At 70.2% G+C, this 113,492-nt stretch carries 97 protein-coding genes, 1 tRNA gene and 1 pseudogene (2 of these 99 running past the window's edge); 74 read left to right on the forward strand and 25 right to left on the reverse strand.

All coding sequences use genetic code 11. The features are described from left to right. A protein-coding gene (locus OV427_RS38975; RefSeq protein ID WP_267861306.1) for a type VI secretion system Vgr family protein crosses the window boundary here: on the reverse strand, positions 1-1,701 show its 5' portion. The gene continues 564 nt to the left of window position 1, outside the view; the window shows 1,701 of its 2,265 coding nt (coding positions 1-1,701); it begins with the start codon at positions 1,699-1,701; its stop codon lies off the left edge, out of view. Positions 1,702-1,946: 245 nt separating this feature from the next. Between OV427_RS38975 and OV427_RS38980 the strand changes: the two genes are divergently transcribed. From OV427_RS38980 to OV427_RS38995, 4 genes are all read left to right on the forward strand, one after another. After that, positions 1,947-3,785 (forward strand): OmpA family protein, encoded by a 1,839-nt coding sequence (locus OV427_RS38980; protein ID WP_267861307.1) that lies wholly within the window; start codon positions 1,947-1,949, stop codon positions 3,783-3,785. Positions 3,786-3,815: 30 nt separating this feature from the next. Next, on the forward strand, positions 3,816-9,548 hold the full coding sequence (gene agmC / locus OV427_RS38985) for an adventurous gliding motility protein AgmC (protein ID WP_267861308.1): 5,733 nt from the start codon (positions 3,816-3,818) through the stop codon (positions 9,546-9,548). 114 nt (positions 9,549-9,662) lie between these two features. Then, positions 9,663-9,736 (forward strand) — tRNA-Arg (locus OV427_RS38990). A gap of 242 nt (positions 9,737-9,978) precedes the next feature. Then, positions 9,979-11,460 carry a fibronectin type III domain-containing protein gene (locus OV427_RS38995; RefSeq protein WP_267861309.1) on the forward strand — a complete coding sequence of 494 codons (1,482 nt, stop codon included), beginning with the start codon at positions 9,979-9,981 and terminating at the stop codon, positions 11,458-11,460. Positions 11,461-11,541: 81 nt separating this feature from the next. Here OV427_RS38995 and OV427_RS39000 read toward each other — a convergent pair whose 3' ends face one another. The 11 genes from OV427_RS39000 to OV427_RS39050 form a co-directional block, all read right to left on the reverse strand. Then, positions 11,542-12,822 carry a hemolysin family protein gene (locus OV427_RS39000; protein WP_267863541.1) on the reverse strand — a complete coding sequence of 427 codons (1,281 nt, stop codon included), beginning with the start codon at positions 12,820-12,822 and terminating at the stop codon, positions 11,542-11,544. A 78-nt stretch (positions 12,823-12,900) separates the two neighbouring features. After that, positions 12,901-13,281 carry a response regulator gene (locus OV427_RS39005; RefSeq protein WP_267861310.1) on the reverse strand — a complete coding sequence of 127 codons (381 nt, stop codon included), beginning with the start codon at positions 13,279-13,281 and terminating at the stop codon, positions 12,901-12,903. Positions 13,282-13,378: 97 nt separating this feature from the next. Further along, a complete protein-coding gene (locus OV427_RS39010; protein ID WP_267861311.1) occupies positions 13,379-14,212 on the reverse strand; it encodes a metallophosphoesterase family protein in 834 nt (277 codons plus the stop codon). A gap of 81 nt (positions 14,213-14,293) precedes the next feature. Continuing rightward, positions 14,294-15,514 (reverse strand): glycosyltransferase, encoded by a 1,221-nt coding sequence (locus tag OV427_RS39015; RefSeq protein ID WP_267861312.1) that lies wholly within the window; start codon positions 15,512-15,514, stop codon positions 14,294-14,296. Positions 15,515-15,650: 136 nt separating this feature from the next. Next, complete coding sequence (phoU, locus tag OV427_RS39020; RefSeq protein WP_267861313.1) at positions 15,651-16,337, reverse strand: phosphate signaling complex protein PhoU; 687 nt, start codon at positions 16,335-16,337, stop codon at positions 15,651-15,653. Between the two features lie 29 nt (positions 16,338-16,366). Further along, on the reverse strand, positions 16,367-17,110 hold the full coding sequence (gene pstB, locus OV427_RS39025) for a phosphate ABC transporter ATP-binding protein PstB (RefSeq protein WP_267863542.1): 744 nt from the start codon (positions 17,108-17,110) through the stop codon (positions 16,367-16,369). Between the two features lie 50 nt (positions 17,111-17,160). After that, positions 17,161-18,072 carry a phosphate ABC transporter permease PstA gene (gene pstA, locus OV427_RS39030; protein ID WP_267861314.1) on the reverse strand — a complete coding sequence of 304 codons (912 nt, stop codon included), beginning with the start codon at positions 18,070-18,072 and terminating at the stop codon, positions 17,161-17,163. Further along, positions 18,069-19,079: a phosphate ABC transporter permease subunit PstC gene (pstC, locus tag OV427_RS39035; RefSeq protein ID WP_267861315.1), complete on the reverse strand. Its 1,011-nt coding sequence runs from the start codon at positions 19,077-19,079 to the stop codon at positions 18,069-18,071. The genes pstA and pstC overlap by 4 nt, the downstream gene beginning before the upstream one ends. Before the next feature lie 40 nt (positions 19,080-19,119). Beyond that, positions 19,120-19,941 (reverse strand): phosphate ABC transporter substrate-binding protein, encoded by an 822-nt coding sequence (locus tag OV427_RS39040; protein WP_267861316.1) that lies wholly within the window; start codon positions 19,939-19,941, stop codon positions 19,120-19,122. Between the two features lie 36 nt (positions 19,942-19,977). Next, the gene (locus tag OV427_RS39045) at positions 19,978-21,225 is read right to left on the reverse strand and encodes a porin (protein ID WP_267861317.1); all 1,248 of its coding nucleotides are present in this window, start codon (positions 21,223-21,225) and stop codon (positions 19,978-19,980) included. 116 nt (positions 21,226-21,341) lie between these two features. Further along, complete coding sequence (locus OV427_RS39050) at positions 21,342-22,031, reverse strand: response regulator (RefSeq protein ID WP_267861318.1); 690 nt, start codon at positions 22,029-22,031, stop codon at positions 21,342-21,344. A gap of 125 nt (positions 22,032-22,156) precedes the next feature. Here OV427_RS39050 and OV427_RS39055 point away from each other — a divergent pair, with 125 nt between their 5' ends. The 6 genes from OV427_RS39055 (at position 22,157) to OV427_RS39080 (ending at position 29,013) form a co-directional block, all read left to right on the forward strand. Further along, positions 22,157-23,800: a sensor histidine kinase gene (locus OV427_RS39055; RefSeq protein WP_267861319.1), complete on the forward strand. Its 1,644-nt coding sequence runs from the start codon at positions 22,157-22,159 to the stop codon at positions 23,798-23,800. Next, the gene (locus OV427_RS39060; protein WP_267861320.1) at positions 23,797-25,140 is read left to right on the forward strand and encodes a sigma-54-dependent transcriptional regulator; all 1,344 of its coding nucleotides are present in this window, start codon (positions 23,797-23,799) and stop codon (positions 25,138-25,140) included. Before OV427_RS39055 ends, OV427_RS39060 begins: the two co-directional genes overlap by 4 nt. Positions 25,141-25,323: 183 nt before the next feature. Further along, on the forward strand, positions 25,324-26,871 hold the full coding sequence (locus tag OV427_RS39065; RefSeq protein ID WP_267861321.1) for a SulP family inorganic anion transporter: 1,548 nt from the start codon (positions 25,324-25,326) through the stop codon (positions 26,869-26,871). After that, entirely contained in the window at positions 26,868-27,629 is a 762-nt protein-coding gene (locus OV427_RS39070) for a carbonic anhydrase (RefSeq protein WP_267861322.1), read from the forward strand. Before OV427_RS39065 ends, OV427_RS39070 begins: the two co-directional genes overlap by 4 nt. A 92-nt stretch (positions 27,630-27,721) precedes the next feature. Next, positions 27,722-28,564, forward strand: a complete 843-nt coding sequence (locus tag OV427_RS39075; protein ID WP_267861323.1) for a sulfite exporter TauE/SafE family protein — start codon at positions 27,722-27,724, stop codon at positions 28,562-28,564. Then, entirely contained in the window at positions 28,561-29,013 is a 453-nt protein-coding gene (locus OV427_RS39080; RefSeq protein ID WP_267861324.1) for a DUF1634 domain-containing protein, read from the forward strand. The genes OV427_RS39075 and OV427_RS39080 overlap by 4 nt, the downstream gene beginning before the upstream one ends. 5 nt (positions 29,014-29,018) lie before the next feature. Here the strand turns inward: OV427_RS39080 and OV427_RS39085 are convergent, their stop codons facing one another. The 4 genes and pseudogenes from OV427_RS39085 to OV427_RS39100 all read right to left on the reverse strand — a co-directional run bounded on the left by OV427_RS39085 (position 29,019) and on the right by OV427_RS39100 (position 32,655). After that, positions 29,019-29,516, reverse strand: a complete 498-nt coding sequence (locus OV427_RS39085; protein ID WP_267861325.1) for a SixA phosphatase family protein — start codon at positions 29,514-29,516, stop codon at positions 29,019-29,021. Between the two features lie 118 nt (positions 29,517-29,634). Then, positions 29,635-30,578, reverse strand: a pseudogene (locus OV427_RS39090) (metallophosphoesterase family protein). A 12-nt stretch (positions 30,579-30,590) separates the two neighbouring features. Beyond that, positions 30,591-31,955: a sensor histidine kinase gene (locus OV427_RS39095; RefSeq protein WP_267861327.1), complete on the reverse strand. Its 1,365-nt coding sequence runs from the start codon at positions 31,953-31,955 to the stop codon at positions 30,591-30,593. 19 nt (positions 31,956-31,974) lie between these two features. Then, the gene (locus tag OV427_RS39100; protein WP_267861328.1) at positions 31,975-32,655 is read right to left on the reverse strand and encodes a response regulator; all 681 of its coding nucleotides are present in this window, start codon (positions 32,653-32,655) and stop codon (positions 31,975-31,977) included. 298 nt (positions 32,656-32,953) lie between these two features. On the opposite strand from OV427_RS39100, the gene OV427_RS39105 reads away from it, so the two are divergent. Further along, complete coding sequence (locus OV427_RS39105; protein ID WP_267861329.1) at positions 32,954-33,556, forward strand: YceD family protein; 603 nt, start codon at positions 32,954-32,956, stop codon at positions 33,554-33,556. Positions 33,557-33,681: 125 nt separating this feature from the next. Here the strand turns inward: OV427_RS39105 and rpmF are convergent, their stop codons facing one another. Continuing rightward, positions 33,682-33,870: a 50S ribosomal protein L32 gene (gene rpmF, locus OV427_RS39110; RefSeq protein ID WP_267861330.1), complete on the reverse strand. Its 189-nt coding sequence runs from the start codon at positions 33,868-33,870 to the stop codon at positions 33,682-33,684. 482 nt (positions 33,871-34,352) lie between these two features. On the opposite strand from rpmF, the gene plsX reads away from it, so the two are divergent. The 27 genes from plsX (at position 34,353) to OV427_RS39245 (ending at position 58,764) form a co-directional block, all read left to right on the forward strand. Beyond that, complete coding sequence (gene plsX, locus OV427_RS39115; protein WP_267861331.1) at positions 34,353-35,414, forward strand: phosphate acyltransferase PlsX; 1,062 nt, start codon at positions 34,353-34,355, stop codon at positions 35,412-35,414. A gap of 57 nt (positions 35,415-35,471) precedes the next feature. Beyond that, positions 35,472-36,461: a beta-ketoacyl-ACP synthase III gene (locus tag OV427_RS39120; RefSeq protein ID WP_267861332.1), complete on the forward strand. Its 990-nt coding sequence runs from the start codon at positions 35,472-35,474 to the stop codon at positions 36,459-36,461. Positions 36,462-36,512: 51 nt separating this feature from the next. After that, positions 36,513-37,445, forward strand: coding sequence for an ACP S-malonyltransferase (fabD, locus tag OV427_RS39125; protein WP_267861333.1), 933 nt, complete (start codon positions 36,513-36,515; stop codon positions 37,443-37,445). 5 nt (positions 37,446-37,450) lie between these two features. After that, positions 37,451-38,200: a 3-oxoacyl-[acyl-carrier-protein] reductase gene (gene fabG / locus OV427_RS39130; protein WP_267861334.1), complete on the forward strand. Its 750-nt coding sequence runs from the start codon at positions 37,451-37,453 to the stop codon at positions 38,198-38,200. Between the two features lie 105 nt (positions 38,201-38,305). Next, positions 38,306-38,548, forward strand: a complete 243-nt coding sequence (gene acpP / locus OV427_RS39135) for an acyl carrier protein (protein WP_164001339.1) — start codon at positions 38,306-38,308, stop codon at positions 38,546-38,548. A gap of 89 nt (positions 38,549-38,637) precedes the next feature. After that, positions 38,638-39,897 (forward strand): beta-ketoacyl-ACP synthase II, encoded by a 1,260-nt coding sequence (fabF, locus tag OV427_RS39140; RefSeq protein WP_267861335.1) that lies wholly within the window; start codon positions 38,638-38,640, stop codon positions 39,895-39,897. Positions 39,898-39,928: 31 nt separating this feature from the next. Further along, a complete protein-coding gene (gene rpiB, locus OV427_RS39145) occupies positions 39,929-40,372 on the forward strand; it encodes a ribose 5-phosphate isomerase B (protein ID WP_267861336.1) in 444 nt (147 codons plus the stop codon). A 37-nt stretch (positions 40,373-40,409) separates the two neighbouring features. Beyond that, on the forward strand, positions 40,410-41,666 hold the full coding sequence (gene glyA / locus OV427_RS39150) for a serine hydroxymethyltransferase (RefSeq protein WP_267861337.1): 1,257 nt from the start codon (positions 40,410-40,412) through the stop codon (positions 41,664-41,666). Positions 41,667-41,691: 25 nt separating this feature from the next. Next, positions 41,692-42,189 (forward strand): transcriptional regulator NrdR, encoded by a 498-nt coding sequence (gene nrdR, locus OV427_RS39155; protein ID WP_267861338.1) that lies wholly within the window; start codon positions 41,692-41,694, stop codon positions 42,187-42,189. A 9-nt stretch (positions 42,190-42,198) separates the two neighbouring features. After that, positions 42,199-43,362 (forward strand): bifunctional diaminohydroxyphosphoribosylaminopyrimidine deaminase/5-amino-6-(5-phosphoribosylamino)uracil reductase RibD, encoded by a 1,164-nt coding sequence (gene ribD / locus OV427_RS39160; RefSeq protein ID WP_267861339.1) that lies wholly within the window; start codon positions 42,199-42,201, stop codon positions 43,360-43,362. A 40-nt stretch (positions 43,363-43,402) separates the two neighbouring features. After that, entirely contained in the window at positions 43,403-44,065 is a 663-nt protein-coding gene (locus OV427_RS39165; protein ID WP_267861340.1) for a riboflavin synthase, read from the forward strand. Between the two features lie 39 nt (positions 44,066-44,104). Further along, positions 44,105-44,608, forward strand: coding sequence for a 6,7-dimethyl-8-ribityllumazine synthase (gene ribH / locus OV427_RS39170; RefSeq protein ID WP_267861341.1), 504 nt, complete (start codon positions 44,105-44,107; stop codon positions 44,606-44,608). Positions 44,609-44,611: 3 nt separating this feature from the next. After that, the gene (gene nusB, locus OV427_RS39175) at positions 44,612-45,031 is read left to right on the forward strand and encodes a transcription antitermination factor NusB (RefSeq protein WP_267861342.1); all 420 of its coding nucleotides are present in this window, start codon (positions 44,612-44,614) and stop codon (positions 45,029-45,031) included. 44 nt (positions 45,032-45,075) lie between these two features. After that, complete coding sequence (locus OV427_RS39180) at positions 45,076-45,567, forward strand: M17 family peptidase N-terminal domain-containing protein (RefSeq protein ID WP_267861343.1); 492 nt, start codon at positions 45,076-45,078, stop codon at positions 45,565-45,567. Between the two features lie 55 nt (positions 45,568-45,622). Next, complete coding sequence (locus OV427_RS39185; RefSeq protein WP_164001359.1) at positions 45,623-45,997, forward strand: response regulator; 375 nt, start codon at positions 45,623-45,625, stop codon at positions 45,995-45,997. Continuing rightward, positions 45,994-48,345 (forward strand): chemotaxis protein CheA, encoded by a 2,352-nt coding sequence (locus OV427_RS39190; protein WP_267861344.1) that lies wholly within the window; start codon positions 45,994-45,996, stop codon positions 48,343-48,345. The genes OV427_RS39185 and OV427_RS39190 overlap by 4 nt, the downstream gene beginning before the upstream one ends. Before the next feature lie 43 nt (positions 48,346-48,388). Next, positions 48,389-48,955 (forward strand): chemotaxis protein CheW, encoded by a 567-nt coding sequence (locus OV427_RS39195; RefSeq protein WP_267861345.1) that lies wholly within the window; start codon positions 48,389-48,391, stop codon positions 48,953-48,955. After that, the gene (locus OV427_RS39200; RefSeq protein WP_267861346.1) at positions 48,952-49,476 is read left to right on the forward strand and encodes a chemotaxis protein CheW; all 525 of its coding nucleotides are present in this window, start codon (positions 48,952-48,954) and stop codon (positions 49,474-49,476) included. Before OV427_RS39195 ends, OV427_RS39200 begins: the two co-directional genes overlap by 4 nt. After that, the gene (locus OV427_RS39205; RefSeq protein ID WP_267861347.1) at positions 49,473-49,874 is read left to right on the forward strand and encodes a hypothetical protein; all 402 of its coding nucleotides are present in this window, start codon (positions 49,473-49,475) and stop codon (positions 49,872-49,874) included. Before OV427_RS39200 ends, OV427_RS39205 begins: the two co-directional genes overlap by 4 nt. Next, positions 49,871-51,847, forward strand: a complete 1,977-nt coding sequence (locus tag OV427_RS39210; protein WP_267861348.1) for a HEAT repeat domain-containing protein — start codon at positions 49,871-49,873, stop codon at positions 51,845-51,847. Before OV427_RS39205 ends, OV427_RS39210 begins: the two co-directional genes overlap by 4 nt. 11 nt (positions 51,848-51,858) lie before the next feature. Continuing rightward, a complete protein-coding gene (locus OV427_RS39215) occupies positions 51,859-52,740 on the forward strand; it encodes a CheR family methyltransferase (RefSeq protein ID WP_267861349.1) in 882 nt (293 codons plus the stop codon). Then, the gene (cheB, locus tag OV427_RS39220) at positions 52,737-53,774 is read left to right on the forward strand and encodes a chemotaxis-specific protein-glutamate methyltransferase CheB (protein ID WP_164001369.1); all 1,038 of its coding nucleotides are present in this window, start codon (positions 52,737-52,739) and stop codon (positions 53,772-53,774) included. The genes OV427_RS39215 and cheB overlap by 4 nt, the downstream gene beginning before the upstream one ends. A 229-nt stretch (positions 53,775-54,003) precedes the next feature. Next, positions 54,004-54,384 (forward strand): response regulator, encoded by a 381-nt coding sequence (locus OV427_RS39225; RefSeq protein ID WP_164001372.1) that lies wholly within the window; start codon positions 54,004-54,006, stop codon positions 54,382-54,384. Between the two features lie 14 nt (positions 54,385-54,398). Beyond that, positions 54,399-55,160, forward strand: a complete 762-nt coding sequence (locus OV427_RS39230) for an ABC transporter ATP-binding protein (RefSeq protein ID WP_267861350.1) — start codon at positions 54,399-54,401, stop codon at positions 55,158-55,160. Next, on the forward strand, positions 55,157-56,884 hold the full coding sequence (locus tag OV427_RS39235) for a putative ABC exporter domain-containing protein (protein ID WP_267861351.1): 1,728 nt from the start codon (positions 55,157-55,159) through the stop codon (positions 56,882-56,884). The genes OV427_RS39230 and OV427_RS39235 overlap by 4 nt, the downstream gene beginning before the upstream one ends. A 94-nt stretch (positions 56,885-56,978) precedes the next feature. Next, positions 56,979-57,866, forward strand: coding sequence for an NAD(P)-dependent oxidoreductase (locus tag OV427_RS39240; protein WP_267861352.1), 888 nt, complete (start codon positions 56,979-56,981; stop codon positions 57,864-57,866). A gap of 121 nt (positions 57,867-57,987) precedes the next feature. Further along, positions 57,988-58,764 carry an HpcH/HpaI aldolase family protein gene (locus OV427_RS39245; RefSeq protein WP_267861353.1) on the forward strand — a complete coding sequence of 259 codons (777 nt, stop codon included), beginning with the start codon at positions 57,988-57,990 and terminating at the stop codon, positions 58,762-58,764. Positions 58,765-58,776: 12 nt separating this feature from the next. Here the strand turns inward: OV427_RS39245 and OV427_RS39250 are convergent, their stop codons facing one another. After that, a complete protein-coding gene (locus tag OV427_RS39250; RefSeq protein WP_267863543.1) occupies positions 58,777-60,180 on the reverse strand; it encodes a RagB/SusD family nutrient uptake outer membrane protein in 1,404 nt (467 codons plus the stop codon). A gap of 10 nt (positions 60,181-60,190) precedes the next feature. Beyond that, positions 60,191-63,058 carry a SusC/RagA family TonB-linked outer membrane protein gene (locus tag OV427_RS39255; RefSeq protein WP_324290077.1) on the reverse strand — a complete coding sequence of 956 codons (2,868 nt, stop codon included), beginning with the start codon at positions 63,056-63,058 and terminating at the stop codon, positions 60,191-60,193. Between the two features lie 508 nt (positions 63,059-63,566). Here OV427_RS39255 and OV427_RS39260 point away from each other — a divergent pair. From OV427_RS39260 to OV427_RS39280, 5 genes are all read left to right on the forward strand, one after another. Next, positions 63,567-65,126: an Ig-like domain-containing protein gene (locus OV427_RS39260; protein WP_267861355.1), complete on the forward strand. Its 1,560-nt coding sequence runs from the start codon at positions 63,567-63,569 to the stop codon at positions 65,124-65,126. A gap of 129 nt (positions 65,127-65,255) precedes the next feature. Next, the gene (locus OV427_RS39265) at positions 65,256-67,334 is read left to right on the forward strand and encodes a neutral/alkaline ceramidase (protein WP_267861356.1); all 2,079 of its coding nucleotides are present in this window, start codon (positions 65,256-65,258) and stop codon (positions 67,332-67,334) included. A 233-nt stretch (positions 67,335-67,567) separates the two neighbouring features. After that, complete coding sequence (leuS, locus tag OV427_RS39270; RefSeq protein ID WP_267861357.1) at positions 67,568-70,069, forward strand: leucine--tRNA ligase; 2,502 nt, start codon at positions 67,568-67,570, stop codon at positions 70,067-70,069. 14 nt (positions 70,070-70,083) lie between these two features. Further along, positions 70,084-70,698: a hypothetical protein gene (locus OV427_RS39275; RefSeq protein ID WP_267861358.1), complete on the forward strand. Its 615-nt coding sequence runs from the start codon at positions 70,084-70,086 to the stop codon at positions 70,696-70,698. Positions 70,699-70,729: 31 nt separating this feature from the next. After that, a complete protein-coding gene (locus OV427_RS39280) occupies positions 70,730-71,248 on the forward strand; it encodes an LptE family protein (protein WP_267861359.1) in 519 nt (172 codons plus the stop codon). A gap of 71 nt (positions 71,249-71,319) precedes the next feature. Here the strand turns inward: OV427_RS39280 and rpsT are convergent, their stop codons facing one another. Together rpsT and mazG are read right to left on the reverse strand one after the other, a co-directional pair. Then, positions 71,320-71,583: a 30S ribosomal protein S20 gene (rpsT, locus tag OV427_RS39285; RefSeq protein WP_267861360.1), complete on the reverse strand. Its 264-nt coding sequence runs from the start codon at positions 71,581-71,583 to the stop codon at positions 71,320-71,322. Between the two features lie 138 nt (positions 71,584-71,721). Continuing rightward, a complete protein-coding gene (gene mazG, locus OV427_RS39290) occupies positions 71,722-72,921 on the reverse strand; it encodes a nucleoside triphosphate pyrophosphohydrolase (RefSeq protein WP_267861361.1) in 1,200 nt (399 codons plus the stop codon). Positions 72,922-73,038: 117 nt separating this feature from the next. On the opposite strand from mazG, the gene OV427_RS39295 reads away from it, so the two are divergent. From OV427_RS39295 to OV427_RS39390, 20 genes are all read left to right on the forward strand, one after another. After that, positions 73,039-75,246, forward strand: coding sequence for a hypothetical protein (locus tag OV427_RS39295; RefSeq protein ID WP_267861362.1), 2,208 nt, complete (start codon positions 73,039-73,041; stop codon positions 75,244-75,246). Positions 75,247-75,252: 6 nt separating this feature from the next. Next, complete coding sequence (locus OV427_RS39300; protein ID WP_267861363.1) at positions 75,253-76,371, forward strand: DUF4388 domain-containing protein; 1,119 nt, start codon at positions 75,253-75,255, stop codon at positions 76,369-76,371. 89 nt (positions 76,372-76,460) lie between these two features. Then, on the forward strand, positions 76,461-77,534 hold the full coding sequence (locus OV427_RS39305; RefSeq protein WP_267861364.1) for a PhoH family protein: 1,074 nt from the start codon (positions 76,461-76,463) through the stop codon (positions 77,532-77,534). Positions 77,535-77,667: 133 nt separating this feature from the next. Continuing rightward, positions 77,668-80,160 carry an HD family phosphohydrolase gene (locus OV427_RS39310; RefSeq protein WP_267861365.1) on the forward strand — a complete coding sequence of 831 codons (2,493 nt, stop codon included), beginning with the start codon at positions 77,668-77,670 and terminating at the stop codon, positions 80,158-80,160. 22 nt (positions 80,161-80,182) lie between these two features. Then, positions 80,183-81,040 carry an rRNA maturation RNase YbeY gene (ybeY, locus tag OV427_RS39315; protein ID WP_267861366.1) on the forward strand — a complete coding sequence of 286 codons (858 nt, stop codon included), beginning with the start codon at positions 80,183-80,185 and terminating at the stop codon, positions 81,038-81,040. Positions 81,041-81,139: 99 nt separating this feature from the next. Continuing rightward, positions 81,140-82,465, forward strand: coding sequence for a DUF4105 domain-containing protein (locus OV427_RS39320; RefSeq protein ID WP_267861367.1), 1,326 nt, complete (start codon positions 81,140-81,142; stop codon positions 82,463-82,465). A 70-nt stretch (positions 82,466-82,535) separates the two neighbouring features. Further along, positions 82,536-83,658 (forward strand): peptide chain release factor 2 gene (gene prfB, locus OV427_RS39325; RefSeq protein WP_267861368.1). Its coding sequence is split into 2 segments (ribosomal slippage): positions 82,536-82,604 and positions 82,606-83,658, totalling 1,122 coding nucleotides; the frame shifts between segments, so codons are not numbered across the junction. Between the two features lie 196 nt (positions 83,659-83,854). Further along, positions 83,855-84,484: an RNA polymerase sigma factor gene (locus OV427_RS39330; RefSeq protein WP_267861369.1), complete on the forward strand. Its 630-nt coding sequence runs from the start codon at positions 83,855-83,857 to the stop codon at positions 84,482-84,484. Continuing rightward, on the forward strand, positions 84,481-84,864 hold the full coding sequence (locus tag OV427_RS39335; RefSeq protein ID WP_267861370.1) for an anti-sigma factor family protein: 384 nt from the start codon (positions 84,481-84,483) through the stop codon (positions 84,862-84,864). Before OV427_RS39330 ends, OV427_RS39335 begins: the two co-directional genes overlap by 4 nt. Positions 84,865-84,937: 73 nt before the next feature. Next, positions 84,938-86,467 carry a lysine--tRNA ligase gene (lysS, locus tag OV427_RS39340; RefSeq protein WP_267861371.1) on the forward strand — a complete coding sequence of 510 codons (1,530 nt, stop codon included), beginning with the start codon at positions 84,938-84,940 and terminating at the stop codon, positions 86,465-86,467. Positions 86,468-86,479: 12 nt separating this feature from the next. Further along, complete coding sequence (locus OV427_RS39345) at positions 86,480-88,882, forward strand: ABC transporter permease (protein WP_267861372.1); 2,403 nt, start codon at positions 86,480-86,482, stop codon at positions 88,880-88,882. A gap of 2 nt (positions 88,883-88,884) precedes the next feature. Then, complete coding sequence (locus OV427_RS39350; protein ID WP_164001421.1) at positions 88,885-89,559, forward strand: ABC transporter ATP-binding protein; 675 nt, start codon at positions 88,885-88,887, stop codon at positions 89,557-89,559. Between the two features lie 325 nt (positions 89,560-89,884). After that, positions 89,885-92,128: an outer membrane protein assembly factor BamA gene (gene bamA, locus OV427_RS39355; protein ID WP_420718381.1), complete on the forward strand. Its 2,244-nt coding sequence runs from the start codon at positions 89,885-89,887 to the stop codon at positions 92,126-92,128. Between the two features lie 107 nt (positions 92,129-92,235). Beyond that, positions 92,236-92,805 (forward strand): OmpH family outer membrane protein, encoded by a 570-nt coding sequence (locus OV427_RS39360; protein ID WP_267861374.1) that lies wholly within the window; start codon positions 92,236-92,238, stop codon positions 92,803-92,805. 11 nt (positions 92,806-92,816) lie between these two features. Then, on the forward strand, positions 92,817-93,881 hold the full coding sequence (gene lpxD, locus OV427_RS39365) for a UDP-3-O-(3-hydroxymyristoyl)glucosamine N-acyltransferase (RefSeq protein WP_267861375.1): 1,065 nt from the start codon (positions 92,817-92,819) through the stop codon (positions 93,879-93,881). Next, entirely contained in the window at positions 93,881-94,342 is a 462-nt protein-coding gene (gene fabZ / locus OV427_RS39370) for a 3-hydroxyacyl-ACP dehydratase FabZ (RefSeq protein WP_267861376.1), read from the forward strand. The genes lpxD and fabZ overlap by 1 nt, the downstream gene beginning before the upstream one ends. Positions 94,343-94,371: 29 nt before the next feature. Next, on the forward strand, positions 94,372-95,148 hold the full coding sequence (gene lpxA / locus OV427_RS39375) for an acyl-ACP--UDP-N-acetylglucosamine O-acyltransferase (protein ID WP_267861377.1): 777 nt from the start codon (positions 94,372-94,374) through the stop codon (positions 95,146-95,148). Between the two features lie 29 nt (positions 95,149-95,177). Then, complete coding sequence (locus OV427_RS39380) at positions 95,178-95,981, forward strand: LpxI family protein (protein WP_267863544.1); 804 nt, start codon at positions 95,178-95,180, stop codon at positions 95,979-95,981. Positions 95,982-96,207: 226 nt separating this feature from the next. Beyond that, positions 96,208-97,230: an OmpA family protein gene (locus tag OV427_RS39385; protein WP_267863545.1), complete on the forward strand. Its 1,023-nt coding sequence runs from the start codon at positions 96,208-96,210 to the stop codon at positions 97,228-97,230. Between the two features lie 26 nt (positions 97,231-97,256). Continuing rightward, positions 97,257-97,727, forward strand: a complete 471-nt coding sequence (locus tag OV427_RS39390; protein ID WP_267861378.1) for a hypothetical protein — start codon at positions 97,257-97,259, stop codon at positions 97,725-97,727. Here OV427_RS39390 and OV427_RS39395 read toward each other — a convergent pair. Genes OV427_RS39395 through lpxB form a run of 3 tightly spaced genes read right to left on the reverse strand, consistent with a single transcriptional unit; the run spans position 97,720 to position 100,238 of the window. Beyond that, positions 97,720-98,346 carry a MarC family protein gene (locus tag OV427_RS39395; protein WP_267861379.1) on the reverse strand — a complete coding sequence of 209 codons (627 nt, stop codon included), beginning with the start codon at positions 98,344-98,346 and terminating at the stop codon, positions 97,720-97,722. The two genes, OV427_RS39390 and OV427_RS39395, sit on opposite strands and share 8 nt — an antisense overlap. Before the next feature lie 17 nt (positions 98,347-98,363). Beyond that, entirely contained in the window at positions 98,364-99,068 is a 705-nt protein-coding gene (locus OV427_RS39400; protein WP_267861380.1) for a polyprenol monophosphomannose synthase, read from the reverse strand. Positions 99,069-99,086: 18 nt separating this feature from the next. Continuing rightward, positions 99,087-100,238 carry a lipid-A-disaccharide synthase gene (gene lpxB, locus OV427_RS39405; RefSeq protein ID WP_267861381.1) on the reverse strand — a complete coding sequence of 384 codons (1,152 nt, stop codon included), beginning with the start codon at positions 100,236-100,238 and terminating at the stop codon, positions 99,087-99,089. A 58-nt stretch (positions 100,239-100,296) separates the two neighbouring features. Between lpxB and OV427_RS39410 the strand changes: the two genes are divergently transcribed. The 10 genes from OV427_RS39410 to OV427_RS50640 all read left to right on the forward strand — a co-directional run bounded on the left by OV427_RS39410 (position 100,297) and on the right by OV427_RS50640 (position 111,569). After that, complete coding sequence (locus tag OV427_RS39410) at positions 100,297-102,180, forward strand: DUF4388 domain-containing protein (protein WP_267861382.1); 1,884 nt, start codon at positions 100,297-100,299, stop codon at positions 102,178-102,180. 2 nt (positions 102,181-102,182) lie between these two features. Continuing rightward, a complete protein-coding gene (locus OV427_RS39415; RefSeq protein ID WP_267861383.1) occupies positions 102,183-103,967 on the forward strand; it encodes an ABC transporter ATP-binding protein in 1,785 nt (594 codons plus the stop codon). A 115-nt stretch (positions 103,968-104,082) separates the two neighbouring features. Continuing rightward, positions 104,083-105,252: a PHP domain-containing protein gene (locus OV427_RS39420; RefSeq protein WP_267861384.1), complete on the forward strand. Its 1,170-nt coding sequence runs from the start codon at positions 104,083-104,085 to the stop codon at positions 105,250-105,252. A gap of 21 nt (positions 105,253-105,273) precedes the next feature. Continuing rightward, a complete protein-coding gene (locus OV427_RS39425; RefSeq protein WP_267861385.1) occupies positions 105,274-106,557 on the forward strand; it encodes a 3-deoxy-D-manno-octulosonic acid transferase in 1,284 nt (427 codons plus the stop codon). Continuing rightward, positions 106,554-107,561 carry a glycosyltransferase family 4 protein gene (locus OV427_RS39430; protein WP_267861386.1) on the forward strand — a complete coding sequence of 336 codons (1,008 nt, stop codon included), beginning with the start codon at positions 106,554-106,556 and terminating at the stop codon, positions 107,559-107,561. Before OV427_RS39425 ends, OV427_RS39430 begins: the two co-directional genes overlap by 4 nt. A 4-nt stretch (positions 107,562-107,565) precedes the next feature. After that, positions 107,566-108,594: a glycosyltransferase gene (locus OV427_RS39435; RefSeq protein ID WP_267861387.1), complete on the forward strand. Its 1,029-nt coding sequence runs from the start codon at positions 107,566-107,568 to the stop codon at positions 108,592-108,594. Next, the gene (lpxK, locus tag OV427_RS39440; RefSeq protein ID WP_267861388.1) at positions 108,582-109,844 is read left to right on the forward strand and encodes a tetraacyldisaccharide 4'-kinase; all 1,263 of its coding nucleotides are present in this window, start codon (positions 108,582-108,584) and stop codon (positions 109,842-109,844) included. Before OV427_RS39435 ends, lpxK begins: the two co-directional genes overlap by 13 nt. Positions 109,845-109,875: 31 nt before the next feature. Then, complete coding sequence (locus OV427_RS39445; RefSeq protein WP_267861389.1) at positions 109,876-110,889, forward strand: bifunctional heptose 7-phosphate kinase/heptose 1-phosphate adenyltransferase; 1,014 nt, start codon at positions 109,876-109,878, stop codon at positions 110,887-110,889. Continuing rightward, positions 110,886-111,374 (forward strand): adenylyltransferase/cytidyltransferase family protein, encoded by a 489-nt coding sequence (locus tag OV427_RS39450; RefSeq protein ID WP_267861390.1) that lies wholly within the window; start codon positions 110,886-110,888, stop codon positions 111,372-111,374. The genes OV427_RS39445 and OV427_RS39450 overlap by 4 nt, the downstream gene beginning before the upstream one ends. Positions 111,375-111,377: 3 nt before the next feature. After that, positions 111,378-111,569, forward strand: coding sequence for a Trm112 family protein (locus OV427_RS50640; RefSeq protein ID WP_324290024.1), 192 nt, complete (start codon positions 111,378-111,380; stop codon positions 111,567-111,569). 3 nt (positions 111,570-111,572) lie between these two features. Here the strand turns inward: OV427_RS50640 and OV427_RS39455 are convergent, their stop codons facing one another. After that, the gene (locus OV427_RS39455) at positions 111,573-112,679 is read right to left on the reverse strand and encodes a glycosyltransferase family 9 protein (protein WP_267861391.1); all 1,107 of its coding nucleotides are present in this window, start codon (positions 112,677-112,679) and stop codon (positions 111,573-111,575) included. Positions 112,680-112,763: 84 nt separating this feature from the next. Between OV427_RS39455 and OV427_RS39460 the strand changes: the two genes are divergently transcribed. Further along, positions 112,764-113,492 carry the 5' portion of a YicC/YloC family endoribonuclease gene (locus OV427_RS39460; protein WP_267861392.1) on the forward strand. Its footprint extends 150 nt past the window's final position, so the window shows 729 of its 879 coding nt (coding positions 1-729); the start codon lies at positions 112,764-112,766; its stop codon lies off the right edge, out of view.

Consider the following 113,492-nt stretch of genomic DNA (forward strand, 5'->3'; position numbering starts at 1 on the left):
GCCGGTGACATCGAGTGTCTGGTTGCCGGAGATGGTGCTGTCGTCGTTCTTCTTCACCGTGAGGGCCTGGTTGCCCTCGATGGTGCGCGTGCGGTCCTTCTTGACGAGGAGCGTCTCGTTGCCGCGGACCTCCTGCGTCTTGTCGTTCTCGACGACGATGTTGAAGTCCTTCTGTGCGTGCACATAGACGAGCTCGGAGCCGGCGGCGTCCTCGAAGCGCAGCTCGTTGGAGCCGTCCCCGCCGGGGCTGGAGCTGGAGCGCAGGGTGCTCTGCGTCTTGCTGCCGGGCAGATCGACGGGCGTGGGGTTCTGCCCGTTGTAGACGCTGCCGGTGACGATGGGCCGGTCCGGGTCGCCCTCGAGGAACTCCACCACGACTTCATGGCCGATGCGCGGCAGGTACAGCGCGCCCCAGCCCGGGCCGGCCCAGGCCTGGCTGACGCGAATCCAGCAGGAGCTCTTGTCGTTCTGCTTGCCCTCGCGGTCCCAGTGGAACTGGACCTTGATGCGGCCGTGCTCGTCGGTGTGGATTTCCTCGCCCGCGGGGCCCACCACCATGGCCGTCTGCGCGCCGGGAATCACCGGGCGCGGCGTCACGCGGGCCGGGCGGAAGGGCACCTCGGCCGGCTGGCAGAGGAACTCGTTGCGGTAGCCCTCGCGGCTGCGCAGCGAGCCCTGCTCGATGCTGAGCGCCTCGGACTGGTGTCCCACGTGCCGCACCGACACCGGCAGGTACTTGCGGTTGAGGGCGTCGTCAGGGTGCTCGGCCAGCTCGAAGGAGTGGCCCACGCAAATGCGGCGGCTGTAGCTGGCGCCCGTCACCGTCTCCGCCCGCGCGCGCAACTCCTCCAGGCGCACCTTCGCGAGGCTCTTGCCGGGGCCCGGCTCCTCGTAGCGGCCGGGGTAGTCGTAGATTTCGAGCGCCGTCTCGCCGCCCTCGGCCTCCGAGGACGCACCCAGGTCCTGGGCGGGGCGCAGGAAGTTGTAGTCGCGCAGCGCCACGGCGCCGGGCTGCACCTCGGTGCGCGCCACCAGTTCGTGCACGTATTCCGCGTCGGCCACCATGTGGCTGCGCTCGCGGTAGACGAGCTTCGCATCGCCCTGCATGGCGGGGTTGGCGGAGTCGCCGTCACCCAGCACCATCATGTGGGCCTCTTCGCCGTGCTCGAAGAAGTAGAAGATGCCCTCCTCCTCGAGGAGGCGGGCCACGAAGTCCAGGTCCGACTCGCGGTACTGCACGCAGTAGTCGCGCTTGGGGTAGTCGCCGTTGAGCGCGAGCCGGTGCTCCACCTTCGCCTCGTCCAGGACCTTGTGGACGATTTGCGGGACGGTCATCTCCTGGAAGATGCGGCTCTTGCGGCGGTGGCGGAGCGTCCACAGGCGGGGCACCACGGTAGCGCGGTAGCGGCGGCGCTCGGGGCCGCTGCCCTCGTCCCAGCGGGACATGCGCGAGACGATGCCGTGGAAGAAGCGCGCGGTGCCGTCACCCAGCATGATGGTGAGGCGCGCGTCCTTGCCGAGCAGGGACTTCTCCTCCACCTCCACGTCCGGCTTCGCCGCCAGCGCGACTTCCACCGCGTAGGGCTGCGACAGCGTCTCCTCGGCCTCGAAGCCGAGCACCGCCAGCTCACCGGAGGTGAAGGGACCTGCCTGGAACTCGAACTCGGCCTGATTGGCGAGCAAGGCGGCGTTCGCGATCATCTTCAGTCCCCCAGCGCAAGGCCTCGCGAGGATGGCGAGGCCCGTGAGTGGTGCAACAGCATGCCATGAATTGGCGTAGCAAAGATCCCTGACACGAAATTTTCATTTGAGCGGAAGCGCTAGCAGGCGATTTCGAAGGGGGCCATCCGGCGTGGGGAGGGTTTCGGTGTAGAGTGGAAAAGGGGGGCCGGCTTGAAACGGTGGGTAGCTCCGGGGTACCCAGACGGCTTCCACCCGGGAGAACCATGAGAAGAAGACAGCTCCTGCACCGAGGGCTCGCGCTGGCACTGGCGCTGACGTCCACGGTCGCTGTGTCCCAGGAAGCGTCGCCGCTTCAGCGAGGCTTCGACCTGGAGCGACTGGAGTTGAATCCCGGGGCGGAGGGCTCGCTCCTGGTGGGCCTGGGCGAGTTGCTGCCCGCGGGCCAGTTCCGGGCGACGTTGCTCGCGCAGTACGCGCACAACCCGCTGCTCTTCGTGGACACCGGAAAGGAGCTGTCCGTCGTGGGCAAGCGCGCCACCGCGCACCTGGCCGCGGCGTATGCGCCGCTGACCTGGCTGCAGGTGGGGCTGCAGGTGCCGCTCGTGGCCTTCCAGGGCGGGGACACGGAGCTGCTGCAGGCGAAGAACATCGCCGCGCCCGCGGGCCAGGCGCTGGCGACGCCCGTGTTCAGCGCCCGCTTCGGGCTGCTCACCCAGGACGAGCAGGGCGGGGTGGACCTGGCGGCGGAGCTGGGCGTGGGGCTCCCCGTGGGCAGCAAGGACGCATTCGCTCGGGATGGAGATGGCCTGCGACTGGCGCCGAAGGTGATGGTGGGCCGCCACTTCGGCCGCATCCGCGCGGGCGCGGAGGTGGGGTACACGAAGCGCCCCAAGCTCCTGCTCACGCAGAAGCAGGGAGACCTCGAGGACGAGGTGGGCGAGGAGCTTCGCATCGGGTTGGCGCTGGCCACGACGGGCCGGCGGCTGCGCTGGGAGCTCAACGTGCGGGGCATGGTGCCTCTGACGGACCAGCCGAGCTCCGTGGAGCTGCTGCCAGGAGGACGCTACCTGGTCAGCTCCTCGCTGGAGCTCTTCGCGCTGGCGGGCATGGGCATTGGCGCGGCGCCGGGCACGCCCCTGTTCCGGTTGATGTTCGGCGGCGCCTTCGGGCAGGTGACGCCGCCGCGCGGGCCGGGCGAGTCCTCTGTCCGCTGCGAGATGGGCCTGGCACCCGAAGCGAAGATCCAGGAGTGCCCGGACCTCGACGAGGACCACGACGGGGTCCGCAACGCGAACGACAAGTGCCCCCTCGTCGCGGGCGACGTCGCGCGCAACGGCTGCTCGGCGCAGGACACCGACGGTGACGGCATCGAGGACATGCTGGACGGCTGCCCCATGGACCCCGGGCCGGCCGCGCGGCAGGGCTGCTCCATTCCGGACCAGGACAAGGACGACCTGCCCGACGAGCTCGACAGCTGCCCCACGGACCCGGGGCCGGCGGACAACCGGGGCTGCCCGGTGCGCGACACGGACAAGGACGGCATCGACAACGACAAGGACGAGTGCCCGAGCGACGCCGGTCCGGTCGAGCGCAACGGGTGCCCGGAGTCGGACACGGACAAGGACGGCATCCCCAACCGCGCGGACAGCTGCGTGAACGACGCGGGTGACGCGAAGAATATGGGCTGTCCGCTACAAGTGCTGCCCCTGGTGGAGCTCAAGCCGGACCGCCTGGTGCTCATCGGGAAGGTCTTCTTCGAGTCCTCGCAGGCGCGGCTCCAGAGCCGCTCGTTCGAGGTGCTGGACTGGGTGGCTCGCGTCATCAAGGAGCACTCGGAGATTCCCAGCGTCGTCGTGGGCGCGCACACCGACGACCGCGGCTTCCCGGACGTCAACCGCCGGCTGTCGCAGGCGCGCGCGGAGGCGGTGCGGCAGTACCTCATCAGCAAGGGCGTGGACCCCGCGCGGTTGCAGGCGATGGGGTACGGGCAGGACCGCCCCATCGACAGCAATGCGACCTCCATCGGCCGCGAGAACAACCGCCGCGTGGAGTTCCTGCTGGTGGCCCCGGAAAAGGAGAAGACGGCCCCCCCCCGTCCCTGAGCCATGCGCCCTCCACGAAAGAGATTCGCGATGAACAACAAGTGGCTCAAGACAGGGCTTGCTGGCGCGATGCTGCTCGGCGCCATCGTTGCGGTGGCCGGCCCGGATACGTTCTTCCTGGGGGTGGGGAATACGGACCTGTTGGTCCCGTCGGCGACCGGCGAGCCCACCACGGTGCAGGTCAACACCTACGCCCTGGTCACGAACATCTCCTCCCCCGCGAATGGGCGTCCGGTACTGACGCTCGCGACCACGGCCCCGAACAAGCGGGTGGGGAATGTGGCCGCCGACTTCGGCGCGGTCCGGCTGGTGCTACTCCTTCAGCCGACGGGCATCGACCCCATCACCGTGCCTCCCGTTCTGGAGGCGCAGGACGCAATCAACCTCGACAACAACCCGGTGGGCCGCTGGGAGTTGGCGGAGATCCACTCCTACACCCCTACAGGCGGGCTGCTGGAGCTGACCGCGCCGCTCAAGTACACCTACGTGGCTGGCAAGACGCAGGTCATCTCGCTGCCAGAGTACGAGGACGTCGAGGTCGCCACCGGCGCCGCCATCGAGGCGCTTGCCTGGAACGGGGTGAACGGTGGAGTGGTGGCGTTCCTGGCCTCCGACCTCGTGGACCTCCAGGGAACCGGGAAGATCAGCGTGGATGGCGCCGGCTTTCGCGGTGGCTCGTTCGACCGCTACACCGGTGCGGCCACCATTGGCTGTACGGCGGAAGACGAGGACGACACCCAGGGCAGCTCCGCGGGGGGGCTGCTGGGCGAGAAGGGCGAGGGGCTGGAGCCCACCCGGTATACCAATGACGCGCGTGGGCGGTTGAACTTCACCAATGGTGGAGGTGGTGGGGTTTGTGCGCGCTCGGGCGGCGGCGGTGGTGGCAACGGTGGACAGGGCGGTAACGGTGGCAGGTCGGTGGACGGTAACCGGGAGGTGGGCGGTCTCGGCGGTGCCTCACTGACCTACTCCGCGCTGGACCACCTCACGATGGGCGGCGGCGGCGGCAGTGGTCAGGGAACGGACAACACCTCGGGCCAATCCCACGGAGGGAAGGGCGGCGGCATCATCTTCTTCCGTGCGAAGGAGGTGACAGGTTCGGGGAAGATCTCCGCGTTGGGTTTGCCTGGAGCCAACGGTGGCCCCGACGGCGGCGGCGGCGGCGGCGCGGGTGGGACCATCTCCATGCGGTTGACGCAAAAGTGCGCCGATGTGGGGCTCCAGGCGAACGGTGGCGGTGGCGGCTCGGTCAGCACGGTCGACAATCCCAGCGGCACGCGAGCTCCGGGCCCCGGCGGCGGTGGCGGTGGCGGCCGGGTGCTGCTCCAGGCGACGCAGGGCTCCACGTGCTCCATCTCCGTGTCCGCGGGCGCTGCGGGACTGACCGCGGCCCCCTCGGTGACGCGGGACGCAACGCCAGCGTCGACCCTGGTCAATGCGTATCCCTACACGGGGGCCGTGACCTTCATCGCCGACGGTATGCAGACCGTCATCACCGCGCCTTCGCTCAGCGGCTCCACCCCGACGAATGACGCGACGCCCACCCTGACGGGGACGGGGCCCGTGAGCGTGGGGGTGCTGATCTACCCCGTGGACACCGCGGGCTCGCTGACCTCGTCAAGCCGGCCAGTGGCCCGTACCGTGACTGGCTCCAACGGGCAGTACTCCGTAGACGTGCCTCTGGCGGAGGGGACCACCATCCTCAAGGCCGCGGCGGAGATCCAGGGCCTTCAGGGGCCACTGGGAAATGCCCTCACGATCCGGGTCGATACGCTCCCACCGGATACGAACCTGACGACCAACGTGAGCTCCCCCACCAATGCCACCAACGTGAGCTTCGCGGTCGAGGGGCTCGAGTCCGACCGGCTGAACTGCAACACGAATAGCCGGTGCACGCTGGAGTGCAGCGTCAACTTCAACAATGGCGCGGACAGCTACGGGCCCTGTCCGGGCAGCCTCAGCTTTCCCACCGCCAGCACCGGCACGTACACGCTCAAGGCCCGCGCGCGGGACACTGCGGGCAACGTGGACCCCACGCCCGCCATTCTTACCTGGGAGGTGGAGCGGACGCTGCCGGACGTGGCGATTGCCACGAGCGCGCCCACGCCCCCTCCGCCTCGCATCAATGCCACCACCGCGGCATTCCGCTTCACCAGCCTTGCCAACGACGTCGACCATTACAAGTGCCGGCTGACCACCGGCGGAACTGTCGGGAACTACGCCCCCTGTCTGGAGACCCACGTCCTCACCGGCCTGACGGAGAACAGCTACACGCTGGCCGTGGTGGCGGTGGACAAGGCTGGCAACGAGACGGCGACAGCGGCCAGTCGCTCCTGGGAGGTAGACCTGACGAGGCCGCAGACGGGAATCACGGGCACGCCGCCGACGGCGACGTCGCAGCCCATCACGTTCGTCTTCGGCCCCGCGCCGACGGACCTGGACCAGTACCAGTGCAGCCTGAACGGGTCGGCCTTCACCATGTGCCCCAGCTCGCACACGCCCAGCACCCCGACGGATGGCGACTACACGCTGCTGGTGCGGGCACGGGACACGGCGGGCAACGTGGACGAGAGCCCCGCCAGCCACACCTGGACGTTCGACACGACCCCTCCGCCGGTCACCATCCAGGCGCATGTGACGAGCCCCACCAACGCCACCAGCGCGGGCTTCGACTTCAACTCCCTCGCGCAGGACGTGGTGGGCTTCAAGTGCCAGCTGACCACGGGAGGCGTCGCTGGCGGCTGGGCCCCCTGCGCGGCCTCCAAGTTCTTCACCGGCCTGACGGAGAGCAGCTACACGCTGGCCGTGGTGGCGGTGGACAAGGCCGGCAACGAGACGGCGTTGCCCACCACCTTCTCCTGGGTGGTGGACCTGACGAGGCCGCAGACGGGAATCACGGGCACGCCGCCGACGGCGACGTCGCAGCCCATCACGTTCACCTTCGGCCCCGCGCCAGCGGACCTGGACCAGTACCAGTGCAGCCTGAACGGGTCGGCCTTCACCATGTGCCCCAGCTCGCACACGCCCAGCACCCCGACGGATGGCGACTACACGCTGCTGGTGCGGGCACGGGACACGGCGGGCAACGTGGACGAGAGCCCCGCCAGCCACACCTGGACGTTCGACACGACCCCTCCGCCGGTCACCATCCAGGCGCATGTGACGAGCCCCACCAACGCCACCAGCGCGGGCTTCGACTTCAACTCCCTCGCGCAGGACGTGGTGGGCTTCAAGTGCCAGCTGACCACGGGAGGCGTCGCTGGCGGCTGGGCCCCCTGCGCGGCCTCCAAGTTCTTCACCGGCCTGACGGAGAGCAGCTACACGCTGGCCGTGGTGGCGGTGGACAAGGCCGGCAACGAGACGGCGTTGCCCACCACCTTCTCCTGGGTGGTGGACCTGACGAGGCCGCAGACGGGAATCACGGGCACGCCGCCGACGGCGACATCGCAGCCCATCACGTTCACCTTCGGCCCCGCGCCAGCGGACCTGGCCGAGTACCAGTGCAGCCTGAACGGGTCGGCCTTCACCGTGTGCCCCAGCTCGCACACGCCCAGCACCCCGACGGATGGCGACTACACGCTGCTGGTGCGGGCACGGGACACGGCGGGCAACGTGGACGAGAGCCCCGCCAGCCACACCTGGACGTTCGACACCGTGGCGCCTGATACCGGGATTCGAGCGACCTCGCCCGTTCCCCCCCAGAGCCGGAACAGCTCCCTCACGGCAGCCTTCGGCTTCACGAGCCTCGCCAACGATGTCGCCCGCTTCGAGTGCCGGGTGACCACGGGAGCGAACGTCGGGGCCTGGGCCACCTGCCCCGCAACCCATGTCCTCAGCGACCTGTCGGATGGGACGTCGTACACCCTGGAGGTGAGGGCCGTCGATCGGGCGGGCAACTCGGATGCATCTCCGGCCAGCCACGTCTGGACGGTGGATGTCACGCCGCCGGACACCGCGTTCCATGCGCGGTGCATTCCGGACGAGCTGACGAGTCTGCTCGACGCGAAGTTCATCTACACCTCCGGGGACGTAGATCTCGCCCGCTTCGAGTGCAGCGTCGACGGTGAGGATTTCCAGCTGTGTGAGCTCGACGTTCCGGGCGATCTGCCCACCGCTGAAGTGCCCGATCCTCCCTGTACCTCGAACTACCACGAGCGACGCGTCGCGGATGGGTTGCACAAGATGCTCATCCGGGCTGTGGACACCGCTGGCAACGTGGACCCCACGCCGGCGACCCATGCCTGGCGCGTCGAGTCCGATGACGTGACAACCCAGATCAACGGCCGGCCCGCCGTGCTCACCAACGACAACGTTCCGGAATTCGCCTTCACCTCGAACCGGGGGAATGTGACGTTCCGGTGCAAGCTCGACGACGCGGCGGAGGTGGCCTGTGGGACCATCACCCCCACGACGCGGGTCATCGAGCACACGTTCCCCCCCGTGGGGGAGGGGCCACACACGCTCAACGTGTACGCGGTGGATACCGACCCCGAGATCGATGAGCGCGACCCCTCGGGGGCCTTCTATACCTGGGTGGTGGATACCGAGGCGCCCACGGAGTCCCCGCTCGTGAGCGAGCCGGCGCAGGAGTTCGTCAACACGACGACCCTGACCATCCGGGGCACGGCCCTGGAGCAGGGCTTCGTCACCGTCTACCTTGGAACCCAGGTCGTCGGGCGGGTCGAGACCACGCCGCTGCTCACGTGGGAGGTGCGCGACGTGCTGGTGGCGGAGCAGCAGTACACCCTCCGAACCACGCTGACCGACCGAGCGACCAACGTGGGGCTGCTGGAGAACTCTGTCCCGCGGAACCTCACAGTCGATGTCACCCCACCTGGCACCCGCATCGTGGACGCTCCCGCGGAGCGAGGGCGCGAGCGGAGCGTCTCCTTCACCTTCGAAGTGCAGGCGGAAGTGAACCCCGATGGCTTCGAGTGCCGTCTTGGCGTGGATGGTCCCTTCGCGAGATGCACCAGCCCGCATCTGGTCTCCGCCACCCAGGACGGCCAGTACCTGCTCCAGGTGCGTGCGGTGGACAAGGCGGGGAATGCCGACCCGACGCCCGCCATCCATGGCTGGTTGGTCGATGCCACGCGTCCCGGTACGAACATCCTCACGAGGCCCGAGTTGTTCGATCGCTCGGAGAACTCACGGTTCACGTTTGCTTCGGAGGAGTCGGGGGTGGGTTTCGAGTGCAAGGTCGATGCGTCCGACTTCCTCGCCTGCGACAGCACCTTCGTCACCGAGCGGCTGGATGAGGGCCCCCATACCCTGATGGTGCGAGCCGTTGACCAGGTGGGCAACCAGGACGAGAGCCCCGAGACCTACTCCTGGACGGTGGATGACACCGCTCCCGCGCTGCCCACGGTGGACTTCCCGGGAGAGAACAGCCTGGTGGAGACGCGGACGCCGCAGTTCCGAGGCAGTGCCGAGGGCGGTGCCAGCGAAGTGGTCATCTTCGTGGATGGGACCGAGCGGGGGCGGGTGAGCGTGGACGAGGCGGGACAGTGGCGCTTCACGCTGCCCGAAGAGATTCCCAACGGGGAGCACTCAGTCAGCGCCTACGCCGTGGACCAGGCCCGGAACGAGAGCGGGCGCACCGCGCTGCGGCGCTTCCAGGTCATCCCCTCGGTGGAGATCGACTCGCGCGGTGGTGGCCTGAGCTGTTCCCTGGGAGGCGGTGGCGGCTCGTCGCTGGCCACGCTGGGGCTCATCGGGCTCTGCCTGTGGGGGGCCCGCCGTCGGCGGCAGTCCTCGCGGTAGGGCGGCATCCTCTGGGTGTAGGGGAAGGGATGCCGCCTTCCAGTCGTTGTGGGATTGCATGCTTGCGTCGGCGGGGAAGTTCGGCTACTTGTCGCCCGCTGTTCAGGGTCGTCTGCGGGATTAGCTCAGCTGGATAGAGCGTTGGCCTCCGGAGCCAAAGGCCACAGGTTCGAATCCTGTATCCCGCGCAGAGACAAGGGCCCGGAACCGAGGGAGAACTCCTTCCGGTTCCGGGCCCTTCGTCTTTCATGGTCTCCCACTCGCACGTGGAGGGCTCATGCGGACAGGCCCCAGCCTCGGGATGGGCTCCTGCCCAGGCTCCGCGCGGCGCCACGCCTGCACTGTCGCCCCCTTGTGGATTCCCGGTTCCTCCAGTATTCGCGGCTCTCCGCCGTGCGACGTCCTTATTCCCGGCGGGGAGTGAGCGTTCATGAAGAGCCGTGCCGTAACGTGTGCATTGGGGCTGCTGGCCATTCTCGGAGCACTCGCTTGTGGTGGCGGTGACGGATCGGACACGCCGCAGAAGCCCACCGCCCAGGCACCGGGCGCGCCATCCGCCGTCACGGGGGTTCCAGGTGACGGGCATGCACTGGTGACCTGGACTGCGCCGACGAATGACGGTGGGAGCGCCATCCAGGACTACGTCGTTCGAGCCATGCAGGACGGCTCCATCGCGAAGACCCAGCGGAGCGCGACGCCGTCCGTCACCGTCTCGGGATTGACCAATGGCGTGCGCTATACGTTCACCGTGGCTGCCACCAACTCGGTCGGTGAGGGCCCGGTGTCGGTGGCCTCGGCGGCGGTGGTGCCCCGGGTCATCCCGGGCGCGCCACGCAACGTCGTGGCAACCCCTGGCGACAAGCAGACCACGGTGACGTGGGAGGAGCCGGCGGACACCGGCATGCCCATCACCGGCTACATCGTCACGGTGCGTGAGGGCGAGACGGTGGTTGTCACGCAGCAGGCATCCGGTCGGACCGCCACCATCACCGGCCTCATCAATGGCAGGAGCTATCAGGTCACCGTGACGGCCAACAACTCGGTCGTCGGCGGCCCGTCTTCCGGTCCCGTGGCCGTCACGCCCGTGTCCGTGCCGGGAGCGCCGACCCTCACAGCGCGGTTCAACACCGAGCGGGTGTACCTGAGCTGGACGGTGGCGGACGACGGCGGAAGGCCGGTGCTCGGCTATACCGTGACTGTCAGGGACGGCGACACGGTGTTGCGGACCATTGAAACCACGGACACGCAGCTGGAAGTGTCCGAGCTCACCAATGGCACGACCTACCATTTCATCGTCGTGGCAAGGAATGACCTCGGGGTGGGGGTTGCATCCGAGCCCACTCCGGTCAAACCGTGTGCGGCGGCGGGCAGGCCCCGCAGTCCCGTGGCGGACGAGGGCGATGGGCAGGTGACACTCCGCTGGCTGCCTCCCACGGATCAGGGAGGATGCCCGGTGGAGAGGTACCGGGTGACCACGCTCACGGCCGAAGGCGAGTTCCTTGAATGGTCCACGCCTGACCTGAGCTTCCTGGTGACCGGGCTGCGCAATGGCACGACCTACAGCTACAGTGTGTCGGCACTGAGCCAGGGCGGGGAAGGAAGCTCCGTGAGCATCCAGGCGACCCCGTACACGCGTCCTTCCGTCCCTGTCGCGCTCAGCGCGGTGCCCGGGGATGGCTTGGTCAGCCTGAGCTGGGACGCGCCATTCGACGGAGGGTCGCTCATCAACCATTACGAGGTCATCAGCGAGCCTGGTGGGCAGCGCCGCACCTTCCAGTGGGCCCCGACCGGCGGGAGCTACGACATCACGGGGTTGACGAACGGCACGCTCTATACGTTCTCCGTCCGGGCGTCGAACAATGCCGGATATGGAGACGCCGCGACGGCTACGGCGACTCCGACCGCACCGTAGGCGCGAGTCTGCTCCTCACCCCGAGGAGTGACTGAGGGTCGGAAGCCTCCACGGGCCTCCGGCCCTCCTTCATTTCCAGGCCTACGCCTCCGCTTGCGGTTGCTGCGGCAGGTGGAAGCGCACGGTGCGCACGCGCCGAGGCGAGGACTCCAGCACCTCGACCACCAGGCCGCCCTCGGCCTTCAGCCGCGTCCCCGGCTCCGGGATGGCGCCGCCCGCGAGTGCAATGCACAGCCCCGCCACCGTCGAGTAGTCCTGGTCCTCATCCAGCTCCAGCCCCAGCGCGCGGTTGACGTCGCGCAGCGCCGCCGAGGCCTGCACCAGCGCCGTGGTCGGGCCCTCGCGCGTCACCAGCTCCTCGGGCGTCTCTGACTCGCTGAGGATGTCCCCGACGAGCTCCTCCACGAGGTCCTCCACCGTCACCAGTCCCGCCACGCCGCCGCGCTCGTCCACCACCACCGCCAGCTGCATGCGCCGCTTCTGCAGCTCCTTCAGCGCGTCCATGGCGCGCATGGACTCCACGAGGAAGAAGGGCTGCCGCATCACGTCCTCCAGGACGATGAGGTTGCCCTCCCACGCCACGCCGAGCAGGTCCTTGGCGATGACGTAGCCGACGATGTTGTCCACCGAGCCTTCGTACACCGGCATGCGCGAGTGGCCGTGCTCCAGCAGCACCTGGCGGATCTCCTCCGCGCTCGAGTGCCGCCGCAGCGCGACGATGTGCTCGCGCGGCACCATCAGCTCGCCCAGCGTCAGGTCGCCCATCTCGAAGGCTCGCGACGCAATCTCGCCCGCGTGCGGGTCCAGGGTGCCCTGCTTCGCGGCCTCCTCCACCAGTTGCTGCAGCTCCTCCGCCGACAGCCGGCCTTCCGTGAAGTTCGTCCGGTCTCCGAAGAGCCGCAGCACCACGTTGGAGCTGGCCGTGAGGAACCACACCACCGGTCGCATCAGCCACGACAGCCCATGCAGCGGCCGGCCGATGAGCAGCGCATAGCGCTCACCCGCGCGCAGGGCGAGCGACTTGGGCACCAGCTCGCCCAGCACCAGTGAGAGGTACGAGACGAAGGCCACCACCGCCGCCAGGGCCACGTCGTCCGCCTGCTGCTCCGGCAGTCCCAGTCGCGCCAGCACGCCGCCCAGCCGGGTGGCCATGCTCGCGCCGCCGAAGGCCGCCGCGGTGGCGCCGATGACGGTGATGCCGATCTGCACCGTGGCCAGGAAGCGCTCGGGGTCTCCCCGGAGCTTCTCCACCGCCTTCGCCGAGCCGCTGCCCTCGTCCATCAGCTCCCGCAGCCGCGTGCGCCGCATGGAGAGCACCGCCAGCTCGGCTCCGGCGAAGATGCCATTGCCCAGGACCAGCAGCAGGATGATGACGAGCTCGGTGACGATGACGGCCCTCCTCTCAGGGGCCCTCTACCCTAACCGTCGCGGGCTGGCCGCTCACTCACCAAGTGACTGCAAGAGGAGCGACAGTTGATCCCGGCTCGCGCCCTTGGGCAGGTAGTAGTGCGGACCGGACAGCAGGGCGCTGCCCACGTCCTGCGCCGCCGCCGAGGTGAGGAACACGATGCGGGGATGGGGGCCGCGCGGCAGCCGCTCCACGACCTCCAGCCCGCTCAGGCCGGGCATGTTGAGGTCCAGCAGCATCACCCCGTAGCGGTCACCCCGCCTCAGCGTGTCCAGCGCTTCCTGTCCATCCGCGGCTTCGAAAGTCTCATAGCCAAGGTCCTCCAGACTGAGCCGGAGAAACTCCCGCCAGTCCGCGTCGTCATCGACGACCAGGACCTTCCGTGCGCCATCATCCGTTGCGAGTCGCGCCAATCATCCTCCCCCGACAGGAGATGAACGCCGCTGAACGCGTCCATCATTCACACCAGGCGCTGAAATGGCGCCTGCCGGGAGAGCGGGCGGGCGGGCGCTAGAACAACGCGATGCCGAGCTGTCCGACGAGGTACTGCAATGCGGGGCGCACGTTGTGGCTCGCGGTGCGGGGGCGCTCCGACATCGTGGCCCGGCACCACGCCGGCTCGCCGAGCAGCCGGCCGGCCTGGTGCTGGAACACGCGGAAGCGCCCCAGGTCCGCGGAGCTGCCCGCGTTGTAGATGCGCAGTGGTCGCGCCGCTTCCGACTCCAGCATCCGCTCGCCGGGGATGTGCCGGTGGCCGTGCAGCACCAGGTCACACCGCCCCTGCAGCCGCGACACCCACTCCGCGCCCACGGGCAATTCCGCCGCGTGGGGCCAGCCCAGCATCGTGGCCAGTCGCTCCGGGAAGCTCTCCTCGGGCAGCGGCAGGATGTGGTGGTGCACCAGCACCGCCGTCAGTGTCCCGCGCGGCGCCGCGGCCAGGGCAGTGTCCACCGCGTCCAGTTCGGCACGGGACAGCTCTCCGTGGCTCGCGAAGTAGTTGCGGTTGTGAGGGCCGGTGGAGTCCACGCAGACGAAGTACAGCCCCGGCTGCTCCACCACGCGCACCTTCTGGCCCGCCATCCACTGACTTCCCGCGTCGTCGCCGGGGCGGTCATGGTTGCCGGGGATGAAGGTGAGCCGGCCTTCGTCCAGCAGCGGCGCGAAGAGCTCGCGGAAGCGCTGATACTCCGCGCTCATGCCCTGGTGCGTCAGGTCCCCCGTCACCACCACGTGGTCCACGGCGCTGGCCTGGAGCGCTCCCATCAGCGCGCGGCCCGCCGCATCGCTCTCGGGGGTCAGGTCCAGGTGGAGATCGGACAGATGTGCCAGCGTTCGGACAGGCATGCCCTTGTAGATAGGCATTCCTCGCGGCGGCATCAGGGCCTTCTGGTGAATGGCTAGCAAGTGCTTTGCGACAGTCGTGCGTCAGCTCACGACTTCGCCCACCAGCAACTCCTCACGCGCGTGAAGCGTGTGCTCGGGAACAGAGGCGGGGGCACGCGCCGGCACCAGCCGGGTGCCCGGCGCCACGCGCAGCTTCGTGCCGCGCCAGTCCACCGTGCGAAAGAAGACGCCGTGCCACCAGGCCGCGAAGAGCAGCGCGTCCTTCACGAGCACCCCCGGCACCGCGTCCCAGGGAAGCGCTTCGGCGCGCAGCGCGCGGCACGTGGCCAGGTCCACCGCCACCTTGCCCAGTACCACCGCCATGGCCACCATGCCCGTCGTGGGGGAGGGTGCGAGCAGCGCGCCCAGCACGGCCAGCGGCGCCGGGTTCAGGAGCGACTGGGCCAGGTACGTGGCCGGAGACACCGCCGTGCGGTGGATGACGCTCCAGCGCAGGTAGCGCTGGAAGAAGGCCTTCACGCTCTTGCGCAGCGACACGTTGAACACCGGCGTGCGCGCCACCACCACGCGCTTGCCAAGCTTGCGCGTCACCCACTGGCCGATGACGAAGTCCTCCGCCAGCACGTCCTTCACGGAGAAGAAGCCGCCCAGCGCGTCCACGTCCGCGCGGCGCAGCGCCATGGACTTGCCCACGACGATGTCCTGGTCCGCGCAGCGCTTGGCGGCAATCATCCCCGCCGCCGCGCTGGAAGCCAGGTAGAGGTTGTCCAGCAGCGAGCCGAAGCTCTTCTCTCCCAGCCCCGCCACCGGGTGCGTCACGCAGCCCACCCGCGGGTCCGCGAAGGCCGCGGCCAGTTCCTCCAGGTAACCCGGCGCCACGCGCGTGTTGCTGTCGCTGATGACCAGCACGTCGTGGCGCGCCCGGTCCGCCAGGGTGATGAGCTGGTTCACCTTCGGGTTCAGCCCCGGCTCGCCCTCCTGCAACTCCAGGCGCATGCGGTCCGGCCACCGCGCCACCGCCGCCCGCGCCACCGCGAAGGCCGCGTCCCGGGTGTCCTTCACGCCCAGCACCACCTCGTAGTCGCCCGCGTAGTCGAGCCGGGCGAACTGCTCCAGGTTCGCCTCCAGGTCATCGTCCACGCCGCATAGCGGCTTGAGGATGGAGAGGCCGGGCCGGGGCGCGCCCGCGGGGAGGACGCGGGGCGCGTCGCGCCGGTGCCGGAGCACGAAGAGGTACTGGATGAAGAGGGCGGTGAGGCCGAAGAGGGCGGCGAGCAGCAGGAGGCCGGAGGCGGGCAGCATTCGCGGGCAGTCCCCAGAGTCGGCGCGCAGGCATTGCGCGACCTGGGTGGCACGCTAGAGGTGGCTCGCGTCAGGCCCGCGGAGCACTCGCGGCGCCCGGGGCAATTCGGTGTGACGCCCCGGTGAAGCCGTCTGGCTAGTCGGTGAGGTTGCGGCTGCGCGGGTGGCGGATGTCCTTGCCGCGCACCATGTAGACCACCATCTCCGCCACGTTCATCGCGTGGTCGCCGATGCGCTCCAGGTGCTTGGCGATGAACATCAGCGCGGTGGCCCGGCGGATGTTCTTCGAGTCCTCCATCATGTACGCGAGGAGCTCGTTGAAGATCTTCAGGAAGAGGGCGTCGAGCAGGTCATCACCCTGGAGCACCTCCTCCGCCTTCGTCACGTCACCGGAGACGAAGGCGTCCAGGGACCGCTTCACCTGCTGCTGGGCCAGCTCCGCCAGCCGGGGCGTGTCCACGTAGGGCGCGAGCGGGGGGACCTGATTCAGGTCCATGGAGCGCTCGGCGATGTTGACGGCCAGGTCACCGATGCGCTCGAGGTCCGTCACGATCTTCAGCGCGGTGGTGATGAGGCGCAAATCGCTCGCGGCCGGCTGGCGCAGGGCGAGGATGCGACGGCACAGCTCGTCGATCTCCACCTCCAGGCGGTTGACGTCCTTGTCCGCCGCGACGACCTTCTCCGCGAGCGCGCTGTCGCGCTCGGTGAGGGCCTTCATGCTCTGCGCGATGAGGTTCTCCACCTTGGCCCCCATCGCGAGGAGCTTCTCCCGCAGGTCCCTCAGGTCCTGCTCGAAGGCCTTGTCCGTATGGGTCGCCGCCATCTCCCGTGTCCCTTCTTCCGCTCGTCCACTCACCCGAACTTGCCGGTGACGTAGTCCTCGGTGCGCTTCTCGCGAGGGTTGGTGAAGATCTGCTCCGTGCCCCCGCATTCCACCAGCTCGCCCATGTAGAAGAAAGCCGTCCGGTCCGACACCCGCGCGGCCTGCTGCATGTTGTGGGTGACGATGGCGATGGTGTACTGCGCCTTCAGCTCGTGGATGAGCTCTTCGATTTTCGCGGTGGCGATGGGGTCCAGCGCGCTGGCGGGCTCGTCCATCAGCAGCACCTCGGGCTCCACGGCCATGGCGCGGGCGATGCACAGGCGCTGCTGCTGGCCGCCGGACAGGCCGAGGGCGCTCTCGTTGAGGCGGTCCTTCACCTCGTCCCAGAGGGCCGCGCCGCGCAGGGACTTCTCCACCCGGGCCGCCAGCTCCGCCTTGTCCTTCATGCCCCCCACGCGCAGGCCGTAGGCCACGTTCTCGAAGATGCTCTTGGGGAAGGGGTTGGACTTCTGGAACACCATGCCCACGCGGCGGCGCAGGTCCACCACGTCCACGCTGCGGTCGTGGATGTCCGTGTCGTCCAGGAGGATGGCGCCCGTGTGGTTGGTGCCCGGAATCAGGTCATTCATCCGGTTGAGCGAGCGCAGGAAGGTGGACTTGCCGCAGCCGGAGGGGCCGATGAGCGCCGTCACCCGCCGCTCGAGGATGGCCAGGGAGACCTTGTTGATGGCCGTCTTGGTGCCGTAGCGGAGCGTCAACTCCCGCGACTCCATCTTCGCGCGCGGGGCATGGGGCTGGAGGGACATGGAAGGCGTACCGTCTCTCAGTGGGCGCCGGCGGCCTTGCGGCGCGTGCGCGTCCGGATGATGACCGCGACGAGGTTGAGGGCGAAGGTGAGCAGCAGCAGCACCAGCACCGTCGCGTACAGCAGCGGGCGGGTGGCCTCCACGTCCGGTGACTGCGTGGCCAGCACGTACGTGTGGTAGCCCAGGTGCATGAACTGCGAGTTGAGGTGGCTGGGCAGATCCGGGAGGAAGTAGGCCGCGCCCGTGAAGAGGATGGGCGCCACCTCGCCCGCGCCGCGGGAGATGGCCAGCACCGCGCCGGTGAGGATGCCCGGCAGCGCGCCCGGCAGCACCACCCGCACCAGCGTCTGGGACTGGGTGGCCCCCAGCGCGAGGCTCGCGGTGCGGTGGTCCAGCGGCACCGCGCGCAGGGCCTCTTCGGTGGAGACGATGACCACCGGCAGCGTCAGCACCGCCAGGGTGAGCGACGCCCAGAGGATGCCCGGCTGCGCCCAGTGCATCTCCTCGTAGCCCAGCACGCGGTCCATGCCCTGGCCGACGAAGAGGATGAAGAAGCCCAGGCCGAAGAGGCCGAAGACGATGGAGGGCACGCCGGCCAGGTTCACGACGGCGACGCGCACCCAGGCCGCGAGGCGCGAGCCCGGCGGGGCGTACTCGTGGAGGTAGACGGCGGTGAGCACGCCCACCGGCATCACCGCCAGCGTCATCAGCAGGGTGAGCGCGGCGGTGCCGACGATGGCGGGGAAGATGCCGCCGCCCATCATGCCGTCGCTCGGCGGCTGGGTGAGGAACGTCCAGGTGACGTGGCTGGCGCCGTTGGCGACCACGTCCAGGAGGATGAGGACCAGCATGCCCACCATGAGGAAGGCGGCCAGGCCGGTGAGCGTCGTCAGGAACAGCCCCACCGCGCGGCGCATGCGGTACGTCACGAGGCACTCCCCGTCAGGCGCTTGATGACCTTCTTCGTCCAGGTGGACGCGAGCATGTTGAGGACGAAGGTGAAGAGGAACAACTGCACGCCGATGAAGAAGAGGAGGGAGTAGTGGGGGCTGCCCACCACCACCTCGCCCATCTCCGCGGCGATGGTGGCCGACAGCGAGCGCACCGAGTCGCCCAGGCTGGCGGAGACGATGGCCGCGTTACCGGACGCCATGAGGATGATCATCGTCTCGCCGATGGCGCGCCCGAAGCCCAGCACGCACGCGGCGAGGATTCCGGGAGCCGCCGCGGGGAGCACCACCTTCCACGCCGTCTCCCACGGGGTGGCTCCCAGCGCCAGGGAAGCCTCTCGGTAGCTGCGCGGCACCGCGGTGAGCGAGTCCTCGGCCACGGTGAAGATGACGGGGACGATGGCCAGCGCCAGGCCGATGCCGGCCACCAGCGCGTTGAGCCGGGTGTGCAGGCCGAACGCCTCCTGCAGCACGGTGGCCATCACCATCAGCGCGAAGAAGCCCAGCACCACGGAGGGAATTCCCGCCAGCAATTCGATGACGGGCTTGAGCAGCTCGCGCAGGCGGCGGGGGGCAAACTCGGCGGCGTAGAGCGCGCCGAAGACGCCCACGGGGACGGCCACCAGCATGGAGACGACGGTGGTCTTCAGCGTCCCGATGAACAGCGGAATCATGCTGACCTTGGGGATATTGGAGACCGGCTGCCAGACGAAGGCGGGCGGCTTCCCCTGCCGCACCACCTGCGGCAGGAACATCTTGGAGAGGCTGGCCTCGTGGCGGGCCTCGGGCTCCAGGAAGAGCGCGAGCGCCTCCTTGGCCACGAAGACGATGATGAGCACGAGGGCGGCGATGCCGGTGAAGGCCACCAGCGTGACGAAGCCCGCGATGACCTTCTCCCGGAGCTGTCGGCGCCGCGCGGCCGCGGACAGCCGCGGCACTGCCAAGGTTTCCGTGAGGCCCTGCTGCATGACCACCTGTCTATCCATGTGCGTCAGGGCCTCGCGTGACAATCGTGTGACGCCGGTACTACTTCACGGGGAAGTAGCCGACCTTGGTGACGATGGCCTGCCCCTCGGCCGAGAGGGCGAAGTCGATGAAGGCCTTGACCTCGCCAGAGGGCTTGTTGCGCAGGTAGAAGTAGAGGTCGCGCGAGAGCGGGTACTTGCCGTTCTTGATGTTCTCCGCGGTGGGGGCGATCTCCTCGTTGCCCTTCTTGACCTTCAGCTCCTTGATGCCCTTGGCGTACGCGGCGCCGCCGTAGCCGATGCCGTTCTTCTCCTTGGCGACGGCGTTCACCACCGCGGCGGTGCCGGGCAGCGTCTGGGCGGAGGAGGTGTAGTCCTCGCCGTTGAGGACGTTGTCCTTCACGAACACGTAGGTGCCGGAGGAGTTCTCACGGGAGTAGACGACGATGGGCGCGTCCGGGCCGCCCACTTCCTTCCAATTGGTGATGTCTCCCAGGTAGATGCCGCGCAGCTGCTCCATGGTGAGCGAGTTCACCGGGTTGGAGCCGTTGACGTAGAAGGTGACGCCGTCCTTGGCCACCGCGATTTCCACACCGGTGGTGTTGTAGCGGGTGCGCAGCTTCTCGCCCTCGGCGTCCTTCATCTCGCGGCTGGACATGGCGATGTCCGTGGTGCCGTTCTGCAGGGCCGCCAGGCCGGTGCCGGAGCCGCCGCCCGTCACCTGCACCTTGGTGGCGGCGGTCTTCTTCATGAACTCCTCGGCCCAGCGCTGGCCGAGGATGACCATGGTGTCCGAGCCCTTCACGGTGACGTTGCCCGCCTGGGCGGCCAGGGGCACTGCCAGCAGGAACACCGCGACGAGTGACTTGAGGAAGGTCTTCATTGTGGTCTCTCCGAGTTGCGGTTGGTGGGAGCAGGCCTAGTAGCGGGCCTGGAGCTGGAGGGTGAGCAGGTTGTCGTGCGGGTCCTCGGCGGTGCCGGGCGCGGCCGTCATCGGCAGCTCGTAGGCGACGGTGGCCTTGAGGTTCTCCGAGAAGTAGTGGAGCAGGGCGACGGCGAGCGTGCCCACCGAGTTGTTGGGGCCGGGCTTGTGCTCGGGGGTTTCGAGGTTGGGGCGGCCGTTCTCGGGGTCGAAGTAGTCGTAGCGGACGGCGACGGCGTCCGTCAGGCCCACGTTCTGCACCACCAGCCCGTACCAGCCGCTGGCCGGCACGCCGAGCTGATCCACCTTCGTGCTGCCCGAGCTCTTCGAGTACGTCGTGCCGTTGATGTACTCGCCCTTGATGGCGGTGCCGCCGAAGGGGAGCACGTCCAGGTACATCTGCGCGTCCAGCCCGATGCGGTTGCGGTCATACGCGACGCGGTAGGTGTCCGTGGGCTTGCGGCCCAGGGTGTGGCCATACCAGCCGGAGACGCCACCGGAGAGCCACTTCATGTCGAAGCCGGCGCGGCCGATGACGTCCTTCTCCTTGTCGTTGTCCGTGCCGATGAAGCCCTGGTTGAAGATGCCGTTGCCGTCGAAGGCGCCGACGGCGACGTTCAGCAGGCCCTTGTAGAACCGGCTGGAGAACTTCGCGCCGCGGTCCCGCTCGTCGGGGAGGAAGGCGCGGATGACGCGGCTGCGCTCGGGAATCTCGCGGTCGCTGGACGACTGCACGGCCTCGTAGCCGAAGGGCCACTTCATCTGGCCCAGGGTGAGGGCCATCTGCTGCTTCGTCCCGGGGATGTAGAGCGTGGCCTCGGCGTCGCGGACCGTCACGCCGGTGTCGGGCACCGCGTCGATCTGCAGCATCATCTGCGCCCAGTCCGTGGTGTAGGTCGTCTTGAGGCGGCCACGGCGCACGCCGAAGCGGCTGAAGCCGCCCGTGCCGGTGTCGTCCAGGGGCTCCTGGTACTGGTAGCGGGCCTGGACGTAGCCGGAGATCTTCAGCTTCTTGAGCGCGGACAGGTCGTTCTTCGTCTCGATGTTCTGCTCCTCCAGCGAGGAGACCTTGCCCTCGGTGGTGGTCATCCGCTCATCGACGGTGGGCTCCGCGGGGGCCTCGGCGGTCGCGGGCGTCTCGGTGGCGGGGGGCGTCGCGTCGGCCGTGCCGGGCTGGGGCTCCGCAGCCTGGGCCAGGGCCGCGCTGGAGGTCAGGGTGAGCAATGCAACGAGGAGATTGCGCATGGGTTGTGGGGGCTCCGGTGTGTTACGGCGCGTGGCGATCTATGGGTCCCGTGTGGCCTTTTCGCGTCCCGCCTGTCACAAATGGGTGAACGTGCATCACGAACGTGTGACGGGCGTCACGCGGCGGAGGGGTCGATGATGCGGTAGCCGACCCCGCGCACCGTCTCCAGCAGCGCGCGCGCCGGACCGAGCTTGTCGCGCAGGCGCATGACGTGCGTGTCGATGGTGCGGGTCTCCAGGGAGGAGGACAGGCCCCAGACCTCCTCGAGGAGCTGGTCTCGTGTCTGGACGCGGCCCGGCCGCGTCATCAGGTACTCCAGGAGGCGGAACTCGAGCGCGGTGAGCTGCACCTCCTTGCCCTCGACGTAGAAGCGGTGGGCGCCCACGTCCAGCTTGAGGGCGCCGATGATGCGGGGCGCGACGCCGTCCGCGGGCGTGCTGCCGCGGCGGAGGATGGCCTTGAGGCGCAGCACCAGCTCGCGCACGCTGAAGGGCTTGACGACGTAGTCATCCGCGCCCGCCTCGAAGCCGCGGATGCGGTCCGCCTCCTCGCCCTTGGCGGTGAGCATGACGATGAGGACGTCGCGCGTCAGGGTGGAGGCGCGGAGTTGCCGGCAGACGTCCATGCCGGACATGTCCGGCAGCATCAAATCCAGGAGCACCAGGTCTGGTTTCTGCTCGCGGGCGGCGGCCTGGGCGACCTCGCCGGTGTGGGCGACGCGCGTGGTGAAGCCCGCGCCGCGCAGGTTGAAGTCGATCAGCTCCGCGAGGTCTTGCTCGTCGTCGACGATGAGGACATGGGACATGACGCACGCAATGTGCGCGTACCGGTTTTCCGCCGCGTGACGCGTCTGCAACAACTGCGTGAGGTTCCGGGGAAGACAGTTGGGATGGAGTTCGCGGCTCCGGTGTAGATCTCCGTCTCACACCCATGGACCCTCAGCTCCCACCCCCGCCACCGGTTCCCTCGCTCACCCCCACGCCCGGGGAGCTGGCGCATGAGCAGCGGCGGGGCGGCCGCTCCGCGCTGCTCGGCCTGGGCCTGGTGGGACTCCTCGCGCTGACGAGCCCCGTCATCGGCTACGTCGAGGACGTGCGCCGCGCGCGCGAGGAGCTGCTCACCCGTCTGTCGAGCATGGCCCGGGTGCAGGCGGATGCGCTGAGCGTCCACCTGGGCGTGCTGGAGGCGGAGCTGGCCCGCGTTTCGGGGCACCCCGCGCTCTTCCCGGAGGACGGCACCTCGCCGGCGGAGGAGGCGCTGCTCGACAGCGCCTTCTACCACTCGTCCCTCTTCTCGGAGGGCGTGGCGCTGCTCGGGCCCGACGGCAAGCGGCTGTGGAGCGACCCTCCCGGCATGTCGCTGGGGGACTCGCCGGTGACGCAGCGCCCCTGGTTCCGGCGGATGGTGGAGCGGCACGCGCCGGAGATTGACCTGCTCGAGCGCGAGGGCGGGCCGCTCGTCGTGGCCGTTCCCATGATGGGCAGCGGCAGGCTGCGCGGGGTGCTCATGGGCGAGGTGCGGGCCGGGGCGCTGCCCACACGGACCACCGCGGGGACGACGCAGTTGCTGATGGACGAGCGCGGGCGGTTCCTGCTGCCATCCCCCCGGGGCGCGAGCCCGCCGGAGGCGTCGGAGCGGCTGCGGGCGCTCGCGGAGGTACCCGGGCCGCTGAACCTCTCCGGCAACCCGCTGGTGGGCGCGGCGGCCTGGGTGGGGCGGAGCGGGCTGTTGCTGGTGGTGCTGGAGGAGGAGACCGCCACGGCGGACCTGCGCGCGCGGCTGCTCCGGCAGTTGGCCTTCCACGTCGCGCTGCTCGTCAGCACGCTGGTGGTGCTCATCCTCCTCTTCCGTCGCTCCTACCGCTCCCTGCTCGCGGCCGAGGACCGGCTGCGGCGGCAGGAGACGATGGCGGCCCTGGGCACGGCCGCGGCGCTCATCGCGCACGAGGTGAAGAACGCCCTCAATGGCATCCAGGCCGCGCTCTCCGTGCTGCGGCACACCGCCGCGGGCAGCGAGCTGCCCGTCCGGGCACTGCGCTCGCAGGTCGAGCGCCTGGGCCACCTGGCGCGCTCACTGCTGTCCTTCGGCTCGCCCCGGGCCGCGCTGCGCCGCAGCTGCGAGCTGAGGCTGCTGGCGCAGGACGCCCTGCAGGCGGTGAGCATGCTGCCCGAGTCCGAGGTGGTGGAGCTTCGGACGTCGCTGGAGGAGGGGCTGATGGTGCAGGGGGATGCGGCGCTGCTGGTGAGCGCCATCGACAACCTGGTGCGCAACGCGGTGGAGGCGGGCGCGGTGGCCCGGGACACGGGGCTGCGGACCGAGCCGTGGGTGTCGGTGAGCCTGACGCGGGAAGGCGAGGAGGGGGTGCTGGTGGTGGAGGACAACGCGGGAGGCGTGGACCCCGGGCTCGAGCCGCGCCTGTGGGAGCCCTTCGCGACGGGCCGGGCGAAGGGAATCGGCCTGGGGTTGCCCATGGCACGCTCCTCCGTCGAAGCTCATGGGGGAAGCCTGACCTATCTCCGCCGTCCGCAGGGCAGCCGCTTCACGCTTCGGCTGCCCCTGGAGCGCACGCCATGAGCACCCATCTGCTGCTGGTGGACGATGACCGGACCTTCGCCGCGCTGGCCGCGTCAGTGCTCCGGCAGGAAGGCTTCCGGGTGACGACGACGCACTCGCTCCACGACGCGCGCGCGGCCCTCTCCCGCGAGGCGCCGGACGTGGTGGTGCTGGACAGGCGCCTGCCCGACGGGGACGGCATCGACTTCCTCCCCGAGCTGCGCACCCAGTTCCCGGACACCTCCGTGCTGCTGGTGACGGCGCACGGGGACATCGCCAACGCGGTGGAGGCCATCAAGGCGGGCGCGCGCGACTACCTGTCCAAGCCGGTGGAGCTGGACGACCTGGTGCTGCGCGCGCGCCGGGCCGCCGCGGACCTGCAACTGCACGAGCGGCTGCGGCAGGCGGAGAGCGAGCTGGGCGGCCGGCACCGGCTCTTGCGTCCCCGCTCTCCGGCGATGTCGGCCGCGCTGCAGATGCTGGAGCGCATCGCGACGGCGCCGCGCAGCGCGGTGCTGCTGCTGGGCGAGACGGGGGTGGGCAAGGAGGTGATTGCCCGTCACCTGCACGCCCTGCGCGGAGGCCAGGGGCCCTTCGTCCACGTCAACTGCGCGGCGCTGCCCGCGACGATGGTGGAGAGTGAGCTGTTCGGCCACGAGCGCGGCGCCTTCACCGACGCGCGCGCGGCCCGGCGCGGCCTGGTGGAGGTGGCCAATGGCGGCGTGCTCTTCCTCGACGAGGTCGGCGAGCTGCCGCTCGGCCTCCAGGCGAAGCTGCTCACCTTCCTGGACCAGGGGGCGTTCCGCCGCCTGGGTGGCACCGTGGAGCTGCAGAGCACCGCGCGCGTGGTGGCCGCCACCAACCGCGACCTCACACGCGAGGTGGCCGAGGGCCGCTTCCGCGAGGACCTCTACTTCCGCCTGAGCGTCTTCCGGGTGGAGCTGCCGCCCCTGCGCGAGCGGCGCGAGGACGTGCTGCCGCTGGCGGAGTCGCTGGTGGCGGAGCTGTGCGCCGAGCTGGGGCGCAGGCCCGTGGGCTTCTCGCCCGCGGCCGTCAAACGGCTGGAGCGCTACCCCTTCCCGGGCAACGTGCGCGAGCTGCGCAACGTGCTGGAGCGCGCGCTGGTGCTGGAGACGGGGCCCGCCCTGGAGCTGCAGGCGCTGGAGCCGCGCGGTGACGCCGCGCCGTCCCCGACGGACCCGGACGCCTTCGTGGTACCGGGCCCGCCCCGCCCGCTGGAGGAGGTGGAGCGCCTCTACGTCCGCCACGTCCTCGGCCGGCTCGACGGACGGAGGATGGAGGCCGCCCGGGCGCTCGGGCTGTCGTACCCCACCTTCCTCCGCCGACTCGGCGAGGAGTGACGCCGACCGGGCATTCAAGATTCTTTCAGCGCCCGGACCGCCACTTCAAAAAGCTTTCATCCCCCTCCGCCCCCTGCCGACAGCGCCCCCTCTGACGCGAGGGGCCAACGCGTCGGCACGCATGTTGCGAAGGCCCACGAGCACTGTGTGCGCCAGGTCATGGCGCCTTCTCGTGGAGGTGTGATGGAGAAGTTGAAGAGTCCTGGGAATGGAGCGGCCGCATGGAAGTCGCTCGTCGCGGACCTGCCTGCCTCCCTGGTGGTCTTTCTGGTGGCCCTGCCCCTGTGCATGGGCATCGCGCTCGCGTCGGGCGCGCCCATCATCTCCGGCCTGATTGCCGGCGTGGTGGGAGGGCTGGTGGTCGGGTTGTTCGGTGGCGCGCCGCTCCAGGTGAGCGGGCCCGCGGCCGGGCTGGCGGTGATGGTCTTCGGTTTCATTCAACAATTGGGGCTGACGACGACGTTCGCCGTCGTCGCGGCGGCGGGGGTGCTGCAGATGCTCCTGGGCGGGCTGAAGGTGGCGCGCGCGGCGCTGGCCATCTCCCCGGCCGTCATCCACGGCATGCTGGCGGGCATCGGCATCCTCATCGTCCTGGGACAGGTGCACATCGTCCTGGGCGGCGCGCCGCAGTCCAGCGCGTGGCAGAACCTGAAGGAGCTGCCGGGGCAGTTGGCGGACCTGCATGGCCCTGCGGCGATGCTGGGGCTGCTGACCATTGGCCTGCTCGTGCTGTGGCAGGTGATGCCGGTGAAGCGGCTGAAGGCGGTGCCCGGCCCGCTGGTGGCCGTGGTGGGCGCCACGGCGGTGGCGGCGCTGTGGGGCGCGGATGTGACGCGCGTGCAGCTGCCGGAGAACCTGCTGGGCAACTTCCAGCTCCCGTCGCTGCCCGAGGGTAACTGGGGCGTGTTCGCGGGCGCCGTCCTGTCGCTGGCGCTGGTGGCCAGCGCGGAGTCGCTGCTGTGCGCGGTGGCCACGGACAAGATGCACTCGGGGCCGCGCGCCAACCTGGACAAGGAGCTGTTCGCGCAGGGGCTGGCGAACACCGTGTCCGGCCTCGTCGGTGGGCTGCCCATCTCCGGCGTCATCGTGCGCAGCGCGGCGAACGTCGGTGCCGGCGCGAAGACGCGGATGTCTGGCTTCATGCACGGCGTGTGGCTGCTGCTCTTCGTCACGCTGCTGGGCTCCGTCGCGGGCCTGGTGCCCCTGACGGTGCTGGCCGGCCTGCTCGTGGTGGTCGGCGTGAAGCTGGTGAACGTGGACCACATCCGTGAGCTGCACCACCGCGGCGAGCTGCCCGTCTACCTCGTCACCGTCGCGGGCGTCGTCGGCATCAACCTGCTGGCGGGCATCGGACTGGGGCTGCTCGTGGCGATGCTGCGGCTGTTGTGGCACCTGGGCAGCGTCCGCGTGGACGTGCGCAAGAAGGGCGAGGCGTATCAGGTCAGCGTGTCGGGTGCGCTCACCTTCGTGGGCGTGCCGCGGCTGTCCACGGCGCTGGCGCAGGTGCCCACCGGCGCGCGGGTGGAGCTGGACCTGGCGCTGGAGACGCTGGACCACTCCGGGCACGAGGCCCTGGAGAACTGGTGTGACACGCACCGCAAGACGGGCGGCAGCGTGAGCAGTGAGTCGCTGGAGGAGATCTGGACCCACAAGGGCACCCGCAGGTCGGCCGCGTCGGCCCTGGCCGAGCGGGTCTCTTCGAACAATCTCGTTTCTGGAGGTGCACAGTGAAGAAGCTCATCCGTGGTCTGCTCGACTTCCAGCTCAACGCCCGTCCGGGGTACCGCGACGTCTTCGCGAAGCTGGCCAAGGGCCAGTATCCCGACTGCCTGTTCATCTCCTGCGCGGACAGCCGCGTGGTGCCGAACCTGCTCGTGTCCATGGACCCGGGAGACCTGTTCGTGGTCCGCAACGTGGGCAACCTGGTGCCGCCCTCGGACGCCGACGGCCACTCCACGGGAGACCAGTCCGAGCCCGCGGCGCTGGAGTTCTCGCTGCAGCACCTGCCGGTGGAGGACGTGGTCATCTGCGGCCACTCGAGCTGCGGCGCGATGAAGGCCATCCTGGCGGGAGGCGTGGGGCCGGAGACGCCCAACCTGGCCCACTGGCTCACGCACGGCCAGGGCGCGCTGCGCGCGCTGCGCGCCGGGAGCCCGGTGGGCGAGGGGCTGCCGGAGCATGACCGGCTCTCCCAGCTCAACGTCCTCCAGCAGCTGGAGCACATCAGGACGTACCCGCTGGTGAAGGAGCGGCTCGCGGCGGGCACGCTCCGGCTGCATGGCTGGTGGTTCGACATCGCCCATGCCCAGGTCCACGCCTGGCGCCCCACGCAGGGCCGCTTCGTCCCCATGGACGAGCTGGTGGGGGAGGCGCTGCTGCGGGAGCTGGGCGGGGGCACGTCCATGACGGACGCCGAGCCCTCGGCGAATGACGCCGCGGGGCCGAAGTCCGCTACGCCCCCGTGGCTCTCCGTCGCCAACGGGCGCTGACGCAAGCGGGCAGGCAGGCGGGGGACGGCGCGAAAGGCGCCGTCCTCTTGTTGGAAAAAGGGCGCGAGCGAGGAAGGATGCCCTCGCCTTCGATGACTCCCTTCCTCTTCACGCTCGTCGTCCTCTGCTTCTCCGTGGGCGCGGGACTGCTGGGCTCCCTGCTGGGCATTGGCGGCGGGCTCATCCTGATTCCCGTCCTCACGCTGTGGCTGAAGGTGGACATCCACTACGCGGTGGGGGCGTCCATCGTCTCCGTCATCGCCACCTCCAGCGGCGCGGCGGCGGCGTACGTGCGGGACAGGATGGCCAACATGCGGGTGGCCATGTTCCTGGAGCTGGCCACCACGGCGGGCGCGCTCACCGGCGCGTACCTGGCCGGCCTCGTCGCCGGGCGCGTGGTGTACCTCGTCTTCGGCACCGTGATGGCGTACTCGGCGCTGGCCATGCTCCGGCGGATGCAGGCGCATGAAGAGACGCTGGTGCCCGCGGACGCGCTGGCGGACCGGCTGGCGCTGCACGGCAGCTACTGGGACGAGGCCTCCGGGCGCGAGGTGCCCTACCGCGTCACCCGGCCGCTGCTGGGGCTGGGGCTGATGTACGTGGCGGGCACGGTGAGCGGGCTTCTGGGCATCGGCTCGGGGGCGCTGAAGGTGCCGGCCATGGACCTGGCCATGCGGCTGCCGCTGAAGGTGTCCACCGCCACCAGCAACTTCATGATTGGCGTGACGGCGGCGGCCAGCGCGGGCGTCTACTTCGCACGCGGCTACATCGACCCGTTCATCGCGGGGCCGGTGTGCGTGGGCGTCACGCTGGGCGCGTGGCTGGGCTCGCGCCACCTGATGTCGCGGATGAACAACACCTGGCTGCGCGGGCTCTTCGTCCTCGTGCTGCTGTGGGTGGCGTATGAGATGTTGCACAAGGGGTGGGTGTCATGAGCGAGGGGCCGGAGTCGCAGCGTGGGGAGCAGGTCGTCGCCCCCGCGCTGGAGGTGGAGTCCGAGCCAATACCGCTCGTCCCGGAGCTGCTCATCAGTGATTTGCTGCGCTACGGCGTGCTGGCCAGCCTGACGCTGGTGACGCTGGGCACGCTGGTGACCTTCCTGCGCCACCCGGACTACCTCGTCTCGTCGGAGGCCCTGCAGCGCCTCACCGCGCCGCACCCGGTGCCGCACGGCCTGTCGGACGTGGTGGCCGGGGCCATGGCCGCGCGCGGGCAGTCCTTCGTCATGTCCGGACTGCTGGTGATGATGGCGGTGCCGGTGATGCGCGTGGCGCTGTCGCTGCTCATCTTCCGGCAGCAGCGGGACACGCGCTACGTGGCCATCACCACCACGGTGCTGGCCCTGCTCGTGCTGTCCTTCATCCTGGGCGCGGCGGAGGGCTGACGCCTTCAGCGCCTGTCGCCGGGGCGCCGCACCGGCCGGCCCGGCGTGGCCCACCACGCGAGGGTGAAGCCCTTGTCGGAGAGCGGCCTCAGCGCCATGGCGGTGCCCTTGCGCAGCTTCTCCGGCAATTCCTCGCCGTCGAGCGCGAGCGTGGCCGCGCGCTCCAGCGAGGGGTTGTGGCCCACCAGCGCCCAGCCCGGCCCCAGGTGGCGGGCCAGCTTGAGGATGCGCTTGTGCGCGCCCGGCCCAGGCACCAGCGCGGGGTGGACCTCCACGCTGGACAGGCCAAAGGCCTCGCAGAGCAGCTCCGCCGTCTGCACCGCGCGCACCAGCGGGCTGGTGACGATGCCCGTCAGTGGCGTGAGGCGCGCCAGCCGGCGCGCGTGGTGGCGGAAGGCCGCGCGGCCCTCGGAGGTGAGGGCGCGGGCCTCATCGCCCAGCTCATGGGAGTCCTCCGCCACGGCGTGGCGGACCAGCAGCAACGGTAGCTCTCGGGGAGACATGGTGGCGGCGGTGAATCACACCGCCCCGGCCCACGCGCAAGCAACGGCACTGCGACAACCGTGTGTCCAGGCGTCCGGAAGTGGCTGTTGGACACTCCCTCGAAGGCCGCCGGGAGGCTCAACCTTCCATGTCGTTGAGGATGTCCAGCGGCAGCGGGCTGGCGTCCGTCACGGTGCCATCCATGTCCGCGGGCAGGGTGCCGGGGTCCACTTCCGTCGGCGGCCGGCCGTCGAGCGGCGTGGCCAGGTTGCGCGCGACGGCGCCGGGCGGCGGGCGGAGCACGGGGCCCGGAGGAGGCAGGCCGGAGTGGCGGCGCGCGGCCTCCAGCAGCGCGTTGTGGTGGCGGTAGCGCGCCTCCACCAGCTTGTGGATGAGCAACGGGCCGCCGGGCACGCGCCTCGCGGTGAGGGCTTGCGTGCCTTGCGCACCGGGTAGCGCACGCGGCGGATCTGCACCCGCCAGCCCTTGGGCGTGAAGGTGAAGACGCCGTAGGCGGGGCGTAGATCCCCGTCGCGCGGAATGCCCGCGCTGGCCACGTCGGCGATGAGCATCCGGCCCACGCGGCGGCGGTAGGGGAAGTGCAGGTGCCCGAAGGCGCACGCGGCTGCGTCCAGGTGGTTGAAGAAGCGGCGCACCGCCACGTCGTCCAGCGTCGGGTCCAGCGACTCCTCGAGGTTGCGAGGGTTGGCGTGGCAGACGAAGAGGTCCTGTCCCTTGCGCGGCGTGTAGCGCACGGAGAAGGGGAGGGCGCCCAGCTTCTGCAGCAGCTCTCCGCCGAGCTGGTCTCTCGTCCAGCGCAGCAGCTCCGTCTTCCAGTGGTCCCGCTCGCGGTAGGCCCCACCCAGGTAGTTGCCCGCGAGGTAGCAGTCGGTGTTGCCCATCAGCACCGAGTCGCAGCGGTCGAAGAGCAGGTCCACCGTCTCGCGCGGGTGCGCGCCGCGCAGCGCGAGGTCTCCGGCCGCGACGATGTAGTCGGGCGCCACCGAGCGCGTGATGTCCTCGAGGACAGCCTCGCAGGCAGGAAGATTGCCGTGGATGTCCGCGAGGATAGCGACCCGCATGGTCGCCCCATCCTATCCGGTCGCAGCCTTGGGGGGAGCGGCCCGGGGAAGAAAAATGGTGAAGGTGCTGCCCTCGTTGGGCTGGCTCTCCACCTTGACCTCCCCCTCCATGGCCTGCAGCAGGTGCTTGACGATGGAAAGGCCCAGGCCGGTGCCGCCCATGTCGCGGCTGCGACCCTTGTCCACCCGGTAGAAGCGCTCGAAAATGCGGGACAGGTGCCGGGGTTCGATTCCCAGCCCGGTGTCCTTCACTCGCACCACGCAGCGGTCTTCCTCACACGCACCGTATACGTCCACCCGTCCGCCGGCCGGCGTGTACTTCACCGCGTTGTCCAGGAGGTTGAGGAGCACCTGCTCCACCGCGCGCGGGTCTCCCAGGGCTCGCAGCTCCGCCGGGACATGGAGTGAAACCCGCTGCGACTTGCCCTCGGCCTTGGGGCGCACCGTGTCGGCGGCGCGGGCGGCGGCCTCGGCCAGCGTCACCTCGGTGAGCGTCAGGCGCACCTCGCGTGACTCCAGGCGCGACAGCTCCAGCAGGTCCTCCACCAGCTCGGAGAGGCGCTCGGACTGGCGGTGGATGATTTCCACCATCTTCGGTGCCATGACGGGGTCATTGAGCGCGCCGCCCTGGAGCGTCTCCGCGTAGCCGCGGATGGCGGTAATCGGCGTGCGCAGCTCGTGGGAGACGTTGGCCACGAAGTCCTTGCGCACGTTCTCCAGGTGCCGCAGCTCGGTGATGTCGTGGAAGACGGCGGCGCTGCCCGGCAAGTCACGGCCCAGCGGTGTCACCCGGACGGACAGCGTGCGGGGGAACAGCCCCTCCAGCGCCAGCTCGAGCCGGGTGGAGGCGCCCTCGCCGCACGCGCGCATCACCGCGTCATGGAGCTCGTCGTTGCGCAGCAGCGCGAGCGGGCGCTGGCCGATGAGTCCTCCCGAGACGGTGGGCTGGAGGATGTCGCGGAGCGCGTCGTTGTGGCGCACCACGGTGCCCTCGGCGTCCGTCACCCAGACGCCCTCGGCCATGCCGTCCAGCACGGCGGTGAGGGTGCGGGCCTCCTGGGTGAGCTGCGTGTTCTGCGCGGACAGCCGGGCGTGGAGCGTGTCGATGGCGCCCTCCAGGTTGGCCACCTCTTCCAGCTGGTCCGGGTCCGGCGCGGTGGGCGCGAGCGCGCCTTCGGCACGGCCTCGCGTGTGGAGGGCCAGCGTGTCCAGCTGCCGCTGCAGGTTCCCCCGGCTGACGCCCAGGGCCATGAGGGAGCCGGCCAGCGTGACGAGCGCCGCGGCCAGCGCGCCGCCGGGCGTGTCCAGCACGGCGACGAGCACCGCCACCACGAGGGCTGGCAGCAGCAGCGGGAGGAGGATGGCGCGCACGGGCATGGGCCTGGGCGTCCTTGGCCTACGGAGGGCTGAGCTTGTAGCCCACGCCGCGCACCGTCTCGATGATGTCACCCGCGGGGCCCAGCTTCTCGCGCAGCCGCTTGATGTGTGTGTCCACGGTGCGGGTGTGGATTTCGGCCTGGATGCCCCAGACGTCGGACAGGAGCACCTCGCGCGTCTGCACGCGGTCGCTGCGCTCCATCAGGGTGCGCAGCAGGCGGAACTCCAGGGCGGTGAGCACCACCTCCGCGTCCTTCACGCGCACCTGGTGGCGCGAGGTGTCCAGGGAGATGTCGCCGGAGGTCAGCAGCGCCGCCGGGCCTTCCTCCACGTCCCCGCGGCGCAGCACCGCCTTGACGCGCAGGAGCAGCTCGCGGACGGAGAAGGGCTTCACCACGTAGTCGTCCGCGCCCAGCTCCAGGCCCTGCACGCGGTCCGTCTCCTGGCCCTTCGCGCTGACGATGATGACGGACGTCTTGCGCAGCTCCGTGTCGAGCTTGAGCATGCGCAGCACCTCACTGCCCGCGATGTCTGGCAGCATCAGGTCCAGCAGCACCAGGTCCGGGGGCTGCGCGCGCGCCTTGGAGAGGCCGCCCGCGCCGGTGTTCGCCGTCTCCGTTTCGAAGCCGGCGGCCCGGAGGTTGTATTCGACGAGTCCGGCGAGGTCCTGCTCGTCCTCGATGATCAGGATGCGCGACATGAGGTCCTCTCGAAGCTTCTGGCGTGCCGCGAGCAGGCGGCCAGACGGCAGCGGGGACGCATGTCCCCCGGGAGGGCTTCCCCGGTCCGCCTCGCGAAAGGGACAACCCTCGCGCGACCACCATCCTGCCCGTGCATCAAACCGGCTCCATCAAAGCGTTATCTGAAGAATCCACGAAGGGCTCGCCACAGGGGGTGACGGTGGCGTGACATCTTCGTGGCGGAGTTGGACAAGGTCGTGTTGACCGGGGAGGGGCCGCCCTCTATGTTGCCCGCCCTCTTTTGACTGAAAGTCGTAAATGCTCGTAAAGATTGAACAAATCAAGGAGACGGGGCTTCAGCTCAACGAGCCCATCGGTCTCAACCTGCTCGGCGAGGCGCTGGGCGGCGGCGAGTCCGGCGAGGACACCGGCTTCCGTGCCGCGGGCCCGTCCACCCTCAAGGCGTCGCTGCGCAAGGTGAGCGGCGGCGTGCTGCTGGAGGGGCAATTCACGGCGACTGTCACCAGCCAGTGCAAGCGCTGCCTGGGCGACGTGGAGATGAAGGTGCCCGTGTCCTTCACCCTCAACCTGGTGCCGAAGGCGCTCGTCCACGGGGACGACTACCTGAAGGACGACGAGTCCCTCATGGAGAAGAAGGAGCGCAGCCAGGGTGAGACGGGTGGCTCCTTCGAGCTGGACGACGCGGACCAGGAGGTCTTCGACGGGAAGGTCATCGACCTGGACCCCATCGTCCGGGAGCAGCTGATCCTGGCCCTGCCGCTGACCACCGTCTGCCGCGAGGACTGCAAGGGCCTGTGCCCCCAGTGCGGCATCAACCGCAACGACGCGACGTGCTCGTGCGAGACGAAGCCGGTGGACCCGCGCCTGGCGCCGCTGAAGAACATCAAGCTGGGCAACTGACGCGCCGCGGGCCGCGTGAAGACGCGCGGCCCGGTGGCGGAAACGACGAGGGCCGCGACCTCCAGATGGAGGCGCGGCCCTTGTTGCTACCGGCGCTCAGGAAGGGCGCCGTCCGGGCGGGAGTGTCAGCTCCCAGCCTGGGGCTGCACTTCACGGCCCTTGTACTGGCCGCAGGCGCTGCAGGCGCGGTGAGGCATCACCGGCTCCTTGCAGTTGGGGCACTTGGACACCTGCACGGCGACGCGCAGGTTGCTGTTGGCCGCGCGGCGGCGATCGCGACGCATCTTCGAAGTACGCTTCTTGGGGACACCCACGGCTCACCTCTATATCGACGCCGACCCGGGGTTGATGCCGGCCGGACCGGTTCAGTCAAAATGTCTCAAGCGCTGTGCCGGGGTCCCCGGCGTCCTGCGCAACACTCTACGAACTACACCGGGCTGAAGCGGTTGCTCGAAGGCTCCCGTACTCCATGTCCGGCTTCGGAAGGCGGCGGACCCTAGCGGCTCGGAAGCCCCGAGTCAATGCGCCTGCGTGCCCTGGGAAGACTTCTCCCGACCACCACCTCCCACCCGCTCTACCTCCGACGGGTGCCGGGTGACAACTTCCGGCCGGGCGAGCCCATTTCTCCGGCTTCTGACAGGGATGGCCGGCCCTGCGGGCACCCTACCGGGCAGGGCAGCCAGTCGTTGCCCGCCTGGGGGCTTCCTGGTGTGCTGCGCCGCCGCCCTGGCCCCCATTCCCAGGGCGCGCACGGGAACCCCTCCATGGCGCTCAGAAACCTACAGGGATGGCAGGCATGAGGCTGGTGCTGGATGCCATGGGCGGCGATCACGCCCCCGCCGCCCCGGTGGAGGGGGCGCTCCTCTTCGCCAGGGCCCACCCTGACCACCAGGTGCTGCTGGTGGGAGACCAGGCGCGGGTGGCCCCGCTGCTCGCGCGCGGCCGGCCGCCGTCCAACCTCCAGGTCCACCACGCCTCGGAGGTGGTGGAGATGGACGACCATGCCTCCGCGGCCTTCCGCAAGAAGCGGGACTCGTCGCTGCGTGTGGGCTTCGACCTGGTGCGCGAGGGCAGGGCGGACGCGCTGGTGTCCGCGGGCAACTCCGGCGCCGTCATGGCGGGCGGGCTGCTGACGCTGGGGCGGTTGCCCGGCGTGGAGCGGCCGGCCATCGCCGCGCTCTTCCCGGCCCTGAAGGGCGGGGGCCGCTGCCTGCTGCTGGACGCGGGCGCCAACGTGGACTGCCGGCCGTCCCACCTGGCCCAGTTCGCCGTCATGGGCGAGGCCTACGTGCGCGCCCGCCTGGGCGTCGCCCGGCCCCGGGTGGGGGTGCTCTCCAATGGAGAGGAGGCCTCCAAGGGCACGCCGCTCACCCGCGAGGCCAGTGAGTTGCTGCGCCGCTCGGACCTGGACTTCGTGGGCTACGTGGAGGGCAAGGACCTGTTCTCCGGCGACGTGCAGGTCGTCGTCACCGATGGCTTCACCGGCAACATCGTCCTCAAGACGTCCGAGGGCGTGGGCATGGGTGTCATCGGCCTCTTGCGCCAGGCGATTGAGAAGCGGGGCGGCCTGCCGGAGAAGCTGGGGGCACTCTTGCTCCAGCCCGCGCTGGCGGGCCTGCGGCGGGTGGTGGACTACGCCGAGTATGGCGGCGCCCCCCTGCTGGGCATCCAGGGAGTCGGCATCGTCGCGCATGGCCGCTCCACGCCTCGCGCCCTCTACAACGCGCTGGGCGCCGCGCTGGCCATGGCCGAGGGCGGACTCCAGGAAGAGCTGACGCGTTGCATCGAGCGGGCCAGTGTCTGGCTTCCTACCCACCAGAAGGGAAAAAAAGCGACAGACGAAGCCGTTTCCGATTAGAGAGCGTGCCCCGGGCGTTGGGTTCCGACGGACGAAATCTCCCTCTGGAGAACCCTCGTGGCATGTACGCAGATCATCGGAACCGGTTCCTACGCCCCCTCCCGGGTCATCACCAACCAGGAGCTGGAGCAACGCGTCGACACCTCGGACACCTGGATTCGCGAGCGCACCGGCATCCAGGAGCGGCGGCAGGCGGCGCCCGACGAGGCCACCAGTGACATGGCCGTCCAGGCGGCGCGGCGCGCGCTGGACATGGCCGGTGTGGCCCCGGAAGAGCTGGACCTCATCGTCGTGGGGACGATTACGGCGGACATGCCCATGCCGTCCTGCGCGGCCTTCGTGCAGGCGAAGCTGGGCGCGCGGCGGGCCTTCGCCTTCGACGTGGGCGCCGCGTGCGCGGGCTCGCTGTACGCCATGAGCGTGGCGGATCAGTTCGTGCGCTCCGGGCAGGTGCGGCGGGCGCTCGTCATCGGCGCGGAGCTGCTCAGCCGGGTGGTGGACTGGGAGGACCGCAACACGTGCGTCCTCTTCGGAGACGGCGCGGGCGCCATGGTGCTGTCGCCGTCGCCCACGCCGGAGGACGGGCGCGGCATCCTCTCCACGCACCTGCACACGGACGGTGCGCTGGCGGACATCCTCACCATCCCCGGGGGCGGCTCTCGCACGCCCATGACGGAGGAGGCCGTGCGCGCGAAGCTGAACACGCTGCACATGAACGGGCGCGAGGTCTTCCGGTTCGCGGTGCGCGCCCTGGTGGAGTCCACGCAGGAGGCACTGGCCTCGCACGGGCTGACGCCGGGGCAGGTGGACCACGTCATTGCGCACCAGGCCAATGCTCGCATCCTGGACGCCGCGTTGGAGCGGCTGGAGATTCCGCGAGACAAGTGCTGGCTGAACCTGCACAAGTACGGCAACACGTCGTCGGCCTCGCTGCCCATGACGCTGGACGAGGCGCACCGCGCCGGCAGGCTCCAGCGGGGAGATGTCATCGCGATGATGGCCATTGGCGCGGGCATGACGTGGGGCAGCGCTGTCGTTCGTTGGTAGCGCGCGGGTAGGGCAACGCAGAACACAGGAAGCAGGAGGCGGAGACCGCACATGGCGAAGGTCGCGTTCGTGTTCCCCGGGCAGGGCAGTCAGGCCGTGGGGATGGGCAGGGACCTCTACGAGAAGTTCCCCGAGGCCCGGGCCGTCTTCGAGGCCGTGGACGAGGCGCTGGGGGAGAAGCTGTCCACCCTGTGCTTCGAGGGGCCTGAAGACGCGTTGAAGCTGACGGCCAACACCCAGCCGGCCATCCTCACGGTGTCGGTGGCGGCGCATGCCGTCTTCGCGAAGCGCGGCCCCGCGGCGGCCTTCGTGGCGGGGCACTCGCTGGGCGAGTACTCCGCGCTGGTGGCCGCGGGTGCCATGTCCCTGGGCGACGCGGTGAAGGCGGTGCGCGCGCGTGGCACCTTCATGCAGGAGGCCGTCCCCACCGGCGTGGGTGCCATGGCCGCGGTGCTGGGCCTGGAGCCGCAGAAGGTGAAGGCGGCCTGCGACGCGGCGGCCGAGGGGCAGGTGGTGGCCCCCGCCAACTACAACTCGCCCGAGCAGACCGTCATCGCCGGCAACGCCCAGGCGGTGGAGCGCGCCGGGGTGAAGTGCAAGGAGGCCGGGGCCAAGCGCGTCATGCCGCTGCCGGTGTCCGCCCCCTTCCACTGCGCGCTGATGGACCCGGTGAAGCCGCGACTGGCCGAAGTGTTGGGCCGTGTGCAGATCAAGGCGCCCGCGGTGCCGGTGGTGACGAACGTGGAGGCCCGCCCCAACGCGGACGCCTCTCGCGTGGTGCCGCTGCTGCTGGAGCAGGTCAGCTCGCCGGTGCGCTGGATTGAGTGCGTGGAGGCGCTGAAGGCCGAGGGCGTCACCCGCGTGGTGGAGCTGGGGCCGGGCAAGGTGCTGTGCGGCCTCATCAAGCGCATCACCAAGGACATCGAGACGTTCAACGTGGAGGACGCCGCGGGCCTGGAGAAGGTCCTCGCGGCGCTGGGGTGAACACCATGAGCGGCTTCAAGGACAAGGTGGTGCTGGTGACGGGTGGCTCGCGCGGCATCGGCCGGGCGGTGGCCGTGGCGTTCGCGAAGGCGGGTGCCTCCACCGTGGTCATCAGCTACGCGGGCAACGAGGCGGCGGCCCAGGAGACGGTGGGCCTGCTCCAGGCGGCCGGTGCGAAGGCCGAGGCCGTGAAGTTCGACGTGTCGGACACCGCCGCGGGCGCGAGCGCCATCGACACCGTCGTCAAGACGCACGGCCGGCTGGACGTGCTCGTCAACAACGCGGGCGTGGCGGTGGACGGCCTCGTCATGCGCGTGAAGGACGAGGACTGGGACAAGCAGCTGGACACCAACCTCAAGGGCGCCTTCGCGCTCATCCGCGCGGCCAGCCGCCCCATGATGAAGCAGCGGGCCGGGGCCATCATCAACATCACCTCTGTGGTGGGCGAGATGGGGAACGGCGGGCAGGCGGCCTACTCGGCCTCCAAAGCAGGACTCATCGGTCTGACCAAGGCCGTGGCCCGCGAGCTGTCGAGCCGGAGCATCCGCGTCAACGCCGTGTCCCCCGGCTTCATCGGGACGGACATGACCTCCCACCTGAGTGACGAGCTGCGCCAGAAGATGCTGGAGGGCATCCCCCTCGGTCGACTGGGCAACCCGGAGGAGGTCGCCGGGGCCGTGGTGTTCCTCGCTTCGGACGCCGCGTCCTACATCACGGGCGAGGTCCTGAAGGTCAACGGCGGCATGTACATGTAACCCAAGGTTGGATTGCAACCGGGCGTGGGATATACCGCGCCGGCTTTCGATAAGGGCCCGGGAAGCCACCGGGCCGACATCTGGTTCCTGGAGGGTTCTACACTTATGTCGACGTCAGCCATTGAGACCAAGGTCAAGAACATCATCGCCGACCAGCTCGGGGTGGGAGAGGACGAGATCAAGCCCGAGTCGTCCTTCATCGAGGACCTTGGCGCGGACAGCCTCGACATCGTGGAGCTCGTGATGGCGATGGAAGAGGAGTTCGAGGTCGAAATCCCCGACGAGGAAGCCGAGAACATCAAGACCGTCGGCGACGCCATCAACTACATCAACACCCACAAGAAGTAGGCCGCACACCAGGGCGTGCCGGGGTGCGGGGAGACGCCGCGTTGAACGTGGCGTCCCCGGTGTCCCCTTGAGCGCCACCGGAGAGGATCGTGTCAGACCGTCGAGTTGTCGTCACCGGTACCGGGCTCATCTCGGCACTGGGCACTGGAACCGAGAAGAACTGGCAGGCGATGCTCGCCGGCAAGTCGGGTATTGCCCTGGTCTCGCGCTTCGACCCGTTGAAGATCGACGCGCGCATCGCCGGCGAGGTGAAGGACTTCGAGCCGGAGCAGTTCATCGACAGGCGCGAGGTGCGCCGGATGGACCTGTATGCCCAGTACGCCCTGGCCGCCGCGGACATGGCCGTCAAGGAGTCGGGCATCCCCATCGGTCCGGACCAGCCGAACGGCTATGCGCCGGAGAAGGTGGGCGTCATCGTCGGCTCGGGCATCGGTGGCATCTCCTCGCTCGAGGAGCAGCACCGCAAGGGCCTGGAGAAGGGGTTCGACCGGCTGTCGCCCTTCTTCATCATCCAGATGATCGTCAACATGGCGCCCGGCCTCATCTCCATGCGGTACAACTGCAAGGGCCCCAACTGGGCCCCGGTGTCCGCGTGCGCCACCAGCGCCCACGCCATCGGTGAAGCCTGGAAGTCCATCAAGCTGGGTGAGACGGACGCGGCCATCGCCGGCGGCGCCGAGGCAGCCATCACCCCGCTGGGGCTGGGTGGCTTCTCGGTGATGAAGGCGCTGTCCACGCGCAACGACGACCCGTCGGGTGCCAGCCGTCCCTTCGACAAGGACCGTGACGGCTTCGTCATGGGCGAGGGCGCGGGCATGCTGGTGCTCGAGGAGCTGGAGCACGCGAAGAAGCGCGGCGCCAAGATTCTCGCGGAGCTGGTGGGCTACGGCGCCAACTCGGATGCGTACCACGTCACGCAGCCGGCGCCGGAGGGTGAGGGCGCGGCGCGCTGCATGCGGCTGGCGCTCAACTCCGCGAAGATGAACCCGGAGGAGGTGGGCTACATCAACGCCCACGGCACCTCCACCCCGTTCAACGACGCGAACGAGACCAAGGCCATCAAGGCGGTGTTCGGCGACCACGCGCGCAAGCTCGCGGTGTCGTCCACCAAGTCCATGACGGGCCACATGCTCGGCGCGGCGGGTGGAGCAGAGGGCGTGGTCAGCGCGCTGGTGCTGACTCGCAACGTGCTGCCGCCCACCATCAACCAGACGACGCCGGACCCGGACTGCGACCTGGACTACGTGCCGAACACGGCGCGTGAGGCCAAGGTGGACGCGGTGATGAGCAACTCGTTCGGCTTTGGCGGCACCAACGCGGTGCTGCTGTTCAAGCGGTTCCAGGCCTGACGGCCTTGTGCGGCTCCAGGGAGACACCCGCGTGAGAATCATTCTCGCTTCCGACCACGCGGGCCTGGAGCTGCGCCAGGAGCTGGTGGCCGCGCTGAAAGAGCGTGGCGTGGCCCATGAGGACGTGGGCCCCGTCACGCGTGACTCGGTGGACTACCCGGACTTCGCCTCGCGGGTGTCGCGCGCGGTGGCGGGCGGGGAGTACGCGCTGGGCGTGCTGGTGTGTGGCACCGGCATTGGCATGAGCATCGTCGCCAACAAGCACCGGGGCGTGCGCGCGGCCCTGTGCACCACCGAGTTCGAGGCCCGCATGGCCCGGGCTCACAATGACGCCAACGTGCTGTGCCTGGGCCAGCGCGTGGTGGGGGCCGGCGTGGGCCGCGCCATCCTCGAGGCGTTCCTCAGCACCCCCTTCGAGGGCGGCCGCCACGAGCGGCGCGTCCAGAAGATCCGCGAGGCCGAGTCCCAGGGCTGACGGCCCCGCCGTACCCGTTGTCCGAAGGGAATCCGCCATGGAGAACACCCGCACGCTGGCCGACGTGGACCCGGAGATTGCCCGCGTCCTGCGCGAGGAGACGCAGCGCCAGGAAGAGGGGCTGGAGCTCATCGCCTCCGAGAACTTCGTCTCCCCGGCGGTGATGGAGGCGGTGGGCTCGGTGCTCACCAACAAGTACGCGGAGGGCTACCCCGGCAAGCGCTACTACGGCGGCTGCGAGGTGGTGGACGTCGCGGAGAACCTGGCCCTGTCGCGCGTGAAGGAGCTCTTCGGCGCGGACGCGGCCAACGTGCAGGCGCACTCCGGCAGCCAGGCCAACATGGGCGCCTTCATGGCGCTGATGAAGCCGGGCGACACCATGCTGTCGCTGGACCTCAACTCCGGCGGACACCTCACGCACGGCGCGTCCTTCAACTTCTCCGGCAAGCTCTACAAGGTCGTCCACTACGGCCTGACGCGCGACACGGAGACCATCGACTTCGCGCAGGTGGAGTCGCTGGCCAGGGAGCACAAGCCCAAGGTCATCGTCGTGGGCGCGAGCGCCTACCCGCGCACGCTCGACTTCGCGAAGTTCCGCGAGATTGCCGACGCGGTGGGCGCGGCGATGCTGGTGGACATGGCGCACATCGCCGGCCTCGTGGCCGCGGGCGTGCACCCGTCGCCGGTGCCCTTCGCTGAGATTGTCACCAGCACCACGCACAAGACGCTGCGCGGCCCGCGCGGCGGCCTGGTGCTCAGCCGCGAGCAGTACGCCAAGAGCATCAACAGCCAGATCTTCCCCGGCATCCAGGGCGGTCCGCTGATGCACGTCATCGCCGGCAAGGCGGTGGCCTTCCGCGAGGCGCTGTCGCCGGAGTTCAAGGCGTACCAGAAGCAGATTGTCGCCAACGCGAAGGCGCTGGCGGAGGCGCTGAAGGGCGCGGGCCTGCGGCTGTGCTCGGGCGGTACGGACAACCACCTGATGCTGGTGGACCTGCGGCCCAAGAAGCTCACCGGCAAGGTGGCCGAGGAGGTGCTCGGCAAGGCCGGCATCACCGTGAACAAGAACATGATTCCGTTCGACCCGGAGAAGCCGATGGTGACGTCCGGCGTCCGGGTGGGCACGCCGGCCATTACGACGCGCGGCATGCGCGAGGCGGAGATGGCGGTGGTGGGGCGGCTCATCGGCGAGGCGCTGGATGCGGCGCAGGACGACGCGGCCCTGACGCGCATCCGCGGCAAGGTGAAGGAGCTGTCGCAGGGCTTCCCGCTGTACGCCTCGCGGCTGAAGTAGGGGGAGCGCAAGGTACCGCCACCCCATGCGCTGCCCCTTCTGCCAGGACGCCGAGAACAAGGTCATCGACTCTCGCGAGTCGCATGAGGGCTCGGTCATCCGCCGTCGCCGCGAGTGCCTGGCCTGCAAGCGCCGCTTCACCACGTATGAGCGGGTGGAGGAGCTCCACCCGCTCATCGTGAAGAAGGACGGGCGGCGCGAGGTCTTCGACCGCGAGAAGATTGTCAGCGGCCTGAAGAAGGCGTGCGAGAAGCGGCCCGTCTCCGCCGACCAGCTGGAGGAGACGGTGGTCGCGATCGAGCGACAGCTGCAGGGCATGGGCGAGAAGGAAGTCCCCTCGTCCGTCATCGGCGAAGAGGTCATGCGCCGGCTGCGGCAACTGGATGAAGTGGCGTACGTTCGCTTCGCGTCCGTGTACCGGAGCTTCCGCGACATCGCGGAGTTCATGGACGAGCTGAAGCCGCTGCTCGAGTCCGAGGAGCGGGAGCGCAAGGCGAAGGCGCCGCCGGAGACGGGCGGTTAAAGAGGACACATGCGGCTGCTGACGCGGGCACGGATGGATGCAACGAGGGCGCCCCGGGCAAAGCGGGCGGCGGACTTCGACCGCGCCGTGGCCGAGTTCTTCATGCGCATCGCCCTGGAGGAAGCGGCCAAGGGGATGGGCCGCACCAGTCCGAATCCGGTGGTGGGCGCGGTGCTGGTGAAGGGCGGGCGCATCATCGCCCGCGGCTACCACAAGAAGGCGGGCACCGCGCACGCGGAGGTGGTGGCGCTGGAGGCGGCGGGCTCGAAGGCGAAGGGCGCGGACCTCTACACCACGCTGGAGCCGTGCGACCACTACGGGCGCACGCCGCCGTGCAGCCTGGCGATTCTGGAGGCAGGGGTGCGCCGGGTCATCTGCGCGTCCTCGGACCCCAATCCCCAGGTGAGCGGCAAGGGCGTGGCGCGGCTGCGGCGCGGCGGGGTGAAGGTGCTCACCGGCGTCCTGCAGGAAGAGGCGGACACGCTGAACCGGCCCTTCTTCAAGGTGATGCGCTCCGGGCTGCCGTGGGTGACGCTGAAGGCGGCGGTGACGCTGGACGGGAAGCTGGCCACGGCAACGGGTGACTCGCGCTGGGTGACGGGCGAGCCGGCGCGCGCGTGGGTGCACCGGCTGCGCGACGCGGTGGACGTCATCCTCGTGGGCGCGAACACGGTGCGGAAGGACGACCCGAAGCTCACGACGCGGCTGCCGGGTGGCGGAGGGAAGGACCCGCTGCGCGTGGTGGTGGACAGCCACCTGCGCCTGTCCCCGGGCTACACCGTCTTCACGCAGCGCAGCCCCGCGCGCACCGTGATTGCGACGCTGGAGGACCCGGAGGGCCGCAAGGCGCGGCGCTTCCTCGCCCAGGGCGTGGACGTGTGGCAGGTGCGCCAGAAGGCGGGCCGGGTGGACTTGAAGGCACTGCTGAAGCGCATCGCCAAGAGTGGCCTCAACCACGTGCTGGTGGAGGGTGGGGCGGAGATGTACGGCTCGTTCCTGCGCGAGCACCTGGCGGACTCGCTGGCGCTGTTCCTGGCGCCGAAGCTGATTGGCTCACCCGGGCTGTCGTGGGCGGGAGACCTGGGCGTGAAGGAGATGGCCCAGGCCGTGTCCGTGAGCGACCTCACCTTCGAGCGCCACGGAGCCGACGTCCTGCTCCAGGCGCTGCTGTAGGACCCGGGCAAGCCGTCCCGGCGCCAGTTATAAGGCGCCCATGTTCACCGGACTCATCCAGGACCTGGGCAGGGTGGAGCGCGTCATCCCCGGCGGAATGACGGACCTCTGGATTCGCACCTCTCTTGGCGCCGAGAAGTTCGACCTGGGCGAGTCCATCGCCGTCGACGGCGCGTGCCTCACGGTGGTGGAGCGCAGCGGGGACACCTTCAAGGTGCAGGCCGCGCCGGAGACGCTCCGCCGCACCACCCTGGGCGCCGTACGGCCGGGCGACCGCGTGAATCTGGAGCGCGCCCTGGCGCTGGGCGACCGTCTGGGCGGGCACCTGGTCTCCGGCCATGTGGACGCCGTCAGTGAAGTCCTGGAGACCTTCCCCGAGGGCGGCTCGTGGGTGATGCGTTTTCGGCTGCCGGAGGAGCTGGCCCCGTTCTTCATCGAGAAGGGCTCGGTGGCCATCGACGGCATCAGCCTCACCGTCAACACGGTGGAGGCGGACCGCTTCAGCGTGCAGCTCATCCCCGAGACGCAGGAGCGCACCACCCTGCGGGCCAAGGCGGCGGGCGCCCGGGTGAACCTGGAGGCGGACCAGATTGGCAAGTACGTGGCCCGGCTCTTCGCCCTCCAGCGGGGGCAGGGGGCACCCGGGGGCGGTGGCGGGCTGACGGCGGCGGCCGTCCGGGCGGCGGGCTTCGGGACGCCGTAGCCCGCGACGCCGGGGCGCGGGTGGTGTAGGAAGCGCCGCATGCCTCGCTATTTCGACGGTGACTACCTTCCCCCCAAGGGGCGCTTCGCCATCTGCGTGGCCCGCTTCAACGGCTTCATCACCGAGGAGCTGGCCAAGGGCGCCGTGGACACCCTGGTGCGCCATGGCGTCGCGGACGCGGACATCGACGTGTACCGCTGCCCCGGCACCTATGAGCTGCCCGGCCTGGTGCGCCGGGTGACGGAGTCCCGCCAGTACGCGGGCGTGATTACGCTGGGCGCCGTCATCCGCGGCGGCACCCCCCACTTCGACTACGTGGCGGGCGAGTGCGCCAAGGGCATCGGTCAGGTGGCCTTCAGTGCGGCGGCGGGCACTCCGGCCACGGCCGTCACCTTCGGCGTGCTGACGTGCGATACCGTGGAGCAGGCCATCGACCGGGCGGGCGTGAAGGCGGGCAACAAGGGCGCCGAGGCCACGCTGGCCTGCATCGAGATGGTCAACCTGTACGCGAAGCTGGCGGCGACGGAAGGAAGGAAGGGCTAATCCATGGGCGCGCGGAGAACCGGACGCGAGCGGGCGCTGCAGGCGCTCTACCAGTTGGAGATGGCCCCCGCGACGGCGGCCGAGGCCCTGGAGTCCGCATGGACGGCCTCCGAGGAGGCCAAGCGAGACCCGGACGCGGTGAAGTTCGCCCGCGAGCTGGTCGAGGGCGTGCAGGGCCACCGCGAGGAAATCGACCAGTTGATTGAACGGCACAGCCACAACTGGCGGCTGGACCGCATGTCCCGCATCGACCGCAATGTGCTGCGCCTGGGCATCTTCGAGCTGAAGTACCGCCCGGACATCCCCCGCAAGGTCACCATCAACGAGGCGGTGGAGCTGGGGAAGAACTTCGGCACCGAGGAGTCCAGCGCCTTCGTCAACGGCCTGCTGGACCGCGTGGCCGTGGCGCTCAACAAGCCGTGAGCCGTTGAAGCCGTGAGCCGGTGACGTCAGCGAGGGACACCCGCGTGAGCCAGACGACGACGCACGACATCGGGATGGAAGGCCTGGACGCGCTCGGCGGGGTGGATGCCCTCTGCCTCTTCGTGGCCGAGGATGACCGGCCCCTGCCGTCCTCCGCCGGCTACGTGGACTGGCGCCTGTGCGGCGCCCTGTCGCGGGTGTTGAAGAATGGCTTCTTCACCGGGGCCAAGGACGACTGGCTCCTCTTGCCGTCCGACGGGAAGCTGCCCGTGCCGCGCATCTTCGTGGTGGGGCTGGGCTCCCGGCAGAAGCTGGACGCGGGCGCGCTGAGCGAGGCCCTGGCCGGCGCGGGCCGGGTGCTGAGCCGGGCGAAGGTGGACTCGGTGGCCCTGGAGGTGCCCTTCGGGGGCCGGGCCGAGGACGCCGCGCGGGCGGAGGCCTACCAGAAGGGCTTCCTCCCGGCGTTCAAGGGTGGACGGGTGGCGCTCCTCGTGGACAAGGGGCTCGTCCGGCTCCTACCAGCCCGCAAGGGGTGACGCTCGGCGGCCGGGCAGGCGTTCTGTTAGCATGTACCGCCCGGGGCGAGCGCACATGCGTGTCAAGGTCTTGATTGTCGAGGACTCCAAGGCGTCGCGCGAGTACATCGCCGCGATGGTGGAGGCCGTGGAGGGCATCGAGGCCATCGTCACCTCGAGCGGCTTCGAAGCGCTGAAGCTGCTGCCCCGCCACCGGTTCGAGCTCATCATCACCGACATCAACATGCCCGACATCAACGGGCTGGAGCTCATCAACTTCGTCAAGAAGAACCCCAACTACCGGGACGTGCCCCTGTTCATCATCACCACCGAGGGGCGCGAGCAGGACCGAGACCGCGGCATGGCGCTGGGCGCGACGGAGTACCTCGTCAAACCCTTCCTGCCCGGGAGCCTGGAAGAGCTCCTGCGGCGCTACCTGAAGCTGCCGTGAATCCCAGCTCCAAGGCCCTGGCCGAGTTCGTGGCCGAGGCGACCGAAATCCTCGACGCGCTGGGCAAGGACCTGCTCGTGCTCGACGAGCGCCGTGGCCAGGAGGCGGACCCGGAGCTGGTCAACGGCATCTTCCGCGCGGCGCACTCGCTCAAGGGGCTGTCCGGGCTGTTCGGCCAGGAGCGCATCTCCCGGCTGGCGCATGGGACAGAAGACCTGCTGGACCGGCTCCGCCTGGGCCGGCTGCGTCTGGACGACACGGCGCTGGACGCGCTGATCGAAGCGCTGGACGCCTTCCAGGCCCTGCTGGCCGAGGCGGCACGGGGCTCCGAGTCCGAGCCACTCTCCCGGCGCGTGGAGGACATGACGGCACGGCTGGCCGGGCTGGGCTCGCCGCCGGTGTCGGTGGACGAAGACCCGCTGGACCGGCTGGAGCTGGACGCGCAGGTGCGCTCCGTCTTCACCGAGTATGAGGAGCACCGCCTCCGCGAGAATGTGCGGCGCGGCGTGTCGCTGTGGCGGGTGCGTGCCGCGTTCGACCTGTCCGACTTCGACAAGGGGCTGGCGGACCTCAACGCGCGCCTCAAGCCGATGGGCGAGGTCATCAGCACGCTGCCGTCCGCGCGGCCCGGTGGGGCGCACGGCATCGCCTTCGACCTCATCTTCGGCGCGCAGGCGTCCGGTGATGAGCTGGAGGCAGGGTTGAAGGGCACGCCCGCGGAGCTGTCCCCGCTGGTGGTGCGCCCGGCGGTCACCCACGCCGCCGCCCAGGCCCTGGCTCGCTCCGTGGAGCCTCCTCCGTCCACCCGCCAGTCGCTGTCCCGCGTGGACGCGCCCTCGGCTCCGGTGAAGCGGGGCGGGAAGAAGAAGGGCGCCCGGGCAGGCACCGCCTCCACGGGAGCCCAGCAGCCCCTGCTGCCGGCGGCGCCGGACGCGGATGGAGCCGATTTCTCGGGCCCGGGCGACGCGCTGGTGCCGGTGACGCCGTCCGCGCTTCAGTCGCCAGCGGGCGCGCCCGGAGCGTCGGTGGCGTACCTGCAAGGGGCCGGCGGGGCGCAGCGGGCCCGGGCCGTGGTGATGGAGACTCCCGCCACGGGCACCGCCTCGCCAGCGCGTCCGGAGGGCGATACCTCGCTGCGCTCGCTGACGCAGACGGTGCGCGTGGACATCGGCCGGCTGGATGGGCTCATCAACATGGTGGGCGAGCTGCTGCTCATCAAGGCCAACCTCCAGCGCCTGGCGGAGTCCGCGCGGCAGGACGGGGCGGTGGCGCTGTCCAAGCTGTTCGGCCAGGAGCTGGCGCGCGAGACGCGAGGCCTGGAGCGCAAGCTGGAGGCGCTCCAGGAGGGGCTGCTCGAGGCGCGCATGGTCCCCGTGGGCCAGGTCTTCGACAAGCTGGCCCGGCTGGTGCGCCGCATCACCCGCGAGGCGGGGAAGGAAATCGAGTTCGTCATCGGCGGCGGCGAGGTGGAGCTGGACAAGCTCATCGTCGAGGAGCTGAGCGACCCGCTGATGCACCTCATCCGCAACGCCATCGACCACGGCGTGGAGTCCCCCGAGGCGCGGCTGGCCGCCGGCAAGCCCCGGCGCGCGGTGGTGGCACTGCGCGCCGAGCAGAAGGGCAACCACGTCGTCATCGAGGTGAGCGACGACGGCGCCGGCATCGACGAGCTGCGCGTGCGCGAGGTGGCGCTCACCCGGGGCCTCATCACCTTCTCCCAGGCGGCGGAGATGGGCCGGCGCGAGCTGCTCAACCTCATCTTCCTGCCCGGCTTCTCCACCGCGCGCAGCGTGTCCGAGCTGTCCGGGCGTGGCGTGGGCCTGGACGTGGTGAAGAACAACCTGGGCAATCTGTCCGGCATCATCGACGTGTGGAGCGAGCGCGGGAAGGGCACCGCCTTCCACCTCACGCTGCCCGTCACCCTGGCCATCATCCGCGCGTTGGTGGTGGGCGTGAGTGGCCGCACCTACGCGGTGCCGCTCAACAGCGTGCTGGAAATCCTCTCCGTGCAGCCCAAGGACATCCGCACCGTGGAGCGGCGCGAGGTGTTGGATTTGCGCGGGCAGACGCTGCCCTTCATGCGGCTGGCGCGGATGTTCGCCCTGCCGGAGCGGCCGGTGAATCGCTACTTCGTGGTGGTGGTGGGGCTGGCGCAGGAGCGGCTGGGCATCGCCGTGGACGAATTGCACGGCCAGCAGGACATCGTCACCAAGCCCCTGGGGGGCCGGCTGCAGTCCGTCCGGGGCATCTCCGGCGCCACGGACCTGGGCAACCGGCGCACGGTGCTGGTGCTGGACGTGGCCGCGCTGCTGGAGGAGGGCCTGGCCGTGGAGCGCCGTCGGGCCTGAGTCGCGCTGCGGCCGGGGCGGCTGGCTGCTATCCTCGGTGGCCGTGTCCCGGTTCGCAGAGCTACTCGACGACTTCTTCTACCGCCCGGACGAGGACGTCGCCGGACTGCACGACTTCGCCGCCGGCAGCGACGGCACGCAGGCGTCCGTCCCGGAAGAGGTGCCGGAGGAGTACCTCGCGTTCCGCCTGGAGGGCGAGTGCTACGCGGTGCCCATCCGCGTCGTGCGGGAAATCTCCAAGGTGCCCCCGCTGACGGAGATTCCCCGCGCGGAGGCGCACCTGCTCGGCGTGATGAACCTGCGGGGTGAATTGCTGCCCGCCTACGACATCAAGGTGCGGCTGAGGCTGGCGGAGCGCGCGCCCGTCGTCGCGGGTCCCGAGGCGCCCCCGCCACCGCGCGACGCGCGCATCCTGGTGCTGCGCACGGAGTCCGGCCCCGCCGGGGTGTGGGTGGACGGTGTCTCCGGCGTGGTGAAGCTGAAGCCCTCCATGCTGGAGGCGGCGCCGCCGGGGCTGCGCTCGGGGGACAGGGACTGCGTGGTCGGCATTGGCCGGCGGGGGTCCACGCTCTACATCCTCCTCGACCCGGAACAGGCGCTTGCCTCATGAAGGACCCGGTCAACCTCCTGGCGCGCCGGCCGCGCGCGGTGCTGGACGCTCCCGCCGAGGAGGCGGACGCGCTGGTGCAGTTGTGCGCCTTCTTCGTGGGCAACGAGGAGTACGTGCTGGACATCATGCGCGTGGAGGAAATCCTCCCGCCCCAGCGCGTCACGCCCATCCCCCATGCGCCGTCCTTCGTGGAGGGCGTGCTGCACCTGCGGGGCATCATCCTGCCGGTGGTGGACCTGCGGCGCCGGTTGCTGGGGCAGGCGACGCCGGAGACGCCGAAGACGCGGCTGCTGGTGTGCCGGCTGGGGACGCGGCGCGTGGCGGTGCGGGTGGACCGGGTGGCGGAGGTGCTGCGCGTGCGCAAGGGTGACATCAAGCCCGCGCCGGCGCTGGTGGTGGCGGGGCGCTCGCCCTTCGTGGTGGGCGTATGCGGGCCGCCGGAGCGGCTCCGGCTGCTCCTGGATTTGAAGGCATTGTTGCGCGCGGAGCTGGAGCGCGAGTCCTCACGGAGGCCCGAATGAGCCTGAACGACGGAGCACGCATGGACCGGCAGTCGCTCGAAGGGCACCGCCGCATTCTCGGCATCGTCTTCATCGTGATGAACGCGCTCACGCTCCTGGTGGCGCTGGGGTTCGGTGCCTTCGGCCTGGCCATGGGCCAGTTTGGGATGCAGCACGCGTCGGCGGACGAGCGGACTCTTGTGACGGCCGTCCTCGTGGGCGTCACCGGCTGCTTCTTCCTGATGGGGCTGCCGGGCATCATCACCGGAATCGGCCTGCTGAAGCGCCGCCCGTGGTCTCGGACGCTGGCGCTGGTGATGGGTGTTCTCGCCCTTCCCAACGTCCCGCTCGGGACGGCCCTGGGCATCTACACCATCTGGTTCTACACGCAGGTGGGGTCCGACCAGGTCTTCGAATGAACCACCTGCCCGAGTTCCCCGCGGAGGAGGCTCGCTACCGCGCGCTCCAGGAGCTGGACCCGCGGACGGCGGGGGCCCTGGAGGTTCTCGTCATCGGGCTGCACGACGAGAGCTGGCGTGTGCGCCACGTGGCGGCCGAGGCCCTCAAGCGGCTGCCCTCCCCGCGTGAGGTGGCCGAGCGCCTCATCCGCGTGCTGGGCGAGCGCGGGGAGACGGGCGCGCGCAACGCGGCGGCGGAGGCGCTGGCGGGCCTGGGCGGCGCGGCGCTGGGGCCGCTGGTGGTGCTGCTGGCGCACCCGGACCCGGACCAGCGCAAGTTCGCGGCGGACATCCTCGGGCAGCTCGGGCAGCGCACCGCGGAGCTGCCGCTGGTGCGGGCGCTGGAGGACCCGGACCTCAACGTGCGGGTGTCCGTGTCGGAGGCGCTGGGGCGGGTGGGCGGTGAGCACTCGGCGCGCGCGCTGGAGGGGCTGCTGTCGGACGCGGAGCCGCTCCTGCGACTGTCCGCGCTGGAGGGGCTCGCGCTCCTGCGCCGCCCGCCGCCGTTGCCGGTGGTGCTGTCGCTGCTGGACGACCCGAGGCTGCAGCGCAGCGCCTTCCGCGTGCTGGGGCTGGTGCCGCAGGTGGTGGCCACGGAGCGCATCTGCCAGGGGCTGGCGTCGGCGGTGCGCTCGGTGCGCGAGGCGGCGCTGGGCGCGCTGGGCACGCAGGTGGCGCTGGCGGAGCCGATGCGGCGTGGCGAAATCGAGGCGGTGGTGCGCGTGGCGCTGAGGCGCCTGCCGGACGCGGCGGAGCGGCTGGCCCAGGCGCTGGAGGCCGAGGACGTGACGGTGCGCTCGGGCGCGCTGGTGTCCGCGGCGGCGCTGGGCGAGGCGTCCCTGGCGCTGCCGGTGGCGGAGGCCGCGCGGGAGGACCGGCTGCTGCGCGAGGTGCTGAACACGCTGGGCCGGCTGGGGCCGGAGGGCGGGCGCGCGCTGCTGGCCCACATGGCGGACCTGTCCTCGCCGGCCCGGGCGGCCGCCGCCGAGGCGCTGGTGGACCTGGTGGACGCCGACTCGGTGACGGCGCTGTGCGCGCTGCTGGAGTGGGCGGAGGACGACCTGCGCGCGGTGGTGGTGCGGGCGCTGGGGCGCACGCGCTCGCCGGAGGCCGTGCCTCCGCTGGTGGACCTGCTGGTGGATTCGTCCCTCGCGGGCGCGGCGACGCGGGCGCTGGGCGTGCTGGCGGGCAGCAACCGGGCGGCGGTGCTGGCGGCGCTGGAAGCGGCGGTGACGAGTCGGGCGACCTCGGCGGCGGTGGCGGCGCTGGCCCGCGTGGGCGGTGCGCCCGCGCTGCCCGCGCTGCGGCAACTGGCCCGGGACGCGGAGCCCACCTGGCGCGCGGCGGCGGTGGAGGCCGCGGGCGAGGTGGATGGCACGGTGGGCCGCGAACTGGCGCGCGCCGCGCTGGCGGACGAGGCGGTGCAGGTGCGTGCCGTCGGGGTGCGTGCCATGGGCCGGCTGGGAGGCCCGGAGGCGGGTGCGCTGCTGCGGCCCGCGCTGCACGACGAGGACGCCGCCGTGCGCCTGGCCGCGGTGGAGGCGGTGGGCGAGTGCGGGGCGGCGGACCGGGCCGGTGACCTGGAAGCGCTGGTGCGACACCCGGACGGCGCGCTGGCGGTGGCGGCGGTGCGCGCGCTGGCGCGGCTGGGCGTGGCGGTGCCCGGGATGCTGCGCGAAGCGGCGGGCCACCCGGACGCGGAGGTGGTGAAGGCGGCGCTGTCCGCGGGCGCGGTGAGCGAGCAAGGGGTGGCCCTGGCGTTATCGCTCCTGGGGCACCCGCGCTGGGACGTGCGCGCGGCGGCGGCCCGGGTGCTGGGAGATTCGGGCGGGCCGGAGTGTCTGGCCGCCGCCCGTGGAGCGCTGGAGGCGGAAGCGGACGCCCTGGCGCGGCAGACCCTCTCCGACGCGGTGGAGCGCCTGTCCCGGCGCTGAGGAGAGACCGCGTGGCTCGCTTCGACGATGGACGCCCGGAGATGACGGTGGAGGAGTTCCGGCTCCTCAGGGACCACGTGTACTCGCACTGCGGCATCCTGGTGCACGAGGACATGAAGTTCGTGATGGAGCGCCGGCTGTGGCCCCGGCTGGAGGCGCTGGGGTTGGCCGACTTCGGCGCCTACCATCGCTACCTGCGCTACGACGCCCAGCGGCACGCGGAGCTGGAGGCGGCCGTCGAGTCGCTCACCACGCACGAGACGTACTTCTTCCGCGAGCCCTCGCAGCTCAAGGCCTTCTGTGAGGAGTTGCTGCCGCTCCTGGAGAAGCGCAACGGCCGCACGCGGCGGCTGCGGCTGTGGTCGGCGGGGTGCTCGTCCGGAGAGGAGGCCTACACGCTGGCCATGCTCCTCAAGGACAGCCGCCGCTTCGACGACTGGGACGTGGAGGTGTACGGCACGGACATCTCCCGCCGCGTGCTGACCATGGCGCGGCGCGCGGAGTACGGGCCGTCCGCGCTGCGCGCCACGTCCGCGGACCTGCTGGAGCGCCACTTCCTGCCGGCGGGCAACAACCGCGTGCGCGTGCGCGACGAGGTGCGCTCCTGGGTGTCCTTCGGCCACCACAACCTGCTGGACGAGACGGGCAGCCAGCTGGTGCCGCGCATGGACGTCGTCTTCTGCCGCAACGTGATGATCTACTTCGACCAGTCGGCGCGGCGCCGGGTGCTGCGCATCGTCCGGGACAGGCTGGTGCCCGGGGGCTACCTGCTGCTGGGCCACTCGGAGAACCTCTTGAACCTGGGCGCGGACTTCGAGCTGGTGCACCTGCGCGGAGACCTCGTGTACCGCCGGCCGGAGCTGCCGGGCCTGGCGGGAGGGGAGGGGCGATGAGCGCGCAGGACTCCATCTCCGTGCTCGTCATCGACGACTCGGCGCACAACCGCCACACCCTCACCACGCTGCTGGAGTCCGCCCCCGACGTGCGCGTGCTGGACCGCGCTGCCGACGGCGAGGAGGGGCTGAAGAAGGTCCTGGAGCTGAAGCCGGACGTGGTGACGCTGGATTTGGAGATGCCGAAGCTGGGGGGCTACACCTTCCTGCGGCTGCTGATGCGCACGGTGCCCACGCCCGTCATCGTCATCTCCAGCTACTCGCACAAGTCGGACGTGTTCAAGGCGCTGGAGCTGGGGGCCTTCGACTTCATCGCCAAGCCGCCGCGAAGCACGCGCGAGGCGCTGGACGGGCTGCGCAACGAGCTGCTCGACAAGGTGCGGGCGGCGCGGCACGTGCGGCCCGGCCAGCGGCACGCGGCGCCGGGCGCGCGGGCCATGGCGGTGGCGGGCGAACTGCCGCTGGTGGTGGCGGTGGGCGCGTCCACGGGTGGGCCGCCCGCGGTGCAGCGGCTGCTGGAAGGGCTGGCCTCGGAGCCGACGCCGTGCGTGCTGGTGAGCCAGCACATGCCCTCGCAATTCACGCGGGCCTTCGCCGAGCGACTGGACCGCATCGGCCCCTTCACGGTGACGGAGGCGTGCGACGGAGACGTGGTGCAGCCGGGGCACGTGTACATCGCCCCGGGCGGGCGGCACATGGTGGTGGCCGAGCGCGGCACGAAGCTGGAGCTGCACACGCCGCCGCCCACGCCGCTGGACAAGTACGCGCCGAGCGTGGACCGCCTCTTCACCAGCGTGGCGCAGGTGCTCGGTCCGCGCGCGCTCGCGGTGGTGCTGACGGGCATGGGCGCGGACGGCGCGGAGGGCGCGCGCGAGGTGGCCCGCGTGGGCGGCGAGGTCTGGGCCGAGTCCGAGGAGACGGCGGTCGTGTTCGGCATGCCGGGCGAGGCCATCGCCACCGGAGCGGTGAAGCGGGTGCTGCGGCTGGGGGAGATGGGCCCCGCGCTGGCGGCCCTGGCCAAGCGCAAGCGGTAGCGGCCCGCCACTTTTTCAACGGAGTGGCGAAAGTCCTGGAACCCGGAGTGTCTCCCGGAAGTCCGGAATCGAAGCAGGGAGTGTCGGCCGGAGGGCCGGACACGGTTCGGGGAGTGTCGGCCGGAAGGCCTGACAGGGCTCTGGAAATCGGGCTGGCGGACAGGGCTCCCCGCGGGGCTGGTGCTTCCTCGCCGTGGCCGAATGGCCCGGGTGGTAGTCTTCTGGGGTCATGACGCAGCAGATCCGAGCGCTGGTGGTGGACGACTCGCAGGCGATGCGGCGCAGCATCATGTACGCCCTGCAGCGCATCAGCGGCATGGTCTGCACGGAGGCCCAGGACGGGGCGGACGGACTGAAGAAGCTGACACAGGGCCAGTTCGACGTGGTGCTGACGGACATCAACATGCCGCTGATGGACGGGCTCAAGCTCATCAGCCACATCCGCCGGGCGACGGACCACCGGCACGTGCCCATCGTCGTCATCACCACGGAGAGCGCGGCGGCGGACCGCGAGCGGGCGATGAAGCTGGGAGCCAGCGCGTACCTGGTGAAACCCGTGCAGGCGAAGGTGGTGATGGATACCGTTCGGGACGTGCTGAAGCTGGACTGAGGGCCGCCCCGCGAATGGATGCCGTTCTGGAAGTGGACGGGCTGGAGAAGGTCTACGGCGACGTGAAGGCCGTGAGAGGGCTCTCCTTCGCGGTGGCTCCGGGCGAGGTGCTCGGCCTGGTGGGGCCCAACGGCGCGGGGAAGACGTCCACCCTGCGGTGCCTCGCGGGCATCCTGCCTCCCAGCGCGGGTCGCGTCGTGGTGGCGGGGCACGACCTGAGACAGCAGACGGTGGAGGCGAAGCGCGCGCTGGCCTTCCTCCCGGACGAGCCGCGCTTCTTCGAGTACCTCACCGTGTGGGAGCACCTGAACTTCACCGCGCGGCTCTACGGGGTGGAGGACTGGGAGGCGCGCGGCCGGGCGCTGCTGGAGGAGATGGAGCTGTCCGGCAAGGAGAAGTCGCTGCCGGGCGAGCTGTCGCGAGGCATGAAGCAGAAGCTGTCCATCGCCTGCGGCTTCCTGCACTCGCCGAAGCTCATCCTGCTGGACGAGCCGCTCACGGGACTGGACCCCATCGGCATCCGGCGGATGAAGGCCTCGCTGCGGCGCCGGGCGGAGGAGGGCGCGGCGCTGGTGCTGTCCTCGCACCTGCTGCCGCTGGTGGAGGAGTTGTGTCACCGCCTCCTGGTGATTGCCGGCGGCCGGGCGGTGGCGCTGGGCACGCTGCCGGAGATTCGCGCGCGGCTCAGCGGCCCGGAGGCGGAGGGCGCGTCGCTGGAGGAGCTCTTCATCCGCATCACCAGCGCGGCGGCGGAGCCCGGGACGCCCTCGCCGTGAGCTTTCCGCGCGCGGTGCTGTTCCTGTGGACCGTGTCGCTGCGCAACCGCGTGTGGCGGCAGCTCGCGCGGCTGCGGCGGCCGCGCTACCTGCTGGGCGCGCTGGTGGGGCTGGTATACCTGTACTCCGTCCTCGCCCGGGGCCTGGGCGTCCGGGGGCTGGGGGGCATGTCCGGGAGCGCGAGGCTGTTCGCGGAGCTGTCGCTGGTGGGCTCGGCGCTGGGGACGGTGTTCGCCGCGTGGGTGCTGGGGAGGGACCAGCCGTCGCTGACCTTCTCGGAGACGGAGGTGGTGCAGCTGTTCCCCGCGCCCGTCACGCGGCGCGCGCTGCTGCACTACAAGCTGGTGCGCGGCCTGCTGGGGGCGACGGTGGGCGCGCTGTTCGCCACGGTGTTCATCGGCCGGGTGGTGAGCGGCACGCCGGTGCTCTTCTTCCTGGGCGCCAGCCTGGCGCTGGGGACGCTGTACCTGCACACGACGGCGGCGTCCTTCACGCGCACGCGGCTGGCGGCCCGTGGCGGCTGGGGCCTGGTGGTGCGCTGGGGCGGGGTGACGCTGGTGCTGGTGGCCGTGGCCCTGGCGGTGCTCGGAGCCCTTCGCGCGCATCCCTTCCCGGAGGAGGTCTCCTCGTCGAGAGATTTGCGCACGTGGCTGCAGGTGCTGGTGGCGTCGCCGGGCCTGGACGCGGTGCTGTGGCCGGGGCGGCTGCTGGTGGGGCCGTCGCTGGCGGGGGACGTCGGTGGCTTCCTCCGTGCGCTGCCTCCGGTGCTGGCGCTGGCCGTGACGCACTATGGCTGGGTGATGCTGGTGGAGGTGCCCTTCGAGGAGACGGCGGTGGTGCGGGCGGAGTCGCGCGCCCGGGAGCGGGCGCTGCGCGCGTCGGGGCAGCGGGCGCGGACGGGCACCTTCACCCTGCGCAAGCCGCCCTTCCGGCTGGCGGCGCGTGGGCGGCCGGAGGTGGCGCTCGTCTGGAAGAACCTCGTGGCCCGCAAGCGCATGGCGGGTGGCGTGGTGAGCTTCGTCCTCTTCATCGTGTTCGGCGGCGCCATCGCCGCGATGATGGGGGATGCGCGCCTCTTCACGGACACGCGGGAGGTGGTGGGGCCCCTGGCGATGACGCTGGCGGTGATGCTGACGGTGGTGGGCCCGAGCGCCTTCCGCATGGACCTGCGGATGGACCTGCCGAAGCTGGACCTGCTGCGGACCCTGCCATTGACGGGGCGGCAGGTGGTGGGCGCGGAATTGCTGGCGTCCGCACTGTCGCTGGGCGCCTTCCAGCTCGCGCTGCTGGCGGTGGCGCTGTTGATGGGGCCGGGAACGGAAGCGTCGCTGCTGAGCGACTGGTGGTGGCCCGTGGCGCTGTCGCTGGTGGTGCTCCTGCCCTCCCTGTCGCTGGCGGGCCTCTTCGTGCAGAACGCGGCGGTGGTGCTGTTCCCCGCGTGGGTGCCGGCGGACACGGGCACGCGGGTGCGCGGCCTGGAGGCCATGGGCCAGCGGTTGCTGACGCTGCTGGGTACGCTGGTGGTGACGCTGGCGGGGCTGGTGCCGGCGACGCTGGCGGCGCTGCTGGTGGGGCTGCCGCTGTACTCCGTGCTGGGGCCGTGGACCGTCCCCCCGGCGGCCCTGGCCGCGGCGGGCGTGCTGGTGGGGGAGGTGTGGCTGGGCGTCGTGGCTCTGGGCCGTGCCTTCGAGCGCCTGGACGTGTCCGAGGACCGACCGGAGTAGGGCGCCCGCCGTCGGCTCGTGGACGCTCGCGTGCTTTCGCTCGCCGTTCCCCCGCGCGCGGATTATCCGAGCCGCGACCGGGGAGGATGCACGCATGAAGGTTGGATTCATTGGACTGGGCAACATGGGCCTGCCCATGGCGAAGAACCTGCTGGCGGCGGGGCACGAGCTGTCGGTGTGGAACCGCACGCAGGCCAAGGCCGGGCCGCTGCGCGAGAAGGGCGCGCGCGTGGCCAGCACTCCCGCCGAAGCCGCGCGCGGCGCGGAAGTGGTCTTCAGCATGCTCGCGGACGACCGCGCCGTGCAGGACGCCATCCTCGGGAAGGACGGCGTGCACGTGGGGCTGGGGAAGGGCGCCATCCACGTCTCGTCGAGCACCATCTCCGTGGCCCTCTCCGAACGCCTGACGGAGGCCCACGCGAGCGCGGGGCAGGGCTACGTGGCCGCGCCGGTGTTCGGCCGTCCCGAGGCCGCGGACGCGAAGCAGCTCTGGGTCGTCACCGCCGGCCCGAAGGCGGACGTGGAGCGTTGCCGGCCGCTGCTGGAGGCCGTGGGGCGCGGCCTCACCGTGCTGGGCGAGAAGCCCTCCGCCGCCAACGTGGTGAAGCTGTCGGGCAACTTCCTCATCGCGTCCATGATGGAGGCGCTCGGCGAGGCCTTCGCCCTCACGCGCAAGTCCGGCATCGAGCCGAAGGTCTTCCTGGAGGTCTTCCAGTCCGTCTTCGCGCGCTCGCCCATCTTCGAGCGCTACGCGCAGCTCATCGCCGAGGAGAAGTACTCCCCCGCGGGCTTCCCCATGAAGCTGGGCCTCAAGGACGTGGGGCTGGTGCTGGACGCCGGCCGCGGCGCCGAGGTGCCCATGCCCCTGGCGAGCCTCCTGAGGGACCAGTACCTCGGCGGCGTCGCGCAGGGACACGGTGACCTGGACTGGTCCGCGCTGGGGGCGCTCGTGGCGGAGCGCTCGGGCTTGAAGAAGCGCTGACCTGGGGCGCCGCGGACGCAAGCCTCTGTAAGCCCGAGGACGTCGCCGTGAGCGATGAATGCGTCTATGTATTGCGCGCGCGAGCGCCCGTCGTGTTCTCCTGTGTCAGGGGAGGGGACCGATGCTGACGGAGAACCGGCTCAGGAAGTCCATCCACGGCGGGGCGCTCGCGCTGGGGCTGGTGAGCGCGCTGCCGCTGCCGTCGCTGGTGGAGATGGTGGGGTACGCGGGCTACGACTTCGTCATCCTCGACCAGGAGCACGCGCCCGTGGGCCCGGAGCTGCTGGAGCACCTGCTCCGGGCCGCGGAGTGCGGTGGTGTCACCCCGCTGGTCCGCGTGCCCTCGCCCGCGCCGGACGCCATCCTCCGCGCGTTGGACGCGGGGGCGTTGGGTGTGGTGGTGCGCGTGCGCAGCCGGGAGGAGGCGGAGGTCGTCGTGAGGGCCACGCGCTTCCACCCCAAGGGAGACCGGAGCCTCGGTGACGGGCGGCCCACGGGCTTCGGACGGCTGCGGCTGCCGGAGTACGTGGCGCGCGCCAACCGTCAGCTGTTGGTGGTGGTGAGCATCGAAGACCGCGCGGCGGTGGAGGCGCTCGACTCCATCGTCACCGTCGAGGGCCTCGACCTGGTGATGGAGGGCGCCGTGGCCCTGTCGCAGTCGTACGGGGTGCCGGGGAAGGTGGAGCACCCGGACGTGCAGGCGGCCATCCAGCGCGTGGCCGGGGCCTGTCGTCGCAACGGGGTGCCCTACTGCGCCACGCCCCGCCTCCCGGGAGAGGCGGAGCGGTGGCAGCGGGAAGGGGTCGCCGCCCTGCTCGTGGGCGACGACCGGAGCCTGGCGTTCCGCTCACTCCAGGCGCACTTGGAAAACATGCGCCTGGAGCTCACCAAGCAGTAGTTCCGCGGACTGCTAGCGGGCGTCCGTCTCCGCGGCGGGGATGGGGAAGCGCTCGTGCGGTGCGAAGCTGGGGTCCAGCTCGCGGGGGAGCGTGTCCAGCTTGTTGTAGCGGCGCAGGTCGATCCACCGGTGGCCACCCTCGAACAGGAGCGAGTACCGCTTCTGCTTCAAGAGCTCGTCCACGGCGTTGGCCGCGGTGATGTCCGTGCGGGCCGCGAGCCGGCCGGAGCGGGTGCGGATGTAGTTGATGTCATCCGCCGCCGGGCCGATGTTGCCCAGGCCGATGTTGGCCTCCGCGCGCAGGAGGATGAGCTCCTCGTTGCGGATGATGGGCACCGGCGACTCCGCGCTGGGGTACAGCGTGAAGGCCAGGTCCGTGGACAGCTTGCCGTCCGCCGCGGTGGCGGGCTTCTCCAGCTTCTTCGTCTTGCGCGACACGCGGTCATCCACGCTGCTGTTCGCCTGGTTCTCCGCGTCCGTCACGATGGACGGGTGCGCGAAGATGGTCGTGCTGAGCAGGTTGTTGTCCAGGTCACCCGAGGCCGCGCGGAACACGTGGTAGACGCCACGGTTCAGCGAGGTGAGGGCCGCGCCCTTCGCGCCGTCGTCCGCCGGGATGCTGGCGTCGATGAACGACTGGCTCAGCGCCGTCAGCGCATCGTCGTAGTGGCCCTGGTACACCGCGACCCGCGCCTTCAGCCCGCGGTTGAACTTCAGGAACGCGTCCGCGGTGGTGAAGTCGTCCGTCGGGGTGCTCGGGTCACCCTCGAACCCGGTGGTCAGGCGGAACGGGAAGGCCACCTTGCCCGCGGCCGTCAGGTGCGCCGCGGCCTGGTCGAGCAGTCCGGCGATGTGCTCGAACACCTTCTCCTTGCTCTCGATGGAGGCCAGCTCCGTCAGGGGCTTGTCCACGTCGATGGCGGCGCCATTCGTGTCACGCGTGTTGATGACGACCAGGAAGTCCAGCGCCTGGAACGTCTTCGCGTAGCCGCGGATGGCCTCCTTCTCGGCGTCCGACACGCTCGTCGACGGCAGCTTCTCCATCGCCGCCAGCAGCGTGTTGGCGTTGCGGATGTTGGCGTACGGGTTCGTCCAGAAGTTGCCGCCGAACGCCGGGCCGCCCGGGTCCAGCGCCGGGCCGAGCAGCTCCTCCACCGGGCGGGGCTCCGCCGGGTCGAAGATGAACGCCTCGCGGCCGATGACGCCCAGCTCGGCCACGTAGCCGTTCTGCGCCGCCAGGCCGACCCGGTTCCCGATGATGAGACCCGTGGCCGCGGTCAGGACGCGCGACTTCGTCGGGTTGTCCCGGAAGTCATCGAGGCTGACGTTGTCCAGGTCGTCGACGTCCAGGCTGCCGCAGCCGCCCAGGCCCAGCACGGCGCACAGCGCCACCACTGTCTTCTTCGTCAAATGCATGTTCATGGCCTTAGAACCCGACGTCGAGCGACGTCCAGAAGCTGCGGCTGGGGGGGAACGGGGCGACGTCGATATTGCGAGCGATGGCCTGGTTGCCGAAGTTGCTCACTTCCGGATCCAGACCCGAGTAGCTCGTGAAGGTGAGCAGGTTGCGGCCGCTCAGGCTGAGCCGGGCGTTCTGCACCTTCGGAATCGCGGACACCCACTTCTTGGGCAGGTTGTAGGTGAGCGTCACCTCGCGCAGCTTCACGAAGGTGGCGTCCTCGATGTAGATGCCCGCGTTGCCGCGGCGGTCCGTCAGGCGCTGGCGGCCGGCCGTCTCGAAGTCCTCGGACGTGCCCGCGGCGTCATAGAGGAACCGGGTCAGGTTGATGATGTCGCTGCCCTGCTGCCAGTGGAACAGGAACGACAGGGTGAAGTCCTGGTACTTGAGGTTGTTGGAGAAGCCCATGATGAAGTCCGGCTCGGTGTCGCCGAGCTTCTTCACCGACAGGTTGCCGTCCGCGTCCCGGACGTTGCCGACAATCTGCGTCGCCGACGCGCCCTGCTCGATGCGGAAGGCGCCCAGGCCCGTGCCGAAGCCGCCCGTGAGGAACGCGGGCACCGGCAGGTCCGTCACCATGCTGCGGTTGAGCGCGAACGTCGCGGAGCTCGTCCACTCGAAGGCGCCGCGGATGGGCGTCACCTGCACCATGGCCTCGATGCCGCGGTTGCGCAGCGAGCCACCGTTGAAGATCTGCGTGGTGAAGCCGGTGGAGGGAGGCAGGGTGCGCTGCAGGATGAGGTCGCTGATGGTGCGCTGGTAGAACGTCAGCTCCGCCACCACGTCGCCGCCGAAGAAGAGGCCGTCGATGCCCGCCTCGATTTCGCGCTGACGCTCGGGCTTGATGGTCGGATCGCCGGCGATGCCGGAGCCGAGGAGGCCCGGGTTGCCCTGGATGTTGTTGATGGTCGGCAGGCTGTTGAACTTCATGCCGTACCGGGGCTGGTTGCCCGTCTCACCGTAGGCCACGCGCACCTTGAACTCGTTCACCTTGGGGTGGAACGAGGGGATGCGGTAGGCGGTCGCCAGCTTCGGGTAGAAGTACAGCGCGTTCTCGTTGCCGTTCGCGCTGCTCTGCTCGCCGCGGATGGCGCCCACGAGGGTGAGCCGCTCGTCCAGGAGGAGCATCTCCTCCTGCACGTAGTAGCCGCGGTCCCGGATGAGCTGGCGGTCCTGCCGCACGCTCACCACGGTGCCGGAGTCCACGTTCGGCTGGCCGGCGTTCAGGTTCTCGCTGATGACGTACACCGAGTTGACGCTGCGCTCCTCGAGCTGCACACCACCGGAGGTGGTGGAGACGAGGAACTTCGACGCGGGCCGGTACGTGTGCACCAGGTTGAGGCCGCTGTTGATGTTGCGCACCTGGCTGGTGCCGAACAGCGACGTGCCCGGGAAGGTGTCGTCCACCGGCTCGAAGTTGAGCTCGGGCGGGAAGACCACCTGGTTCTCCTGCTGGAAGCGGTCCACGCCGGCGTTGGCGAGGATGCGCAGGTGGTTCTCCTCCGTCTTCAGCAGGTTGATGGTGGCATCACCCGCGCCGATGAAGCGCCACACGTCCTCGTCGTTCTTCACGAGCGCGGCCGTCTGCAGCGGGTTGGCCCCGTTCCCCAGGAAGGGGTTCGTCGGGTACACGCCGGACGAGTCCGCCTGGAGGTTCAGGAACTCCGGCGCGTACGGCATCGTCATGTAGTACGTGATGGTCTGGTTGTCGTTGTTCGTCAGGCCGCGCTGCCCCAGCGTGTGGAGCAGGTTGGTGGAGACGTTCAACTCGACGGCATCGCCGAGCGTCTGACCCAGGTTGAGCCGGAACGACTGCTTCTCGTAGCCGGTGTTGGCGATGATGCCCTCGTCGTTCTTCACCATGGCGGAGGCGAAGTACTTCAAGGTGCCCGACGCGCCGCTGATGCTGGCCAGCGTCTCCGAGGACAGGTCGCGACGGCCCGCGAGCGCGGACTCCTGGTCATACGTGCGGCCGGGCACGTAGTACTGGGCCGCGTCCTCACCGAAGGTGTCGATGACCTCTTCCACCGTCTCGAAGCGGCGGGTGCCCAGCTTGTTGGCCAGCGAGTAGAAGCCGAGGCGCTGGGTGATGTCGACCTTGGGCGCGCCCTCGCGGCCGCGCTTGGTGTTGATGATGACCACGCCGTTGGCGGCCTTGGAGCCGTAGATGGCGGCGGCGGAAGCACCCTTGAGGACCTCGATGCTCTCGATGTCGTTGGGGTTGATGTCCGCGATGCGGTTGACCTGGTTGTCCTGCGTGGGCGACGGGTTGGAGCCCGTCACCGAGTCCGTCACGGTGTAGATACCGGACGCAATCGCCACGTCGCTGACGAGCACGCCGTCGATGACGTACAGCGGCTGCGTGGAGCCGTTGATGGTGGACACGCCGCGCAGGCGCATCTGCATACCGCCGCCCGGAGCGCCGGAGTTGCTCTGGATGTTGGCGCCGGCCACCTTGCCCTGCAGCGCACCGTCCACCGTCTGCGCGGGAGCGCGGTTGAGGTCCTCGGCGTTCACCGAGGCCACCGAGTTGGCCAGGTTCTTACGCGCAACCTCGGAGGCGCGGCCGACGACGACCATCTCCTCGGAGAAGACGTTGTCGAGCTGCACGGTGAGCTCGCGCTGGTTGGCGCCGACCTTCACCTCGCGCTCGCCGTAGTCCTGGCTGGAGAACAGCAGCGTCACCGGACCCTGCGGCACGTTGGGCAGGGAGAAGGAGCCGTCCAGCTCCGTCTCCACGCCCTGGGTGGTGCCCTTGATGATGACGCGCACCAGGGGCAGCCCTTCGTCCGTCAGGCGGTCCGCCACGCGGCCCTTGATGGTGCGGCCCGCCACCACCTGCACCGCTGGCGGCTGCGACACGGGAGCGGGCGCCGCCGGGCTGGCTGCCGCCGGCTCCGGCGCTGGAGTCGCGGGAGCCTGCGCCGCGGGCTGGGGTTCGGGAGCCGGCGCCGCGTCCTGCGCCATGGTTTCCAACGAAAAGAGTGCAATTACGCACCCCGGAATCAACGCCCTTCTCAGCGTCATTCGGTCCTCACGTCTCTGCGTTTGAACGGCCCCCCCTGAAGGATGCCGTGGACTTGAATCGTCCCCGGCTGAACGCTTCCGAGTCAACGACATATCGGGATTTCAGGAACTTGCCTGCCGCTCTTGTTGCAACAGAGGGACAGGAATTCTCCGCCCCGGTGAGACATGCGCGTTTGAAACACAGAGGCAGCGCAGACCCACCCATCCGGTAGGGCGTTCATTGGGGGCCCCAGCAAGTCGAGGCGCGTTATCACAAACCGTGCCGCGGTTCCCCAAAGGCTCGGGGCGTTCGACGTGCCCCACCGGAGAATCCTCGATGCCTGCCTCCCTCACCGCGCGCGCGCCCCTGGGCGCGCGGCGTCTCTGTACATCCACCATCCATCCGTGCGTCGTCGCGGTGCTCCTGGCACTGACCGTGTCCGCGCCGGCCAGTGCGGGTTCGCTCCCATGGCGCAGCGTGGCGTCGTTACCGCTCGCCCAGTGTCCGCCGACGCAGCCGCCGGTGGGCCACTGGCCCCATGACTTCGTCGGCACGGCCCGGCCCACCTTCTCGTGGACGGCGGTGAGCGGAGCCACCTCGTACACGCTCTATGTCCTCGACCCCGCGGAGAACATCATCGTCCGGCAGACGAACCTGACGCAGACGTCCTTCACGCCCACGAGTGACCTGCCCGGAGGCGTGCTGCTCCGGTGGAAGGTGAAGGGCGAGAGCCCCTGTGGCCCGGGGCCCTACTCACAGGACCTCTACTTCACCGTGCCGGGCCCTCCGGCGCCGCCCTCGGTGCGGATTGTCGCGCCCGCCGACGAGAGCACGGTGACGGGGCCGGTGGACGTGCAGGTGCAGGTCAGCCCCGACACGCGCTTCGTCGAGTTCTACGTCGACGGCGTCTACCTTGCGACGCAGAGCGGGGGCGCCTACAGCTTCCCGTGGAACCCGGCCGTCAACCCGTTGCCGGCGCCGAACCACGCGATGCAACTGGGTTACTACTTCGCGGACGGTCGCTATGGGAACTTCCGTTCGGAGGTGTCCGGCTACACCAACCTGTATTACGCGTGGGCGCGGCGTGGCTACGAGCCGGACAGCACCGCGCCGGACGCGGTGTGGCTGCCGCTGATGCAGGGCGCGGTGGCGTCCGCCGCCGCCGAGGGCTGGAACATCCAGCTCAACCTCAACCTGCAGGAGCAGACGCCGGGACGGGTGACGCCGCTGGATGCGGTGTTGGACCTCGTCGCGCCGTACTGGAGCCACGTCGCGCGCATCGAACTGGCCTCGGGGCCCGACTGGAGCCGCGCCGAGACGGAGGCGCGAATCCTGGACCTGCGGGCGAGGCTGAGCGCGCGAGGGCTCGCCGCGCGGCCCATGGGCAACGTCTACAGCATCGACCAGGTACGCACGCTCGACGCCATCTTCGCCACCGGCCTGGACTTCGTGGGCATCGAGGCCTTCGTCGACGGCCCGGGCCACCCCATCAGCCAGGGCAACACCAGTTACCTCGTTTCCCGCGTCACCGAGGCGAAGCAGCGCGTGCCCACGAGCAAGCTCATCGTGCTGGTGGTGCAGTCCGACACGCGCAATGGCACGTGGACGAACCTCGACAACCTGAGGGATTTGCAGCTCACGCCCTACTACCACCTGGCCGCGAATGACCCGCGCGTCGTCGCCCTCACGCTGTACACGTACGGCCGGCCCCAGGGCGCGCGAGACAACCCCGTGCTGAAGCCGACGCACATGCGCATCGCGGAGAAGCTGTTCGGCGTCTCCATCCCCGGCTCGAAGTGCGGGCGGAGGACCCTGACGGCCGCCGCCTACAACGCCCAGGGGCAGGGCCGGCTGCAGAACGTGGAGGTGACTGTCGCCGGCCCCGGGTGTCCATAGGGCCCGTGTCCCGAGCGACTCGGGGGAGGACCGTTCTATGTCGTCCGGCGGTCCTTCCCCATCGCATGACTGGCAACACTCCCGGGGATTCCGGCGAGAATCCCGGCTTTCCGAGGAGGAGTGTTGCGCATGCAAGCCTGTCTCGCCCGTCCGTCGTGTCTCTGGGTCCTCGCGCTGGTGCTGGGCGCATGTGGTGCCGAAGTCGCGGAGCCGGGGCGGGCTCCGCCTTCCATGGCGTCCGTGGAGCAGCCCGCGCTCACCGGCCCGTGCGCGGGCAACACGTCCTTCCAGGTGGGCGCGGGCATCTACGACATCACCGGCCCCGCGGCGGAGTTGGGGATGATGGGCTACGCGATGCTGGAGCAGAAGACGGCGGGCATCCACCAGCGCCTGCGCTCGCGGGCGTTCGTCATCGCCTCGCCGTGCAACGGCAAGCGCGTGGCCTTCGTGAGCGCGGACGCGGGCTTCGTCGGCCAGGGCGTCAAGCAGCAGGTGGTGGAACGGCTGAAGGCCACGTACGGGAGCACGTACTCGGATGACAACGTGGTGCTGAGCGCCACGCACACGCACAGCGGGCCGGGCGGCTTCTCGCACTACGCGCTCTACAACCTGACCATCCTCGGCTACGACAAGCAGAACTTCGAAGCCATCGTCGACGGCATCTACCAGTCCATCGTCCGCGCGCACGGCAACCTCACTGCGGGCACGGTGCGCATCGCGTCGGGCGATCTGCTCAACACCAGCATCAACCGCTCGCCCGAGGCATATCTGCGCAACCCGTCCACGGAGCGCGGGCAGTTCGGCCAAGACACCGACAAGCAGATGACGCTGCTGCGCCTGCAATCCAGCACGGGGCAGGAGGTGGGGCTCATCAACTGGTTCGCCGTCCACGCCACGTCCATGGGCAACGACAACCTGCTCATCAGCGGCGACAACAAGGGCTACGCGTCCTACCTCTTCGAGAAGCTCAAGGGCACCAACTACACGGCCGCCAAGACGTTCGTCGCGGCCTTCGCCCAGAGCAACGAGGGCGACGTGACGCCCAACATCTACGGCGGCACCAATGGGGGCGGCGCCAACGACTTCGAGAGCACGGAGCTGTCCGGGCGCAAGCAGTACGACCTGGCCCGCGCGCTGTATGACGGCGCGGCGGCGTCGCTGACGGGCGCGGTGGACTACCGCCACGCCTACGTGAAGATGGACGAGGTGCAGGTGGCGCCCGCGTACACGGATGGCGTGGCGCGCACCACGTGCGAGGCCGCCATCGGCATCTCCATGCTGGCCGGCGCCGAGGACGGCCCGGGCTACGGCAGCGAGGGCGCCACGTGCGAGGACATCCATGACCTCTGGAGTGCCATCTCCTGCGCGGTCACCACCACGCCGTGCCAGGGGGAGAAGCCCGTCGTGCTGGAGATGGGCACCATGCAGCCGTACCCGTGGACGCCGGAGGTGCTGCCGCTCCAGGTGGTGACGGTGGGCAACGTGGCGCTGGTGGCGGTGCCCTTCGAGATGACCACCATGGCGGGCCGGCGGTTGCGCAAGACGGTGCAGGCGCAGCTCGCGTCGCTGGGCGTGGATACGGTGGTGATTGCCGGCCTGTCCAACGCGTATGCGGGCTACCTGGCCACGCGCGAGGAGTACGCGAAGCAGGACTACGAGGGGGCCTCCACGCACTTCGGCCCGTGGCAGCTCGCGGCGGTGCAGCAGGAAGCGGACAAGCTGGCGGCCGCGCTGCGCAACGGCGCGTCCGTCCCCGCGGGCCCCACGCCCCGGGATTTGCGCAATGACCAGACGACGGTGCAGACGGGCGTGGTGTTCGACGACAAGCTGCTGTCGGTGAGCTTCGGCAGCGTCGTCACCAACGCGCTCGCGTCGTACACGCGCGGCGCGACGGTGAGCGTGAAGTTCTGGGGCGGCCACCCGAAGAACAACCTGCGGCGGCAGGGCAGCTTCCTCCAGGTGCAGCGCAAGTCCGGCACGTCCTGGGTGACGGTGGCCAATGACTGGGACTGGGAGACGAAGTACCGGTGGGAGCGCAACAACTGCGTGCCGACGTTCGCGTGCTCGCACGTGACGGTGGAGTGGAAGATTCCCACGGATGCCGTGCCGGGCACCTACCGCATCCGCCATGACGGTGACTGGAAGTCTGGCTGGGACGGGCTCATCCGCGCCTACACGGGCTACTCGCGCGAGTTCACGGTGAATTGACGGCGCGGGGAGGGCAGCCCGGGGCCTCGCACCCGAGGCCCTCTGCCCGCTGAGAGACGGAGCGGGCTCACCCGGGGGCGGGCACGACACAAGTGCCCGCGCCCAGGGGTTTTCCCCTATCAGCCGCCGCCCGTAGGGGGCCCGCGCACCGTCCGGCAGACACAGTGGGCGGGCGTGACGCGGAAAGACGTGTTGCCCCCGGGCCCGGCCCTCCCATAAGAGACCCATCGGACATGGCGATGAACGAGCGTTACGAGCCGCAGGCGATTGAAGGCAAGTGGCAGACCCGCTGGGACGAGGCGGGCATCTTCCGGGCGGGCAAGCGCCCGGGTGCACCCAAGAAGTACATCCTCGAGATGCTGCCGTACCCCAGTGGCAAGATGCACATGGGGCACGTGCGCAACTACCTCATCGGGGACGTGTACTCGCGCTACTACCTGATGCGCGGGTTCGACGTGCTGCACCCCATGGGCTGGGATGCCTTTGGCCTGCCCGCGGAGAACGCCGCCATCAAGGACGGCGTGCACCCGGCGGTGCGTACCGAGGAGAACATCGCCTCCTTCAAGAAGGAGATCAAAAGCCTCGGGTACGCGTACGACTGGGACCGCGAGGTCAACACCAGCAAGCCCGAGTACTACCGCTGGAACCAGTGGTTCTTCATCCAGATGCTGGAGCGCGGGCTCGTCTATCGCCGCTTCAACAAGGTGAACTGGTGCACCGGCTGCCACACCGTCATCGCCAACGAGCAGGTGAAGGACGGCGTCTGCGAGCGCTGCGACTCGCCCGTGGTGGACAAGGAGATGCCCGAGTGGGCGTTCCGCATCACCCGCTACTCGCAGGACCTGCTGGACGCGCTCGACACGCTGAAGGAGTGGCCGGACCGCATCACCTCCATGCAGCGCAACTGGATTGGCCGCTCCGACGGGGCCGAGGCCGACTTCCGCGTGCAGGGACATGACGCCTCGCTGCGCGTCTTCACCACCCGCATCGACACCATCTTCGGCTGCACCTACGTGGTGCTCGCGCCGGACCACAAGCTCGTCGCCCAGGTGACCACCCCCGAGCGCCGCGCGGACGTGGACGTCTTCGTGAAGCGCATGGCCGCCCAGTCCAAGACGGAGCGGCTGGGCGAGGACGCGGAGAAGGAGGGTGTCTTCACCGGCGCCCACGCCGTGAATCCCTTCACCGGCCAGCCGGTGCCCATCTGGATCGCCAACTTCGTGGTGAGCGACTACGGCACCGGCGCCGTCATGAGCGTGCCCGCCCACGACGCGCGCGACTTCGCCTTCGCGCGCAAGTACAGCCTGCCCATCCAGGTCGTCATCCAGCCGGCCACCGGCGACAAGCTCCCGGAGGGCAGCAAGCTCGAGGCGGCCTACACCGAGTACGGCGTGCTGGTGGACTCGGGCGAGTACACGGGCCAGACGTCCGAGGCCGCGCGCGAGGCCATGGCCGCGAAGCTGGAGAAGGACGGCACGGGCAAGACCACGGTGACGTACCGCCAGAAGGACTGGGGCTTCAGCCGCCAGCGCTACTGGGGCACGCCCATCCCCATCGTCTACTGCGAGAAGTGCGACCCCCAGCGCCACGGTATCCCCGTGCCGGTGGACCAGCTCCCCGTGCGTCTGCCGGAAATCGACACCCAGGCGGTGCTGACGGGCAAGGGCGAGCCGCCGCTCGCCAAGGTGCCCTCGTGGGTGAACACCACCTGCCCGAAGTGCGGCGGGCCCGCGAAGCGCGAGGCGGAGACGATGGACACCTTCGTCGACTCCTGCTGGTACTTCGCGCGCTACCTGTCGCCGCACTACGACGCCGCGCCGTTCGACCCGAAGGAGGCCCAGCGCTTCCTCCCCGTGGACGTCTACGTGGGCGGCCCCGAGCACGCGGTGATGCACCTGCTCTACTTCCGGTTCTGGACCCGCGTGATGAAACTGCTGGGCCTCAGCCCGGTGGACGAGCCCGTGAAGCGGCTGATTACGCAGGGCATCGTCAACGGCCCGGACGGCCGGAAGATGTCCAAGCGCTGGGGCAACGTGGTGGCGCCCGCCTCCATCGTCCAGAAGTACGGCGCGGACACCGCGCGCGCGTACGTGCTCTTCGCCGGCCCGCCGGAGCGCGACTTCGACTGGTCCGATGACCAGGTGGAGGGCGTCTTCCGCTTCCTCAAGCGCGTCTGGACGCTGGCGGCCACGCACCACGCCTCGGTGGCCGGCGCCACGCACGACGGCGCCTACGAGGGCAGGGCGTTGGAGACGCGCCGTGCCGCGCACAAGTGCCTGAAGCGGGTGGGGGAGGCGCTGGAGCGCCTGTCCTTCAACACCGCCATCGCCGGCATCATGGAGTGCATCAACGCGCTCTACGCGCAGGGTACGCCGGAGACGCCCGCGGAGAAGGCCGCCATGGCCGAGGCCATCCGGCTGCTCGCGGTGGTGCTGACTCCGTTCGCCCCGCACATCGCGGACGAGCTGTCGGAGGCGTACGGCTCCAAGGAGCTCACCGTGTCCCGGCCGTGGCCGGACTTCGACCCGGCGCTGGTGGTGGACGACGTCATCCCCTACGCCGTGCAGGTGAACGGCAAGCTGCGCGCGGAGATTCGTGTCGCGGCGGACGCGGGCGAGGCGGACGTGCGCGCGGCGGCGGAGGCGGACGACAAGGTGCAGGCGGCGATGGCCGGCAAGACGCTGCGCAAGTTCGTCTTCGTCCCCAAGCGGCTGGTGAACTTCGTCGTCGGCTAGAGCGGGGACCCTCGGTGCCCGTCGAAGTCCTCGTCATGTGCGGTGCATGCGGGCGGCCCCAGCCGGCGGGCGGCCCGCGCTGCATTGCCTGCGGGGCCCCGCTGCCGGAGGCGCCCCTGCCCGCGGCACCGGGAGGCCGGGCGCCCTTCCTCGACGCGGACCTGGGCGGTGGGCGCTCCCTCTCCGGTGAGGGGGAGCGGCTCTCCTACCGGGCCGCGCCCACGCAGTCTCCCCAGGAAGTGGATCTGGGCAGCCTGCGCGGCATGGAATTGCAGACGCACTTCTTCCGCGAGGCACTCCTCCTCGTGGCCTTCGCCGTCCTGGGCTTCGTGGCCCGCGCGCCCGGCCTGAAGATGGTGTCCTTCGGAGTGGCGGCGCTGGGCGTGCTGCTGGCCGTGGTGTGCCGCTCCCACGTGCTCGTCCTGGAGACGTCCGCGCCCGGCAGGGTGCGCTGGCCGCTGGGGCTGGCGCGCCGCGGCTCCGAGCGGGATGCGCGCCTGCTGGCCGCCTGGGACACGCTGGCGGACGTGGTGCGCGCGCGGGGCGTGCCCGTCCGGGTGGCGGGCTCGCCGCTCGTGGAGCCGCCTCCGCCCCAGCCTCCGGGGCCGCACGACGGCCCTCGCGCTTGACGGGCAGGGGCGGCCGGGTAGGGTGCCGCGCATGTCGCGTCCCTTCGCGCCCGTGTCGCAGCGCTTCCGCCTGGCCATGGGCGTGTGGGGGGCCTGCGTGGCCGCCAGCGCGGGGTGTGGCTACCGCTTCGTCGGGAAGGGCGAGGGCCTGCCGGAAGGCGTGACGGCCCTCTGCGCTCCCGTCTTCACCAACGAGACGCCGGAGCCCACGCTGGAGACGCTCTTCACGCGCTACCTGCGCCAGGAGTTGACGCGGGTGGGGCGGCTGTCGAGCGGGACGGCCTGCGACGCGCGCCTGGAGGGCACGGTGCTCTCGGTGTGGAACTCACCCACCATCACCGGCAACTACTTCCGCATCTCCGCCAATGCCCGGTTGAGGCTGGTGAAGGACGGACAGGTCCTCAAGGAGACCCAGGTGGGGGGTACCGAGGATTACCTGCTGGGAACGGGGGACATCCTGCAGGCCGAGGCCAACCGGCAGGCCGCGCTGGACCGCCTGGCGGAGGTGCTCATGCGCGACGGGTACGATCGGCTGGCCAGCGCCTGGTGAGGAGACCGAAGCCTCCTCCCGGCAGCCTGCTCAGGTAGACAGGGACCGCGCGAGGCGGCCCCGGGGACTGCTCAGGCCTTGGCCTTCGCGGCGGCCTTGGCGAGGCGGGAGATGCGGCGGGAAGCGGTGCGCTTGTGCAGCACGCCCTTGGAGGCGGCCTTGTTCAGCGCCTTGGAGGCCGCCTTCAGCGCGTCCGTCGGGTTCCCACCCTTGGTGGCGAGCGCCTCACGGGCGGACTTCACGGCGGTCTTCACCTCGCCACGGACGGTGACGTTGCGCGCGCGACGCTTGAGGGACTGACGGTGACGCTTCTCTGCGGACTTGGTGTTGGCCAAGGAATTCTCCAGCGGAATGGCAGGCTAAAAGAGGCGCCGTCCTTACTGCGACGCTTCACGGGCGTCAAGGCAGGTGTGCGCATCCGATCGGGTTTTCCGGACTGTGGGTGCGCAATCCCGGGCACCTGCCGGTGAGAATCAACCAGCGGAGGTCGCGTATTCCCACACCAGCCCGGCGGGGTCCGTGAAGGTGAGGCGTCCCTCCCGGAATCCGGCTCCGGTGCCGGGGCGGACCTCCTCCAGCGCGGCCCGCAGCCGCTCCACCGCGCCGCGGGAAGGGGCCTCCAGCGTCAGGATCAGCGCCCCACCCCCGGCCGGGGCCGTCCCCGCCCGCGGGCCCGAGAAGACGACGCGCAGGGCCGCATCGCCGTAGGCGGCCTCGTCCGGGCCGGTGCGGAGGGTGCCCCACCCCAGCCGGGGCGCCACCGCGTCCCAGAAGGCGCGCTGGGCGGGCAGGTCCGCCACCTGGAAGCGCAGGGTGGACAGGGCGGCGCGGGGCAGCCAGGCGGGCGGCGGCAGGGACTTCTCCTTCACCTTCGCGGCCTGCCAGTGCCGCTCCATGTGCTCCAGGGTGGCCCCGCCGAAGGGGACGCCCTCGGCGCGCAGCTCGGACTCGATGTGCTGGAAGCGCGTGGTGAAGCGGCGGATGGCCATCCGCAGCGCGTCCTCGGCGGGCGTCTTGATGAAGCGGGCCAGGTTGGCCAGGGAGAAGAGGACGTCGCCCAGCTCGTGCTCCATGGCGTCCCGGCTTCCGGAGGCGATGGCCTCGTCCAGCTCGTCCAGCTCCTCCGCCAGCTTGCCGCGCACGCCCGCGAGGTCCGGCCAGTCGAAGCCGATGCGGCTGGCCTTCTCGGTGAGGCGCTCGGCCCGCATCAGCGCGGGCGCGGCGACGGGCACCCCGTCCAGCACGGAGCCCTCGCTGCCCGTCTTCTGCTTCTTCTCCTCGGCCTTGAGCTTCGCCCAGTTGGCCAGCACCTGCTCCGAGCCCTCCACGTGCTCCTCGCCGAAGACGTGCGGGTGCCGCCGGGTGAGCTTGTCGCTGATGCCCTTCGCCACGTCGGCCATGGTGAACTCGCCCAGCTCCGCGCCCAGCTGCGCGTGGAAGACCACCTGGAAGAGCAGGTCCCCCAGCTCCTCGCACAACGTGCGCCAGGAGCCTCCATACCCGACGCGGTCCATCTCCTCCAGGACCTCGAAGGCCTCCTCGAGGAGGTAGGGGCGCAGCGAGCGCAGGTCCTGCTCCCGGTCCCACGGGCAGCCGCCCTCGGAGCGCAGCCGCCGCATGATGTCCACCAGTCGCTCCAGCTCGGCCCCGGGGTTACGCGTCGTGTCCACCATGCGCGGTCCTGTAGCACGCGACGTAACGCCCAGAACGGACAAAGGCGGGCAGGAGGGCAGGGGAGTTGGCGTTCGCTTTCGTGGTTTGACCCGGGTCGCCTATCATCCGCCCCCTGGATGATCCGCCACCCGCTCCTCGCCCTCGTCCTCTGCGGCCTCGCGCTTCTGGCTCCCGGGGTGGCGACCGCGCAGATTGAAGCGCCGTCCCGCCTCCAGGAGGTGGATCCGAGCGCCGTCGAACCCGACCTGCGCGATGACTCCTCCTACGACCCGGGGGATCAGCCCGTGGAGGACATCCCCGACGAGCCCGAGCCTTCACCCGCGCAGGACGACGATGCGCCGCCCTCGAAGGCCACCCGGGGAGCCAAGGGGGCAAAGGATGCGAAGGCCGTGGAGGCCGTCCCCGCGAGCGCGAAGACGCCGGCCCCGCCCGCCCCCGTCGCGGCGCCCGCGGTGCCCGTCCCGCAGCCCCGGCAGGCCGTGTCCCAGGTGCTGGCGCCGAGGATGACGGACGCGGAGGTGCTCGCGGTGTGGGACCGCTGGCGCCAGGCCCGCGCGACGAATGACACGCCCTCCGCGGACGCGGCGCTGAAGGCGCTGGTGACGCTGCGCGCGGAGCTGGTGGCGTCGGACCTGGAGCCGCTCAGCGTGGGCTTCCTGCGCGAGTCCGCCGTGCGGCGCCGGGCGGGAGACATGGCCGGCGCGGTGCGGCTGGCGGAACTGGCGGTGGAGCTTTCCCCGGGGCTGCCCTACGCCCGCTTCGGGCTCGCGGAGGCGTACGCGCTGGCGGATCCGGGCAACGTGTCCCGGTACCTGGGCGAGGCGCGCGCCGCAGTCACAGGGCTGCTGGGGGACGCACGCTACCGCCGGCCGGTGCTGGCGGACCTGGGCACGCTGGTGCTGATGGCCTGGGCAGCCACGGCCGTGGCCCTGGTGGGCCTGCTGTTCCTGCGCCGCGTGCGCTACGCACTGCACGACTTCCACCACCTGCTGCCGCGCGCGGTGGCGCGGTGGCAGTCCGCGCTGCTGGGCCTGGCGCTGCTGGTGCTGCCGGTGGCGCTGGGGCTGGGCGGGGTGGCGGTGCTGCTGGTGCTGCTGGGCGCGGTGGCCCTGTACCTCTCCCGCGCGGAGCGGGCGGTGGCGGTGGTGCTGGTGGCGGGCGTGGGGCTTCTGCCGCTGGCGGCCGGGCAGCTCGCGCGGGTGACGGCCTTCGCCGGCACGCCCGCCGAGGACGTCTACCTCCTGGAGCGCGGCGGCCTGTCCGCGGAGGCGGCCATGGCGCGGGTGCTCGCGCGGCAGGAGTCCCGCGCGGCCACCTTCGCCGAGCTGGATGCCCTGGCGCACTATGAGTCGCGCCGGGGGCTGCTGGAGGAGGCGAAGACGCACTACAAGGCGGCCTCCGCGCTGCGCAGCGGCGACGCGCGGCTGCTGACCCGCTTCGGCAACACCCTGGTGGGTCTGGGGGACGCGGATGGGGCGGCGCAGCTCTACGTCCAGGCCTCCCAGTCGGACCCGACGCTGGCCGCGCCGCACTACAACCTGGCCCAGGTGCACCGCCGCCGGGCGAAGACGCTGCCGGACTCGGAGGTGGGCCAGGAGCTGGACCGCGCCGCCACCGCCATCGCCTCCGCGCAGGCGCTGGATGGCTCGCTGCTGGGCCGCGATCCTCCCCCCGAGGAGCGGCTGCTCCTGAACCTCCTGGTGCTGGCCCCGACGCGGCCGGAGGCGGAGTGGCTGTCGCTCGCCGACGGCACGGAGGCGGGGCGCCGCGTGGAGGCGCAGCTGGGGCGCTGGCTGCTGCCGGGCGTGGCGCCGGGGCCGGTGGCCTGGGCGGCGCCCGCGGTGCTGGCGGTGCTCCTGGCCCTGTGGGGGCTGGCGGGCGAGAAGCTCAAGGCCGCGAAGGTGTGCGAGCGCTGCGGCCGCGCCGTCTGCGTGCGGTGCGACCCGGAGCTGGGCGTGGGCAGCAAGCAGTGTGGCCAGTGCGTGAATGTCTTCTCGCGCAAGGGGCTGGTGCCGCAGCAGCTGCGCAACCGCAAGCAGGGGCAGGTGGAGCGCCACCAGGCCTGGGCGGGCCGGCTGTCGTATGCGCTGGGCGCCGTGCTGTCGGGCGCGGGGCACGTCGCCTCGGGGGTGCCGGTGCGAGGCGCCCTCTACGCCTTCTTCTTCCTCTTCGCGCTGGCCGCGACGCTGCTCCACCACGGGCTGGTGCGCGCGCCGTACGGTGACGCGCCGCTGTACCTCAAGCTGGTGCCGGCGGTGCTGCTGCTCGTCGGTGTCCACCTGCTGTCGCTGCGCGGCCTGCGCCGGCTGCGGCGGGAGGAGTGAGAGAACATGTCCCTCCAGGGAACTCTGAAGGACTTCGGCATCGGCGACATCCTGCAGCTCATCGGGCAGCAGCAGAAGACGGGCACGCTGCACTTCCGCAACAAGGACCAGGAGGTCCGCGTCGGCTTCAAGGACGGCCACATCATCAAGGCCGAGAGCCTCACCCGGAAGCGCAAGGACCTCATCGGCAACATGCTGGTGCGCTCCGAGCTCATCACCGAGATGCAGCTGGAGGCCGCGCTGGAGACGCAGCGGCGCACCCTCAAGCGACTGGGGGACGTGCTCGTCTCCACCCAGGCCCTCACCGCCGAGCGCTTCCAGTCGATGATGCAGCTCCAGGCGACCGAGACGCTCTACCGCCTCTTCACGTGGAAGTCGGGCACCTACGAGTTCATCCAGGAGCCCGTGGAGCCGGACGCCGAGGCCATCCGCCCCCTGCGCGCCGAGACGGTGCTCATGGAGGGCTTCCGGATGGTGGACGAGTGGCCCGTCATCCGGAAGAAGATCCACCGCGACGACCTGACCTTCGAGCGCCTCAAGGCGCTGCCCCAGCCCCGGCCCGATGAAGAGGGCGGGGAGCTGGGCTCCATCGGTCCCACCGAGCGGCGCGTCTACGAGGAAATCGCCCCCGGCCGCGACCTGCGCAAGCTCGTGGACGTCTGTTGCCTGGGCGAGTTCGAGACGTGCAAGGCCCTCTTCAACCTGGTGAAGGGGGAGTACGCGCGCGCCGTCCATCCGGAGGGCGTGCGCGCGCCCGCGCCAGGAGACGAGCGCCTGCTCGCCCGGGTGGGGGGCACGGTGGGCCGCGTGGTGGTCACCATGGTGGTGCTGGCCGCGCTGGCCCTCGTCGTCTCCCGGAGCGCGTACGCGAGCCCCGAGGGCCTCGCCGCCACGTCCTTCACGGATCCGGCGGCCCAGCGTCATGTTTCCGAGGCCCAGCGCGTCCGCATCGCCGCGGCGCTCGAGGTGTTCCGGCTGGAACGCGGAGAGCTCCCGGAACGCCTGGATTCTTTGGTACAGGCAGGATTGTTGGAGTCGGAAGAGCTCAGCTACCCCTGGCGGGAGCAGTATTATTACCGACGGATTGCTGCCCGGCAGTTCGTTCTCCTGCCACCCTTGCGCTAGTCCCGGGCGAAAGTCGTCTTTCGCGACCCGGGGCCCGGCGTTACGTTGTGGTCAGCCGTTGTGACGTCCTGACCGAGGAACGACCCGCATTGCGAAATCCCGCCACGTTGGAATCGCCCGAAGTCCTCACCACCTCCGCCTCAGCCAAGGTGGACGTTCGTGACAACGCGACCGCCCTGGCCCTCTGCGGCAATCAGAACGAAAACCTCAAGTTGATGGAGCGGCGGCTCGGTGTCCGCGTCGGACAGCGGGGGACCGAGTTCCACCTGTCCGGGCCTTCCGACGCCGTGGCCTTCTCGGTGCGTCTCCTGGAGAACCTGGAGGAGATGATCCGCGCGGGCCGTCCCGTCTATCGCGAGGACGTGGAGCAGGGCATCAAGGTGCTCGGGCGGGGCGGGGCGGAGTCCCTCCAGGAGGTCATGCTCGGGCCCGTGCTGAAGAGCTCCGGCAACCGCCAGATTTCGCCCAAGAGCATCAACCAGAAGCGGTACGTGGACGCCATCCGCGCGCACGACATCGTCTTCGGCATCGGCCCGGCCGGCACGGGCAAGACGTACCTGGCCATGGCCATGGCGGTGGCCTTCCTGCAGGAGCGCAAGGTCAAGCGCATCGTCCTGGCGCGCCCCGCGGTGGAGGCCGGCGAGAAGCTGGGCTTCCTCCCCGGCGACCTGCAGGAGAAGGTGAACCCCTACCTGCGCCCGCTGTACGACGCGCTCCACGACATGATGGCGGCCGAGCGCGCCGCGCAACTGCTGGAGCAGGGCGTGGTGGAGGTGGCTCCGCTGGCCTTCATGCGCGGCCGCACGCTGAACGATGCCTTCGTCATCCTCGACGAGGCGCAGAACACCACCGTGGAACAGATGAAGATGTTCCTGACGCGACTTGGCTACAACAGCAAGGCGGTCATCACCGGTGACGTGACGCAGGTGGACCTGCCCACGGGGAAGATGTCCGGCCTCACCCACGCGCGCTCGGTGCTTAAGAACGTCGAGGGCATCCACTTCGCGGAGTTCTCCGAGGTGGACGTGGTCCGCCACCCGCTCGTCCAGGAAGTCATCCGCGCGTATGACCGCGCGGAGTTGGCCAAGCTCGAGGCCCAGGTCGCCCGCGAGGCGGCCGCCTCGGCTCCGAAGTCCGCCGCCGCGCCCGTCGGTAGCGAGTGACGGGGCGAACGCCCACGTACGCCCACCCGCGCATACCCTGGCGGGCGGGCGTACGGAATCCCACCCTCGTGAATTTTCCCTGGCGTTGCGTCCTTGATGGATCCGCGACGCCTTATCTAGGGTGAGGACCCCCATGGCCGAACCGGAAACGCAGCCCCCCGGGCGCAGTCCACTGGACGCGCTCGCCGAACGCCTCGGACTGGGCAATGGCGTCTGGGGCCGGCGCGCCATCCAGGTCTTCCTGCTGCTCGCGGTGGCGGTGGGTGCCGGCTTCGTCATTTCCCCGGGCCTCTACAGCCAGCAGATTCCGGCGCTGACCGAGGAGCACCTCGGCAAGCCGTTCCGGGCCAGCTCTCCGGCCGGGTTCAAGGCCGCGCGCGACTACGAAATCGTCCACCGCGCCATGACGCAGCAGCGGCGCCAGGACGCGCGTGGCGCCGTCCGCCCCGTGTATGACTTGAACCCCGCCGTGGTGGGCAGCCTGCGCACCACGGTGAGCGCCGCCTTCCGCACCATGCGCGAGCGCCTGGACGAGCTGGCCGAGGCGCAGGCCGAGCAGGACCCCGAGGAGGGGCGCCGCCGCAAGCCGCAGGCGCCCTCTCCGGAGGACGTGGAGCGTGAGCGCCGCGCCCGCGAGGCGATGCTGGCGGAGTTCCAGGAGCTGCTCTTCGGCCAGCGTGACTCGGGGCTGGAGGCGGAGGACTTCCAGGCGCTGTACGCCACCCGCTTCTCGCCGGAGGCGGAGACGGCCACGTTGCTGGTGCTGGAGCGGGCCTACCGCTCCGAGCGGGGCCCGGTGTTCGTGGCGGGCTCGCGTGACGAGCTGGCGCGCGAGGCCCCCCAGGGGCTCACCGTCCGCGACGTGGTGAACAAGGGCGAGGACACGCTGCCCGGCGCCGCGCCGCAGGTGGTGGACGTGCGCGAGGCGCAGCAGGAGATGGACCGCTTCGCCTCCATCCCCGGCAACCTGCTGCCGGACGCACCCGGCGTGCAGCGCCGTGCCGTGCTGCGGCTGGCCAAGCGGCTGGTGCGGCCCAACCTCACCATCAACATCGCGGAGACGGACGCGCGGCGCACCCAGGCGGCGCAGGCGGTGAAGGACGCCGTCATCTCCATCAAGAGGGGCCAGCGCGTCATCGGCGACGGCGAGCTCGTCAACGAGACGCACCTGGTGATGCTGCGCGGCATGCGCGCGGAGACGGACCAGCTGGACCTCTTCTGGCTCCAGCTGGGCGGCACGGGGCTGGTGGGGCTGCTGGTGGTGTCCTCGTACGCCTTCTGCCGCGCGGCCTTCCGGCGCTTCCGGCCCACGCGCAAGGACGGGCTGCTGCTGGGCCTGTTGCTGGTGGGCCTGCTGGGCCTGCTCCAGGTCTGGGTGTCCATCGCGGACGCGGTGCAGGACCGGTACACCGCGCTGCCGATAGAAGCCTTCTATTACGCCTTCCCGGTGGCGGCCGGCGCCATGCTGGTGCGCTTCATCCTCACGCAGGAGCTGGCGCTGTTCTTCGCGCTGGTCTTCGCCTGCCTTGCCGGCGTCATGCTGAGCAACTCGCTGGCCTTCGGCATCTACACGCTGGTGGGCTCGCTGGTGGCGGCGGACCGCATCGTCAAGGCCAAGGACCGCGTGGGCATCTTCCGCGCGGGCCTCCTGACGGGCGCGACGAACCTGGTGGCGGTGGTGTTCCTCTTCCTCGTGGAGGGCAAGGGGCTGGCGGGCGACACGCTCATCACCGCGCTGTGCGCCTTCGTGGGCTCCACCCTGGCCGTGCCGGTGATGGTGATGGCGCTGACGCCGCTCATCGAGTCCACCTTCGGCTACGCCTCGGACATCAAGCTGCTGGAGCTGGCCAACCTCAACCACCCGGCGCTCAAGGAGCTCATCGTCCAGGCGCCCGGCACCTACCACCACTCCATCATCATCGGCTCGTTGGTGGAGAACGCGGCGGAGACCATCGGCGCCAACCCGCTCCTGGCGCGCTCGTGCGCGTACTACCACGACATCGGAAAGGGCCGGAACCCGCTCTACTTCGGGGAGAACCAGAAGGGGGAGAACCGGCACGACCAGCTCGCCCCCGCGATGAGCGCCGTCATCATCAAGCGCCACGTGACGGAGGGGCTGGAGATGGCCCGGCAGTACCGGCTGCCCAAGCTGGTGGCGGACGCCATTCCGCAGCACCACGGCACGCGCACGGTGGGCTACTTCTTCCACAAGGCGTTGAAGGAGCAGGAGGGCAAGGACGGCGCGCCCCCCATCGACGAGAGCATCTACCGGTACCCGGGCCCCAAGCCCCAGTTCCGCGAGGCGGCGCTGGTGATGATCGCCGACGCGGTGGAGGCCTCCACGCGCTCCATGCCGGACCCCACCACGCCCAAGCTGCAGGCGCAGGTACAGAAGATCATCAACCTCATCTTCTCCGAGGGGCAGCTGGACGAGTGCGACCTGACGCTGAAGGACCTGAACCTCATCGCGCAGTCCTTCCTGCACACGCTGGAGGGCATCTACCACACGCGGCCGGCGTACCCGGCGGGCGCGGTGGGCGGGGGCAAGGCGCCGCCGCTGGTGGTGGCGGGCGGGATGAAGGTGTCGGACGGCAAGGACAAGGCGCGCACCGCGGGGATGTCATGAGCACGGCGCGAGGAGCAACAGCGTGAGACTCCGCAAGGGGAAGCTGATTCCCCGCGACGACGGCAAGCGCATCGAGGAGTTCGTGGGAGCGGCCACCACGGGCACGGAGGCCACCTCCGTCGCGCGGATGCTGGCCCCACCGGGCTGGTCCGAGCCGGCACAGCGCCCCGAGTTCGACGAGGTGGTCATCGTCCTCACCGGCGAGCTGACGGTGGTGGTGGAAGGCCGCCGCGAGCGCGTGTCCGCGGGCGAGGTGGGCCTGGTGCCGCGCGGCAAGCGGGTGGTGTACCGCAACGACGGGCAGGGCGCGTGCGACTACTGGTCCGTGTGCGCGCCGGCCTTCCGCCCGGAGCTGGCGCACATGGAGGCGCCGGCGCCGCGCGAGGCCGAGTACCACGTCACCGTGCAGGTGGCGCACAACCAGGGCCGCGAGTACTCGCGGATGCTCTCGGGCTGGGCGCGCGACTACCTCAAGCAGCTCGGCCTGTCCGGCTGCGAGCTGTCGCTGTCGCTGGTGGATGACAGGGCCATCCGCCGCCTCAACCGCACCTGGCGCAACAAGGACAAGGCGACGGACGTGCTCAGCTTCCCCGCGGGCGAGCTGCCCAAGGGCACGCCGGGGCCGCGCCCGCTGGGCGACGTGGTCATCTCGCTGGACACGGCGAAGAAGCAGGCGAAGGAGTACGGCCGCACGCTGGAAGCGGAGATGGCGCGCTACCTGGCGCACGGCCTCCTGCACCTGCTGGGTCACGACCACGAGAAGCCGCGCGACGCGAAGCGGATGGCGGCGCTGGAGGAGCAGTTGCTGGGCGAGAACGGCATGGTGGCGGACTCGCTCCAGGTGGATGCGAAGGCGCGCCGGGCCCGCAGCCTGATGTAGGCCCTTCCTCGGCCCCCCGCCGGACAATCCGGCATCCTCCGGTTGAGTCGGGCGGTACGCATGATAGGTAGGCCGCCTCCCGTGTGTTGGACGGACTCCATGCCCCGCCTGTCACTCATCGCCACCTGCCTGCTTGGCCTGCTCCTGTGGACGGCCCCGGCCCACGCGCGCGAGATCTCCATCCCGCCCTGGGGCTCCGGGGAGAGCCGGGGCGAAGACTTGTCCATCTGGCTGGTGACGTTCAGCCCCGGGGACGACGTGCCCTCGTGGTGGGGGCATGGCTCGCTGGTGGTGGAGGACAAGCGGCTCCAGCAGCAGCGCCTCTACAACTACGGGATGTTCACCTTCAACGACACCATGCTGGCCCGCTTCGCCATGGGCCGCCTGGAGTTCTGGGTGGGCCACTCGTCCGTCGGTTCCACCTTCCGCTACTACCAGTCGGAAGACCGCGACGTCCGCATCCAGGAGCTGAACCTCACCCCCGAGCAGCGCGTCATCGTCGCGAAGCGGCTGGCGGACAACGTGCTGCCGGAGAACCGCGAGTACCTGTACCATCATTACAACGACAACTGCGTTACCCGGCTGCGCGACATGATTGACGTCGCCACGGGCGGGCAGTTGAAGGAGATGGACCGGGCCCCGGGGCGCATGACGCTGCGCGAGCACACGCGGCGCTACACCGCGGTGAATGCGCCCATGAGCGTGCTGCTCGACTTCATGATGAACGATGAAATCGATCATCCCATCACGAAGTGGGAGGAGGCCTTCCTCCCGGACGAGCTGGAGATGCAGGTGGCGGCGCTCCAGGTGAAGGGCGCGGATGGGACGCAGCAGTCGCTGGCGGCGAAGACCTGGAACTACTACGAGTCCCCCACGCGCAAGCGCCCGCCCGCGGAGCCTCCGGCGTGGGGCCCCTGGATTCTGGCGCTCGGCGTGGCGCTCGGCGGCGCGGCGGTGGGGCTGGCGGCGTGGGAGCGGCGCGGCAGCCGGGTGGCCAGGCTGCTGCTCGCGCTGGAGAACGTGGTGCTGGGGCTCTTGCTCGGCATCCCCGGCACGGCGCTGTTCATCATGTGGCTGGTGACGGACCACACGGTGACCTACCGGAACGAGAATCTCTTCCTCGCCAACCCGCTGACGCTGCTGGCGCTGCCCTTCGGCGTGGCGCTGATGTGGAACAGCGCGAAGGCGCGCGCGCGGTTGTCCAAGGTGTGGCTGGTGCTGGCGGCCTCGGGCGTGCTGGGCGTGGTGCTGAAAGTGCTGCCCCCGTTCGACCAGGACAACTGGCGCCTCATCGCGCTCATCCTGCCCATCTCCGTGGGCATGGCCGGTGCCTTCGGGCTGGACCGGGTGCTGGCGCGCCTGCGCGGCTCGAGCCGCGCGTCAGCCGGGCGGGGGGATGCCGTCCCTTCGCTCAAGACTCCCTGACTCTTTTTTCTCTTTCAACCCCTTCCCGAGCGCGGCGCGCGAATGCCGCCGCCGACACGAGGACGACACCATGGCGAACGATTCGATGGAGAAGATCAACGGCCTGAGGGAGCGCGTGTTGGCGCTCCGGGGGCATCTTTGACCTCGACCGCAAGCGCTCTCGCATTGCGCTGATCGAGCGGGAGTCCACGCTCCCCACCTTCTGGGACGACCACGCCAAGGCCCAGTCGATGTTGAAGGAGAAGTCGACGATGGAGGCCAGCGTGGGCTCCTACGACAAGGTGATGCGCGGCCTGGACGACGCGCAGGCCCTGCTGGAGCTGGCGGCCGAGGCCAACGACGCGGACACCGCGAAGGAGGCGGAGGGCTCGTTGGAAGGTCTGGAGGGCGACGTCGCCAAGCTCGAGCTGGCGCGAATGCTGTCCGGCGAGCAGGACCGCAGCAGCTGCTTCATGGACATCAACGCCGGCGCCGGTGGCACGGACTCCATGGACTGGGCCGCCATGCTGTTGCGGATGTACTCGCGTTACTGCGAGACGAAGGGCTGGAAGGTGGAGATCAACGACGAGGTGCCGGGCGAGGAGGCGGGCTTCAAGAACGTCTCCCTGCGCATCGAAGGCGACTTCGCCTACGGCTACCTCAAGGCGGAGGTCGGCGTGCACCGGCTGGTGCGCATCAGCCCGTTCGACGCCAACGCGCGGCGCCAGACGGCCTTCGCCTCCGTGGACGTCTATCCGGAGGTGGACGACACCATCCAGATCGACATCCCCGAGAAGGACATCGACCTGAAGTTCATCCGCGGCGGCGGCGCGGGCGGCCAGAAGGTGAACAAGACGTCGTCCACCGCGCAGCTGCGCCACCTGCCCACCGGCATCATCATCACCTGCCAGACGGAGCGCTCGCAGTCGGCCAACAAGGACATGGCCTTCAAGATCCTGCGCGGCCGCCTGTTCGAGCTGGAGATGAAGAAGCGCGAGGCCGCGCGCGACGCGGCGGAAGCGCAGAAGAAGGACATCTCCTTCGGCTCGCAGATTCGCAGCTACGTGCTCGCCCCGTACCGCATGGTGAAGGACCTGCGCACCGGCGTGGAGACGGGCAACGTGGACGCGGTGCTGGATGGCGACCTGGATGAGTTCGTCACCGCACAGCTGCTCGGGGTGAAGAACCCCAACCGCAGCGCGGGCGCGGACTAGGCCCTCCAGTGCGTTTCCCCCGGCCCCTGTCACACCTGGGGGCCGGGGCCTGACGCCCCGGGCCAACCGCTTCGCCACGCACCCCGGGAACCTTTTTCCCAGCCCCGCTGTCCCAGGGCGCGCGGGGCAGGGGACGGGGTAGGCTGAAGGGACGGTGGCACCTCCCGGGCGGAGGGGCTGTCGCGGGAGGACACCGGTGACGTCGGGCGGCGTGCTCGAAATCGGACAGGAAGGGCCGGCCGTCGCCGAGGCGTCCGAGGCCCGGCGACAGGACGTGGCGTTGCTCAACCGGCTGCGCCGCGGCGACCCGGACGCCTTCGAGCTGCTGGTGCGCACGCACCAGGACCGGCTCTACGACTTCTGCGTGCGCATGGTGGGAGACCGTGAGGAGGCGCACGACCTGGTGCAGGAAATCTTCGTCAGCGTCCACCAGAACGTCCGCCGCTTCCGCGAGGACTCGAAGCTGTCCACCTGGCTGTTCCGGATTACGAAGAACCACTGCATCAACCGGCTGAAGTACCTCAAGCGCCGGGGCCGCGGCCGCTCGGAGGAGTACGACGAGGCCAGTGCCCTCTGGGTGGACGGGCCCGGGGCTCCGCCCGCGCCGGACGCGGCGCTCGAGTCCGCCCGCGAGCGTGCCCGTGTTCAGTGGGCGATTGCCCAACTGGAGCCGGACGCACGCATGCTGGTGGCCCTGCGCGACATCGAAGGCCTGAGCTACGACGAAATCATCGAGATTACCGAACTGCCCGAGGGCACGGTGAAGAGCCGGCTCCACCGGGCGCGGGAAAAGCTGGCGGACCTCCTGGGGCGGCTTGAGCCATGACCCTCATCCATCGCAAACTCCCGGACGTGGACCCGCGGATGAACCACCGCGAGGCGAGGGCCCTGTTCCTCGCGCTCGCCGACGACGAACTGCCAGCCCCCAAGGCGCAGGCGGTGCGCACCCACCTGGACGGGTGCGACGACTGCCGCAAGGGCTGGGAGGGCTACGCGTACACCCTGCAGCGCCTCAAGGGCGTGGAGCGGGAGAAGGCTCCGCCCGCGCTCGCCACGCAGGTGATGAACCGGGTACGCCACCAGCGCCGCTTCGGCCTGCGCGGCCTGCACACGAAGCACATGCACTACCGCGTTCCGGTGGAAATCATCATCCCCCTGCTCCTGGGGGCCGCGGTGGCCGCCTTCCTCTTCATGGCTGCTCCCTGACCTTCCTCCGCTGTGTTGCGTTGCTTCCGGGGGGAGGCTTGGCTACGGTGCCGCGCCTTTGCAGGGGCGCGCCATGGCTGAAGAACAGAACGACGACACCGGGTCCAAGGAGCAGGAGATCTACGACCAGCGGCTGGAGAAGGCCGCGAAGTGGAGCAAGGCCGGCTTCAACCCCTATGGCAACGGCTACCGGCCCCAGCACCTGGCCGCGGACATCCACGCCCGGCACGCCAACCAGTCCACTGAAGAACTGGACGCCTCGCCCACCACCTACGACGTCGCGGGCCGCATCATCGCCATGCGCTCGTTCGGCAAGGCCGCCTTCATCAAGCTGAGAGACCGCTCCGGCGAAATCCAGGTCCACATGAAGAAGGACGCCCTGGGTGACAGCTACGAGGTCTTCAAGCTCGCCGACCTGGGTGACTTCCTCGCCGCCACCGGCCCCGTCTTCCGCTCCAAGACGGGCGAGCTGACGCTGTCCGCGACGAAATTCGTTCCGCTCACCAAGTCCCTCCGGCCCCTGCCGGAGAAGTGGCACGGCCTCACGGACGTCGAAATCCGCTACCGCCAGCGCTACCTGGACATGGTCTCCAACCCGGACGTGAAGGCCACGTTCCTCAAGCGCACGAAGCTCGTCCGCTTCATTCGGGACTTCCTCGACAGCAGGGACTTCGTCGAGGTCGAGACGCCGATGATGCACTCGCTCGTCTCGGGCGCGGCGGCGCGGCCCTTCTCCACGCACCACAACGCGCTCGACATCGACCTGTTCATGCGCATCGCCCCGGAGCTGCATCTCAAGCGCCTGGTGGTGGGCGGCATGGAGCGCGTCTACGAAATCAACCGCAACTTCCGCAACGAGGGCATCAGCACCCGGCACAACCCCGAGTTCACGATGCTCGAGTTCTATCAGGCGTACGCCACGTACGAGGACCTGATGGACCTCACGGAAGAGATGGTCTCCGCCGCGGCGAAGGCCGTCACCGGCGACACGAAGGTGAAGTACGGCGAGCACGTGCTGGACTTCGGCAAGGGATGGAAGCGCATCCCCATGACGGAGGCCATCCGCGAGGCGGTGGGCAGCTCTCTGTCCGACAAGGACATGCTGGACACGGACCGGCTCCGCGCCGAGCTGCTCAAGACGACCCACTCGGAGTCCGAGCGGCGGGCCGTCGACGCCATGAACCATGGCGAGCTGGTGGGCGCGCTCTTCGAGCACCACGTCGAGGGCTCCCTCGTCCATCCCACCTTCATCACCCATTTCCCCACCGCCATCTCCCCGCTCGCCCGCCGCAATGATGCGAATCCGGAAGTCACGGACCGGTTCGAGCTGTTCGTGGCGGGGCGGGAAATCGCGAACGCCTTCTCCGAGCTGAACGACCCGCTGGACCAGAAGGGCCGCTTCATGGCCCAGCTGGAGGCGAAGCAGCGGGGCCAGCAGGAGACGATGGACTACGACGAGGACTACATCCGCGCCCTCGAGCACGGCATGCCGCCCACCGCCGGTGAGGGCATCGGGATTGATCGGCTCGCCATGCTGTTCACGGATTCCCAGAGCATTCGCGACGTCATTCTTTTCCCCCTCCTCAAGCCACTGGCGAAGTAGCCAGGAGGCCTCGTGCACTCGGCCGAACGGCGTACCGTCCATCGCTGGAGTTTCATCTGGACCGGGGCCCTCGTGGCCCTGGTGGGCTTCATCCTGCTCGGGCTGGCCATCTCCGCGTCGCAGGCGTGGGCGGAGGTGAGCGGCGCCCTGGGGCTGTCCCTCCTCGGGTGGGGTGGGGTGCTCCAGGTGTTCGACGCCGCCGTGCTCCTGCCCGTCCGGTCCGCCGTGGGCGGGGCCGGCGCGCAGGGCAGCCCCGGCATGCTGGTGTCCGGCACGCTCGTCTGGCTGGCGGGCTGGGGGCTCATCGCCGCCGGCATCCGCCGCGCCACCGGCCCCGGTGAGGGGCCCAGCCCGGCCGCGGGCGCCCCGCTGTACCCGCGCCTGGCTCGCTACCGGGACTTCTACTGGAGCACGCTGGGCGCCTACGGCGGCGGCATCCTCCTGGCGGAGGTGGCCCTCATCCTCCTCCAGACGGTGCTCTCCAGCGGCGTGCCGTCCACGGAGTTGGGCGGCTCGGCGCAGAACGTCGGCGGGGGCCTGTCGCTGCCGCCCACCGGGGCCTTCGCCATCTCCCTGGTGGTGTCGTGCGCGGTGGCCTTCATCTGCGGCTTCATCGGCGCCTCGCGCGCGCAGCGGCTGTCGCTGCCCGAAGCCACCATCGGCGTGCTCTACCTCGGCCTGCCCATCCCCATCGTCCTCACGTTGATGGAGCGGGTGCCCGCGCTGCAGCTGGCGCTCGGCTACCGGCTGCGCGAGGTGACGTACGTGGCGGGCCTGCTCGGCCGCCCGGAGCTGGCGTACTGGCTGGTCTTCACCGCGTTGGTGCTGGCACTGGTGCTGGGCATCAACACCGGCTTCATCGCCGCCGGCAGCGGCCGGGTGGACCTGAAGCTGGGCTTCGAGCTGTTCGTCGCGCGCCGCCACGTGGCGGTGTTCCGCCCGTCGCTGCTGCTGGGCACGCTGGCGGTGCTGATGTTCGGCATCATCCCGCCGCTGCTCATCTACTTCATCATCCGCTCGGCGGAAGCCGCCGTGGAGCGCACCCGCATCCGTGCGCTCGGCGTGGCGGACCCGCTGGCGGCCGCCTCCGACCTCAACCGACTGAAGCTGCGCGAGCAGTCGCCCACCATGATGATGACCGCGCTGTCCGTGGGCGGCGTGGGCGTGGGCGTCATGGCGCTCATCATCGTGCTGTCGGTGATGAGCGGCTTCGAGGCCGACCTGCAGCAGAAGATTCTGGGCACCAACGCGCACGCGGTGGTGTCCAAGTACGCGGGCGAGCTGCCCGAGTACCCCAAGGTCATGGAGTCCATCAGCCGCGTCCCCGGCGTGGTGGGCCAGACGCCCTTCATCATCAACCAGGTGATGATTGCCTCCGAGGGCAACGTCGACGGCGTCATCATCAAGGGCATCGACCCGCAGACGGTGGGCTCGGTGACGGACCTGCCGAACTACCTCCTCGGCGGCGGCAAGCTCGAAATCCTCTACACGCCGGAGAAGATCCTCAACCGCGGCCTCCTCGATGAGGAGGACGCCGCCTCGCCCGCGGGCGGCAGCGGTACGGAGGCAGGCGCCGAGGACGACATCATCCGCCGCTCCGGCAAGCCGACGAAGCCCGCGGTGCTGCCGGGCATCATCGTCGGCCGCGAGCTGGCGGCCTCCCTGCGCGTGGTGGTGGGAGACCGGGTGAACGTGGTGTCCCCGCTCGGCACGGAGCTGGGCCCGTCGGGGCCGATTCCCAAGAGCCGCGCCTTCCGCGTCGCGGGCATCTTCTACTCGGGCATGTACGAGTACGACTCCAAGTTCGTCTACATCCTGCTCAAGGAGGCGCAGAACTTCTTCGAAGTCTCAGGCGCCTCGGGCATCGAGCTGAAGGTGGCGGACATCGACGACGCGCGCCGCATCGCCGGGCAGGTGGTGAAGGTGCTGGGCGGATACCCCTACCGGGCACGGGACTGGGGGGAGATGAACAAGAACCTCTTCTCCGCGCTGCGCCTGGAGAAGCTGGTGATGGGCATCATCCTGTCCATCATCATCGTCGTGGCCGCCGGCCTCATCGTCGCCACCGTCATCATGCTGGTGCTGGAGAAGCGCAAGGAGATCTCCGTCCTCAAGGCGCTGGGCGTCTCCGACGGCGGCATCGTGAAGATCTTCCTCGCCGAGGGCCTGCAGATTGGCGTCGCGGGCGGCCTGCTGGGCCTCTTCTCCGGACTTGCCTGGTGCGTCTTCATCGAGAAGGTGGGCATCAAGCTGGACCCGGAGGTCTATTACATTCCCGCGCTGCCGGTGCGCATCGAGCCCGTGCAGACCGCGCTGGCCGTCGTCATCGCGGTGCTCGTCACCTACCTCGCCTCCATCTACCCGGCCCTCAAGGCCAGCAGCGTGGAGCCGGTGGAAGGCCTCAAGGCGGAGTAGCCATGGCGCTGTTGTCCATCCGCAATGTCTTCAAGAGCTACTTCCTGCATGGCAAGCGCATCGACGTGCTGCGCGGCGTGTCGCTGGACATCGAGAAGGGCTCGCTCGTCTCGCTGATTGGTGCCTCCGGCGCGGGGAAGAGCACCTTCCTCCACGTGCTGGGCACCCTGGACGCGCCGGCCGCCGGCGAGGTGCTCTTCGACGGTCGCTCCGTCTTCTCCATGAACGACGCGGAAATCGCCGAGTTCCGCAACCGCACCATCGGCTTCGTCTTCCAGAGCCACTTCCTCCTGCCGGAGTTCACCGCCCTGGAAAACGTGGCCATGCCCGCCCTCATCCAGCGCCGGGAGCGCACCGGGGCCTATACCTACGCCCGCGAATTGCTGGAGCGGGTGGGGCTGGGCCAGCGCGTGGACCACCGCCCCGGCGAATTGTCCGGTGGCGAGGCCCAGCGCGTGGCCCTGGCCCGCGCCCTGGTGCTCAAGCCTGCCGTCCTGCTCGCCGACGAGCCGACCGGCAACCTGGACCCGGCCACCGGCGAGGGCATCCACCAGCTCCTTCGCGAGGTAAACCGGGATCTGGGCATCACCGCCGTGGTGGTCACCCACAACGAGACGCTTGCTCGCTCCATGCCCCGCCGTCTGAGGCTGGCCGGGGGCGAGGTGTCGGAGGCGTGATGACCCGTTGCTTTTGGATTGAGGGACTCGCGCCCCTTCCCGTACATTGCCCCGCCTTTTCCTGGCCGGTCTCCCCTTGAGGCTCCCCGTTCTGTCGCGCAAGTCACTGCTCCCGCTGCTGGCGGTCGCCCTGTTCTCCCTCGTGCCCGGACGCGTCCGGGCCCAGGTGGACGGTGGTGTGCCCGCTCCCGCGCCTGTTCCGGCGGTGACCTCTCCTTCTGCCCTCTCCCTGGAGCCCTCTGACGCGGGCGTCCCGGAAGCGGCTCCAACCCCCGAGGTCGCTCCTCCCGAGGACGCCCCCGTCTCCGCGGACGACGACAACCGGGTGGTGGAGATTCGCGTCGAGGGCAACAAGCGCGTGGAGGCCGAGGCCATCCGCCGCGCCCTGCGCACCAAGGAGGGCCAGCCCCTGCTGCCCGCCAACACCGCGCAGGACCTGCGCGCGGTCTGGGCCCTGGGCTACTTCCAGAACGTGGAGCTGCTCGTCCAGCGGCTCCCCAAGGGCGTGGCCTACGTCGTCCGCGTCGAGGAGCGGCCCGTCATCCGGCTCGTGCAGCTTCAGGGCAACGAGGAGCTGAGCCAGGAGGACCTGAAGGAGGACATCGACGTCAAGCCCAACACCATCCTGGACATGGAGACGGTGCGCTCCAGCGTCGCCAAGATCCAGGCGAAGTACGTGGAGAAGGGCTACTTCCTCGCCGAGGTCACCCACCAGATCAAGCCCGTGCCGGACAGCCCCGGCAGCGTGGACGTCATCTTCGTGACCAACGAGCGTGCCAAGGTGATGGTGAAGCAGATCACCTTCATCGGCGCGGAGAAGGTCCCCGCGAGCGTGCTGAAGGAGACGATGATCACCCGCGAGGGTGGCTACTTCTCCTTCTTCACCGGCGAGGGCACCTACCGCCAGGAAGCCTTCGAGCGCGACCTCCAGGTCATCCAGTACGCCTACTTCGACCGCGGCTTCATCAACGTCCGGGTGGACAAGCCCGGCGTCCAGCTCTCCGCGGACAAGCGCTTCATCTACATCACCATCCGCGTCACCGAGGGCGAGTCCTACGACATCGGGAAGATCGACTTCTCCGGTGACGTGCTCCCCGACGTGTCCAAGGAGACGATGGCGTCGCTGATGCAGTCGCGCACGGGAGCGCGCTTCAACCGCACCCAGCTGTCGCAGGACATCGTCTCCGTCTCGGACGTCTACTACGACCGCGGCTACGCCTACGCGAACATCAACCCCGTCACCAGCGTCAACGCGGACAACAAGACGGTGGACCTGACCTTCGACGTGCAGAAGGGCCCCCAGGTCACGATTGAGCGCATCGAAGTCGTGGGCAACAGCAAGACGCGCGACAAGGTCATCCGCCGCGAGCTGCGCGTATACGAGGGCGAGCTGTACAGCGGCACCGGCGTGCGCCGCAGCCGAGAGCGCGTCACCGCCCTGGGCTTCTTCGAGACGGTGGAAATCACCCAGCGCCCCGGCAGCCAGGACGACACCATCGTCCTGCAGGTGGAAGTGAAGGAGAAGGCCACCGGCACCTTCCAGGTGGGCCTCGGCTTCTCCAACGTGGAGAACTTCATCTTCACGGCGCAGATCTCCCAGAACAACTTCCTGGGCTGGGGCCAGAGCGTCTCCGCGTCCGCCCAGATTTCGGGCCTGCGCTCCCTGGTGCAGCTGTCCTTCTATGACCCGTACTTCCTGGACACGAAGTACCTGCTGTCGACGGAGTTCTTCCGCGTCCAGGCGGACTACGAGGGCTTCATCCGCAACTCCACGGGTGGCAGCGTCTCCATCGGCTACCAGTTCATCGACGACCTGCTGGGCACCGTCGGCTACTCGCGTGAGTGGGTGGACGTGGAGGCGGGGCAGAACCTGGGCGCGGTGCTGCTGGCCAACCAGTTCCTGTCCGGCGTCACCAGCGCGCTGCGCCTGTCGGTGTCGTTCGACCGGCGCGACAACCGCCTGTTCCCCTCGCGCGGCTTCATCCACTATGGCTCGGTGGAGACGGCCCCCGGCTTCCTGGGCGGCACGTTCCTCTTCAACCGGTACACCGCGTACTCGCGCCTGTACTTCCCCATGCCGCTGGGCTTCGTCTTCAAGACCAACGCCACCATCGGCTACATCCAGCAGCTGGACCAGGACAAGCCGCTGCCCATCTCCGAGCTCTTCTACGTCGGCGGCATCAACAGCGTCCGCGGCTACTACCTGCGCAGCATCAGCCCCTCGGTGAAGGTGCCCCGCTCCGGCAACCCGGACGCCACCACCACGGACTTCCTGGTGGGCGGCAACAAGCAGCTCATCTTCAACCTCGAGCTGGAGTTCCCCATCTTCGAGAAGGCCGGCCTGCGCGGCGTGCTCTTCTACGACGCGGGCAACTCCTTCGCGACGACCGAGCGCTTCTTCCAGGACAAGCAGGACAAGCTGCCGCTCGGCCTCTTCCACTCGGCGGGCTTCGGCTTCCGCTGGTTCTCGCCCATTGGCCCCCTGCGCTTCGAGTGGGGCATCCCGCTCACCAGGCGGCCGGAAGACGACCGCATCCTGTTCGAGTTCACTATCGGCAACTTCTTCTGATAAGCCGTGCTCCGCTTTTTCCCGGCTCCACCCCCCCCTCGGGGGGGATTGAACAAGCCCGGGGGCCTGCCGTCGGAGCCTGTAACCTTCCCTAGGAGCTGTTGAACATGTCGCTTCGCACCACCATCGCGGCCGCGGCCGCTGTCGTTTCGCTCGCCCTGCCGGTGGCTGCTTCCGCCGAGCAGAAGATCGCCTTCGTGGATCTGCAGCGCGTCCTGCTCGAGGTGGATGACGGCAAGGCCGCCAAGGCCCGCCTCCAGAAGTGGCTGGATGAGCGCCAGAAGGAAATCGACCGGGAGCAGGACACCCTCCGCAAGGAGAAGGAGCTGCTGGACAAGCAGGCCAGCGCCATGAGCCCGGAGACCAAGGCGCAGAAGGAGGCGGAGCTCCAGCGCAAGGTGATGGTGCTCGCGCAGAAGTGGGAGAAGAGCCGGGCCGAGGCCGCCAACAAGGAGCGGCAGGAGATGGAGCCCATCGTCGGGAAGATCGACCAGGTCATCGCCGGCCTCGCCGAGCGTGACGACCTGTCCTTCGTCCTGGAGAAGCGCGACTCGGGCCTCGTCTTCGCCCGCTCGCAGCACGACATCTCCAACGAGGTCATCCGCGCGTACAACTCGGCGAAGAAGCCCGCCGCGGCGCCGAAGGACGCGCCGACGAAGGACGCTCCGAAGAAGTAGTCGGCTCCCCCGTGCAGACCCCCTCGACCCCCCGACGGCTCGGGGAGCTTGCCGCCCACGTGGGCGGTGAGCTCCTCGGCGACCCAGAGCAGCTCATCCACGGACTCAACGGGCTCGAGGAAGCGGGCCCGGGGGACGTGTCCTTCTACGGCAACGTGCGCTACCGGCGGCAGTTCGAGGCCAGCCGCGCCTCCGCCGTCCTGGTGGGCACCGACACGCCGCCCCGCGACGGGGTAGCGCTCGTGCGCGTGCCCAACCCGCACCTGGCCTACGCGAAGCTCCTGGCCCTGTTCCACCCGCCCTCGCGTCCGTCCCCGGGCGTACGTCCCGGCGCGTGGGTGCACCCGGAGGCCACCGTCCATCCAGCGGCCGCGGTGCTGCCCGGCGCCTCGGTGGACCGCGGCGCTTCCGTGGGCGCGCGCACGGTGCTGTACCCCGGCGCCTATGTGGGCGAGCACGCCCGCGTGGGCGACGACTGCATCCTGTACCCCAACGTCACGGTGCGCGAGCGCTGCATCCTCGGCGCGCGCGTCATCCTCCACGCCTCCAGCGTGGTGGGCGCGGACGGCTTCGGCTTCGCCTTCAACCCGGAAGGGGCGGAAGGGCCGGAGCACTTCAAGATTCCCCAGGTGGGCATCGTCCGCATCGAGGACGACGTCGAAGTCGGGGCCTGCACGTGCATCGACCGCGCGACGGTGGGTGAGACGGTGGTGGGCCGCGGCACGAAGCTCGACAACCTGGTGCAGATTGCCCACAACGTGAAGGTGGGTCCGCTGTCGCTCATCTGCGCGCAGGCCGGCGTGTCCGGCTCGGCGGAGATTGGCACCGGCGTGGTGCTGGCCGGGCAGGTGGGCGTGGTGGGCCACATCCGCGTGGGCGACTTGGCCAAGGTCGGCGCCCAGTCCGGCGTGGCGCACGACGTGGAGGACGGACAGGTGGTGAGCGGCAGTCCGGCCGTGCCCCACCGCGACTGGCTGAGGGCCAGCGCCGCGGCGGGACAGGTGGCGGACCTGCTCAAGGAAATGCGCGCCCTGCGCCGCAGGGTGGAGACGCTCGAGAAGGAGAAGGGGGAGTGATGGACATCCAAGAGATCCAGAACCTGCTGCCGCACCGGTACCCGTTCCTCCTCATCGACCGGGTGCTGGAGATCATCCCCGGTCAGAAGCTGACGGCGTACAAGAACGTCACCATCAACGAGCCCTTCTTCAACGGCCACTTCCCCGGCCAGCCGGTCATGCCGGGTGTGCTCATCCTGGAGGCGCTGGCGCAGGCCATGGCCATCCTCGCCTACAAGAGCGAGGGCATGGACCCGAACCGCAAGCTCACCTACCTGATGGGCGTGGACGGCGCGCGCTTCCGCAAGCCGGTGATTCCCGGAGACAGGCTGCAGCTCGCGATTGAAGTGGTCCGGCATAAGGGCTCGGTGTGGAAGACGAAGGGCACGGCGACGGTGGATGGCGTGAGGGTCGCCGAGGGCGAGTTCCTGGCCACCGTCGTGGACAAGAACGCCAAGGCGGACGAGAGCGCGGCGTCCTGACCGCGGCCGCGCGAGCAATAGGAGAGGTCATGGCTCAGGTTCATCCCACCGCGGTGGTCCATCCCGGCGCCCGCCTTCATGAGTCGGTGGAGGTCGGGCCCTACACGGTCATCGGTCCCCAGGTGACGCTCGGCGAGGGCACGCGGGTGGCCTCGCACGTCGTCATCGAGGGCCGCACGACGCTGGGCGCCCGCAACCGCATCTTCCAGTTCACCTCCATCGGCGCGGACCCGCAGGACCTGAAGTACGCGGGCGAGGACACCGAGCTCGTCCTCGGGGACGACAACCAGGTCCGCGAGTTCGTCACCCTGCACAAGGGCACGGCGGGCGGCGGCGGTGCCACGCGCATCGGCAGCGGCAACCTCTTCATGGCCAACAGCCACGTGGCGCACGACTGCGTCGTGGGCAACGGCTGCCGCATCGGCAACGGCTCCGCGCTGGCGGGGCACGTGACGATGGAGGACCACGTCATCATCAGTGGCCTCGCGGCGGTGCACCAGTTCACCCGGCTGGGCAAGCACGCCTTCATCTCCGGCGGCGCCATGGTGACCATGGACATTCCGCCCTACGCCACGGCGCAGGGAGACCGGGCGGAACTGGTGGGCCTGAACACGGTGGGCCTGGAGCGCAGCGGCTACTCCAAGGAGCAGATCGAGCGCATCAAGGAGGCCCACCGCATCATGTTCCGCTCGAAGCTGGGCCTGCAGGACGCGCTGGCCCGGTTGCGCACGGAGCTGGGGGGCCATCCCGAGGTGGACCACCTCATCGACTTCGTCCTGCAGAGCAAGCGCGGCCTGACGCGCTAGTGCCCCCGGCCATGGAAGGAGCGTCGGCGGTGGAGCGCATCGGCCTCATCGCGGGCAACGGCCGGCTGCCCTTCCTCTTCGCGCGCGCGGCGCGTGCGCGGGGCCTGGAGGTGGTGGCCGTAGCGCACCGGGGGGAGACGGACCCGGCGCTGGCCTCGGAAGTCACCCTGCTCACGTGGGTGCGGGTGGGGCAGGTGGACCGCATCCAGAAGGCCTTCCGCGAGGCGGGCGTGAAGCAGGCGGCCATGGCGGGCGGCATCGGCCGGGTGCGGGCGCTGGCGGAGGCCCGGCCGGACCTGGGCGCGGTGCGCATCATCTCCAAGCTGCGCAGCTTCCGGGACGACTCGCTCCTGCGCGCGGTGGCCGCGGACTTCGAGGCGCGCGGCGTCACCATCATCGCCCCCACGGACTTCCTCGGCGAGGTGCTGTGCCCGGAAGGGCACCTGGCGGGACCGAAGCTCCACCCGGCGCAGGAGAAGGACGTGGTGCTGGGCCGCGAGGTGGCGGTGCTGCTGGGCCAGGCGGACGTGGGCCAGACGGTGGTGGTGCACAACGGCCACGTGCTCGCGCTGGAGGCGGTGGAGGGCACGGATGAGACCATCCGCCGGGGCGGGAAGCTGGGCGGTGGCGGCGCCGTGGTGGTGAAGCGCTGCAAGCCGCAGCAGGATTTGCGCTTCGATTTGCCGGCGGTGGGACCCCGCACGCTGGACGTGATGAAGGAGGTGGGCGCGAAGGTGCTGGCGCTCGAGGTAGGGCGCACGGTGCTGCTGGACGCACCTGCCCTCTTCGCCGGAGCTGAGTCCGCGGGCATCACCATCGTCGGCGTGCCCTGAGCGAGGCGAATGCGGCCGGCCCGGGGGTTGACGGGCCAGGAGCGGCTCGCCTGCACGGCTGTTTCACCGGGTGCCCTGACGTGGGTGAATAACGTCGCACCTCAAACGTCCCGTGTCGGGAGCATTTCCCCCAGAGGAGCCTCGTCCTAGCCTGCCACGGAGGAATCCACCCAACCGGGCCGTTGTTGGGCCCGCTGCTCGTGACGCCGGAGGTCGACGCCGCGTGATGAACCCCCGCCTGCTGCTGCTCTGTGTGGCCCTGTGCTCGCCGCTGCCCGCGCTGGCGGACGCCATCCGCGTCTCGTTGGAGGGCCGCGCCGCGCTGGGGGAGAAGCTGCCCACGCTGCTCGTCCACATCGAGGAGCCCATCGCCGGCTTCGAGGTGAAGCTCAAGCGCAGCGACGGCAAGGAGCTGAACCTCAAGGGCGGCGGCAAGCCGGGCATCACCCGGCGGATTGAGCTGGAGCAGCCGGAGGGCCGCTTCCACTACGAGGGCGAGCTGGTGGTGCGCTTTCCGGACGCGGAGGCCGGCACCCTGCCGCTGTCCTTCGACACGGAGCTGAACGGCCCGCTGAAGCTGGAGGTCCGCAAGGAGGACGTGGACGTCGCGGGGCGCAAGCTGCGCTTCACGCTGAGCCGGCCCGCGGCGCGGGCGGAGCTGACGGTGCTGATGGACACCGGCAAGAAGGCCTACATGGGCGACGTGTCCTTCAAGGGCGAGCCGGCGGGCACGCCGCTGGAGCTGACCTGGCCCGCGGAGGAAGGCCGGGTGATGAAGATTTCGCTCCGGGCCTTCGACACGTCCGAGTTCTACACGGGCCTGGATTTGTTCCCGTGGCAGGTGGACATCCCGCACGAGGAGGTGAACTTCGCCTCGGGCAGCGCGGACGTGCCGGCGGGAGAACGAAGCAAGCTGGATAGAAGCCACGCGCTCATCGCGGACGCGCTGTCGAAGTACGGGCGCTTCGCGGCGCTGCGGCTGTACGTGCTGGGCCACACGGACACCGTGGGTCCGACGGCGGACAACCGCGAGCTGTCGCTCAAGCGGGCGCGCAGTCTGGCCGTGTACTTCCGGAAGCGCGGCCTGCGGGTTCCGGTGCTCTACGAGGGCTTTGGCGAGCAGGCGCCCGCGGTGGCGACGCCGGACGAGACGGCGGAGGTGGGCAACCGCCGCGCCGAGTACATCATCGCAGTGGAGGATCCGACGCTCCAGCAGGCGCCGTACCCCCCACGGTGGCGGAAGCTGTGACGGTGAGCGACTTGAGGAGACGACGGATGAGCCGATTCCACCGGATGGCCTGGGCCGTACTCGGGCTGGGACTGCTGGGCAGCACGGGCTGCGCGCACAATCAGGCCCGGGTCGCGGTGACGCACGAGGGGGAGGCGGAGAAGTGCCAGCTCCTCCAATCGGTGCTGAAGGAGCCGACGCCGGCGAAGCTGGTGCGCGAGCTGGCCTCGGAGGGACGCGAGGAGCCCACGCCGGTGGTGGTCTTCGTACGGCGTCCCGAGGAGTCGATGCTGGAGCGCTTCTTCGCGGGCGACGAGCCCCTGTGCGGGGACGGCACCTTCAAGGTGGTGCAGGAGAACGTGCTCGACGCCGTCGTCGTGTACCTGCAGGAGGTGCAGGACGGCTACGCCTACGACGCGCGCCGCGCGGGCCCCGAGCAACTCTCGCTGGAGGGCACACCGCAGGGCCTGGTGAGGCGCGAGGGCCCCGCCTGGGTGGCGGCCCCCGGTCCTATCTGAGCAATTCCTTGCCGCCGTCCGCGATGAACTGCACCGCAATCGCGGCGAGGATGAGTCCCATGACACGCTCGACAATCGCGACGCCGGACTGACGCAGCACGCGTTGAATCATCCCGGACGCGCGGAGGATGAAGTAGCTGGCCACGAACGTCAGGACGATGGCGGCCAGCACCGGAATCGCGGACGTCAGCGAGTCCCCCTTGGCCATCAGCACCATGGCGGTGGCGATGGCGCCGGGGCCGGACAGGAGCGGAATGGCCAGCGGGACGATGGCCACGTCCTCCTTCACCACGCCCTCCTGCTCCTCGGTGGGAGTGGTGCGCGTCTCGGACGGGCGGGCGCGGAGCATGTCCAGCGCGGTGATGAGCAGGAGGATTCCGCCAGCCACGCGGAAGGCGCCCAGCGACACGCCGAACACCTTGAAGATGACGCCGCCGAAGAGGGCGAAGAACAGCATCATCCCGCACGCCACCAGGCACGCGCGCATCGCCGTGCGGCGCACCTTCTCCTGCGAGTCCCCGGCCGTCATCGCCAGGAACAGCGGCACCACGCCCACGGGGTCCACCACGAAGAAGACCGCCGACAGCGACACCAGGAACAGCGACACGTAGCCCGTCATGGCACGCCTCTTTCGGGCTACACCTTGAGCCGCAGCTTCCACACCATGGTGAGGGCCTCGGCGAAGATCTTCTTGCTCATCTTCGAGTGCCCGACGCGGCGGTCCTCGAAGACGATGGGAATCTCGCGCACGGTGAAGCCCTTCTTCAGGGTGCGGTAGGTGAGCTCAATCTGGAACGCGTACCCGGTGCTCTTCACCGCATCCAGGTCGATGGACTCCAGCACCCGGCGGTGGAAGCACTTGAAGCCGCCGGTGAGGTCTCGGATGCCGACGCCCAGAATCGTGCGGGCGTAGAGGCTGCCGCCGCGGCTGATGACCTGTCGGCCCACGCCCCAGTTCACCGTGCCGCCGCCCGTCACGTAGCGAGAGCCCAGCACCAGGTCCGCGCCGGCATGGGCCGCGTCGAGGAACCCCGGGAGGTAGCGCGGGTCATGGCTGAAGTCCGCGTCCATCTCCAGGATGTACGTGTAGCCCTCGGCCAGGGCCCAGCGGAAGGCGGCGAGGTACGCGCGGCCCAGGCCTTCCTTCTTCTCGCGGTGCAGCACCCGCACGCGCGAGTCCTTCGCGGCGAGCGCGTCGGCGAGCTGCCCGGTGCCGTCGGGCGAGTTGTCGTCGACGACGAGGATGTCCACGCGGGCGTCGGCCTTCAGCACCGCCTGGACGATGGCCTCGATGTTTTCCCGCTCGTTGTACGTGGGGATGCAGACCAGGGCAGGGTTCATGACCCGGCCGGACATACCCTAAACGGGGCGCGGGGGCAGCAGCTCCAGTACGGCCTCCGCCGCCCGGGTGGCGGCCCCGGCCTCTCCCAGCCGTCCGCGCATCTCCGCCAGCCCCCGCAGCATCTCCTCCCGGGGTGCGCCCGGCGTCCACACCCGGCGGACCTCGTCGGCGATGCGCTCGGGCGTCATGTCCCCCTGGAGCAGCTCCGGTACCACCTTCCGGCCGGCCAGGAGATTCACCAGCGACACGAAGGCCACCTTCAGCATCAGCCGTCCCACCCAGTAGGTGATGAGCGACACGCGGTAGACGACCACCAGTGGACGTTGCATCAGTCCGGCTTCCAGCACGGCCGTCCCCGAGGCCACCACCGCCGCGTCGCTGGCGCCCACCACCTCCGGGGCCCGTCCCTCGATGAGGATGGGGGACAGGCCGCTGCCCTCGAAGCGGGACGTCACCTCTTCGCGGGGGATGGTGGGGGCCACCGGGACGACGACCTGGAGCCCGGGGCGCTCGGCGGCGAGCTGCTTCGCCGCGTCCACCATGGTGGGCAGCAGGCGTCGGATTTCACTCATCCGGCTGCCGGGCAGCAGCGCGAGCGTGGGGGCGTCCTTCCGCAGGCCCAGGCGCTCGCGGAAGGCGGTGGCGCTGTCGGGGGCGGGGACCTGCTCCACCACGGGGCTGCCCACATACCGGGCGCTCACACCGGCCTCCTGGTAGAAGGCCTCCTCGAAGGGGAGGATGCAGAGCATCCGGTCCACCAGGCGTTTGATGGTGCGCACGCGCCCGCGACGCCAGGCCCAGATCATCGGCGACACGTAGTAGGCGACCGGCACGCCCAGCGCCTTGAGCTTCTCCGCCAGTCGCAGGTTGAAGTCCGGGATGTCCACCAGGATGGCGACGTCCGGGCGGCGCTCGGCGGCGGCGTGGGCCAGCCCCTTGAGGATTTGGAGGATGCGGGGGATGCGGGGGAGCACCTCGGTGATGCCCATGACGGACACCTCGCGGGCGTCGAAGAGGAGCTCTACCCCCCGAGCGGCCAGGCGGGAGCCGCCCATGCCGAAGAAGGTGAGGTCCGGACGGCGGGCCTGGAGGGCGGCGACGAGCTCTGCGGCGTGGGTGTCACCGGAGGCCTCGCCGGCCACGACGAGGATGCGGGGCGGGGGCGTCATGAGGGGGCGCGCATCGTACCTGATGCGGGAGCGGGTGAAGGTGTAGAGTGAGGCAGCCTTGAAGACGCTTCTGCTCGCCGAGAGCCATCCCCCCACGCTCGAGCACCTGAAGGGCCTGCTCTCCCAGGCCGGGTACACCGTGCGCGCGGTGAATGACGCGGTGACGGCGATGGAGCACTTCGCGGCGGACAACCCGGCGGTGGTGGTGCTGGCGGTGGACCTGCCGCGTGTGGAAGGTGCGCACGTGGTGCACCTCATCCGGGCCCACAGCCAGGGCGCGCGTGTCCCCATCGTCGCCATCGACAAGGGCCACCTGGGCCGGGCGCGCGGCGTGGCGGCGGTGCTGGACCTCAAGGTGAACGCGTACATCGCGGATCCGCTCAAGCCGGGCGAACTGGTGCCCAAGCTGGAGACCCTGTTGCGCGCGGCGCAGGCCGTGCCGCTCACCGGTCTGGCGGCCACGCTGTCCAAGCCCGCGGTGAACTCGGGGGACTTGAAGGGCTACCCGCTGCCGGGGCTCTTGCACTCGCTCTACCGGCTGCGCCGCGACGGCGTGTTGGTGGTGGCGCACCGGGACCTGAGCCGGCGCGTGTTCTTCCTGCGCGGCGCGGCGGTGAGCTACGACTCCTCGTCGAAGGCGGACTCGCTGCCGCGCGTCCTGGTGGACCGCAAGGTGCTCACCGCGCAGCAGGCGGAGCGGGTGGTGGAGTCCCTGGCCTCGGGTCTGCGCATCGGCGCGGCGCTGGCGGACGCGGGCGTGGAGGCTGCGGGCGAAGAGCTGTTGCAGTTGTTGCGTGATTACACGCGCGACCGGCTGGAGCGGGTGCTGGGCATGCGCGAGGGGCGCTATTCCTTCTACTCGGGCGACGAGTTCACCACCGAGGTGGCCTCGGTGGAGGTGCCACCGCTGGCGCCGGTGCTGGCGGGCGCGCGGCGGTGCTTCCCGCTGAAGGTGATGGCGGCCTCGCTGCGGGCGAACCTGGGCGAGTACCCGGTGCGCTCCTCCGAGTTCGGTCGTGATTTGCAGGCCATGGCGCTGGACACGGACGACCTGAAGATTGCCATGCAGGTCAACGGCCGCATCGTGCTCAGGGATTTGCTCGCGCACGGGCGAGGGGAGTTGAGCACGGCGGTGTCGCTCTTGTGGTTCCTCAAGCTGACGGGAGGGGTGACGTTCTCCCCGACGCCGGTGGCCACGGGGGCGGACGTGCTGTCCAACGCGGTGCTGCCGGACCGCATCGCCCCGCGCAAGCGCAAGGCGCTCCCGCTGGAGACGGCGGCGTCCCTGCGAGAGGAGGCGGTGCGCATCATCACCCGCAGCTACTTCGGCAGCCTGGGGCTGGACATCGCCGCGGACACGGAGGCGGTGGAGCGCGCGTACCACGAGACGGCGATGCGCTTTCACCCGGACACGTATGCCGAGTACGACATCCTGGACCTGAGGGACCTGCTGGAGTCGGTGCAGGAGAAGCTGTCCGCCTCGTACCGGGTGCTGAGCGTGGAGGAGAAGCGCAAGGCCTACCTCCAGTACCTCTTCAGCCGGCTGGACGTGGGGCGCAACACGGCGGTGGTGGTGGAGGCGGAGATTGCGCTGCGGCGGGGCGAGGCCGCGCTCAAGCGCCGCGACTTCACCACGGCGATGCACGCCTTCGAGGAGTCGGTGGACGCCAACCCCAACGAGCCGGAGTACTACGCCTGGCTGGCCTGGGCGACGTACCTGGCGGCCCCGGGGGCGTTGCTGGTGCGGGCGCAGAAGGCGCAGAAGGTGCTGAAGAAGGCGCTGTCCCTGGGCCCGTATGTGGAGCGGCTGCACATCATCGCGGCCATCATCGACACGGACCTGGGTGACGCGCCGCTGGCGCGCAAGAAGCTGCTCAAGGTGCTGGAGTACAACCCCTATTCGCAGCTTGCCAAGGCGGCGCTGCGCAAGGTGGGCCGCTAGCGATGTTTCCTGTGCTGTGGCGGTTGCTGCGCTATGCGCGCCCGCATGTCGGTGTGCTCGTGCTGGCCTTCGTGGGCTCGGCGGCGGTGGCGCTGGCGATGGGGGCGTACGCGTACCTGACGGGGCCGGCGCTGCGCTTCCTGCTCTCCGGAGGGCAGGAGGGCTTCGCGAGCGCACAGCGGGTGCCCTGGCTGGCGGACCTGCCGCGCGACGCGGCGCTGTGGGGCTTCCCGGTGTTGATGGTGGTGGTGGGCGCGGCGAAGGGCGTGGGGTACCTGGGGCAGTTCTACTTCATGGGGCTGTTCGCGCAGCGGGTGGTGCGGGACTTGCGGCGGGAGCTGTTCCTGCGCCTCACCTCGATGTCGCCGTCGCAGCTCGCGAAGCAGCGCACGGGAGACTTGCTCAGCCGCTTCTCGTCGGACGTGAACGCCGTGGAAGCGGCGGCCATGTACACGGTGGGCGCCTACATCCGGGACAGCCTGCAGGCCATCATCCTGACGGGTGTGGCGCTGTCCATGAGCCCGCTGCTGGGCGGGGTGATGCTGCTGGTGGTGCCGCTGGCGGCGCTGCCGGCATCGCGGCTGATGCGCAAGGTGCTGAAGCGCACGCGCGAGGGGCAGGCGCAGCTCGGCAACCTGGCGGGGCAGCTGCACGAGGGCCTGGGCGGGCTGCGGACCATCCAGGCCTTCAACGGCCAGGAGGCGGAGCTGGCCCGCTTCGCGGCGCATGCGCAGGCGCACGAGAAGGCGCTGGTGAGCGCGGCGTGGGCGCGGGGCGCGGTGCCGGGGCTGATGGAGGTGCTGGCGGCGGCGGCGCTGGCGGGCGCGCTGGCCTACGCGGCGAGCGCGCGGCTGATGCCGCCCGAGGCACTGCTGTCGCTGCTGACCTCGGTCATCCTGGTGTACCAGCCGGTGAAGGAGCTGGGCCGGGTGACGCAGTTCGCGGTGCAGGCGGGCGCGGCGGGAGAGCGCCTCTTCGCGCTGCTGGACATGAAGCACCCGGTGGAGGACGCGCCGGACGCGGTGCCGGCGCCGACGCTGTCGCGGAGCATCGTGCTGGAGGGCGTGCGCTTCTCCTACGGGGAGCGCCAGGCGCTGGACGGCCTGACGCTGGAATTGAAGGCGGGGCAGGTGACGGCGCTGGTGGGGGGCAGCGGCGGCGGCAAGAGCACGGTGACGTCGATGCTGCTGCGCTTCGAGCGGCCGCAGAAGGGCCAGTTGCTGCTGGATGGCGTGGACGTGGACCGCTACACGGCGGCGAGCGTGCGAGAGCAATTCGCCCTGGTGACGCAGGAGCCGCTGCTCTTCCACGGCACGGTGCTGGACAACCTGCGCTACGCGAGGCCGGACGCCACGAGGGAAGAGGTGGAAGCGGCGGCGAAGGTGGCGCACGCGGACGGGTTCATCCGGGCGCTGCCGGAGGGCTACGACACGCGCATCGGTGAGCGTGGCGTGACGCTGAGCGGTGGTCAGCGGCAGCGGCTGTGCATCGCCCGGGCGGTGCTGGCGCGAGCGCCGGTGCTGGTGCTGGACGAGGCGACGAGCAGCCTGGACCCGGAGAGTGAGCGCGAGGTGCAGGCTGCGCTGGCGGCGGTATTGCCGGGGCGCACGGCGCTGGTGATTGCGCACCGGCTGTCGACGGTGGTGAACGCGGACGTGCTGCATGTCATGGAGGCGGGCCGCGTGGTGGAGCGGGGCTCGCACGCGGAGCTGCTCCAGAAGGGCGGGCGTTATGCATCACTGTGGCAGATGCAGACGCATGGCCCCGTGGAGCAGGGCGCGGCGTGAAGGCTCGGTGGGGCTGAGCCGGCCTTCGCTTCATGAAATGCGGGCGGAGACGCGGCCCGAGCGGAGTACGGTGCAGGCCGGGGCGAGCGCGCGGCCCCACTGAGCGAGGTGTGGCATGAGCCGGGTCCGGACAGCGGTGGCGAAGGGGCTCCGAGCCGTGCTGGGCCTCATGCTTCTGCTACTCGGAATCGCGGGGATCTTCGCGCTCCCGGCCTCGTTTGCGAGCTACCCGGTGGTGCCGTCGAAGGAAGGGGCCCCCAGGTGGGTGCGCGGCGCGTACCACGTGCACACGACCCGCTCTGACGGCAGGGGCACGCCAGGAGAAGTGGCTCGCGCCGCGAGGGAGGCCGGCTTGGACTTCGTGGTGCTCACCGACCACAACGACTTCAAGCCCCCCGCGCCGGCCTGGGTGGACGGAGTGCTGCTGGTGCCGGGAGTGGAGATCTCCACCTCTTCAGGGCACTTGGCCGCGTTCGGCATGGAACGGCCATTGGAGGGCGTGCGCCAGTGGATGCCGCCCGGAGACGCGGTGAAGGCAGTGGCTGCGGCAGGAGGCACGGCCGTGCTCGCGCACCCGGTGCAGCAGCGCAATCCCTGGAAGGACGAGGCGAGCGCGCGAGAGGCCCCGGGCTTCGAATTGTACTCAGCGGACACCTTCTTCCGTCAGGCGGTGAGCAATCCGGTGAGCCGGTTGCTCCCCGCGGTGGGCGCATACCTGGGCAACCCGGGGCACGGGGTGATGTTGCTCGCCACGCCAACCCCTGAGCCGGGAGCACGCTTCCTGGAGCTGTCGCGTGAGCGGCCGCGAATCGCCTTCTGCGCCCATGACGCCCACGGGCTGCCCTCTTACGAGGCGGTCTTCGAATCCATGGCCATGTACCTGCTGCCGGAGCAGGTGCCGTCACCCCTGCCGAAGGACGCGTCCCAGGCTGCGGCCCTGGTGACACGGGCGCTCGGAAGCGGTCGCGCGCTGTGCGCCTTCCGGGCGCTGGGAGAGCCCGCGGGCTTCGCGCTGGAGGGAATGGACCCGGAGCGTCGCGAGGCCCGGGTGGGTGATGTGCTGGAGGTGCGCCTGCCGGGAAACCCGGAGGAAGGCACGGTGCGGGTGGAAGTGTGGGGTGATGGACGGCTCCGTCCGGACGGCAGGTCCGTGGAGCTCACGGGGGAGGGCGTGGTGCAGGTGGAGGTGTGGGCCCGGGCGCCGGGGCGCTTCTTCGGGACGGAGTGGCGGCCCTGGATTGTCCCCAGCCCTGTACGCGTGCTGCCCCGGGGGCCGGGCATCTGATAGAGGGCGCGGGAGCCGCCCATGCGCCTCCTGTACATCCTCGCCAGCTATGTGCTCTTCGCGCTCCTGTTCCCGGTGCTCTTGCTGCACCGGAAGACGCGCCATGGGCTGAAGGAGCGGCTCGGCTTCTACGGCCCGGGCAGCCTGCCCCCGCGCGGCGAGGGCCCGGTGTTGTGGCTGCACGGCGCCAGCGCGGGAGACCTGCTCGCCCTGTCGCCGATGTTCGCCCCCCTGCGGGCGCGCTTCCCGGGCTGCCAGCTCATCCTGTCGACGATGACGGACAGCGGCTACGCGATGGCGAAGGGCCGGCTGGCGAAGGACATCGACGGGGTGGTGTACGTGCCCTACGACCTCTGGGGCGCGACGCGCCGGGCGGTGCGGGCCATCCGCCCGGACGTGCTCGTGCTGGAGTACACGGAGATCTGGCCCAACCTCATCCGCGCGGCGAAGCGAGGCGGGGCGCGGGTGGTGATGACGAACGGCCGCTTCTCCCCGAAGAACCTGGGGAAGTACCGCCGCCTGTTCGCGCTCATCGGCAACCCGCTGCACGACCTGGACCTGCTGCTGATGCGACAGGAGGAAGAGGCCGAGCGTGCGAGGAGCCTCGGAGCGCGGCCGGAGTGGGTGCGGGTGACGGGCAACACGAAGTTCGACTCGCTGGCGGGAGGCCCCGCGCGAGAGGACGAGACGCTGCAAGGCGCACTGGGCCTGGAGCCGGGCGCCCGCGTCTGGATTGCCGGAAGCACGCACGAGGGCGAGGAGGAGGTGCTGCTCGAGGCCTACCGCCGCCTGCTGGATCGGTGGCCGGACCTGCGGCTGGTGATTGCGCCGAGGTACGTGGACCGGGCGGCGCGCATCGTGACGCTGGCGCGCGAGAAGGGGCTGAGCGTGGGGCTGCGCTCGCAAGGCAATCCCGAGCGCGGGCAGGTGGTGGTGTTGGACACGATTGGCGAGCTGTCGAGGGCGTACCGGCTGGCGACGGTGGTGTTCGTGGGAGGTTCGTTCACGAAGCGGGGCGGGCAGAACATCCTGGAGCCGGCGGGGCAGGGGAAGCCGGTGCTGTACGGGCCGCACATGGACAACTTCCGGGACAGCGTGGAGCTGCTGACGGGCCACGGCGGCATGCAGGTGAACGATGGAGAAGCCCTGCACGCGGCGCTGACGGAGTGGCTCGCCTCGCCCGAGCAGCTCGCGAGCCTGGGCGAGCAGGCGCAGGCGACGGTGCGGCGAATCTCCGGTGCCAGCGAGAGGAACGCGGAGGCGATGACGACGCTCTTTCCCCATGGGAGGCCGGACCCGCGATGACGCTCATCGTCCATCCGCACTTCCACAAGCGGTACACGGGGGTGACGCGCCACGTGGAGTCGGTGGTGCCCGCGCTCACGCGAGACACGGGCTCGGAGACACGGGTCATCGGCTCCGGCCTGAGTGAGGGCCTGCCGAGAATCACCTGGCCCGAGCTGCTCCGTCGCGCGCGCACGGAGCCGGTGGTGTGGCACGCGCACCGGAACAACGAGCTGCTGGCGGGCATGGTGCTGAAGCTGCTGGGCCGTCGGGTGCGGCTCGTCTTCACGAGACACACCTCCATGGCGCCGAGCGGCTTCACGCGCTTCATCGCGAGGGGTGCGGACGCGCTCGTCTCGCTGACGCGGCAGGTGGCGGAGGTCATCGCGCTGCCCTCGACGGTCATCTCGCACGGCATCGACCTGTCGCGCTTCCACCCTCCGGAGGACCGGGACGAGGCGTGGCGTCGGCTCGGCCAGGGCGGTCGCTACGGCGTGGGCGTCATCGGCCGCATCCGGAAGGAGAAGGGGCAGGGCGACTTCCTCGATGCCGTGCGACCGCTGCTACCGGAGCACCCGGAGTGGCAGGCGGTGCTCGTGGGACTGGCGAAGGGCGCGGACCTGGACTGGGTGAATGGACTGAGGGCTGGCATCGAGGACCGGGTGTCGCTGGCGGGAGAGCAGTCGGTCATCGAGCCCTGGTACCAGGGGCTGAGCGTGCTGGTGCACCCGTCCTACGCGGAGGGGTATTCGCTGGTGCACGTGGAGGCGATGGCTTCCGGGTGCTGCGTGGTGGCGTCGAAGCTGCCGTACCTGGACACGCTCATCGAGCACGGGCGCACGGGTTTCTTCTTCGAGCCCGGCGACGTGAAGGCGCTGCGAGAGTTGCTGGCCATGCTGATGCGGGAGCCGGAGCGCGCGAGAGAGGTGGGGCGCAACGCGGCCGAGGAGGCACGTCGCCGGTGTGGCGTGGAGCACGAGGCGCGGGCGCTGGGAGACCTGTACCGCGCGCTGGTGGAGCGCTGAGCGGATGCGAATCCTCCACCTGCTCGCGAGCCCCTTCTTCAGCGGCCCCGCGGAGAACGTGGCGCTGCTGGCGCTGGCGCAGCGGGATGCCGGGCACGAGGTGACGGTGGCCGTGGACCGGAGGCGCAAGGACGTGCCGGCGGAAGAGCCCGCGGCGCCGCGCTTCCGGGAACTCGGGCTGCTGGATGAGGGAGGGCTGGAGTTGTCGGTGAAGTCGCCGCCCTGGGGAATGTGGAGCGACCTGCGCCGCCTGCGAAAGCGCGAGGTGGACGTGGTGCACTCGCACTTCAGCCACGACCACCTGCTCGCGAGGTGGGGCCGGCCCCGAGGTGCCGTGCTGGTCCGCTCGCTGCACGCGCCACGCTCGCTGCGCGCCTCGCTACCGGCGGCGGACGCCTACACGGTTCCGGCGAGCATGTTGCTTCCACCGCTGCGGGAGAGGGGCAGGACCGCCGAGGTCCTGCCCGCGTTGCTGGACCCCCGATTCCACCCGGCGGCTGACAGAGAGGTCCTGCGCCGCGAACTGGGCGTCACGGGGCAGCCGCTGCTCGGCATGGTCTCGACCTTCCAGCCCTCGCGGCGTCACGCGGTGGGAGTGGAGGCCTTTGCGTTGTTCCGGAGGCAGCGGCCCGAGGCCCGCCTCGTGCTCGTGGGAGATGGGGCGTTACTGGAGGTGACGCGGCGGCAGGTGACGGAGCTCGGCCTGGAGGACGCCGTCACCTTCACGGGCTACCAGCAGGGGGAAGCGTTCGTGCGCTGGCTCCAGGCGCTGGACGAGGTGTGGTTGCTCGGGCTTGGCAATGACTGGAGTGCGAGAGCCGCCGCCCAGGCCCGTGCCTGCGGCGTGCGAGTGGTGGCGGTGGAGGAGGGCGCATTGCCGGACCTCGCGGATGCGCGGGTGGAGTCACCGACGCCGGAGGCAGTGGTCTCCGCCGCACTCTCCGGACAACGAGCACCGGTCGCGCACCCGACGAACGCGCGAATCGCGAGTGACATGCTGGCGCTCTACGAGCGAGCGAGATGCGCCCGGTGAGCAACACGCCGACCGAAGCGCCTACGGCCATCGAGCGGGTCTTCTATCCGCCAGCCCCCGAAACCTGGGGGCGTCGCGCACTGCTCTCGCCCCTCAGCGCGCTGTCCTGGCCGTACGCGGCGGCCGTGCACTTGCGGCGAGCCCTCTACGATGCGGGCCTGCTGCGCGCCGAGCGCGTGGAAGGCCTGCGAGTCATCTCCGTGGGCAACGTCAACGTGGGAGGAACGGGCAAGACGCCAGCGGTGCTCCACCTGGCTGAGCTGCTGGTGCGAGCAGGACACAAGGTCGGCATCCTCACGCGCGGCTACGGGCGAGGCTCGCGCGAGCCGCTGAGCTTTACCGGCTCGGAGCCGCTGCCGTCCGTCGAGGACGCTGGCGACGAGCCGCTCCTGCTCGCACGTCGCTGTCCCCAGGCGCGCCTCTTCGTGGGAGCGGACCGCGTAGCCAGCGCGTACCGCGCGCGCGACGAATTCGGCCTGGACACGGTGTTGCTCGACGACGGTTTCCAGCATCGCAGGCTCGCGCGTGACGAGGACCTTGTCGTGGTGGACGAGGCCGTGGGACTGGGCAATGGCCACATGCTTCCCCGGGGCCCACTGCGCGAGCCGCGCTCGTCCCTGCGCCGCGCCACCCTGCTCTGGGTTCGCGCCTCCTCGTCGGCTGCGGACACCTCCACGCTGGCGCCAGGCCCTGAGCTGCCCGCGGGTCGCCTTCCCCCAGGGAATCCAGCGCGTGCGCCACAATCGATGGAGGCCACGGGCCCTGGGGTGCTTGCGGGTCGCCTTCCCTCAGGGAATCCAGCGCGTGCACCGACACCCATGGAGGCCATGGGCCCCGACCTGCCCGAGGCCAGAGGAGTCCCTCGCGTCCGCACCCGCTACCGACCTACGGCATGGCTGGAGCCCTCGGGCCGCGTCCTCCCGACGGACACGTTGGCCGGGCAGCCGGTGCTAGCGCTCGCGGGGCTTGCCCGGCCAGGGGGCTTCCTGAGGACCCTGCATTCCCTCGGCGCGGAGGTGCGTGATGCGGCCCTCTTTCCGGACCACCACCGCTTCACGGCGGACGAGCTCCGGGACGTGGAGTCGCGAGCCGCCCGGCAGGGCGCACGGGTGGTGACGACGGAGAAGGACGCGGTGCGCCTGCCACCCGGCTTCTCGGCGTGGGTGGTGCGGCTGGGGGTGGAGGTTCTGGAGGGCGAGTCCCACCTGCGCCGGGCGCTCGGGCTGGCGGACGTGCCGCGCGACTTGTGAGGCGCGGGGGGCTGTGGGACAAACCGCCGCCATGGCCGCAGTCTCGCCCGCTCGCTCGTTGTCTTCGCCCTCGCGCCTGCCGCTCGCCTTCGCGCGACGCCGGGTGTTGCTGGTCGGGGACCTGGTTGCCGACCACTACATCTACGGTCAGACGGATAGGGTGAGCCGCGAGGCTCCGGTGCTCATCGTTCGCTACGAGTCCGCGGAGGTGAAGCTGGGCGGCGGCGCCAACGTGGCGGCCAATGTCCGGGCGCTCTCAGGGCAGGTGACGGCGGTGGGAGCGCTCGGCGTGGACGAGATGGGGAGCGCGCTCCGCCGCCTCTTCGACGAGGCAGGCATCCGCCTCCACGCGGTGAGCGGGCGCGGCATCGAGACGGAGACGAAGACGCGCATCCTTGCCGGTGGCGTGAGCACGACGCGCCAGCAGATGTTGCGGCTGGACCGGGGCCAGCGAGGCTCGCTGCCGCCGCGCATGCGCAAGGCGCTGGCGAAGCAGGTGGAAGAAGCAGCGCGGGACGCGGACGCGGTGGTGGTGTCCGACTACGGCGCGGGCGTGCTGGGGGACGAGGTACGCGAGGTGCTGCGGCGCCTGGCGGCGGATGGCCTGCCGGTGTGCGTGGACAGCCGCTATGCCCTGTCCTCCTTCGCGGGGCTGACGGTGTGCAAGCCCAACGAGCCGGAGCTCGAGGCGCTCGCCGGGCGCCCGGTGCGGACGGAAGCGGACCTGCTGGAAGCGGGGCACGCGGCGCTGCGGAGACTGGACTGCCGTGCGCTGCTGGTGACGCGAGGCCGGCACGGCATGACGCTTTTCGACGCGGAAGGCGGGGTGGACCACATCCCAGTCCATGGCGCGAAGTCGGCGGTGGACGTGACGGGGGCGGGAGACACGGTGATTGCCACCTTCTCGCTGGCAATGGCGGCGGGCGCCACGTTCGGTGAGGCGGCACGGCTGGCGAACGTGGCTGGCTCACTGGTGGTGCAGAAGCCGGGCACGGCGACGGTGTCGAAGGAAGAGCTGCTCGAAGAGCTGCGGAGCGCGCGATGAGCACCCTGGACAAGCTCCAACCCCTCGCGAAGGTGGCGGAGGAACGCGAGCGCTGGAGGACCGAGGGCCGCACGGTGGCACTGGCCAACGGCGTCTTCGACCTGCTGCACGTGGGCCACGTCCGCTACCTCGAGGGAGCGCGGGCGCTCGCGGACGTGCTCGTGGTGGCGGTGAACTCGGACGCGTCCACGCGGGCCTACAAGGGCCCGGGCCGCCCCTACATCCCCGAGGCCGAGCGGGCCGAGTTGGTGGCCGCGCTCACCTGCACGGACCGGGTCATCGTCTTCGACGAGCCCAACGTGCGGAGCATCATCCGCGCCCTGAAGCCGGACGTGCACGTGAAGGGCACGGACTACACGCCGGACAGCATCCCCGAGGGCGACGAGGTCCGCGCCTACGGTGGCCGCACCGCGGTGTCTGGAGACCCGAAGGACCACAGCACCACGGACCTCGCCCGGCGCCTCGGTCGCGAGGGGACGAAGTAGCCCGTGCCGCCCCTGGACGAGGCGCTGCGGTCCGTCCTGGGCTGTCCCCTGTGCAAGGGCCCGCTGACGGTGCACGAAGAGGCCTCGCGCACCGAGGTCCGTTGTCCGCGTTGTCACTCTGCCTGGCCGGTGGAGGAAGGAGTCCCCCGGATGGTGCCGGAGCGGCAGTCGCGGACCGCGCCCGAGCCAGGCTAGGGACTACCGGGTCCGCGAGTCACGAAGGGCCGAGGCGAAGGCTCGCACCTCTTCCGAGGCCCGAGCCTCCAGGCCCTCTCCGCCCGCACCATCCACGAGCGCCGTGAGGTCCACCATGCGGTGCGGCGCATAGGCATGGCCCCAGCGCTCCATGTCCATGCGGAGGAAGAAGGCCAGGGTGGGGGCGCCCACGGCCACCGACAGGTGCATGGGCCCGGTGTTGTTGCACACGGTGAACCCTGCCGCGCGCATGAGGGCCGCGAGCTCGTCCAGGTTCGTGGCGGGAGCGAGCCGGCTCCCGGGCGCGGCCTCCACCACGGAGCGGGCGAGCTCTTCCTCACCCGGACCCCAGGTGACGATGGGGACACGGCCCATTTCCAGCAGCGTCCGGGCGGCGGCTGCGAAGGCCTGGGGCGGAATGCGCCGGGGGCCCATGCGCCCGCCCGGGTTGATGACCGCGGACGCGGTGCCGGCGTTCGCCTCCAGCCAGGCACGGATGGAGGGGCCTACGGCCGGCTCGCGGAAGGACAGGCCGCGAGCCACGGCGCCACCGGTGAGCGGGGTGAGCAGGTGCGTACGCTGCACGGCCTCGTTCCGCGTGTCAGGGCGAGCCGGCACGGACAGCGAATGGAGCCGGGACACCGGCCAGACATCCGGGCCGATGACCACCGCATGGGGCCCGGCGATGCGCGACACGAGCGCGCTCGTCACGGAGGGGGACTCCCAGTTGGCGCAGTCCACCACCACGTCGTAGCGCTCGCGGCGCAGCGCCCGGAGCCCGGGCGCCAGCGGTCCCATCCAGAGCCGCCGCCGGTCGAACGCGATGACCGCGTCCGCGTCCGGATGACCGGCCAGTACGCGCGCCACCTTCGCGTGGGCGAGCACGTGCACTTCCGGAGCGGGGTGCACATTCGCCTTGAGGGTGCGCATCAGGGGGGTGGTGAGCAGTGCCTCGCCCACGCGGTTGTCGGGCCGCACGAGCAGCACCTTCCGGGGGACGGGCAGGGAACTTCCAGGACGGCGACGACGCCCGGGGCGCCAGAACAGGGCGGACGCCACGAGCGCCAGCGCCAGCTTCGCCCACAGCTCGAGCCGCTTGTGCCAGGACATCTCGGCGGCGGACCCTACACAGAAACAGAAGCGGTGCAAGCGCGCGGCTTGACCTGGGGGCCGAAAGCCCCTAGCAACCGCCCAATGCTGAAGAGCATGACCGGGTTCGGAGCGGGCCGCGCGCGCGTGGGAGACGAAGAGGTCTCCGTCGAGCTGCGCTCGCTCAACCACAAGTTCTGCGAAGTGAAGGCGCGGCTGCCCCGCGAGTTGTCGTCGCTGGAGCCGACGGTGACGAAGCAGGTGAAGGACCGGCTGGCCCGTGGCTCGGTGGAGCTGCTGGTGAAGCGGCAGGCCCCCACCGCCTCCGGCACGGTTCCCACGGTGGATATGGGCCTGGCGCGCGAGTACGTGCGCGCCTTCCGCGAGCTGGCCAAGGAGCTGGGCCTGGCGGGAGAGGTCGCCTGGTCCCAGGTGGCGAACCAGCCCGGTGTCGTCCGCCTGGAGGAGAAGGGGGTGGACGTGGAGTCCGCCACGCCGGCGCTGCAGGCCGCGCTCGACCAGGCCCTGACGGCGCTGGAGAAGATGCGCCTCGTCGAGGGCGAGGCCATCTACGCGGACCTCGATGCCCGGCTGAAGCTGCTCGAGGGCTGGAGCCGCGAAGTGGCGCAGTTCGCCCCGCGCGCCGTGCAGGAGTACCAGCAGCGGCTCTCGGACCGAATCGCGGAGCTCGCGCGCGGCGTGGCGGTGGACCCGCAGCGGCTCGCACAGGAAGTGGCCCTCTTCGCCGAGCGCACGGACATCGCCGAGGAAGTCACGCGCCTCGCGAGCCACCTCGAGCAGTTCCGGGCCCTCATGGCCAGCAGCGAGCCTGCC

The organism is Pyxidicoccus sp. MSG2 (assembly GCF_026626705.1).
GTDB lineage: Bacteria > Myxococcota > Myxococcia > Myxococcales > Myxococcaceae > Myxococcus.

Bases quoted from the DNA above. Each gene is read 5' to 3' on its own strand.
- OV427_RS39045 (WP_267861317.1), bottom strand. From the start codon at position 21,225: ATGCGCAATCTCCTCGTTGCATTGCTCACCCTGACCTCCAGCGCGGCC.
- glyA (WP_267861337.1), top strand. From the start codon at position 40,410: ATGGAGAACACCCGCACGCTGGCCGACGTGGACCCGGAGATTGCCCGC.
- ribD (WP_267861339.1), top strand. From the start codon at position 42,199: ATGCGGCTGCTGACGCGGGCACGGATGGATGCAACGAGGGCGCCCCGG.
- OV427_RS39165 (WP_267861340.1), top strand. From the start codon at position 43,403: ATGTTCACCGGACTCATCCAGGACCTGGGCAGGGTGGAGCGCGTCATC.
- OV427_RS39335 (WP_267861370.1), top strand. From the start codon at position 84,481: ATGACCCTCATCCATCGCAAACTCCCGGACGTGGACCCGCGGATGAAC.
- OV427_RS39105 (WP_267861329.1), top strand. From the start codon at position 32,954: ATGCTCGTAAAGATTGAACAAATCAAGGAGACGGGGCTTCAGCTCAAC.
- OV427_RS38995 (WP_267861309.1), top strand. From the start codon at position 9,979: ATGAAGAGCCGTGCCGTAACGTGTGCATTGGGGCTGCTGGCCATTCTC.
- OV427_RS39245 (WP_267861353.1), top strand. From the start codon at position 57,988: ATGCTGACGGAGAACCGGCTCAGGAAGTCCATCCACGGCGGGGCGCTC.
- OV427_RS39055 (WP_267861319.1), top strand. From the start codon at position 22,157: ATGGACCCTCAGCTCCCACCCCCGCCACCGGTTCCCTCGCTCACCCCC.
- OV427_RS39425 (WP_267861385.1), top strand. From the start codon at position 105,274: ATGCGCCTCCTGTACATCCTCGCCAGCTATGTGCTCTTCGCGCTCCTG.
- OV427_RS39200 (WP_267861346.1), top strand. From the start codon at position 48,952: ATGAAGGACCCGGTCAACCTCCTGGCGCGCCGGCCGCGCGCGGTGCTG.
- mazG (WP_267861361.1), bottom strand. From the start codon at position 72,921: ATGGTGGACACGACGCGTAACCCCGGGGCCGAGCTGGAGCGACTGGTG.
- OV427_RS39420 (WP_267861384.1), top strand. From the start codon at position 104,083: ATGAGCCGGGTCCGGACAGCGGTGGCGAAGGGGCTCCGAGCCGTGCTG.
- OV427_RS38980 (WP_267861307.1), top strand. From the start codon at position 1,947: ATGAGAAGAAGACAGCTCCTGCACCGAGGGCTCGCGCTGGCACTGGCG.
- OV427_RS39230 (WP_267861350.1), top strand. From the start codon at position 54,399: ATGGATGCCGTTCTGGAAGTGGACGGGCTGGAGAAGGTCTACGGCGAC.
- OV427_RS39455 (WP_267861391.1), bottom strand. From the start codon at position 112,679: ATGTCCTGGCACAAGCGGCTCGAGCTGTGGGCGAAGCTGGCGCTGGCG.
- OV427_RS39300 (WP_267861363.1), top strand. From the start codon at position 75,253: ATGTCCCTCCAGGGAACTCTGAAGGACTTCGGCATCGGCGACATCCTG.
- fabD (WP_267861333.1), top strand. From the start codon at position 36,513: ATGGCGAAGGTCGCGTTCGTGTTCCCCGGGCAGGGCAGTCAGGCCGTG.
- nrdR (WP_267861338.1), top strand. From the start codon at position 41,692: ATGCGCTGCCCCTTCTGCCAGGACGCCGAGAACAAGGTCATCGACTCT.
- pstC (WP_267861315.1), bottom strand. From the start codon at position 19,079: ATGGATAGACAGGTGGTCATGCAGCAGGGCCTCACGGAAACCTTGGCA.
- OV427_RS39185 (WP_164001359.1), top strand. From the start codon at position 45,623: ATGCGTGTCAAGGTCTTGATTGTCGAGGACTCCAAGGCGTCGCGCGAG.
- lpxA (WP_267861377.1), top strand. From the start codon at position 94,372: ATGGCTCAGGTTCATCCCACCGCGGTGGTCCATCCCGGCGCCCGCCTT.
- OV427_RS39080 (WP_267861324.1), top strand. From the start codon at position 28,561: ATGAGCGAGGGGCCGGAGTCGCAGCGTGGGGAGCAGGTCGTCGCCCCC.
- OV427_RS39250 (WP_267863543.1), bottom strand. From the start codon at position 60,180: ATGCATTTGACGAAGAAGACAGTGGTGGCGCTGTGCGCCGTGCTGGGC.
- OV427_RS39095 (WP_267861327.1), bottom strand. From the start codon at position 31,955: ATGCCCGTGCGCGCCATCCTCCTCCCGCTGCTGCTGCCAGCCCTCGTG.
- OV427_RS39310 (WP_267861365.1), top strand. From the start codon at position 77,668: ATGGCCGAACCGGAAACGCAGCCCCCCGGGCGCAGTCCACTGGACGCG.
- lysS (WP_267861371.1), top strand. From the start codon at position 84,938: ATGGCTGAAGAACAGAACGACGACACCGGGTCCAAGGAGCAGGAGATC.
- fabG (WP_267861334.1), top strand. From the start codon at position 37,451: ATGAGCGGCTTCAAGGACAAGGTGGTGCTGGTGACGGGTGGCTCGCGC.
- OV427_RS39260 (WP_267861355.1), top strand. From the start codon at position 63,567: ATGCCTGCCTCCCTCACCGCGCGCGCGCCCCTGGGCGCGCGGCGTCTC.
- OV427_RS39075 (WP_267861323.1), top strand. From the start codon at position 27,722: ATGACTCCCTTCCTCTTCACGCTCGTCGTCCTCTGCTTCTCCGTGGGC.
- OV427_RS39360 (WP_267861374.1), top strand. From the start codon at position 92,236: ATGTCGCTTCGCACCACCATCGCGGCCGCGGCCGCTGTCGTTTCGCTC.
- OV427_RS39430 (WP_267861386.1), top strand. From the start codon at position 106,554: ATGACGCTCATCGTCCATCCGCACTTCCACAAGCGGTACACGGGGGTG.
- leuS (WP_267861357.1), top strand. From the start codon at position 67,568: ATGGCGATGAACGAGCGTTACGAGCCGCAGGCGATTGAAGGCAAGTGG.
- OV427_RS39015 (WP_267861312.1), bottom strand. From the start codon at position 15,514: ATGCTGCCCGCCTCCGGCCTCCTGCTGCTCGCCGCCCTCTTCGGCCTC.
- OV427_RS39050 (WP_267861318.1), bottom strand. From the start codon at position 22,031: ATGTCCCATGTCCTCATCGTCGACGACGAGCAAGACCTCGCGGAGCTG.
- OV427_RS39210 (WP_267861348.1), top strand. From the start codon at position 49,871: ATGAACCACCTGCCCGAGTTCCCCGCGGAGGAGGCTCGCTACCGCGCG.
- OV427_RS39010 (WP_267861311.1), bottom strand. From the start codon at position 14,212: ATGCCTGTCCGAACGCTGGCACATCTGTCCGATCTCCACCTGGACCTG.
- OV427_RS39415 (WP_267861383.1), top strand. From the start codon at position 102,183: ATGTTTCCTGTGCTGTGGCGGTTGCTGCGCTATGCGCGCCCGCATGTC.
- OV427_RS39085 (WP_267861325.1), bottom strand. From the start codon at position 29,516: ATGTCTCCCCGAGAGCTACCGTTGCTGCTGGTCCGCCACGCCGTGGCG.
- OV427_RS39320 (WP_267861367.1), top strand. From the start codon at position 81,140: ATGCCCCGCCTGTCACTCATCGCCACCTGCCTGCTTGGCCTGCTCCTG.
- lpxK (WP_267861388.1), top strand. From the start codon at position 108,582: ATGCGCCCGGTGAGCAACACGCCGACCGAAGCGCCTACGGCCATCGAG.
- lpxB (WP_267861381.1), bottom strand. From the start codon at position 100,238: ATGACGCCCCCGCCCCGCATCCTCGTCGTGGCCGGCGAGGCCTCCGGT.
- OV427_RS39225 (WP_164001372.1), top strand. From the start codon at position 54,004: ATGACGCAGCAGATCCGAGCGCTGGTGGTGGACGACTCGCAGGCGATG.
- OV427_RS39060 (WP_267861320.1), top strand. From the start codon at position 23,797: ATGAGCACCCATCTGCTGCTGGTGGACGATGACCGGACCTTCGCCGCG.
- OV427_RS39435 (WP_267861387.1), top strand. From the start codon at position 107,566: ATGCGAATCCTCCACCTGCTCGCGAGCCCCTTCTTCAGCGGCCCCGCG.
- ribH (WP_267861341.1), top strand. From the start codon at position 44,105: ATGCCTCGCTATTTCGACGGTGACTACCTTCCCCCCAAGGGGCGCTTC.
- OV427_RS39400 (WP_267861380.1), bottom strand. From the start codon at position 99,068: ATGAACCCTGCCCTGGTCTGCATCCCCACGTACAACGAGCGGGAAAAC.
- plsX (WP_267861331.1), top strand. From the start codon at position 34,353: ATGAGGCTGGTGCTGGATGCCATGGGCGGCGATCACGCCCCCGCCGCC.
- OV427_RS39450 (WP_267861390.1), top strand. From the start codon at position 110,886: ATGAGCACCCTGGACAAGCTCCAACCCCTCGCGAAGGTGGCGGAGGAA.
- acpP (WP_164001339.1), top strand. From the start codon at position 38,306: ATGTCGACGTCAGCCATTGAGACCAAGGTCAAGAACATCATCGCCGAC.
- OV427_RS39205 (WP_267861347.1), top strand. From the start codon at position 49,473: ATGAGCCTGAACGACGGAGCACGCATGGACCGGCAGTCGCTCGAAGGG.
- OV427_RS39295 (WP_267861362.1), top strand. From the start codon at position 73,039: ATGATCCGCCACCCGCTCCTCGCCCTCGTCCTCTGCGGCCTCGCGCTT.
- cheB (WP_164001369.1), top strand. From the start codon at position 52,737: ATGAGCGCGCAGGACTCCATCTCCGTGCTCGTCATCGACGACTCGGCG.
- OV427_RS39395 (WP_267861379.1), bottom strand. From the start codon at position 98,346: ATGACGGGCTACGTGTCGCTGTTCCTGGTGTCGCTGTCGGCGGTCTTC.
- OV427_RS39265 (WP_267861356.1), top strand. From the start codon at position 65,256: ATGCAAGCCTGTCTCGCCCGTCCGTCGTGTCTCTGGGTCCTCGCGCTG.
- nusB (WP_267861342.1), top strand. From the start codon at position 44,612: ATGGGCGCGCGGAGAACCGGACGCGAGCGGGCGCTGCAGGCGCTCTAC.
- OV427_RS39445 (WP_267861389.1), top strand. From the start codon at position 109,876: ATGGCCGCAGTCTCGCCCGCTCGCTCGTTGTCTTCGCCCTCGCGCCTG.
- OV427_RS39390 (WP_267861378.1), top strand. From the start codon at position 97,257: ATGAGCCGATTCCACCGGATGGCCTGGGCCGTACTCGGGCTGGGACTG.
- phoU (WP_267861313.1), bottom strand. From the start codon at position 16,337: ATGGCGGCGACCCATACGGACAAGGCCTTCGAGCAGGACCTGAGGGAC.
- fabZ (WP_267861376.1), top strand. From the start codon at position 93,881: ATGGACATCCAAGAGATCCAGAACCTGCTGCCGCACCGGTACCCGTTC.
- agmC (WP_267861308.1), top strand. From the start codon at position 3,816: ATGAACAACAAGTGGCTCAAGACAGGGCTTGCTGGCGCGATGCTGCTC.
- OV427_RS39100 (WP_267861328.1), bottom strand. From the start codon at position 32,655: ATGTCGCGCATCCTGATCATCGAGGACGAGCAGGACCTCGCCGGACTC.
- OV427_RS39350 (WP_164001421.1), top strand. From the start codon at position 88,885: ATGGCGCTGTTGTCCATCCGCAATGTCTTCAAGAGCTACTTCCTGCAT.
- OV427_RS39040 (WP_267861316.1), bottom strand. From the start codon at position 19,941: ATGAAGACCTTCCTCAAGTCACTCGTCGCGGTGTTCCTGCTGGCAGTG.
- pstB (WP_267863542.1), bottom strand. From the start codon at position 17,110: ATGGAGTCGCGGGAGTTGACGCTCCGCTACGGCACCAAGACGGCCATC.
- OV427_RS39240 (WP_267861352.1), top strand. From the start codon at position 56,979: ATGAAGGTTGGATTCATTGGACTGGGCAACATGGGCCTGCCCATGGCG.
- OV427_RS39065 (WP_267861321.1), top strand. From the start codon at position 25,324: ATGGAGAAGTTGAAGAGTCCTGGGAATGGAGCGGCCGCATGGAAGTCG.
- OV427_RS39385 (WP_267863545.1), top strand. From the start codon at position 96,208: ATGAACCCCCGCCTGCTGCTGCTCTGTGTGGCCCTGTGCTCGCCGCTG.
- OV427_RS39280 (WP_267861359.1), top strand. From the start codon at position 70,730: ATGTCGCGTCCCTTCGCGCCCGTGTCGCAGCGCTTCCGCCTGGCCATG.